General features: G+C 60.7%; 104 protein-coding genes and 1 riboswitch (1 of these 105 running past the window's edge). Of the genes, 62 read left to right on the forward strand and 42 right to left on the reverse strand.

Annotated features, from left to right (window positions below; all coding sequences use genetic code 11):
• Positions 1–20: 20 nt before the first annotated feature.
• Positions 21–695, reverse strand: a complete 675-nt coding sequence (locus NA8A_RS06555) for a GntR family transcriptional regulator (protein ID WP_009449865.1) — start codon at positions 693–695, stop codon at positions 21–23.
• A 229-nt stretch (positions 696–924) separates the two neighbouring features.
• Between NA8A_RS06555 and NA8A_RS06560 the strand changes: the two genes are divergently transcribed.
• The 9 genes from NA8A_RS06560 (at position 925) to NA8A_RS06600 (ending at position 10,527) form a co-directional block, all read left to right on the forward strand.
• Positions 925–1,704 (forward strand): class II aldolase/adducin family protein, encoded by a 780-nt coding sequence (locus NA8A_RS06560; RefSeq protein WP_009449866.1) that lies wholly within the window; start codon positions 925–927, stop codon positions 1,702–1,704.
• 80 nt (positions 1,705–1,784) lie between these two features.
• The gene (locus NA8A_RS06565) at positions 1,785–3,332 is read left to right on the forward strand and encodes an ABC transporter substrate-binding protein (protein WP_009449867.1); all 1,548 of its coding nucleotides are present in this window, start codon (positions 1,785–1,787) and stop codon (positions 3,330–3,332) included.
• A gap of 176 nt (positions 3,333–3,508) precedes the next feature.
• Positions 3,509–4,477, forward strand: a complete 969-nt coding sequence (locus NA8A_RS06570) for an ABC transporter permease (RefSeq protein WP_009449868.1) — start codon at positions 3,509–3,511, stop codon at positions 4,475–4,477.
• Positions 4,477–5,316 (forward strand): ABC transporter permease, encoded by an 840-nt coding sequence (locus tag NA8A_RS06575; protein WP_009449869.1) that lies wholly within the window; start codon positions 4,477–4,479, stop codon positions 5,314–5,316. The genes NA8A_RS06570 and NA8A_RS06575 overlap by 1 nt, the downstream gene beginning before the upstream one ends.
• Before the next feature lie 9 nt (positions 5,317–5,325).
• A complete protein-coding gene (locus tag NA8A_RS06580; RefSeq protein WP_009449870.1) occupies positions 5,326–6,960 on the forward strand; it encodes an ABC transporter ATP-binding protein in 1,635 nt (544 codons plus the stop codon).
• 84 nt (positions 6,961–7,044) lie between these two features.
• Positions 7,045–7,236 (forward strand): hypothetical protein, encoded by a 192-nt coding sequence (locus NA8A_RS06585; RefSeq protein ID WP_009449871.1) that lies wholly within the window; start codon positions 7,045–7,047, stop codon positions 7,234–7,236.
• Positions 7,218–8,519: an ArgE/DapE family deacylase gene (locus tag NA8A_RS06590; RefSeq protein WP_009449872.1), complete on the forward strand. Its 1,302-nt coding sequence runs from the start codon at positions 7,218–7,220 to the stop codon at positions 8,517–8,519. The genes NA8A_RS06585 and NA8A_RS06590 overlap by 19 nt, the downstream gene beginning before the upstream one ends.
• Positions 8,512–9,480 carry an NAD(P)-dependent oxidoreductase gene (locus NA8A_RS06595; protein ID WP_009449873.1) on the forward strand — a complete coding sequence of 323 codons (969 nt, stop codon included), beginning with the start codon at positions 8,512–8,514 and terminating at the stop codon, positions 9,478–9,480. Before NA8A_RS06590 ends, NA8A_RS06595 begins: the two co-directional genes overlap by 8 nt.
• 3 nt (positions 9,481–9,483) lie before the next feature.
• On the forward strand, positions 9,484–10,527 hold the full coding sequence (locus NA8A_RS06600) for a histone deacetylase family protein (protein ID WP_009449874.1): 1,044 nt from the start codon (positions 9,484–9,486) through the stop codon (positions 10,525–10,527).
• Positions 10,528–10,650: 123 nt separating this feature from the next.
• On the opposite strand, the gene NA8A_RS06605 is transcribed toward NA8A_RS06600, so the two are convergent.
• The 4 genes from NA8A_RS06605 to NA8A_RS06620 are packed head-to-tail and all read right to left on the reverse strand — an operon-like array spanning position 10,651 to position 13,302.
• Positions 10,651–11,289 (reverse strand): CDP-alcohol phosphatidyltransferase family protein, encoded by a 639-nt coding sequence (locus NA8A_RS06605; protein ID WP_009449875.1) that lies wholly within the window; start codon positions 11,287–11,289, stop codon positions 10,651–10,653.
• Complete coding sequence (locus tag NA8A_RS06610; RefSeq protein WP_009449876.1) at positions 11,286–11,672, reverse strand: hypothetical protein; 387 nt, start codon at positions 11,670–11,672, stop codon at positions 11,286–11,288. Before NA8A_RS06610 ends, NA8A_RS06605 begins: the two co-directional genes overlap by 4 nt.
• Complete coding sequence (locus NA8A_RS06615; RefSeq protein WP_009449877.1) at positions 11,669–12,619, reverse strand: phosphatidate cytidylyltransferase; 951 nt, start codon at positions 12,617–12,619, stop codon at positions 11,669–11,671. The genes NA8A_RS06610 and NA8A_RS06615 overlap by 4 nt, the downstream gene beginning before the upstream one ends.
• A complete protein-coding gene (locus tag NA8A_RS06620) occupies positions 12,616–13,302 on the reverse strand; it encodes a lysophospholipid acyltransferase family protein (protein ID WP_009449878.1) in 687 nt (228 codons plus the stop codon). The genes NA8A_RS06615 and NA8A_RS06620 overlap by 4 nt, the downstream gene beginning before the upstream one ends.
• A gap of 197 nt (positions 13,303–13,499) precedes the next feature.
• Here NA8A_RS06620 and ugpB point away from each other — a divergent pair, with 197 nt between their 5' ends.
• The 4 genes from ugpB to NA8A_RS06640 all read left to right on the forward strand — a co-directional run bounded on the left by ugpB (position 13,500) and on the right by NA8A_RS06640 (position 17,739).
• Positions 13,500–14,810: a sn-glycerol-3-phosphate ABC transporter substrate-binding protein UgpB gene (gene ugpB / locus NA8A_RS06625; protein WP_009449879.1), complete on the forward strand. Its 1,311-nt coding sequence runs from the start codon at positions 13,500–13,502 to the stop codon at positions 14,808–14,810.
• Positions 14,811–14,918: 108 nt separating this feature from the next.
• Positions 14,919–15,800: a sn-glycerol-3-phosphate ABC transporter permease UgpA gene (gene ugpA, locus NA8A_RS06630; protein ID WP_009449880.1), complete on the forward strand. Its 882-nt coding sequence runs from the start codon at positions 14,919–14,921 to the stop codon at positions 15,798–15,800.
• A gap of 9 nt (positions 15,801–15,809) precedes the next feature.
• Positions 15,810–16,646 carry a sn-glycerol-3-phosphate ABC transporter permease UgpE gene (gene ugpE, locus NA8A_RS06635; RefSeq protein ID WP_009449881.1) on the forward strand — a complete coding sequence of 279 codons (837 nt, stop codon included), beginning with the start codon at positions 15,810–15,812 and terminating at the stop codon, positions 16,644–16,646.
• A gap of 16 nt (positions 16,647–16,662) precedes the next feature.
• Positions 16,663–17,739, forward strand: coding sequence for a sn-glycerol-3-phosphate import ATP-binding protein UgpC (locus tag NA8A_RS06640; protein WP_009449882.1), 1,077 nt, complete (start codon positions 16,663–16,665; stop codon positions 17,737–17,739).
• Between the two features lie 71 nt (positions 17,740–17,810).
• On the opposite strand, the gene NA8A_RS06645 is transcribed toward NA8A_RS06640, so the two are convergent.
• Positions 17,811–19,799 carry a PhoX family protein gene (locus NA8A_RS06645; protein WP_040672057.1) on the reverse strand — a complete coding sequence of 663 codons (1,989 nt, stop codon included), beginning with the start codon at positions 19,797–19,799 and terminating at the stop codon, positions 17,811–17,813.
• Between the two features lie 354 nt (positions 19,800–20,153).
• Between NA8A_RS06645 and NA8A_RS06650 the strand changes: the two genes are divergently transcribed.
• A complete protein-coding gene (locus NA8A_RS06650) occupies positions 20,154–20,546 on the forward strand; it encodes a VOC family protein (protein WP_009449884.1) in 393 nt (130 codons plus the stop codon).
• Positions 20,547–20,766: 220 nt separating this feature from the next.
• The gene (locus tag NA8A_RS06655) at positions 20,767–21,624 is read left to right on the forward strand and encodes a GNAT family N-acetyltransferase (protein WP_009449885.1); all 858 of its coding nucleotides are present in this window, start codon (positions 20,767–20,769) and stop codon (positions 21,622–21,624) included.
• A gap of 63 nt (positions 21,625–21,687) precedes the next feature.
• On the opposite strand, the gene NA8A_RS24295 is transcribed toward NA8A_RS06655, so the two are convergent.
• Positions 21,688–27,411, reverse strand: a complete 5,724-nt coding sequence (locus NA8A_RS24295) for an autotransporter domain-containing protein (protein WP_009449886.1) — start codon at positions 27,409–27,411, stop codon at positions 21,688–21,690.
• A gap of 452 nt (positions 27,412–27,863) precedes the next feature.
• On the opposite strand from NA8A_RS24295, the gene NA8A_RS06665 reads away from it, so the two are divergent.
• The 3 genes from NA8A_RS06665 to NA8A_RS06675 are packed head-to-tail and all read left to right on the forward strand — an operon-like array spanning position 27,864 to position 30,518.
• Positions 27,864–28,685: an ABC transporter ATP-binding protein gene (locus tag NA8A_RS06665; RefSeq protein WP_009449887.1), complete on the forward strand. Its 822-nt coding sequence runs from the start codon at positions 27,864–27,866 to the stop codon at positions 28,683–28,685.
• Positions 28,682–29,452 (forward strand): ABC transporter permease, encoded by a 771-nt coding sequence (locus NA8A_RS06670; protein WP_009449888.1) that lies wholly within the window; start codon positions 28,682–28,684, stop codon positions 29,450–29,452. The genes NA8A_RS06665 and NA8A_RS06670 overlap by 4 nt, the downstream gene beginning before the upstream one ends.
• A gap of 43 nt (positions 29,453–29,495) precedes the next feature.
• Positions 29,496–30,518, forward strand: a complete 1,023-nt coding sequence (locus tag NA8A_RS06675) for an ABC transporter substrate-binding protein (protein ID WP_009449889.1) — start codon at positions 29,496–29,498, stop codon at positions 30,516–30,518.
• A 113-nt stretch (positions 30,519–30,631) separates the two neighbouring features.
• On the opposite strand, the gene NA8A_RS06680 is transcribed toward NA8A_RS06675, so the two are convergent.
• On the reverse strand, positions 30,632–31,282 hold the full coding sequence (locus NA8A_RS06680) for a GntR family transcriptional regulator (RefSeq protein WP_009449890.1): 651 nt from the start codon (positions 31,280–31,282) through the stop codon (positions 30,632–30,634).
• A gap of 123 nt (positions 31,283–31,405) precedes the next feature.
• Here NA8A_RS06680 and NA8A_RS06685 point away from each other — a divergent pair, with 123 nt between their 5' ends.
• The 12 genes from NA8A_RS06685 (at position 31,406) to NA8A_RS06740 (ending at position 44,481) form a co-directional block, all read left to right on the forward strand.
• Positions 31,406–32,578, forward strand: a complete 1,173-nt coding sequence (locus tag NA8A_RS06685) for a pyridoxal phosphate-dependent aminotransferase (RefSeq protein ID WP_040672005.1) — start codon at positions 31,406–31,408, stop codon at positions 32,576–32,578.
• Positions 32,579–32,684: 106 nt separating this feature from the next.
• Positions 32,685–32,810, forward strand: a riboswitch (TPP riboswitch).
• 162 nt (positions 32,811–32,972) lie between these two features.
• Complete coding sequence (gene thiC / locus NA8A_RS06690; protein ID WP_009449892.1) at positions 32,973–34,787, forward strand: phosphomethylpyrimidine synthase ThiC; 1,815 nt, start codon at positions 32,973–32,975, stop codon at positions 34,785–34,787.
• Between the two features lie 114 nt (positions 34,788–34,901).
• A complete protein-coding gene (gene thiO / locus NA8A_RS06695; RefSeq protein ID WP_009449893.1) occupies positions 34,902–35,861 on the forward strand; it encodes a glycine oxidase ThiO in 960 nt (319 codons plus the stop codon).
• A gap of 57 nt (positions 35,862–35,918) precedes the next feature.
• Entirely contained in the window at positions 35,919–36,116 is a 198-nt protein-coding gene (thiS, locus tag NA8A_RS06700) for a sulfur carrier protein ThiS (RefSeq protein ID WP_009449894.1), read from the forward strand.
• Positions 36,117–36,119: 3 nt separating this feature from the next.
• A complete protein-coding gene (locus NA8A_RS06705; RefSeq protein ID WP_009449895.1) occupies positions 36,120–36,893 on the forward strand; it encodes a thiazole synthase in 774 nt (257 codons plus the stop codon).
• Entirely contained in the window at positions 36,890–37,495 is a 606-nt protein-coding gene (locus tag NA8A_RS06710) for a thiamine phosphate synthase (RefSeq protein ID WP_009449896.1), read from the forward strand. The genes NA8A_RS06705 and NA8A_RS06710 overlap by 4 nt, the downstream gene beginning before the upstream one ends.
• Positions 37,486–38,235, forward strand: coding sequence for a hydroxymethylpyrimidine/phosphomethylpyrimidine kinase (locus NA8A_RS06715; protein ID WP_040672059.1), 750 nt, complete (start codon positions 37,486–37,488; stop codon positions 38,233–38,235). Before NA8A_RS06710 ends, NA8A_RS06715 begins: the two co-directional genes overlap by 10 nt.
• A gap of 105 nt (positions 38,236–38,340) precedes the next feature.
• Positions 38,341–38,745: a host attachment family protein gene (locus NA8A_RS06720; protein WP_009449898.1), complete on the forward strand. Its 405-nt coding sequence runs from the start codon at positions 38,341–38,343 to the stop codon at positions 38,743–38,745.
• Between the two features lie 298 nt (positions 38,746–39,043).
• Entirely contained in the window at positions 39,044–39,898 is an 855-nt protein-coding gene (gene purU / locus NA8A_RS06725) for a formyltetrahydrofolate deformylase (protein WP_009449899.1), read from the forward strand.
• Between the two features lie 181 nt (positions 39,899–40,079).
• Positions 40,080–40,283: a YgaP family membrane protein gene (locus tag NA8A_RS06730; protein ID WP_009449900.1), complete on the forward strand. Its 204-nt coding sequence runs from the start codon at positions 40,080–40,082 to the stop codon at positions 40,281–40,283.
• A 14-nt stretch (positions 40,284–40,297) separates the two neighbouring features.
• Positions 40,298–41,275, forward strand: coding sequence for an efflux RND transporter periplasmic adaptor subunit (locus NA8A_RS06735; protein ID WP_009449901.1), 978 nt, complete (start codon positions 40,298–40,300; stop codon positions 41,273–41,275).
• A complete protein-coding gene (locus tag NA8A_RS06740; RefSeq protein WP_009449902.1) occupies positions 41,272–44,481 on the forward strand; it encodes an efflux RND transporter permease subunit in 3,210 nt (1,069 codons plus the stop codon). The genes NA8A_RS06735 and NA8A_RS06740 overlap by 4 nt, the downstream gene beginning before the upstream one ends.
• 73 nt (positions 44,482–44,554) lie before the next feature.
• Here the strand turns inward: NA8A_RS06740 and NA8A_RS06745 are convergent, their stop codons facing one another.
• A complete protein-coding gene (locus NA8A_RS06745; protein WP_009449903.1) occupies positions 44,555–45,850 on the reverse strand; it encodes an NAD(P)/FAD-dependent oxidoreductase in 1,296 nt (431 codons plus the stop codon).
• Between the two features lie 190 nt (positions 45,851–46,040).
• On the opposite strand from NA8A_RS06745, the gene NA8A_RS06750 reads away from it, so the two are divergent.
• The gene (locus NA8A_RS06750) at positions 46,041–46,361 is read left to right on the forward strand and encodes an ArsR/SmtB family transcription factor (RefSeq protein ID WP_009449904.1); all 321 of its coding nucleotides are present in this window, start codon (positions 46,041–46,043) and stop codon (positions 46,359–46,361) included.
• 134 nt (positions 46,362–46,495) lie between these two features.
• Here the strand turns inward: NA8A_RS06750 and NA8A_RS06755 are convergent, their stop codons facing one another.
• Positions 46,496–47,338, reverse strand: coding sequence for a universal stress protein (locus NA8A_RS06755; RefSeq protein WP_009449905.1), 843 nt, complete (start codon positions 47,336–47,338; stop codon positions 46,496–46,498).
• A gap of 32 nt (positions 47,339–47,370) precedes the next feature.
• The gene (locus tag NA8A_RS06760) at positions 47,371–47,703 is read right to left on the reverse strand and encodes a c-type cytochrome (RefSeq protein ID WP_009449906.1); all 333 of its coding nucleotides are present in this window, start codon (positions 47,701–47,703) and stop codon (positions 47,371–47,373) included.
• A gap of 224 nt (positions 47,704–47,927) precedes the next feature.
• On the opposite strand from NA8A_RS06760, the gene NA8A_RS06765 reads away from it, so the two are divergent.
• Positions 47,928–48,317: a hypothetical protein gene (locus tag NA8A_RS06765; protein ID WP_009449907.1), complete on the forward strand. Its 390-nt coding sequence runs from the start codon at positions 47,928–47,930 to the stop codon at positions 48,315–48,317.
• A 117-nt stretch (positions 48,318–48,434) separates the two neighbouring features.
• Here NA8A_RS06765 and NA8A_RS06770 read toward each other — a convergent pair whose 3' ends face one another.
• The gene (locus NA8A_RS06770) at positions 48,435–49,367 is read right to left on the reverse strand and encodes a response regulator transcription factor (RefSeq protein ID WP_009449908.1); all 933 of its coding nucleotides are present in this window, start codon (positions 49,365–49,367) and stop codon (positions 48,435–48,437) included.
• Positions 49,360–52,731, reverse strand: a complete 3,372-nt coding sequence (locus NA8A_RS06775) for a hybrid sensor histidine kinase/response regulator (protein WP_009449909.1) — start codon at positions 52,729–52,731, stop codon at positions 49,360–49,362. Before NA8A_RS06775 ends, NA8A_RS06770 begins: the two co-directional genes overlap by 8 nt.
• Positions 52,732–53,006: 275 nt before the next feature.
• Here NA8A_RS06775 and urtA point away from each other — a divergent pair, with 275 nt between their 5' ends.
• The 15 genes from urtA to ureG all read left to right on the forward strand — a co-directional run bounded on the left by urtA (position 53,007) and on the right by ureG (position 65,835).
• Positions 53,007–54,302 carry an urea ABC transporter substrate-binding protein gene (gene urtA, locus NA8A_RS06780; RefSeq protein ID WP_009449910.1) on the forward strand — a complete coding sequence of 432 codons (1,296 nt, stop codon included), beginning with the start codon at positions 53,007–53,009 and terminating at the stop codon, positions 54,300–54,302.
• A gap of 110 nt (positions 54,303–54,412) precedes the next feature.
• Positions 54,413–56,032, forward strand: coding sequence for an urea ABC transporter permease subunit UrtB (gene urtB / locus NA8A_RS06785; RefSeq protein ID WP_009449911.1), 1,620 nt, complete (start codon positions 54,413–54,415; stop codon positions 56,030–56,032).
• Positions 56,029–57,195: an urea ABC transporter permease subunit UrtC gene (gene urtC, locus NA8A_RS06790; RefSeq protein WP_009449912.1), complete on the forward strand. Its 1,167-nt coding sequence runs from the start codon at positions 56,029–56,031 to the stop codon at positions 57,193–57,195. Before urtB ends, urtC begins: the two co-directional genes overlap by 4 nt.
• A 4-nt stretch (positions 57,196–57,199) precedes the next feature.
• Complete coding sequence (gene urtD / locus NA8A_RS06795; protein WP_009449913.1) at positions 57,200–57,946, forward strand: urea ABC transporter ATP-binding protein UrtD; 747 nt, start codon at positions 57,200–57,202, stop codon at positions 57,944–57,946.
• Positions 57,947–57,948: 2 nt separating this feature from the next.
• Complete coding sequence (gene urtE, locus NA8A_RS06800) at positions 57,949–58,653, forward strand: urea ABC transporter ATP-binding subunit UrtE (protein ID WP_009449914.1); 705 nt, start codon at positions 57,949–57,951, stop codon at positions 58,651–58,653.
• Between the two features lie 4 nt (positions 58,654–58,657).
• Positions 58,658–59,509, forward strand: coding sequence for an urease accessory protein UreD (locus NA8A_RS06805; protein WP_009449915.1), 852 nt, complete (start codon positions 58,658–58,660; stop codon positions 59,507–59,509).
• 15 nt (positions 59,510–59,524) lie between these two features.
• The gene (locus NA8A_RS06810) at positions 59,525–59,827 is read left to right on the forward strand and encodes an urease subunit gamma (RefSeq protein ID WP_009449916.1); all 303 of its coding nucleotides are present in this window, start codon (positions 59,525–59,527) and stop codon (positions 59,825–59,827) included.
• 77 nt (positions 59,828–59,904) lie between these two features.
• Entirely contained in the window at positions 59,905–60,486 is a 582-nt protein-coding gene (locus NA8A_RS06815) for a HupE/UreJ family protein (protein ID WP_009449917.1), read from the forward strand.
• 22 nt (positions 60,487–60,508) lie between these two features.
• Positions 60,509–60,814 (forward strand): urease subunit beta, encoded by a 306-nt coding sequence (locus NA8A_RS06820; protein WP_009449918.1) that lies wholly within the window; start codon positions 60,509–60,511, stop codon positions 60,812–60,814.
• The gene (ureC, locus tag NA8A_RS06825) at positions 60,814–62,523 is read left to right on the forward strand and encodes an urease subunit alpha (protein WP_009449919.1); all 1,710 of its coding nucleotides are present in this window, start codon (positions 60,814–60,816) and stop codon (positions 62,521–62,523) included. The genes NA8A_RS06820 and ureC overlap by 1 nt, the downstream gene beginning before the upstream one ends.
• A 54-nt stretch (positions 62,524–62,577) precedes the next feature.
• Positions 62,578–63,186: a LysE family translocator gene (locus NA8A_RS06830; protein WP_009449920.1), complete on the forward strand. Its 609-nt coding sequence runs from the start codon at positions 62,578–62,580 to the stop codon at positions 63,184–63,186.
• A 171-nt stretch (positions 63,187–63,357) separates the two neighbouring features.
• Complete coding sequence (locus NA8A_RS06835; protein ID WP_009449921.1) at positions 63,358–63,900, forward strand: peroxiredoxin; 543 nt, start codon at positions 63,358–63,360, stop codon at positions 63,898–63,900.
• 94 nt (positions 63,901–63,994) lie between these two features.
• Positions 63,995–64,519 carry an urease accessory protein UreE gene (locus NA8A_RS24620; protein ID WP_009449922.1) on the forward strand — a complete coding sequence of 175 codons (525 nt, stop codon included), beginning with the start codon at positions 63,995–63,997 and terminating at the stop codon, positions 64,517–64,519.
• Positions 64,419–65,174, forward strand: a complete 756-nt coding sequence (locus tag NA8A_RS06845; protein WP_240532751.1) for an urease accessory protein UreF — start codon at positions 64,419–64,421, stop codon at positions 65,172–65,174. The genes NA8A_RS24620 and NA8A_RS06845 overlap by 101 nt, the downstream gene beginning before the upstream one ends.
• A gap of 40 nt (positions 65,175–65,214) precedes the next feature.
• On the forward strand, positions 65,215–65,835 hold the full coding sequence (ureG, locus tag NA8A_RS06850; RefSeq protein ID WP_009449924.1) for an urease accessory protein UreG: 621 nt from the start codon (positions 65,215–65,217) through the stop codon (positions 65,833–65,835).
• Positions 65,836–65,962: 127 nt separating this feature from the next.
• Here the strand turns inward: ureG and iolB are convergent, their stop codons facing one another.
• From iolB to gndA, 11 genes are all read right to left on the reverse strand, one after another.
• Positions 65,963–66,784 (reverse strand): 5-deoxy-glucuronate isomerase, encoded by an 822-nt coding sequence (gene iolB / locus NA8A_RS06855; protein WP_009449925.1) that lies wholly within the window; start codon positions 66,782–66,784, stop codon positions 65,963–65,965.
• A 16-nt stretch (positions 66,785–66,800) separates the two neighbouring features.
• Positions 66,801–67,706, reverse strand: coding sequence for a myo-inosose-2 dehydratase (gene iolE, locus NA8A_RS06860; RefSeq protein ID WP_009449926.1), 906 nt, complete (start codon positions 67,704–67,706; stop codon positions 66,801–66,803).
• An 11-nt stretch (positions 67,707–67,717) separates the two neighbouring features.
• Positions 67,718–69,550 carry a 3D-(3,5/4)-trihydroxycyclohexane-1,2-dione acylhydrolase (decyclizing) gene (gene iolD, locus NA8A_RS06865; protein WP_009449927.1) on the reverse strand — a complete coding sequence of 611 codons (1,833 nt, stop codon included), beginning with the start codon at positions 69,548–69,550 and terminating at the stop codon, positions 67,718–67,720.
• Positions 69,547–71,496, reverse strand: a complete 1,950-nt coding sequence (locus NA8A_RS06870; RefSeq protein WP_009449928.1) for a bifunctional 5-dehydro-2-deoxygluconokinase/5-dehydro-2-deoxyphosphogluconate aldolase — start codon at positions 71,494–71,496, stop codon at positions 69,547–69,549. The genes iolD and NA8A_RS06870 overlap by 4 nt, the downstream gene beginning before the upstream one ends.
• Positions 71,497–71,501: 5 nt before the next feature.
• Positions 71,502–72,347 carry a MurR/RpiR family transcriptional regulator gene (locus NA8A_RS06875; RefSeq protein WP_009449929.1) on the reverse strand — a complete coding sequence of 282 codons (846 nt, stop codon included), beginning with the start codon at positions 72,345–72,347 and terminating at the stop codon, positions 71,502–71,504.
• Between the two features lie 32 nt (positions 72,348–72,379).
• Positions 72,380–73,369 (reverse strand): inositol 2-dehydrogenase, encoded by a 990-nt coding sequence (iolG, locus tag NA8A_RS06880; protein WP_009449930.1) that lies wholly within the window; start codon positions 73,367–73,369, stop codon positions 72,380–72,382.
• Between the two features lie 18 nt (positions 73,370–73,387).
• Entirely contained in the window at positions 73,388–74,167 is a 780-nt protein-coding gene (locus NA8A_RS06885) for an ATP-binding cassette domain-containing protein (protein WP_009449931.1), read from the reverse strand.
• A gap of 1 nt (position 74,168) precedes the next feature.
• Entirely contained in the window at positions 74,169–75,299 is a 1,131-nt protein-coding gene (locus tag NA8A_RS06890; protein WP_009449932.1) for an ABC transporter permease, read from the reverse strand.
• 143 nt (positions 75,300–75,442) lie between these two features.
• Complete coding sequence (locus NA8A_RS06895) at positions 75,443–76,384, reverse strand: sugar ABC transporter substrate-binding protein (RefSeq protein WP_009449933.1); 942 nt, start codon at positions 76,382–76,384, stop codon at positions 75,443–75,445.
• A 163-nt stretch (positions 76,385–76,547) separates the two neighbouring features.
• On the reverse strand, positions 76,548–77,687 hold the full coding sequence (locus NA8A_RS06900) for a Gfo/Idh/MocA family protein (protein ID WP_009449934.1): 1,140 nt from the start codon (positions 77,685–77,687) through the stop codon (positions 76,548–76,550).
• Between the two features lie 482 nt (positions 77,688–78,169).
• Positions 78,170–79,594 carry an NADP-dependent phosphogluconate dehydrogenase gene (gndA, locus tag NA8A_RS06905; protein ID WP_009449935.1) on the reverse strand — a complete coding sequence of 475 codons (1,425 nt, stop codon included), beginning with the start codon at positions 79,592–79,594 and terminating at the stop codon, positions 78,170–78,172.
• Between the two features lie 461 nt (positions 79,595–80,055).
• Here gndA and NA8A_RS06910 point away from each other — a divergent pair, with 461 nt between their 5' ends.
• Together NA8A_RS06910 and NA8A_RS06920 are read left to right on the forward strand one after the other, a co-directional pair.
• The gene (locus NA8A_RS06910) at positions 80,056–81,060 is read left to right on the forward strand and encodes a glycosyltransferase (RefSeq protein ID WP_040672013.1); all 1,005 of its coding nucleotides are present in this window, start codon (positions 80,056–80,058) and stop codon (positions 81,058–81,060) included.
• Positions 81,061–81,428: 368 nt separating this feature from the next.
• Complete coding sequence (locus tag NA8A_RS06920) at positions 81,429–82,946, forward strand: glycosyltransferase family protein (RefSeq protein ID WP_074896719.1); 1,518 nt, start codon at positions 81,429–81,431, stop codon at positions 82,944–82,946.
• 34 nt (positions 82,947–82,980) lie between these two features.
• Here the strand turns inward: NA8A_RS06920 and NA8A_RS06925 are convergent, their stop codons facing one another.
• Positions 82,981–83,751 carry a DeoR/GlpR family DNA-binding transcription regulator gene (locus NA8A_RS06925; RefSeq protein WP_009449939.1) on the reverse strand — a complete coding sequence of 257 codons (771 nt, stop codon included), beginning with the start codon at positions 83,749–83,751 and terminating at the stop codon, positions 82,981–82,983.
• Positions 83,752–83,780: 29 nt separating this feature from the next.
• Positions 83,781–84,614, reverse strand: a complete 834-nt coding sequence (locus NA8A_RS06930; protein WP_009449940.1) for an HAD-IIB family hydrolase — start codon at positions 84,612–84,614, stop codon at positions 83,781–83,783.
• A 192-nt stretch (positions 84,615–84,806) separates the two neighbouring features.
• On the opposite strand from NA8A_RS06930, the gene phnD reads away from it, so the two are divergent.
• The 4 genes from phnD (at position 84,807) to phnE (NA8A_RS06950) (ending at position 88,429) form a co-directional block, all read left to right on the forward strand.
• On the forward strand, positions 84,807–85,811 hold the full coding sequence (phnD, locus tag NA8A_RS06935; RefSeq protein ID WP_009449941.1) for a phosphate/phosphite/phosphonate ABC transporter substrate-binding protein: 1,005 nt from the start codon (positions 84,807–84,809) through the stop codon (positions 85,809–85,811).
• 208 nt (positions 85,812–86,019) lie between these two features.
• Positions 86,020–86,814 carry a phosphonate ABC transporter ATP-binding protein gene (gene phnC / locus NA8A_RS06940; protein WP_009449942.1) on the forward strand — a complete coding sequence of 265 codons (795 nt, stop codon included), beginning with the start codon at positions 86,020–86,022 and terminating at the stop codon, positions 86,812–86,814.
• Positions 86,811–87,632 (forward strand): phosphonate ABC transporter, permease protein PhnE, encoded by an 822-nt coding sequence (gene phnE, locus NA8A_RS06945; RefSeq protein ID WP_051017968.1) that lies wholly within the window; start codon positions 86,811–86,813, stop codon positions 87,630–87,632. Before phnC ends, phnE (NA8A_RS06945) begins: the two co-directional genes overlap by 4 nt.
• Positions 87,626–88,429 carry a phosphonate ABC transporter, permease protein PhnE gene (phnE, locus tag NA8A_RS06950; RefSeq protein WP_009449944.1) on the forward strand — a complete coding sequence of 268 codons (804 nt, stop codon included), beginning with the start codon at positions 87,626–87,628 and terminating at the stop codon, positions 88,427–88,429. Before phnE (NA8A_RS06945) ends, phnE (NA8A_RS06950) begins: the two co-directional genes overlap by 7 nt.
• Before the next feature lie 181 nt (positions 88,430–88,610).
• On the opposite strand, the gene NA8A_RS06955 is transcribed toward phnE (NA8A_RS06950), so the two are convergent.
• Positions 88,611–88,841, reverse strand: coding sequence for a hypothetical protein (locus NA8A_RS06955; RefSeq protein ID WP_177203392.1), 231 nt, complete (start codon positions 88,839–88,841; stop codon positions 88,611–88,613).
• A 500-nt stretch (positions 88,842–89,341) separates the two neighbouring features.
• Here NA8A_RS06955 and NA8A_RS06960 point away from each other — a divergent pair, with 500 nt between their 5' ends.
• The 7 genes from NA8A_RS06960 (at position 89,342) to NA8A_RS06990 (ending at position 98,550) form a co-directional block, all read left to right on the forward strand.
• Positions 89,342–91,021, forward strand: coding sequence for a Na/Pi cotransporter family protein (locus tag NA8A_RS06960; RefSeq protein WP_009449946.1), 1,680 nt, complete (start codon positions 89,342–89,344; stop codon positions 91,019–91,021).
• A 168-nt stretch (positions 91,022–91,189) separates the two neighbouring features.
• Entirely contained in the window at positions 91,190–94,090 is a 2,901-nt protein-coding gene (locus tag NA8A_RS06965; protein WP_143087998.1) for a dermonecrotic toxin domain-containing protein, read from the forward strand.
• A 159-nt stretch (positions 94,091–94,249) separates the two neighbouring features.
• Positions 94,250–95,029, forward strand: a complete 780-nt coding sequence (locus tag NA8A_RS06970) for an ABC transporter ATP-binding protein (protein WP_009449948.1) — start codon at positions 94,250–94,252, stop codon at positions 95,027–95,029.
• Complete coding sequence (locus NA8A_RS06975) at positions 95,026–95,778, forward strand: ABC transporter permease (RefSeq protein ID WP_009449949.1); 753 nt, start codon at positions 95,026–95,028, stop codon at positions 95,776–95,778. The genes NA8A_RS06970 and NA8A_RS06975 overlap by 4 nt, the downstream gene beginning before the upstream one ends.
• The gene (locus NA8A_RS06980; RefSeq protein ID WP_202802930.1) at positions 95,757–96,554 is read left to right on the forward strand and encodes a phosphorylase family protein; all 798 of its coding nucleotides are present in this window, start codon (positions 95,757–95,759) and stop codon (positions 96,552–96,554) included. Before NA8A_RS06975 ends, NA8A_RS06980 begins: the two co-directional genes overlap by 22 nt.
• A 42-nt stretch (positions 96,555–96,596) precedes the next feature.
• Positions 96,597–97,613: an ABC transporter substrate-binding protein gene (locus NA8A_RS06985; RefSeq protein WP_009449951.1), complete on the forward strand. Its 1,017-nt coding sequence runs from the start codon at positions 96,597–96,599 to the stop codon at positions 97,611–97,613.
• Between the two features lie 169 nt (positions 97,614–97,782).
• Entirely contained in the window at positions 97,783–98,550 is a 768-nt protein-coding gene (locus NA8A_RS06990; RefSeq protein WP_009449952.1) for an ABC transporter permease, read from the forward strand.
• Positions 98,551–98,562: 12 nt separating this feature from the next.
• On the opposite strand, the gene pyrF is transcribed toward NA8A_RS06990, so the two are convergent.
• The 8 genes from pyrF to NA8A_RS07030 form a co-directional block, all read right to left on the reverse strand.
• Positions 98,563–99,459: an orotidine-5'-phosphate decarboxylase gene (pyrF, locus tag NA8A_RS06995; protein ID WP_009449953.1), complete on the reverse strand. Its 897-nt coding sequence runs from the start codon at positions 99,457–99,459 to the stop codon at positions 98,563–98,565.
• Between the two features lie 56 nt (positions 99,460–99,515).
• Positions 99,516–99,842: a hypothetical protein gene (locus NA8A_RS07000; protein ID WP_143088000.1), complete on the reverse strand. Its 327-nt coding sequence runs from the start codon at positions 99,840–99,842 to the stop codon at positions 99,516–99,518.
• Between the two features lie 243 nt (positions 99,843–100,085).
• Positions 100,086–101,369, reverse strand: coding sequence for a Zn-dependent hydrolase (locus NA8A_RS07005; protein WP_009449957.1), 1,284 nt, complete (start codon positions 101,367–101,369; stop codon positions 100,086–100,088).
• A complete protein-coding gene (locus NA8A_RS07010) occupies positions 101,366–102,310 on the reverse strand; it encodes a dihydroorotate dehydrogenase (RefSeq protein ID WP_009449961.1) in 945 nt (314 codons plus the stop codon). Before NA8A_RS07010 ends, NA8A_RS07005 begins: the two co-directional genes overlap by 4 nt.
• The gene (locus NA8A_RS07015) at positions 102,304–103,152 is read right to left on the reverse strand and encodes a dihydroorotate dehydrogenase electron transfer subunit (protein WP_009756211.1); all 849 of its coding nucleotides are present in this window, start codon (positions 103,150–103,152) and stop codon (positions 102,304–102,306) included. Before NA8A_RS07015 ends, NA8A_RS07010 begins: the two co-directional genes overlap by 7 nt.
• Entirely contained in the window at positions 103,149–104,438 is a 1,290-nt protein-coding gene (locus NA8A_RS07020) for a TRAP transporter large permease (protein WP_009756212.1), read from the reverse strand. Before NA8A_RS07020 ends, NA8A_RS07015 begins: the two co-directional genes overlap by 4 nt.
• Before the next feature lie 2 nt (positions 104,439–104,440).
• Positions 104,441–104,938: a TRAP transporter small permease gene (locus tag NA8A_RS07025; protein ID WP_009756213.1), complete on the reverse strand. Its 498-nt coding sequence runs from the start codon at positions 104,936–104,938 to the stop codon at positions 104,441–104,443.
• Between the two features lie 202 nt (positions 104,939–105,140).
• Entirely contained in the window at positions 105,141–106,160 is a 1,020-nt protein-coding gene (locus tag NA8A_RS07030) for a TRAP transporter substrate-binding protein (protein WP_009756214.1), read from the reverse strand.
• Positions 106,161–106,371: 211 nt separating this feature from the next.
• Here NA8A_RS07030 and NA8A_RS07035 point away from each other — a divergent pair, with 211 nt between their 5' ends.
• Entirely contained in the window at positions 106,372–107,265 is an 894-nt protein-coding gene (locus NA8A_RS07035) for a helix-turn-helix domain-containing protein (RefSeq protein WP_009756215.1), read from the forward strand.
• A gap of 45 nt (positions 107,266–107,310) precedes the next feature.
• Here the strand turns inward: NA8A_RS07035 and NA8A_RS07040 are convergent, their stop codons facing one another.
• The 5 genes from NA8A_RS07040 to NA8A_RS07060 are packed head-to-tail and all read right to left on the reverse strand — an operon-like array spanning position 107,311 to position 113,000.
• Positions 107,311–108,063 (reverse strand): 5'/3'-nucleotidase SurE, encoded by a 753-nt coding sequence (locus tag NA8A_RS07040; protein WP_009756216.1) that lies wholly within the window; start codon positions 108,061–108,063, stop codon positions 107,311–107,313.
• Positions 108,038–109,228 carry an MBL fold metallo-hydrolase gene (locus tag NA8A_RS07045; protein ID WP_009756217.1) on the reverse strand — a complete coding sequence of 397 codons (1,191 nt, stop codon included), beginning with the start codon at positions 109,226–109,228 and terminating at the stop codon, positions 108,038–108,040. Before NA8A_RS07045 ends, NA8A_RS07040 begins: the two co-directional genes overlap by 26 nt.
• On the reverse strand, positions 109,228–110,307 hold the full coding sequence (locus NA8A_RS07050) for an ABC transporter ATP-binding protein (RefSeq protein ID WP_009756218.1): 1,080 nt from the start codon (positions 110,305–110,307) through the stop codon (positions 109,228–109,230). Before NA8A_RS07050 ends, NA8A_RS07045 begins: the two co-directional genes overlap by 1 nt.
• The gene (locus NA8A_RS07055) at positions 110,295–111,998 is read right to left on the reverse strand and encodes an ABC transporter permease (protein ID WP_009756219.1); all 1,704 of its coding nucleotides are present in this window, start codon (positions 111,996–111,998) and stop codon (positions 110,295–110,297) included. Before NA8A_RS07055 ends, NA8A_RS07050 begins: the two co-directional genes overlap by 13 nt.
• Positions 111,999–112,010: 12 nt before the next feature.
• A complete protein-coding gene (locus NA8A_RS07060) occupies positions 112,011–113,000 on the reverse strand; it encodes an ABC transporter substrate-binding protein (protein ID WP_009756220.1) in 990 nt (329 codons plus the stop codon).
• A 222-nt stretch (positions 113,001–113,222) separates the two neighbouring features.
• Between NA8A_RS07060 and NA8A_RS07065 the strand changes: the two genes are divergently transcribed.
• Entirely contained in the window at positions 113,223–114,236 is a 1,014-nt protein-coding gene (locus NA8A_RS07065; protein WP_009756221.1) for a sugar-binding transcriptional regulator, read from the forward strand.
• 170 nt (positions 114,237–114,406) lie between these two features.
• Here NA8A_RS07065 and NA8A_RS07070 read toward each other — a convergent pair whose 3' ends face one another.
• Positions 114,407–114,781: a hypothetical protein gene (locus NA8A_RS07070; RefSeq protein ID WP_009756222.1), complete on the reverse strand. Its 375-nt coding sequence runs from the start codon at positions 114,779–114,781 to the stop codon at positions 114,407–114,409.
• A 77-nt stretch (positions 114,782–114,858) separates the two neighbouring features.
• On the reverse strand, positions 114,859–115,343 hold the final stretch of the coding sequence (locus NA8A_RS07075; protein ID WP_009756223.1) for a PepSY-associated TM helix domain-containing protein. It continues 928 nt past the right edge of the window; only the last 485 of its 1,413 coding nucleotides appear in the window; the start codon falls outside the window, past its right edge; it ends in the stop codon at positions 114,859–114,861.

Consider the following 115,343-nt stretch of genomic DNA (forward strand, 5'->3'; position numbering starts at 1 on the left):
AGTTTGATTGGGTTTCGACCCTAGATAACGCCCCCTGTTTCCTCGAAAAGGGCCACAACGGCGTCGCGTGCAACGGCAATGTGATACCGCAAAGCCTCGCGCAACCGCTCGCCATCACGGTCTCGCAAGGCAGACATGATGGGTTCGTGGGTTTCGGCCATACGGTGCGGATCGTCGTACAGCTTGCCGATCAGGGTGATTCCCGCCCGCATTTCCATGGCAATCTCGTCATAGACGCGAATCAACCGCGCATTGCCGCTAGCCATGCAAAGCATGCGATGGAAGGCGAAATCCTCGAATATCTGGGCCTCGATGGAGTCAGCATCGGCCATGTCGTAAAGCCGGCGCATCTGCCTTTCGAGCAGTTCGATATCCTTGTCGGTCGCCCGCTCGACGGCAAGGCTGGCAGCGTGCAGCTCCAGTCCGATACGCAGTTCGTAGATGTCCCGAAGGTCGCTGGCTTCCAGTGTCCTGACGAAAAAACCCCTTCTGGGACTGAAGGTTACAAGACCCTGGCTTTCCAGAAGGCGGGCCGCCTCGCGCACCGGCGCACGGCTTGTTCCAAACTCTCGCGACAACTGCAATTCGGTCAACCGTTCACCGGGTTTCAAACGCCCCGCAACAATCGCCTCGGTGATCTGCCGAGCGATCTGCGTGACCAGATCGTTTGATGAAACTTCCGAGAAAACACTCACCGCAACAGCCCCTGAGAATCCGAGCTCCCTCTTGCTCCCTTGCCACAAACACGCAGCCTGCGCCATCGGGAGTATGACAGCCATAATGTCGATTGTCGACAATTGACACTTGGCCGTCGGTATGCTTGCCTGTGACAAAATTGCACGGCTCTGAGGGGAGCCGGCGAAGCGTCAACAAGCGGGCCGGGGGAGGGGCTTCTCCAGGCATCGCGCAAGCAGGAGGACCCCAATGAACGTCCAGTCTTCGCTGGCAACCAGCAGTGACGACAGCCAGCCGCGCGAGCGCGTCGAGCTCGCAGCCGCCTATCGGCTGATTGCCCACTACAATCTCGACGACAGCATCTTCACTCACATCTCGGCGCGTGCGCCGGAAGCAGAAGGCGAGCATGCCTTCCTGATCAATCCGTTCGGCCTGCGCTTTGACGAGGTGACGGCATCCAGCCTGGTCACCGTAGATATCAACGGCGACATTTTGCGCGACAACCACGGTGCAGGCATCAACAAGGCGGGTTTCACGATCCACAGCGCGGTGCATGCGGCCCGGCCGGATGTCCACTGCGTGCTTCACACCCACACTGTGGCCGGCGTCGCCATCTCTTCCATGGAAGAGGGCATTCTGCCTCTTAATCAGTGGTCGCTGCAGTTTCACAACCGCATCGCCTTCCACGACTATGAGGGCATCGCCCTTGACCTCGCAGAACGCGAGCGTCTCGTCGCCGATCTTGGCGAGCGCAATGTGATGGTGCTGCGCAATCATGGTCTTCTGACCTGCGGCCGCACGGTGGGCGAGGCTTTCGCGCTGATGTTCAACATGGAGCGCACCTGTCGCGCGCAGCTGGCGATCATGTCGTCAGGCGGTACGCCGCACAAGATCAGCACCGAACTCGCCGAGAAGACGGCCCGTCAATATGAGAGCTGGGATACGCATCACACCGGAAACAAGCCGGATCCTCAATGGGACGCCTTCCAGCGTCTTGCCATCAAGCACTATCCCGATCTCGTAACGTGAACGGAGATAGAGCAAAGCCAACGTCCTGCGGGTTCAAGGAGAACGGCCCGCGAGCATCAGCAAACAGGGGAACGAAAGCCATGCTGACAAGACTGACGACCTTAGCCGCGGCCCTTCTGGTTTCCACGGCCCTAAACGCCGAACCGGTAACCGGCGGGCGGGCCAATGTGGTGATCCAGCCGGAACCGCCGAGCCTGATGATGGGCCTGGTGCAGAACGGTCCGACCCAGATGGTGGCCGGCCAGATCTATGAAGGCCTGCTGCGTTACGATCAGAAGCTGCAGCCCATGCCGCAGCTTGCCAAGTCGTGGGACGTTTCCGAAGACGGCCTGACTTACACATTCCACCTGCATGACAATGTGAAGTGGCACGATGGCAAACCCTTCACCTCGGCCGACGTGGTTTTCTCCGCGGATGTCTTCCTGCGCGAAACCCATGCGCGCCTGCGCACCTCGCTCGAACATGTGGAATCCATCACCGCACCGGACGACACCACCGTCATCTTCAAACTGAAGGAGCCTTTCGGGCCTTTCCTCGGTATTTTCGAGGCCGGCACGATGCCGATGGTTCCGAAGCACATCTATGAAGGCACGGAATACAAGAGCAATCCGGCCAACAACACGCCCATTGGTACCGGGCCTTTCAAGTTCAAGGAATGGGTCAAGGGTTCCCACATTCTCCTGACCAAGAACGAGGACTATTACGAGGAAGGCAAGCCCTATCTCGACGAAATCTACTGGCACATCATTCCCGATGCCGCATCGCGCGCCGTGGCTTATGAGACCGGCGTCGTCGACATCCTGCCGGGCGGTTCCATCGAGAATTTCGACGTGCAACGCGTCTCGGAGATGGAAAACACCTGCATCACCGACAAGGGCTGGGAATATTTCGGCCCACTTTCCTGGATGTGGCTGAACAATCGCGAAGGTCCAACCGCCGACAAGCGTTTCCGCCAGGCTGTGATGTATGCGATGGACCGCAATTTCGCGCGGGATGCGCTGTGGAACGGTCTCGGCAAGGTGGCCAAGGGTCCCGTGTCCTCCTCGACCCGCTTCTTCTCCGATGAGGTGACGAATTACGACTACGATCCGGAGAAGGCAAAGGCACTTCTGGCCGAGATGGGCTACAAGGGCGAGACCGTGCGGCTTCTGCCCCTGCCTTACGGCGAAACCTGGCAGCGCTGGGCCGAGGCCGTGAAGCAGAACCTCGACGAAGTCGGCATCAATGTCGAACTGGTTTCCACCGATGTCGCGGGCTGGAACCAGAAACTCGCCGAGTGGGACTACGACATCGCCTTCACCTATCTTTACCAGTATGGCGATCCCGCGCTTGGCGTGGCCCGCACCTACCTCTCCACGAACATTGCCAAGGGTTCGCAGTGGAACAATGTGGAAGGCTACGACAACAAGGAAGTCGATGCCCTCTTCGACAAGGCTGCGGTCGCGGTGACAGCGGAAGAGCGGCAGAAGCTCTACACCGAAGTCCAGCAGAAGCTGGTGGATGACGTGCCGGTTGCCTGGCTCCTCGAACTTGGCTTCCCAACCATCTATCGCTGCAATGTGAAGGACCTCGTCACGACCGCCATCGGCGTGAATGACGGCTTCAAGAACGCCTATATCGAAAAGTGAGCCAACGGGCGTCCTCCACGGTCAGGCCGTGGAGGACGCCTTTCGATTCTTGCTCTCTCCACCGGCTGGAGGGAAAAGAGATAGACGTTACGGCCATCCTCCTTCTTTCCTCGCGGAAAGAGGGGCCCATCGGGGGATGGAGGCCGAACCAACCATGAGGTCAGAGCAGGGGCCCAATGCTACGCTTCATTCTCATGCGCCTGGGCAAGGCGGCGATCATCCTGATCGCGATCATGACGCTCAATTTCTTCCTGATTCACGCTGCTCCCGGCGATCCCGCAGCGGTGATGGCGGGGGAGGCAGGGGCTGCCGACGCCAAGTTCATCGCGCAGCTGCGCGAGCAATTCGGCCTCGACAAACCTCTTCTCGTCCAGCTCGGCATCTATCTGAAGGGCGTGCTGCAATTCGACCTGGGATTCTCCTATCGCCAGCAGATGCCGGTCTCCCAACTCATTCTGGACCGGCTGCCCGCCACGCTACTGCTTACGATGACGGCCTTCGTGATATCGCTTCTTCTGGGAACGATGGCGGGCGTCCTCGCCTCGGCGCGGGTCGGCAAGTGGTCGGACACGGCGATCTCCTCGCTGGCGCTCCTCTTCTACGCCACGCCCCTTTACTGGGCAGCGCTGATGGCGGTGCTCCTGTTCTCCGTCTATTTCAACTGGCTGCCCGGTTTCGGCTATGAGACGGTCGGCGCCAATTATACGGGGCTGGCGCGCGCGCTCGATATCGGACGCCACCTGATCCTTCCGGCAACGACGCTGGGGCTCTTCTTCATGGCGGTCTATATGCGCATGACGCGCGCCTCCATGCTGGAAGTCAGCCAGCTCGATTTCGTGAAGACGGCGCGTGCGAAGGGGCTGAAATCCTCCATCATTCAGCGCCGGCATATCTTCCGCAACGCCATGCTGCCTGTGGTCACGCTGGCCGGTTTGCAGGCAGGGCAGCTCGTCGGCGGCGCGGTGCTCACCGAGACGGTGTTCGCCTGGCCCGGCATCGGGCGCCTGATGTTCGAGGCGCTGGCTCAGCGGGACTACAATCTCTTGCTCGGCGTGTTCTTCGTCTCGGCGGCCATGGTGCTGCTCTTCAATCTCATCACCGACATTCTCTACCGATTTGTCGATCCCAGGATACGGGTGGCGTGATGGCTGACTTCTGGAAACGCTTCTCCCGCAATCGCGGCGCCGTCATCGGCATCATCATTCTTGCAATCGTCGTTCTCGTGGCGGTTCTGGCTCCCTTGCTCTTTCCGCAATCGCCCTGGCGTATGGTGCAGCGACCGTTCCTGCCGCCCCTCGCCATGGAGCAATACCCGCTCGGCACCGATGCACTCGGGCGCAATGTCATCTCAGGCCTTGCCTATGGCGCCCAGGTTTCGCTGCTCGTCGGCCTCGTTTCGACGGTCGCGGCCCTTCTCATCGGCATTCCCATCGGAGCGCTCGCCGGTTATTTCGGCGGCTGGGTGGACGATGCGCTGATGCGTTTCACCGAGTTCTTCCAGACCGTGCCCAGCTTCGCGCTCGCCATCGTTCTGGTGGCGATCTTCGAACCGTCCATCCAGTCGATCATCGCCGCCATCGCCATCGTGAGCTGGCCGCCGGTGGCCCGCCTGGTGCGCGGCGAGGTGATGTCGCTGCGCTCGCGCGAATATGTGGAGGCGGCGATCCTCTCAGGCCAGACCAACCTGACAATCATTCTGCGCCAGGTCCTGCCCAACACGCTGTCGCCGATCATCGTTCTGGCCTCCCTCATGGTGGCGACCGCCATCCTTCTGGAATCCTCGCTTTCCTTCCTCGGGCTCGGCGATCCCAACATGATGTCCTGGGGCTATATGATCGGCGCGGCCCGCACCGTGATCCGGCAGGCGTGGTGGCTGTCCTTCTTCCCCGGCGTCGCGATCCTCTTGACCGTTCTGGCGCTCAACCTGATCGGCGAAGGGCTGAACGATGCACTCAATCCGCGCCTTGCGCGCCGCGGCAAATAGGAGGGCGCCATGATGGATTCTGTGACGGAACCGGTTCTGCAAATCCGCGACCTGAAAATCGCCTTGCCGGAAGGTGCTGACCGCGACTTCGCCGTCGACGGCGTCAGCTACGATCTCAACGCAGGTGAAATCCTCTGTATCGTGGGGGAGAGCGGGTCGGGAAAATCCATGTCGGCCAACGCCACGATGGGGCTCCTGCCCGAGCTCGTGCGGCCGGTGGGCGGCGAGATCGTCTTCGAAGGCAAGGATGTCCTGAAGCTTTCCGACAGCGAGATGATCGATCTGCGCGGGCGCAAGATCGCGATGATCTTCCAGGAGCCCATGTCGGCTCTCAACCCGTTGATGCGGGTGGAGGACCAGATTGCCGAGGTCTTCGAGGCCCACAATCTGCTTACCCCGCGCGAGCGCAAGCGGCGCGCTGTCGAGCTTTTGACGGAGGTGGGTATTCCCGATCCATCGAAGGCGGCGCGGGCCTATCCCTTCCAGCTCTCGGGCGGTCAGCGCCAACGCGTCATGATCGCCATGGCGCTCGCGCTGGAGCCGAAAATCCTGATCGCCGACGAACCCACCACAGCGCTCGACGTGACGACGCAGGCACAGATCCTCGAACTCATCCGCAACCTGCAAGAAACGCACGGCATGGCGGTGATGTTCATCACCCATGATTTCGGCGTGGTGGCGGAGATCGCCGACCGGGTCGCGGTGATGCAATATGGCAAGATCGTCGAAAGCGGCACGGCCGACGAGGTGCTCGACAACCCACAGCATCCCTATACGCAGAAGCTCATCGCGGCGATCCCCAAGCTCGCCGCAGAGCCGAGCGAAGTGCCCGCCGACAAGGCGCCCATTCTCGAAGTGGAGGGGTTGAACAAGACCTATGTCACGGGCGGCGGGATGTTCTTTTCCAACGCCCGGGTGGTGCATGCGGTCAATGAGGTCAACCTGACGCTGCGCGAGGGCGAAACGCTGGGCATCGTGGGGGAAAGCGGTTCGGGCAAGTCTAGCGTCGGGCGCTGCCTGGTGCGGCTGATGGACCCCGATTCCGGTACGGTGAAACTCGCCGGGCAGGATATGGCGACCTTGACCGGCAGCGCGCTGCGCGAGGCGCGCAAATCGATCCAGATGATCTTCCAAGACCCCTATGCCTCGCTCAACCCGCGCAGCAAGGTCGGACAGATCATCGCCGAAGGCCCGATGGCGCACGGCGTGTCGAAGACGGAAGCCTATTCGCGCGCCGTGAAGCTTCTGGAACTGGTCGATCTCGATGCCCTTGCCATCGAGCGCTATCCGCACGAGTTTTCCGGTGGCCAGCGGCAACGCATCGGCATCGCGCGTGCTCTTGCGCTTGAGCCGCGCGTCATCATCGCAGACGAGGCTGTTTCGGCGCTCGACGTGTCGATCCAGGCGCAGGTTCTCGATCTTCTTGCCGATCTCAAGGAGCGGCTGAACCTGGCGCTTATCTTCATCACCCATGATCTTCGCGTCGCCGCGCAGATATGCGACCGCATTGCGGTCATGCAGAAAGGCAAGATCGTGGAGATGGGGCCGGCGCATGCGATCTTCGACAATCCGCAGAACGCCTATACCCGTACGCTGATCGAGGCCATTCCCGGCCGCGAGAAGGAGCTGGCTGCGGCCGGATGACCGATGAGCGCAGCGTTTCGTTCCGGCAATGCCGTGTGTGCCTTTTCCCGCGCCCTTCGACAAACTCGGGATGAGGGAAAAGGCATGGAGACGCCCGTCGTGGCGGCACCGATGGTTGAAAGCGCACCAGCAGCACCGGCTCTCATCCTGAACCCGTCGCCAGCCCTTATCCTGAGCTTGTCGAAGGACGAGGACGGGATGATGCGCGACGACGCCCGGAAATCCCTTCACCCCACCAGCCCGCAGGAACGACAGACGTGGACGAACAACTCATAGAGAAAATACTCGCCGCCGTCGAGGACGGTTTCGAAGAACAGATCGTCTTCACCGAAGACCTGATCCGCTTTCCTTCCCTGCGCGGCAAGGAAAAGCCTGCGCAGGAATTCGTGCACAAGGCGCTGGAACAGCGCGGCTATGCCGTGGAAACCTTCCACATCGATGAGGACAAGATCAAGGATCACCTCGGTTTCTCGCCGGTCGCGGTGGATTACTCCGATGCGGTCAACGTTATAGCCACCCATGAGCCACGAAAGGCAACCGGCCGTTCGCTGATTCTTAACGGCCATATGGACGTGGTGCCGGAGGGGCCGCACGACATGTGGGAGGTGTCGCCACCCTATGAACCCAGGCGTGTCGGCGACTGGCTTTATGGTCGCGGCGGCGGCGACATGAAGGCGGGCATCGCGGCCAATATCTTCGCGCTCGATGCTTTGCGCCGCATCGGCCTGCAACCGGCGGCAAGGGTGCATGTCCAAAGCGTGGTGGAAGAAGAGTGCACCGGCAATGGCGCGCTTGCCTGCCTCGTGGAGGGCTACACGGCGGATGCCGCTATCATTCCCGAACCTGAGGACGAAAAGCTGGTGCGCGCCAATTGCGGCGTCCTGTGGTTTGAGGTGACGGTCTCCGGCCATCCGGTCCATGTGCGCGAGGCCGGTACAGGCGCCAACGCCATCGAGGCGAGTTTCCGCGTCATCGAAAGCCTGAAGCGCATGACGGAGAACTGGAACGCCGAGAAGGCGAACTACCCCTATTTCGAGGACCTCGATCATCCGATCAACTTCAATGTCGGCAAGATCGAAGGCGGGGACTGGGCATCCAGCGTGCCGGCCTGGTGCAAGCTTTCCTGTCGCATAGCGATTTATCCCGGCGATGACCCGAAGGATCGGGCCGCACAGATCGAGGCGCATCTGGCGCGCGAGCTCGCGGACGATGCATTTCTCGGCAATCGCCTGCCGGAGATTATCTGGAACGGCTTCTTCGCGCGCGGCTATGTGCTTGAGGAGGGGAGCGATGCGGAAAAGGCGCTTGCCGAAGCCCACCGCAAGGCGACATCAAGCGAACTGGAAGCCTTCGTCACGCCCGGCTATCTCGATGCGCGCGTCTTCGTCATCTATGCAGGCATGCCCTGCCTGGTCTATGGCCCCATCACCGAGAACATCCACGGCTTCGATGAGCGCGTGAGCCTGTCCTCGCTCAAGCGGGTGACAGGCGCGATCGCGCTCTTCATCGCGCAATGGTGCGGTGTGGAGGCAATAGAGCCGGAGAACGCAGATGACTGAACAGGCGCGGATCGAGGGTGTCTATCTGAGCACCACGCTTGACCTCGAAAAGCTATTCTCGCCAGCTTTTTCCGCCCACGCGCAAACGATACGCCTGCGCCGGCCCGAGGAGATCGAGGATCCTTCCGCCATAAGCTTCGCGCTGTGCTGGAACCCGGCGCCGCAGGCCTTCGCGCCTTATCCCAATCTCAAGCTGGCAAGCTCCATCGCTGCCGGCGTCGACAGCATCATCAATTGCCCGAGCCTCCCACCGGAGGCCTATGTCACCCGCGTGCGCGATGAAAGCCAGGGCGATCTGATGGCAGGCTTTGCCGCATGGCACGTGATCTGGCATCACCGCAACATGCGGCACCACATCGTGCACGAGGCAAAACACGAATGGTCGCGCCAGTGGACCCGCGCCTTCCTGCCGCCTGGCCGCTGCACCGTGGGTGTTCTGGGATATGGCATCATGGGCCGGGCCATCGCCCGCGCCGTCACCGCAATGGGCTTTCCCGTGGTGGCGGCCGTGCGCAACGAGCCCGACACGCCACCACCGCCAGGCGTGCGTTTCGAAGCGGGCGAGGGCGCCATCGAACGCGTTGCCGCGGCAGCGCGCATTCTCATCAACGTGCTTCCGCTGACGCCCGCCACGCGCGGCATCCTCAACGCGGAGTTCTTTCAGAAGATGCCGCATGGGGCCTCGCTCATCCAGCTTGGCCGCGGCGAACACATGATCGAGGCAGATTTCGCAGCCGCCCTCGACAGCGGGCGGATCGCCAGCGCGTCTCTCGACGTGTTCGCGGTCGAGCCGCTCCCCCCCGAACATCCATTCTGGGCAGACGAACGCATCTTCATCACCCCCCATCAGGCGAGCGACAGCTCCAGCGAACTGATGGCGGAGCAGGTTATGCGCGCGGCCTCAGCCATTGCCGCCGGCAAGGCGCCCGAGACCGCCGTGGACAAGGCCAAAGGATATTGACGCATGAGCATCAAAGCGATTTTCGATGAACGCCAGCTTCTGCACGCCCCGGAACATTATTTCCGGCGCGGCGTGAACATCCCCCATCCAGAACAGGCAGAACGCGCGATCCTCATCCGCGACATGCTGGTGCGCAATGCCTTTCCGGTCGAAAAACCCCGCGATTTCGGCGATGCGCCGATCAAGGCCGTGCACGATCCCGATTATGTTGATTTCTGGAAGGACGCCTATGAGCGCTGGCAGAAGGAAGCGCCGGGCCAGGCAATGGTGCCCAATTGCCATCCCGGTCCGCGACGTGGGCGCCCATCCTCCACCATCTTCGGCCAGCTTGGCTGGTGGACGACCGACACGTCCTTTCCGATAACCGAGGGAACCTGGCAGGCGATCTACTGGTCGGCCCAGACCGCACTTGAAACCGCCGAGCGGGTGAAGGCCGGCAGCCGCATGGTCTATGGCTTGTGCCGGCCGCCCGGCCATCATGCCCTGTCCAATGCCTCGAACGGCTTCTGCGCCTTCAACAACGCCGCAATCGCCGCCCAGAGCCTGCGCGGGCGTTTCGGCAAGGTCGCCGTACTCGACATCGATACCCATACGGGCAACGGCACGCTCGATATCTTCTATGAGCGCAGCGACGTTTTCGTGTGCTCGCTGCATACCGACCCGGACCTCTATCCGACCTACTATCTCGGCTATCCCGACGAGCGCGGTGAAGGCGAGGGGGAAGGGGCGACCCTGAATCTGTGCCTGAAACCGGGTTCGGACACCGAGACGATCCTTGGCCGCTTCCAGGAGGGCCTTGCGGCGATCCGCGCGTTTGGCGCCGAGGCCATCGTGATATCGCTCGGGTTCGACATGGCTGCCGACGACCCCTTGTCGGAAGTGAAACTGACTGGCGACGGCTTTGCCGCCATGGCGCGCGGGATCGTGGGGCTGGGGCTGCCCACCGCGTTGATCCAGGAGGGCGGCTATCTCGGCCCTTCACTTGCCAACAATGCCGAAATCTTCCTCACAGCCTGCCGCGAAGCGCTGGCCAAGGAAGCTGCCTAGAGCGGTTCATCGTTTCATGGAAACCCTGAACCGCTCTATCTCGTTGTTTTTCCGCATTTATGTTGTTTTTCCGCATTTATGCAGAAGGTGATTCCACCTGACTGCAAAATGCTCTAAAGGGGTCTATCCCCGCAACCGCGCCACCAAGCGCCACGAGCGCCTGAGCGCGGTGACGGCCGCGCCGATGGCGATGACCCACAAGGCCGCCGTCAGCACTTCATTGTGGCCATTCCACAATCGCTCGAACAGGGTGAGGGCGGCGGCAATCGTGACCGCCGCCATGCGATGGGGCTTTGCCATGGGACCTGAAAAATCGGCGGGCTGACCGCAAGCCCGGCCAAGCTCGCGCACATAGGCCGTCAGAACGGCAAAACCCGCTGCGGCCCAGCCCAGCGCCGGCTCCACGACGCCATATCCCAGGCCGACGAGAATCAGCATATCGGCGACGCGGTCGGGAAATTCGTTCCAGAAGGCTCCATCGGGCTCCTTCTTGCCGGCTTCGATCGCGACCATGCCGTCGAAGAGGTTGCACAGGAGCCGCGCCTGCGTGCAAAGGCCCCCTGCAAGAAGGGCCGCGATCCGCCCGCCGCCTTCAGCACTCCCGGCAAGGAAGAAGGAAGCTCCGGCGAGTGCGGCGAACACCATGCTGAACATGGAAATCTGGTTCGGCGTGACGGATGTCTTCGCGATCCGCCGGGCAACTCCCTGTGCCCAGCCGGTATCCCGGCTGGCAAGCGGGCGGCGGTTTTCAGCGTCGCTCATGGGCGGGCTCTCCAAAGCGTGTAGGTGTAGATTGCGGCATAAGAGGTCGCAACCGTCAGCGGCACGACGATTGTGGCGAGTATCTCGGGCGTGCCGGCAAGCCGGTGGATCGTGGAAAGCAGGACGACCGACACGAGAAACGCAATTGCCGGCGGCAGGAACAGTCCCGCAAGGCCCGGAAGCCGCAGCGACAGCCATTCAAGCACGCGCTTCAGGAAAAGCGTGATGCATGCGGAAAGCAGCCCTTGCACCACCCCCGCCAGAAGCGGGCGAGGCATGGGGTGGCCGCGATTGGCGAAAAAGGCCCAGCCTCCCATGGCCAGAAATGCGACGCCCATGTGGACAGCGCTGCTGCGGGCAATCCGCGAGAAAGCGACGCTCATGTGAGCGACCACCAGTAGCGCACGAGATGAAAGAAGATCGGCGCGGAAAAGATGACCGAATCGAGCCGGTCGATGAAGCCGCCATGCCCCGCGATCAGATGCCCCCAGTCCTTCACGCCGCGGTCGCGCTTGATGGCCGACATGACGAGGCCGCCGAAGAACCCCATGAGCACGATCACAAAGGAAAGCGCACCTGCCTGCCAGGGCGTGAACGGCGTCATCCAGAACAGGCCGGCACCCACCAGCGTTGCGCTGAGCGCTCCACCGGCAAACCCCTCGACCGTCTTGGAAGGCGAAAGGCGCGGAGCGATCTTGGTGCGGCCGGCAAGCTTGCCCCAGACATATTGCAGGACGTCGCTCGACTGCACGACCACGACAAGAAAGGCGATGAGAAGCAGGTTGCGGCCCTCATAACCGGGAATCTGCAAGGTCAGCAGGGCCGGCACATGCGACACGCAGAACACGCAGATCATCAGCGCCCATTGCACCTCCGCGACCCGAACCAGAAAACGATCCGTATCGCCCCGCAGCGCGGCAACGATGGGCAGAAGCAGGAACGCATAGACCGGAATGAAGATCGAATAGAGCCCGTACCAGTCGATGAAGACCAGATAATATTGCAGCGGCAGAATGAGGAAAAAGCTCGCCGCCAGCGCCCAATGGTCGCCGCGGCGCGTGTCGGTGAGCGTCACGAATTCGCGCAGAGCCGCGAAGGAGGCGAAGCCGAACAACAGGATGATGCCTGTTCGACCGAAGAGAAGCGCGCCTCCCATGAAAATGATCATCACCCACCAGGCGTTGACCCGCGCATTGAGGTTTTCGATCACCGCATTGGAGCCGTCCGGCGAGTAACGCCGGGCCAAAAAATGACCGGCAAGCGAGGCGATCAGCAAGACGGCGGCCAGTCCGGCAAACAGTTTCAACAGGTCGGCATGCGGGGCCATCATGTGCGCTGTTCCTGGTTTTCAGCCCGGCTCTCCGCCAGGCTTTCAGCGTTGTCTTCTTCGTCATTCGACAGTGCACGCAAGGCCTGCTCGGCACGGGCGAGAAAATCCGTTTTTTCTTCGCCATCGCTCACATGCATCGGCGCACCGAAGGCAACCGTGCAGATAAGGGGGATCGGCACGAACTCGCCCTTGGGCATGACACGGTTCAGATTGTCGATCCAGACCGGAACAAGGTCGATTTCCGGTCGTGCTCGCGCCAGATGATAAATCCCGCTCTTGAAAGGAAGAAGCGGAGCATCGGTCTCATTGCGCGTGCCCTCAGGAAACACGATGAGCGAGGCGCCTCCATCCAGTGCCTCGACCATTTGGGCCACGGGATCGTCTTTGCGGCTGGCGCGGTCGCGGTCGATCAGCACGGCATTGAAGACGTCGCGGCCGATGAAACGGCGAAGCGGAGATTTCAGCCAGTAGTCGGCACCCGCAACAGGCCGCGTCTGGCGGCGCAAATTGGGCGGCAGCACGCTCCATAATAAAATGAAATCGCCATGGCTGACATGGTTCGCAAAATAGATTCGCTGGCGGGGCACGGGTTCCACACCGCGCCAGTCCGCGCGGACCGCAGTGATGAATCGCGCAAAAAGTGTAATCGCGGCAGCTGCAGCACGCGCTGGAAGTTCCATCATCGCTTGGTCACACAACTATAACTGTCATGCGACAAATCTATATTCCGAGCCTGCTTGTCAGGCCAAGCGCATATATAGAAACCCGCTCGGAAAAGGGTGGACAATATATTCCCTAGATGGTGTCATCCGCTCGTTACATTGCGTGACCAATAGAGATCGGTCTCAACCCGGCGACACGCTATTCAGGGAGAACGGCTATGTACTTTCGCGCACTGATTTCCGCAGCCACGGCGCTGACGGCAATGGTCGGCGCCGCACAGGCGCAGACGGAGATTCAATTCTGGCATGCCATGACCGGCAGGCTGGGTGAGCTGGTCGACAAGCAGATCAGCGATTTCAACGCCAGCCAGAGCGACTACACGGTCATCGGCAACTACAAAGGCAATTATTCCGAGGCCCTGAATGCAGGCATCGCTGCCTTCCGCGCCGGCGAGCAACCCCACATCCTCCAGGTCTTCGAAGTGGGCACCGCGACGATGATGGCCGCCAAGGGCGCCATCAAGCCGGTCTACGAAGTGATGGAAGAATCGAAGGAGCCCTTCGATCCCAGCGCCTATCTGGCGCCGGTGGCCGGTTACTACACCACGGCTGAAGGCCAGATGCTTTCGCTGCCCTACAATTCCTCGACGCCTGTTCTCTATATCAACAAGGATGCTCTGAAAGCAGCCGGCATTGATCCGGAAACCAAGCCGGCCACCTGGCCCGAGGTTGAGGAAATCCTCGTCAAGCTGAAGGAATCGGGCAATGCCTGCCCGCTCACGACCGCCTGGCAGTCGTGGATCCACCTGGAAAATCTCAGCGCCTATCACAACAAGCCGTTCGCCACGAAATCGAACGGCTTCGAAGGCATCGATACGGAACTCGTCTTCAACGGCGACCTGCAGGTCAAGCACATTTCCAAGCTTGCCGAATGGGTCAAGGACGGCCTGTTCAGCTATTCCGGTCGCCGCAACGAGGGCGGCGCGCGCTTCCGTTCGGGCGAATGCGCGATGTTCACCGAATCCTCCGCCGGCTATGCGGGCGTGAAGGCTGAAGCCCAGTTCGACTTCGCCGTCACCAACCTGCCTTACTGGCCGGACCAGGAAGACGCGCCGTTCAACACGATCATCGGCGGCGCTTCGCTGTGGGTGATGTCGGGCCATGATGCTCCCGAATATGCCGGTGTCGCCAAGTTCCTGACCTATCTCTCGAGCGCCGAGGTTCAGGCCCAGTGGCACCAGGACACGGGCTACCTGCCGATCACGCTGTCTGCCTACGATCTGACCAAACAGCAGGGCTTCTATGACAAGAACCCCGGCACGGACGTGGCCATCCTGCAGATGACCGGCAAGGCCCCCACGGCCAACTCGAAGGGTATCCGGCTCGGCAATTTCGACCAAATCCGCACTGTGATCGATGAGGAACTGGAAGCCGTCTGGCAGGGCCAGAAGGACGCCAAGACCGCGCTCGACGAAGCGGTATCGCGTGGCAACGATCTTCTGCGCCGTTTCGAACAGTCTGCCCGATAGATAGAACGCTGTGCATCCTTCCGGGTGCACAGTTCATCTGATTGCAAAATGCTCCAGTGAAAGAAGGAATGCGGCGGCCCGGCCGCCGCATTCCCTCCAGAGAACGCCATGGAAAAACGCGTAACCTTCGACAACCGGCTGCTGCCCTACCTGCTTCTGGCGCCTCAGCTGCTGGTAACGATCGTCTTCTTTTTCTGGCCGGCGGGGCAGGCACTCTACCAGTCGCTGCTCCTGCCCGACCCGTTCGGGCTCGGCGCGCGTTTCGTCTGGTTCTCCAATTTCGAATATCTGTTCAACGACCGCTATTATCTGCAGGCTTTCGTGACAACGGCGGTTTTCACCTTCTTCGTGACCCTGGTGTCGATGACGGTAGCGCTCTTCTTTGCCGTCCTGGCCGATCAGGTCATCAAGGGGGCGGGGGTCTACAAAACCTTGTTGATCTGGCCCTACGCAGTGGCTCCGGCCGTTGCGGGCGTGATGTGGCTCTTCATGTTCCAGCCTTCCATCGGCGTGCTCGCCTTCTACATGAAGGCGCTGGGGGTGAACTGGAACCCGGTTCTGGACAGCACGCAGGCGATGACGCTGGTGATCGCGGCGGCGGCCTGGAAGCAGATCAGCTACAATTTCCTGTTCTTTCTCGCCGGTCTTCAGGCGATCCCCAAAAGCCTGATCGAGGCAGCTGCCATCGACGGAGCAGGCCGCTGGCATCGTTTCCGCACCATCATCTTTCCGCTGCTTTCGCCCACCACCTTCTTCCTGCTGGTGGTGAACATCGTGTACGCCTTCTTCGAGACCTTCGGCGTCATTCACACAATGACCGCCGGCGGGCCCGGCCGCTCAACCACCATCCTCGTCTACAAGGTCTTCTCCGACGGTTTCGTGGGCCAGGACCTTGGTTCATCCGCCGCCCAGTCGGTCATTCTGATGGTCGTGGTCGGCCTTCTGACCATCATCCAGTTCCGCTTCATCGAGCGGCGTGTGCATTACTAGGAGCGGGCGATGGTCGAAAAACGCGGTTTCGGAACGATATTCATGCATGCCGTGCTGATCCTCGGCATCGCCATCGTCTGCTTTCCGATCTATCTCACCTTCGTCGGTTCGACGGTTACGCACTACGACATCGTCCGCGTGCCGATGCCGCTGGTGCCGGGTCCCCATTTCATCGAGAACTACACCAATGCACTGACCGCCGGCATCAACGTGCCGGTCGGGCGCATGCTCTTCAATTCGCTGGTGATGGCGGCCGGGATCGCCGTCGGCAAGATCGCGATTTCCATCCTGTCGGCCTATGCCATCGTCTATTTCCGCTTTCCCTTCCGCATGCTCGGCTTCTGGGCGATCTTCATGACGCTGATGCTTCCCGTGGAAGTGCGCATCGTGCCGACATACGAGGTCGCCGCCTCGCTTGGGCTCCTCAATTCCTATACCGGGCTTGTTCTGCCGCTCATCGCCTCGGCAACCGCTACGTTCCTGTTCCGACAGTTCTTCCTGACGGTGCCCGACGAACTGGTGGAGGCCGCGCGCGTGGATGGCGCGGGGCCTTTGCGCTTTTTCAAGGATATTCTCCTGCCTCTGTCGACGACCAACATCGCCGCGCTTTTCGTGATCCTCTTCATCTATGGCTGGAACCAGTTTCTCTGGCCGCTTCTCATCACGACCAAGCCGGAGATGAACACCATCGTCATGGGGCTGAAACAGATGATGCCCTCGGCCGATGACTACGGCAACTGGCCCGTGACCATGGCAACCGCGATCCTGGCCATTCTGCCGCCCGTCGCGGTGGTGGTGTTCATGCAGCGCCTGTTCGTCAAGGGTCTCGTTGAGACGGAAAAATAGAAGGACCGCAGCCGGCATGGCGACGATTTCCATCAAGAACATCACCAAATCCTACGGCAAGACCGAAGTCATCCACGGTGTGAGCCTCGATGTGGCCGATGGCGAATTCATTGTCATCGTTGGACCGTCGGGCTGCGGGAAATCCACATTGCTGCGCATGGTCGCAGGGCTGGAGCGCATAACCGGCGGCACCATCGAGATCGGGGGGCGGGTGGTCAACGATCTGGAGCCGCGCGAACGCGACATCGCCATGGTCTTCCAGAACTATGCGCTCTATCCGCATATGAGCGTGTTCGACAACATGGCCTACGGCCTGAAGATCGCCAACAAGTCGAAAGACGAGATTCGCGAGCGTGTCGGCAAGGCAGCCCGGATGCTGCAGCTCGAACCTTATCTCGAACGTAAGCCACGGGCACTTTCCGGTGGGCAGCGCCAGCGCGTGGCCATGGGCAGGGCACTTGTGCGCGATCCTGCCGTGTTTCTTTTCGATGAACCACTCTCCAACCTCGATGCCAAGTTGCGCGTGCAGATGCGGCTTGAAATCAAGGAAATGCAGCGCTCTGTGGAAACCACAGCGCTCTATGTCACCCATGACCAGGTGGAGGCCATGACGCTGGCTGACCGGCTGGTGGTGATGAATGGGGGCGTGGCCGAACAGATCGACACACCCATGGCCGTTTATGATCGGCCAGCCACCCGCTTTGTGGCGGGCTTCATAGGGTCGCCAGCAATGAACATCATGAAGGGAGCGGCTTCCGGCAGGGAATTCACGCTGGAGGGCGGGACGACACTGCCGCTCGGCGAAGCCGCCCTTTCAGGAGAAGGGCGGCCGGTTCTGTTCGGCGTCAGGCCCGAGCATCTCCGCCTCGTGCCGGATAGCGAGGCCTCAATCAGGCTCAAGGTGCGCGCCATCGAAACCCTCGGCGCGGACACGCTGGCGCACGGTCGGTTCGATGGTGCTGGCGCGGAAGGCGGCGAGTTCATCGCCCGCCTGCCCGGCAAGACGAAACTTGCCGAAGGCGATCTTCTTCCGCTTGCCATGGACCCCGGCAGCATCCATCTTTTCGACGCCGAGAGCGGCAAGCGCATCTGATCCCGTGTTCAGAACAATGGAAAGGGCGGCACAGCAGACTGTGCCGCCCTTCCTGTTTCGCGTGGGCGCGATCAGGCGATCTTGCCGCCACCCTTGCGGGTGATCGCGACGACCGCGGGACGCACCGGCATGTCGTCCCGGAAATCGGGCCAGCGGGTGGAGAGATCCTCGTAATAGGAGGGGCGGCCAAAGCCTTCCCAATCCTCGCCGCCATCGCCGGGATGCTGCACGGCGACGAAGAAGGTGGTCATGTCCGGCGAAGGGCAGGGGCCGCACATTTCAGCGCCCACCGGAACACGGTAGAAGAGCTTCGACGTGCCGCGCGCAGCACCCTCCGTGTCGACCGCCCAAAGACCGTCGGTGCGCCCCGTGTCAGAGGGGGAGTTGCCGTCGGTGGAAACCCAAAGGCGGCCATCGGCATCGACGGCGCAATTGTCCGGCATGCCGAACCAGCCATTGACGGAAGTCTCGGTGGAGAAGGTAGCGCCGACCTCGGCAACTGAGGGATCGCCGCATTTGAGCAGGATTTCCCACTTGCCCGCCTCTGCGGTGAAGTCACCGTCATTCTCGTGAATTTCCACGATATGACCGAAGGCATTGTCGACGCGCGGGTTTGCCGCGTTGGGTTCCTTGCGCTTCGTATTGTTGGTGAGCATCACATAGACGCGACCATTGGTTCCGTTCGGCTGGATGTCCTCCGGGCGATCCATCGGCGTGGCGCCGAGGAGGTCTGCCGCGCGACGGGTTTCGATCAGCACGTCGGCCTGGCCGGCAAAACCATTGTCGGTCGTGAGCGGCCCCTTACCATGCACAAGCGGGAGCCACTGCATGCTGCCGTCCTCATCGAACCGGGCGACGTAGAGCGTGCCTTCGTCGAGGAGATCCATATTGGCAGCGCGATCATCGGGGTTGTACTTACCCGCGGTCACGAACTTGTAGACATAGTCGAAGCGCTCGTCGTCACCGAGATAGAACACGACACGACCATCCGGCGCCACGATGCTCTCGGCGCCCTCATGCTTGAAACGACCAAGCGCGGTACGCTTCTTGGGCATCGCATTCGGGTCCATGACGTCGACCTCGACCACCCAGCCGAAGCGGTTCGGCTCGTTGGGCTCCTTGGCAAGGTCGAAACGGTCGTGGAAATCCGCCCAGTCATAGCTGCCGCCAGGAACGCCCATGCGTTTGTAATTGGCCGTTTCGGCATGTCCCTCGGGCAACGTGCCCTTGAAATAACCGTGGATGTTTTCCTCGGCCATGATGTAGGTGCCCCAGGGCGTGACACCGCCGGCGCAGTTGTTGACGGTGCCCAGCACCCTGGTGCCGGTGGCATCGGCGCCGGTCTTGAGGCGATCATGGCCGGCAGCCGGGCCGGAGAGCGTCATCTCCGTCTTGGACGTGATGCGGCGGTTGAGCCTGCCGTCGAGCACCGGCTGCCACTTGCCATCGACCTTGCGGATTTCAACGATCGTGCCGCCATGGGCTGCCATCTCGATGTTGACGCGGTCTTCCGTCGCGGGAGCGACCTCGACCTTGCCCTCCTTCACCGTGACGATGCCGGGGAACATCAAATGTTCGTTGGTATATTCATGGTTCACCACGAGCAGGCCGTGATCATCCGCCCCGTCGAGCGGAATGAAGCCGACGAAGTCATTATTGTAGCCGAACTGGCGCTGCTGGGCGGCTTCCGACTGTTTCAGCGGGTCGAATTCCGGCGCATCGGCAAAAAGCTTGTCGCCCCAGCGGAACAGCACGTCGGCATCATAGCCTTCGGCAACGTGATGGTCTGCATCGACACCTGCAGTCACCTCGGGGAAATCGAAGGCGGACTTGCCTTCGGAAGCGCGCGCCTCGTCGGCGGCCATCAGGGCCATGGGGCTGACCGTGGCAGTGATAGCCGCTGTCGCCATGGCACCGCGCAGGAAGCCGCGGCGCGAGAAACGGGCTGCGATGATCTCGCCCATGGTGCGGTTTTCGGTCGGGTTCGTGCCCGGTCCGTCGGCCTCTTCAAGGCGGGTGGTCCGGAAAATGCCGTTGCCGGCGGTGCTATCGTCGCTCATCTCGAAACCTGCGTGAACAAGGTTGTTGTTTGCGTGGGAGGTCTTGATCCACAAGGCGGAACGGATGGTCTTTAACGACGCCACATAACAAGCGGATGAAACGGGCAATGAAAAACGCATGGCAAAGCCATGCGTTAAGTTCCATAATTCATATTATGCAACTTTATGAGACCAAACCGTGCGCTCGACTTTGAAGTGCACCGACTCCCGGTTCGATCTGGAGAAACACAGCGGAATGCCTATCTGCGGTTTACTGACCGAAGCTCTGTCTCGTTGAACTCGGGGATTGAAAACCAAGGCTCGGCGTGTTGATGTTCCTGTTTTATTCTGTCGACAAGAAGGGAGACGCCCTGCATGTCTGTTATCAGCCATATCACGCTTGGCACAAACCATCCCGAACGCTCCGGTCGTTTCTATGATGAAGTTCTGGGTGTTTTAGGGTTTGAGCGCCTCCCCAAACCACCCGGAAAGCCGCCCGCTTATGAGAAAGGCGGAATGCCAACGATCTATCTTTACAGTCCAGAGGACGGTCGGCCTGCGACCTGGGGCAATGGAACACATATTGCGTTTATCGCGGAGTCGAGGGATGCGGTGCATCATTTTCACGATGCAGCGCTGCGGTTGGGAGGAACCTGCGAGGGTCCGCCAGGCACGCGCCCGCACTATGGAAAAAACTATTATGCGGCCTATGTTCGCGACCCAGATGGCAATAAGCTCCAAGCCGTTTGTTACAGTGCGGGTGACTAGCGCATTTTGCAGTCAGGTGGAATCACTTGACGTCTGTATAAATGCCTAAAAACAAGAAGATAGGGCGGGACAGCGTTTCTGCGAAACGATGAAGCACTCTAGGCCCGGAGCATATCGATCGACCTATGAGCAATTGGAAAGCCGAAAGTGCATCCGACCACCACTCTTACACAAGCTGTGACGGGAATTTGCCGGCAGATACAGAGACTTTGGGATTGCAATGAAAGGTCTTCGTTATCGATCCGACTATGCCCAGACGGATACAGGTTTTTCGGAACTGGGGCGGCTGATCAACGACACATTCGAGATCGATATCTCTCCCCTGAACCGGTTGGGACACGATCCATCCATCATTGCATTCGGATGGTGGCATGAGGAGCGTCTGGTCGCGAATGTCAGTCTGTATGAACGCCAGTTCTATCTGGATGGAAACCGTGTCTTTGCGTTTGGCGTGCAGTCGGTTGCAGTTCGACCCGATTGGCGTGGAAAGGGCCTGTTTCGCGATCTGATGCTGCGTGCGTTGCGCTATGCCGACACCCGCGCGGAGCTGGTGATCCTCGTCACCGGGACGCCTGAGCTTTATAAGCCTTTTGGATTCAGGCAGTTGCATGAGACGATCTTCAGCGCTGAACTGACATTGCAGAACTCCACCACCGAATATCGCGATTTGTCTCTGGATGCGGCCGAGGATGTCAGTTTGCTGCGCGATATCTTCTCACGCCGGGTCCCCACCTCCCTGCTTGCGGCAGCCTGCGATCATCCCTCATTGTTCTTTCTGAGAGCGGTGCTCACCCCCGATATCAGGCTCGTTTACCTTCCAGCTCTCGATGCCGTCGCGGCTCTTCGTACGACGCGGGAGGCCCTCGTTCTTATGGATGTGGTCGCAGCGAAAATTCCGACCCTCGAGGACATTCTGGCCAATATCGGCTTCGGGCGCGGCCGCGTGGACGTGCATTTCACGCCCGACCGGTTGGGCTGGAAGCCGCAGCGGCAGCATCGCGTCGACAATGGATACATGGTTCGCGGTGCTTTTGCGCCGGAAGGACAAGCCTTCATGCTGTCCGATATGCGCGTTTGAACGCTCTCCGCGCTGCAGAAGAAACAGGACGCGTGCAACCGCGCGTCCTGTTGCGGATCAGGGTCAGAATGTCTTGCCGACCTTCAGGCCGAATGCGTGGTCCTGATTGTCGTTTCCGAAAGCCGTACGGTAATCGAACCGCACTGTCCAATCCAGGTCAAGCTCTGCGTCGAGCGACACTCCAAGCGTTACGTAGTCACGCCTCGAAGCCTCGATATCGAGCCAGTAAGGCAGGTTGGCAAGGTTGATATAGCCCAGATTGATCCGGCTGGAGCCGGCGAAATCATGCGTGTACTCGATACGCGCGCCCGGCGTGAGCGTTCCCCAGCCAGTCTTGAAGGCATAGGCCGCCCGAAGGCCAATGACACCCGATACCGTGTCAATGTCCTGGTCTCCGTAGCGCAGACCGAAAGCACCTCCGCCGTCCTCTGTGAAGCCGTCGAGCCATGTGCGGGACAGTTCGACCCGGCCATAGGGCGAGACAAGCCATCTTTCCTTGCGGAATTCGTAAGCTGCACTCAACGATCCGAAGACCTGTTGTCCCGACCTACTGCCGGTGGCGAAATCGCCGGTGGCGGTGATATAGCGACGGCTGTCGAAATCGAGCCAGCTCGCACCGATGAGCCCATCGATGAAGAAATTATCAGCCGGCTTGTAGCTTCCGTAGAGCGCGGCGCTGTAGGCGCGCCCCGTATTTTCGGTTCCGTTTGCGCCGACTTCCGTGCGGTCGCGGCCGAACCCGACGCCGAACCCGCCGATGAATTTGTCAGAAAAGCGATAGTCGACGCCAGCGCTTACCCCGACGAGAGTGCTGTCGAGATCGATGCCGCCATTATCGCTCTCGCTGAAATCCACGAAGCCGCCTGTCCAGATGGCATAGCGTCCAAGGTTCATGCCCCCGCCATTGAACACACCCGATCCGCTGGCCTTGTCTGCGGCAAGTCCCGCGCCCCCTGCCCTGCCGGAAGACTGTGATGCATAGCCGAGAAGACCGGGCACATCGGCCCCGGCTTCGTTCAATGCGCGAACCGTGCGGTCGTTGCCGCTCCCCGCGCTTTCATTGTAGCCCAACCGCACATTCATGCTGTTTCTGCGGCGGTCGCCTTCATCGTGCAGCTGCTCCAGTCGCCCGTTGAAATTGCGTGTCTGCACCTGCGCGAAGCGCTTCGCCGTGTCGACCTGCGCCTTCAGCAATCCAATCACTTCGGCATCCTGCGAAGGGTCGGGGCGTGCAAGGACCGTAAAGGAGATCGTTCCGGGGGCTGAGGTTCCGTATGCGTTCGAGAGCGTGAACCGGACATCCGCGCCGCCCGAGAAGATCGGGCTGGAAGCAAAGACGAGCAGGAAACTCTGCCCGTTCTGTTCGATATGCGCGGAGCCGGCGCCACTGTCGGATATGTCGACAATCGCCGCGCCAGTAAATGGACCGCCCGTCGCACCTTCGGTGAGTTCGATCGATGACGTCTGGCCCGCATTGATTTCGATGGTGCGTGACAGGACGGTCGGGGCGGGCAATGCCCGGTTGACCGTTACCGTATAGGTCTGCGTCGTCGTACCGTCCTGCGCTGTGACGATAACGGGGATCGCCGTCGTTCCAACCGCGAGGGCGAGCGGCTGGCTGGCATTGCCGGACGCAACTGCCGTGCCGTCGACGGTAATCGTCGCATTGGCGTCATCGGCGATCGGGGTCAGGGTCAGGCTGGCAACGGAATTGGCAACAGCGACGGCATAGCCGAACGTGGCCCCATCGAACACAGGATCGAGGCTGCCGACGCTCGGCGCAAGGCCGGCCAGCGAAGCGTTGGTTGAGGCGGCGCGGGTGACGGTAACCGTGTAGGTCTGCACAGTCGTGCCGTCCTGCGCCGTCACGACGACAGGGATCGCCGTCGCCCCAACCGTGAGGGCGAGTGACTGGCTGGGGCTGCCCGAAGCAACCGCCGTGCCGTCGACGGTGATCGTGGCATTGGCGTCATCGGCGGTCGGGGTCAGGGTCAGGCTGGCAACGGAATTGGCAACAGCAACGGCATAGCCGAACGTGGCCCCATCGAACGCGGGATCGAGGGTGCCGATGCTCGGCGCAAGGCCGGCCAGCGAGGCGTTGGCGGATCCGCTGCGCACCCAGGGCGTTCCCGACGCATAAGCAGCAGCCATCGGATTGCCGGGCGTATCGGTGATCGACCCGTCCGCCAGAACATCGAGCCGCAACGAGCCGATCCCGGAAATACCGGTAACGCTGACCGTATATGTCACGTTGTCCGAGGTGGCGAGGCCGGAGATCGCGCCCATGGCGCTCCCCGTCGTCGTCAGGACGAAATCCGATGAATCGACACCAATCACCGGCTTCGAGAATGTCACCAGGAAATCGACCGCAATCGCATCCGAGTTCGGGCTGCCGCTGACTGCGCTGGAAGTCACCTTTGGCGCGACTGCGTCGACGAGAACACCGGTGGTGCTCCCAACGTTGTTGAGGGTCAGATCGGCAGGCGTGCTGAAGGCGTTTGCAATTGCGCCGCCGTTCAGACCAATGGCGCCTCCAACCTGGATGCCGTTCACGTCCAGATCGCCCGGATTGACGGCATACTGGAAGACAAGTGCATTCGATGCGCTGCCCGCCACATAGCTGGCATCAACCGTTGCGGCTCCGATCACCACAGGAACGCTTGGCGAGCCGCCCAACGTGTTGACCAGAACGGTTTCGTTGAAGTTGACAACGAAGGAAAGAACGTCCCCCGTGCGATAATACCCGTTGGCGGGAACGCTCACGGAACTGACCATCGGCGGAGTGCCGGCGCTTATCTGGAACGAATAGGCCTGGCTGCCGCCATATGGACCACTGCCAGCGCTGTTGTCAGTAGCGGTGACGGTGAAGTTGAATGTTCCGTTTACCGTCGGCGAGCCGGAGAGCACGCCAGAGCTGCTCAGACTCAGGCCCGAAGGCAGGCCACCGGCGGTAACGGAGTAGCTATAAGGCGCCGTGCCGCCGCTGGCGGTTATGGTCTGTGAGTAGGGGACACCCTGGCTGGCGGGTGGCAACGTGGCGGGACTCACGGTGATGACGGGCGCTGCAACGTTGAGCGTATAGGACCTGCTGCCGCTGTATGGCCCGGCTCCGCCACTGCCGTCCGTGGCGGTAATGGTGAAATTGAACGTTCCGCCCGCCGTAGGGGCGCCGGAAAGCATCCCCCCTGAGCTCAGGTTCATGCCTGAGGGCAAAGCGCCAGCCGTAACTGCAAAACTATGCGGTGCGGTTCCGCCGCTGGCGGTCACGGACTGGCTAAAGGGCGTGCCGACGGTTGCGGCAGGCAATGTGGCCGGACTGACTGTCACGGTGGGCGCAGCGACATCAATCGTGTAGGCCCTGCTTCCACTATATGGCCCGGTTCCTGCGCTGCTGTCGGTTGCGCTGATGGTGAAATTGAACGTGCCCTCATCCGTCGGCGTGCCGGAAAGCACGCCTGAGGAGGTCAAAGTCAGGCCCCCGGGCAAGGCGCCCACGGTGACGGCATAGGTGTATGGACCCGTTCCGCCGCTGGCGGTCAGGGTTTCACTGTAGGACGCCCCGACTGTTGTTGCGGGAAGGGTGGCAGGAGCCAGAGTGATCGTGGGTACGGGATCGTCGTTGACGATGGTGCCCAGTCCCTGGACATCGCCCGCGGTAGCGCCTGTCAGGTTGGTGATGTTGACGAAAAATGTCTCGGTGGTTTCGTGGGTCGTATCGCCGTAGACATCAACATAGAAGGGTTTGGAGACCTGCCCTGCCGGTATGCTGAAGCCCGTAGTGCTGGTTGCTTGGTAGTCCTCGCCTGCTGTTGCCGTGCCGTCGGCAGTGGCGATGTCGAACGTTACCCCGCCTGCACCGGCGGGACTGCTGAGGATTATCGTGAACGGTATCGCTAGAGTTCCCGTGTCACCCTCGGGAAAGGTGAGGCTGTTGATCCTCAGAGTAGGAAGCACGGGTGGATTGTAGGTGAAGCCACCCGTTTCCGTATCCGTGCCGCCGGCTGTCGTCACCGCCACATCCACCGCCCCGGCCGTGCCGGCCGGCGTCACTGCCGAAATAGTTGTGCTGCTGTTGACGGTGAAACTCGCAGCCGCCGTACCGCCAAAGGTCACGGCCGTTGCACCGGTGAAGTTCGTTCCGGTGATCGTCACCGACGTGCCGCCTGCCTCCGGACCATTGTTCGGCGAGATGGAAGTGATCGACGGGCCCGCAAGGTCGTCGTTGACGATGGTGCCCACGCCCTGGCCATCGCCCGTGATAGCGTTTGTCACGTTGGTGATGTTGACGAAAAACGTCTCATTGGGTTCGTTGGACGTATCGCCGTATACATCAACAGAGAAGACATAAGTGCTCTCCCCCGGCGCGATGGTGGCGCCCACCATGCTTTTCGCCTGATAGTCCTCGCCTGCTGTCGCGGTACCGTCGGCGGTTGCGATGTCGAACGTTACACCACCGGGTCCGGCAGGACTGCTGAGCGATATTGTGAACGGTATCGCTTGAGTTCCGGAGTCACCCTCGGGAATGGTGGCATTGTTGATCGTCAGAACCCCAAGGTCGTCGTTCAGGATCGTGCCTGTGGCAGAGGAAGGTGCACCGATGGTATAGCCTGAGCCGCTCTGTATGCTAACGACTACAGTCTCGTCCGCCTCCACGGAGAGATCGGCGGACGGGTTTATCACCACGATGCCGCTCGTCGAGCCGGACGGAATGGTCACGGTCAAGGTCGCACCGGTATAGTCGCTGGCATCCGCGCTGCCCGTGTAACCGAGATTGACGATCGTGGATGACGACAGGTTCTGGCTGCGCGTGACCGTGTAAACCAAATCGGCTACGCCGTCCTCACTCACCGAGGCCGGGCTGACGCTGATGGACACGGACGGTGCCGGTGCGACCGTCAGAGTGAAGCTCTCAAGCTCGAAATAGGCCCCCGGTCCGGTGCTGGAATCCGTGACCCGCAGCATCAGAGGGTAAGATCCGGGCGCGCTGGAGGTGGTGCCGCTGAGAAGGCCGCTGCTGGACAGGGATATCCCCGCCGGCAAAAGGCCGCTCTCCACGGCGAAGGTGCGCGGGCCGACGCCGCCGCTGGCGAAGATGGTCTGCGAGAACGATACGCCCTGAATGGCCGTCGCCGATGTCGGGGAAATGGAGAGCACCGGGTTCAGCACCGTGCTGGTATAGCCCTTGTCGACAAACTGCCCGATATTGTCGGTCGCCCTTACGGTAAAAGCGTAACCACCGCGCTGCGTTGGCGTTCCGCTCAGCAGTCCCCCGGAGGTTAGAGAGATTCCGAGAGGTAACGATCCCGACTGCAGGCTGTAGGTGTAAGGTGCCGTACCGCCACTTGCCGACAGCGCCTGGCTGAAGGCCGTTCCCGCGGTCATGGCCGGCAGCGTGCCCGGCGAGACCGTGATGGGCGAGGCCGGCGGATCGATGGTTATGTTGACCGTCACGACCCCGTTGTCGTTGTCTTCCAGAAAGAACTGGTCGCTCGTCGCCGAATCACCGCTGTGCGCATAGGTCACGAACTGCGTGCCGCCGCTGTTGGCGCCGATGGTCACCGTGCCGTGCTGGGCATCTGGCGGGATCGGCCCGCTCATGCCGCCATCAATCGGGCCGTCACATGCGCTGACATCGATGGCCACCGATCCGCCATTGGCGACAGTGGCGTTCAGGGTCGGACAGTAGGCTGACGGCGCGGCTGAAGCAGCAACCGGCAACCAAAGCAGCAAGGCTATCAGAGTCGTTGCGATCGACAGGCTTGTTCTGCCCGATAACGGTGCCCGCATCTCCACTCCCCCTCATCTTCCCCGTTCGCGTCAGACGGAGTCGTGGAGCCGCCTCCCCAAAGAGGTGTTACGATAAATCCCGCTTCATAAATTTTGCAAGCATTTCAGCCGGCAAATTTTAATGAATCATATTTTAGTACCAGAATTTTTAGCCGACATTACACCAATTGAACTAAGTTATAATGACTAGTTCAGAGGCGCCTCAAGCATTCCATCCAAGGTTTTCAGACGACAAATCGATGGGCAGGAGCGATATTCCCCAAAATCCCTGAGAAGCCGGCTTCGAGGCATTTCGGACCGCCACAACATTTGTCTGCGTCGGCATATAGGCGTTCGAGTGGGCAGGCGACGCACCTGGCGGTTTTTCAACGCTGCCTTGCAGGAATGCGGCTTTTTTCTCTTTTCTGAGACACGTCTATGTTGCAAGTTCAGAGACAAGGAGGAAATGCCTTATGCCCAACGAGAATTCGCATGCCGTGCGGTTGCACGGCGTGTCCATTGATTTTGCGCTTGCCAACGGAAAGCGCTTCGAAGCCGTAGCGCCTGTCGACCTTTCCGTCGGGGACCATGAATTCGTCGCCATCGTCGGCCCGACAGGCTGCGGGAAATCCACCCTGCTCAATGCGGCTGCCGGTCTTTTGAAGCCGGCGAGCGGCTCCGTCGAAATTTTCGGCGAGCGCCTTTCCGACATCAATCGCAAGGCGGGCTATCTTTTCCAGCAGGATGCCCTGATGCCCTGGAAAACGGTCAGCGACAATGTCGCCATCGGCCTTGAGATCGCAGGAACACCCACAAGGGTCGCACGCGAGAAAGCGCAAGAATGGCTGGTCCGGGTCGGTCTCGGCGCCTTCGGCGACCGCTTCCCGCAAATGCTCTCGGGCGGCCAGCGCAAGCGTGTCGGCCTGGCGCAGGTGCTGATCCGCGATCCCAAGATCCTCTTGATGGACGAACCTTTCGGCCCTCTCGACGCGCAGACCCGTCTGATCATGGGCGATCTGCTTCTGAAACTGTGGTCGGAAGACCGCAAGGCGGTGATGTTCGTCACGCACGATCTGGACGAGGCCATCGCACTCGCCGATCGAATCATCATCATGTCGGCGGGACCGCGCTCGCGCATCATCGGCGATTTCCCGGTCACGCTGGAGCGGCCGCGCGATGTGGGCGAAATCCGCCATGACCCGCGCTTCAATGCACTGCATCGCGAAATCTGGGACGCCCTGCGCGACCAGGTCATGGCCGCCTATCAGAACACAGCCGGAGCGCCCGCAGCATGAACCGCGGCTTATTGATTTCCCTTCAAATTCTCGTTGCCGTGGTCACGCTGGTGCTCTGGCATATCGCGTCCAGCACCACATTGTTCGGCGATCCCAAGACGATTTCCTTCTTCTTCGCCGACCCGATCAGTGTGATCAAGCGCATCTGGACCTGGTTCAGCAGCGGCACGATCTGGTATCATCTGGGCATCACGCTGACGGAAGCCGTACTTGCCTTCCTGATTGGCGCCATAGGCGGCGTCGTGTTCGGCTTCTGGTTCGCCCGCAAGCCGCTTCTGGCCGCCGTGTTCGACCCCTATGTGAAGGCCGCCAATGCCCTGCCCCGCGTGGTTCTTGCGCCGATCTTTGCCCTGTGGTTCGGCCTCGGCATCTGGTCGAAGGTGGCGCTCGGCGTCACGCTGGTGTTCTTCATCGTCTTTTTCAACGTCTATCAGGGCGTGAAGGAAGTGAGCCAGCCGGTGCTGAACAACGCGCGCATGCTTGGCATGAATGAGCGCCAGCTCCTGCGCCATATCTATCTGCCCTCCGCGCTCTCCTGGGTGTTCTCGAGCCTTCACACCTCGGTCGGGTTTGCAGTGGTGGGTGCTGTTGTCGGCGAATATCTGGGGTCGGCTGCCGGCCTCGGCTACCTGATCCATCAGGCGGAAGGCGTGTTCGACGTGGTCGGCGTTTTTGCCGGCATGTTCGTGCTCATGGCCTTCGTTCTGGTGGTCGACGGGCTTGTCAGCCTCGTCGAAAAACGTCTGCTCGCCTGGCGGGCATCATAAGCGAAAACAATTCCACAGGGACGGAAACGACAGGAGAAATGGAATGAAACGCAGAACGGTTCTTCTTGGCGGCGGCGCATTGACGCTCGGCGCACTCGCCAGCAGCCTGCCGGCGATCGCACAGGACGCGAAGCCTGAAAAAACGGATGTGACGCTCGGCGTCGGCGGCAAGCCCCTGCTCTATTACCTGCCGCTGACCATCGCGGAAAAGAAGGGCTTCTTCGAGGAGCAGGGCCTGAACGTCACGATCAACGATTTCGCCGGCGGCTCCAAATCGCTGCAGGCGCTGATCGGCGGTTCGGTGGACATGGTCACCGGTGCCTATGAACATACGATCCGCATGCAGCACAAGGGGCAGGACATTGTCGGCGTCTGCAATATGGGCCGCTTCCCCGGCATCGTGATCGGCGTGCGCAAGGACATTGCCGGCGAAGTGAAGTCGGTTGCCGACCTGAAGGGCCGCACGATGGGGGTCACCGCGCCGGGCTCCTCCACATCGCTGATGCTGCAATATGCGCTCCTGAAGAACGGCCTCGAGGCCACCGACGTCTCGCTTGTCGGCGTTGGCGGTGGTGCCGGCGCCGTGGCAGCGATCAAGCAGAAGCAGGTCGAGGGCCTGTCGCATCTCGATCCGGTGATCGCGCAGCTTCAATATGACGGCGACATCGAGGTTCTGCTCGACACCCGCACAGAAGCCGGCACCCGCGAGCTGTTCGGTGGACCGAACCCCGCTGCCACGCTCTACACGACCGCTGCCTTCACCAATGATAATCCGGTAACGACCCAGCGTCTCGTCAACGGCATGCTCGCAGCCCTGAAATGGTTGCAGACGGCATCCGCCGACGAGGTGGCGGATGCGGTTCCGGAAGAATATCTGCTCGGCAACCGCGACCTCTACAAGCAGGCCTTCGAGAATTCCAAGGAGATGTATTCGCCCGATGGCGTGGTCTCCAAGGAGGGCTACGATTCCATGATGGCGGTGCTGAAGACGCTCGATCCGGAGCTCGCCAATGCCGATGTGCCCTATGAGAAGACCTTCGACGCCCGCTTCGTGACGGCGGCTTAAAGCGTGTCGTACAGTCAGGTGGGACCACCTGACTGAGGCACGATTGCGAACCCGGAAGAGAGACAGGCCGTCCTCGGTTGGGACGGCCTGTCATCCATAAGTTTCCACCATTTTCAGAGACCGCGCATTTGCGCCGACAAAAGCCCGTGCAGGGCTTTGCCTGCGTCTTCTATGTGTTGCGCGAGCATGCCGCAGGCCTGCGCTTCATCGCGCCTGCGGCATGCTTCAAGCAAAGCCCTATGCTCATGATGGGATTGCGCGACATAATCGAGCTCGATGGCCGCAACGCGCAAATAGCGATCCGCAAGCTCGTTCAGTCCGGCGATGTGGGTGAGCAGGCGTGGCCGCCCGCACGGCTCGTAAAGAGCCATGTGGAATGCCTTGTTGAGCGCCCCGAAAGTGCGAATATCCCCCTCCTCCGCCTGCATCTGGATTTCGCTCGCGCGATCGAGCTGCCGATTTGTGAGTTCGGGAATGGCGAGCCGCAAAGCCAGAACTTCGGCAGCGCCCCGCATTTCGTAGATCTCCTGAAACTCCGCTGCATCGAGCGGTGCAACCGTCGCGCCGCGATTGGGCAGCATCTGCACCAGCCCCTCCGCTTCCAGAAAACGCAACGCATCGCGCACCGGCATGCGACTGGTGCCGTAGGTTTCGGCGATCTTCTCCTGGCGCAGCGCCGAACCAGCCGCGAGCGCGCCTGAGACGATCTCGCCGCGCAACCCCGCTGCAATGCGCTCAGCCTGTTCGCCCCGCTTTTCGCTCATTCACCGCATCCGCTGTTGTGGCCTGTCTTGCGGCCTCTGACCTTGTGTAATGCGCTGCCTGATTGACAGCAATCCAGATTTATGTATCCAATTTATATAAATGGATACAATAAGGATTTTGATATGACAGTGGAGCGCTTACGGCACATTCCCGGTATTGGCGTGGACAGGATGGGCGATGCAGCCGATGCAGCCGATGCAGCCAGCAGTAGGGAAATGCTGCGGCTGGAGAATCTGGACACCGACATTCCCCCGCCGCGCGAGGCGATCGAGGCCACGCAGGCAGCGATCACCCGTGATGACGCCAATTCCTATCTGCCTTTTCTCGGCATCGACGATCTGCGCAAGGCGGCAGCCGAAAGGCTGACGAAAACGACGGGCGTTTCCTATGACTGGAAGAGCCAGTGCGTCATCTCGGCGGGTGGGCTTTCGGGCATTCTCAACGCGCTTCTGGCCATGCTCGAACCCGGCGACGAGGTGGTGATCACCGACCCTGCCTATGCCGGGCTGATCAACCGCATCAGGCTGGTGGGTGGCATTCCAAGGCTGGTGCCGCTTGTCGAGATGGACGGCGGCTGGCGGCTCGACCTGGAAGCCCTCTCGCAGGCAGCAAGCGCGCGAACAAAAGCCATCCTCACGATGAGCCCGTCCATGCCATCGGGCATTGTGCACACGAAGGAGGAGTGGGAGGCCATTGCCGATCTGGTGCGCCGAACCGGGGCCTGGCTCCTGCATGACGCGGCCATGGAGCGGATTCTTTATATCGACGGGCCTGTCATACATCCCGCTGGCATCGATGGACTGGCCGAGCGCACCGTCAGTGTCGGCTCGGTTTCGAAGGAATACCGGATGATCGGCTGGCGAGTCGGCTGGATCACCGGTCCGCGCGCGATCATGGATGACATCGGCCTTGTGAGCCTCACCAATGTTGTCTGCCAGGTGGGCATCGGCATGCCCGGCGCAGCAGCAGCCATCACGGCGCCGGACGATGGCATTGCCGCCGCCACCGCCGAATGGAAGGCCCGGCGCGACGTGATCCTAGCCGAGCTTTCGGGTCTTCCGGTCATCCGTCCGGATGGCGGCTGGTCTCTTCTCATCGACACCCGCGCAATGGGCATGGAACCCGGTGAGGCTTCGAGGCTGCTGTTCGAGAAGGCCGCAATCGCCGCAACCCCCATGACCGGCTGGGGCAGCCCCGACCGGGCCGGGCGTTATCTGCGCTTCGTCTTTGCCAACGAGCCGGTGCATCGACTTGCCGGGATCGGTGACCGCGTGCGACGGGCCTGGAGCATCTAGGGATATCGCAAACGGTGCCGCAGCCCGCATCGCGCGGCCTCCTTCCCAATCAACAGGTGATGAGCTGACAGCCGGCTTGACAAACTCGCTGCCCTTCATCACCCTGAAGGCTCACCTGGGGGGTCCCGCCAAGGGGCTGAGATTCTGCTGGGCATGGTTATCCATGCAGCGCAGTGACCCGATGAACCTGATCCAGTTCATACTGGCGTAGGGATGGTGCAAGCTTCGCGGGCAAACGGCTCTCAGCAGCCGGAAACCATACGGGTCCAAATCCTCGAAGCCCTTCCTCCTCTCGGCAAGAACTGGGTCTCCATTGCGTTGAGAAGACGCATTTGTCTGCACCGGGCTTCACCGTCCGGCTGCAAAATGCAAATCGCAGAGGAGGCTCTGACCCATGGACGCTTTTGCCCCAACCGTGACCACCGGCCCATTGCCGGCATCACGCAAAGTCTACAAGACCGGTACCATCCACCCTGATATCCGCGTGCCCATGCGCGAGATCGCGGTGCATCCGAGCGCCGGCGAACCGCCGGTAACGGTGTATGATTCGTCCGGCCCCTACACCGACCCCGACGCGCTGATCCAGATCGACAACGGCCTGCCGCGCCTGCGCGAAGCCTGGATCAAGGCGCGCGGAGATGTTGAGGCCTATGACGGGCGCATCGTGAAGCCCGCCGACAACGGCTTCGTGTCCGGCGATCGGCTGACACCTGAATTTCCCGTGCGCCATCAGCCTTTCAAGGCCAGGGACGGCAAGGCAGTCACGCAGCTTGCCTATGCGCGCGCCGGCATTGTGACGCCGGAGATGGAATTCATCGCCATCCGTGAAAATCTCGGTCGCGCAGCCGCCAAGCAGGCGCTCGCCCGCGATGGCGAAAGCTTCGGTGCATCGGTTCCCGATTACGTGACGCCCGAATTCGTGCGTGACGAGGTGGCCCGCGGCCGCGCCATCATCCCCTCGAACATCAACCACCCCGAATGCGAACCGATGATCATCGGCCGCAATTTCCTCGTGAAGATCAACGCCAATATCGGCAACTCCGCCGTCACCTCCTCCATGGCCGAGGAAGTGGAAAAGATGGTGTGGGCGACGCGCTGGGGCGGCGACACGGTGATGGACCTGTCGACCGGTCGCAACATTCACAATATCCGCGAATGGATCATCCGCAATTCTCCGGTGCCGATCGGCACGGTGCCAATCTACCAGGCGCTGGAGAAGGTGAACGGTATCGCCGAGGACCTGAACTGGGAGGTCTTCCGCGACACGCTGATCGAACAGGCCGAACAGGGCGTCGACTACTTCACCATCCACGCCGGCGTGCGGCTGCATTACATCCCGCTGACCGTGGACCGCGTGACGGGCATTGTCTCGCGCGGCGGCTCGATCATGGCCAAATGGTGCCTGCATCACCACAAGGAGAGCTTCCTCTACGAGCATTTCGAGGAAATCTGCGACATCTGCCGCGCCTATGACGTCTCTTTCTCGCTTGGCGACGGCCTGCGCCCCGGCTCCATTGCCGACGCCAACGACGCCGCGCAGTTTGCCGAGCTGGAAACACTGGGCGAGCTCACACAGATTGCCTGGGCAAAGGACTGCCAGGTGATGATCGAAGGCCCCGGCCATGTGCCGATGCACAAGATCAAGGAGAACATGGACAAGCAGCTCGAAGTCTGCGGCGAGGCCCCGTTCTACACGCTCGGGCCACTCACCACCGACATCGCGCCGGGCTACGACCATATCACCTCCGGCATCGGGGCGGCCATGATCGGCTGGTTCGGAACGGCCATGCTCTGCTACGTCACACCGAAGGAGCATCTGGGCCTTCCCGACCGCGACGACGTGAAGACAGGTGTCATCACCTACAAGATCGCGGCGCATGCGGCCGATCTCGCCAAGGGACATCCGGCGGCCAAGGTGCGCGACGACGCCCTGTCGCGGGCGCGCTTCGAGTTCCGCTGGGAAGACCAGTTCAACCTCTCTCTCGACCCCGAGACGGCGCGCAGTTTCCACGACGAGACACTGCCCAAGGAAGCACACAAGGTGGCGCATTTCTGCTCCATGTGCGGGCCGAAATTCTGCTCCATGCGGATTTCCCACGATATCCGTGCCGAGGCGCAGAAGGAGGGCATGGCGAAGATGGCCGAGAAGTTCCGTGAAGGCGGCGACCTCTACATGCCACTCGACCAGGTACCCCCGGCCGGGGAGTAGGCTTGCCGTGAACGACGAGACTTTTGGTTTCTCGGCTTTTGAGAGGCGCGCGTCCGTCTTGTCCCACGACGCGCACTCCTCATCCTCCGGCAACGCGTTCGCGGGAGATCGATAATGCATGTTCTCGTTCGTGGGGCCGGCGTTGCCGGCCTCACCCTTGCGCATGAACTTTTGGAACAGGGCGCCAAGGTCACCGTATTCGACCTCCTGCCCGATTCTTCCGGCAGTGCTTCATGGCTTGCGGGCGGCATGCTTGCACCATGGTGCGAGCGCGAAAGCGCCGAAGAACCCGTTCTGACCCTCGGCCGACTTGCGGCTGACTGGTGGGAAAATGCACTCCCCGGCCATGTGGTCCGTAACGGAACGCTCGTCGTGGCCCCGCCGCGCGATGCCGGCGAGCTTGGCCGCTTTGCTGCCCGCACGAGCGGCTTCGAGGAAATTGCCGGTGAGCGGATCGCCGCGCTCGAACCCGACCTCGACGGGCGCTTCCGCCGCGGGCTGTTCTTCGCCGGCGAAGCGCATCTCGACCCTCGCCGCGCGCTTCTGGCGCTTCGGAAAAAGCTTGGGGCGCGGGGCGTCGCTTTTCTCTGTGGGGGCAAGGAGCCCGCAGGCGCTGACCGCATCGCCGATTGCACCGGCATTGCCTCCGCAGCGCCCGCGCTGCGCGGCGTGCGCGGCGAGATGCTGGTTCTGGAAACGCCGGATATAAGCCTGTCGCGCCCCGTGCGCCTGCTGCATCCGCGCATCCCGGTCTATATCGTGCCAAGAGACGGCAATCGTTTCATGGTTGGTGCGACGATGATCGAGAGCGAAGATGACGGCCCGGTCACGGCGCGCTCCATGATGGAGCTTCTGAACGCCGCCTATGGCCTGCATCCGGCCTTTGCCGAGGCAAAGATCGTGGAGACCGGGGTGGGCGTGCGCCCGGCCTATGCCGACAACCTGCCCCGCGTGACGCGCACGGCGGAAGGCGTCAGCGTGAACGGGCTCTACCGCCACGGCTTCCTGCTCTCGCCGGCAATGGCACAGGAGGCAGCGGCGATGATACTGCAGGAAAAGCGGCAATATGCCTGACGTCATGCACGATAATACCCACCTCTGGCCTGCCGCGCGGTACATGGAGATGATGCGATGAAACTGACGGTCAACGGCGAGGAACAGGCCGTTTCCGCTACGACTCTGGCTGCTCTGCTTGCGGAGCTCGATTACGAGCCCGATTTTCTGGCGACGGCGCTCAATGGCGAGTTGGTGCCGGCCATCGAGCGCGCGGAATGCGCGCTACACGACGGCGACCGGATCGAAATCCTCGCGCCGATGCAGGGGGGCTGAACCATGCTTTCCCTTTATGGTGAAGATATCGCCTCCCGGCTGCTTCTGGGCACGGCGCAATATCCCTCCCCGTCCATTCTGGCCGAGGCGGTGCGCGCATCAGGCGCAGGCATCGTTACCGTGTCGCTGCGCCGCGAGACGGCGGGTGGGCGCACAGGCGGACAGTTCTGGGAGCTGATCCGCGAGCTGGGCGTGCGCATCCTGCCAAACACGGCAGGTTGCCACTCGGTGAAGGAAGCCGTGACCACGGCAAGGATGGCGCGCGATCTTTTCGGCACCGACTGGATCAAGCTGGAGGTAATCGGCCATCACGACACGCTTCAGCCCGATGTGTTCGGGCTTGTCGAGGCCGCGCGCATTCTTATCGAAGAGGGCTTCAAGGTGTTTCCCTACACGACCGAAGACCTCGTCGTTGCCGGGCGCCTGCTCGAAGCGGGGTGCGAGGTCCTGATGCCCTGGTGCGCGCCCATTGGCTCTGCGCGCGGGCCCGTCAATCCCGATGCGCTGCGCTCCTTCCGCGCCGAATTCCCCGATATTCCGCTCATCGTCGATGCCGGTCTCGGGCGTCCTTCCCATGCGGCAAGCGTGATGGAACTGGGCTTCGACGCCGTGCTTCTCAACACGGCTGTAGCCAAGGCCGGGGACCCGGCGGCGATGGCCAGCGCCTTCGCACAAGCCGTGGAAGCCGGACGCCGTGCCTTCAAGGCAGGCCCGCTGGAACCCCGCGACATGGCCGTTCCCTCCACCCCTGTCATCGGCAAGGCAGTGTTCGAATGAAGCTCGACCCGTTTTATCTGATCGTCGACAGCGCCGCCTGGATCGAGCGGCTGGTGCCGCTCGGCGTCAGGCTCGTACAGCTGCGCATCAAGGAAATGGACGAGGCCGGCCTGCGCGCAGAAATTGCCGAGGCGAAACGGCTTTGTGCGGCGCATGGCTGCCAGCTCATCGTCAACGATCACTGGCAGCTTGCCATCGAGACGGGTTGCGACTTTGTGCATCTGGGGCAGGAGGATCTCGCCGAAGCCGACCTCGCCGTGATCCGCAGGGCGGGCCTGAAGCTTGGTGTCAGCACCCATGACGGCGCAGAATTGCAGACCGCGCTCGATGCAAATCCCGAGTATGTGGCGCTCGGCCCCGTCTACCCGACCATTCTGAAAAAGATGAAATGGCGCCCGCAGGGGCTCGACCGGCTGGCCGACTGGCGCCAGCGCGTGCCGGGCCTGCCGCTGGTTGCCATAGGCGGGCTCAACCCCGAACGGCTGCCCGGCGTCTTTGCGGCGGGTGCCGACAGTGCCGCCGTCGTGACCGACATCACGCTCAACCCCGACCCGGAGGCGCGCACGCGCGAATGGATCGCGGCGACCGCGCAATGGCGTTGAGCAAACCTCATGTGCTGATCGTTGCCGGCTCGGATTGTTCGGGCGGCGCGGGCATTGCCCGCGACATCGAAACACTGGCTGGCTTCGGTCTGCGGGCGGCACTGGCCGTCACCGCCGTCACCGTGCAGACGCATGACGCCGTGCGCGCGGTCGAGCTGTGCGAACCCGGCCTCGTGGAAGCGCAGATGCGAGCCGCGCTCGAAGCCAATCGCATCGCGGCCATCAAGATCGGCATGCTCGGCAGCCGCGCCATCGCCGAACGCGTTGCCGGGGTGCTTGCCGATCACGCGGGCATTCCCGTCGTGCTCGATCCCGTCATCGCCTCGTCCTCCGGGCGTCCGCTGATCGGCCCCGACGCACTGGACTGGTTGCGCGAAAATCTCATGCCGCTTTGCGCGCTGGTAACGCCGAACCTGCCCGAGCTTGCTCTTTTGAGCGGCAGCGCGCCTGCCCTGACGGAAGCCGAGATCGGCAGACAGGCAAAGCTCCTTCTGGCAGCAGGCACCCGCGCCATACTGGCCAAGGGCGGGCATGCGGAAGGGACCGAGGCCGCCGACCTTCTTTTCAGGCCTCTTGTCGAACCTCTTCGTTTTACGAGCGTGCGCCTTCAGGGCAGCCGGCGCGGTACGGGTTGCATGTTGGCAAGCGGTATCGCCGCCGGCCTTGCAACCGGAAAAGCGCTGGAAACGGCCATTGCTGCGGCAAAAAAGACTGTCTCTGCGCATTGGTGCCCAGCGTGAATTATTCACGCGTTTGACACCGATCAAGGAAGTTCCCGGCTGAACTGCGAATGTGCGCCCGCATCGTCCCGATGGACCATGCGGGCAGACCGAAGGAATTTTCTTATGATCCTACCCAACGACACGACCGTTCTGGTGGCCAATGGCGAGAAGCTGAAGCTCTACCGCAACAAGGGCACGGAGCCGCATATCAAGCTTGCCGAACTGCCCGAGCCGAAGCTCGACAGCCACAATAGCGGTACCGGCGTGCACCATCGCAGTTCCTCGGCCAATCCGGACGCCAAACGGCTTGAGGAAGACAATTTCGCGGCAGCCATTGCGGGTTATCTGAACGAGCAGGTGGTGGCGGGCCATTTTGCCTCGCTCTTCGTGATTGCCGACCCGCGCACGCTGGGCGAGCTGCGCCGTCACCTTCACGCCAACGTCAAGGCCGCTCTGGTTGGCGAGCTGGCAAAGGATCTCACCCACCATTCGCTTCAGGACCTCGAAGCAGCCCTGACCGGTCACTGAGAATTTTTCAGTGCAAGGTTAGAGGGGCACCTCACGGCAGCGCGGAGGAAACGCCTGAAAAGAACCCGATGCCAGTCGGGATTGCGAGACCGTGATGGTGACAGAACCGGCCCGGCGACACCGCCGGCCGGTTTTCATTTTGGCGCCGTCGGCCTGAAATCGCCCTGCTCCCGACTACCCGAAGGCGGGCTGCGACAGGAAGCCGGTTCCAATCCCTCACGATCGCGTATAGATCGATTTCCCGCAATGGCCGTTCCGCGCCCTTGCCATTCCAAAGACCAGAAGACCGGATCGCGCCATGACCGAGAAGACGTTCGACATCAATCTTTCCTGCGAGGACCGGCCCGGCATCGTGGCCGCCGTGACGACGGAACTCGCCGGGCTTGGCGCCAATATCGCCGAATCCAATCAGTTCTGGGATCGCCAGACGAACCGCTTCTTCATGCGCCTTTCCGTCACCGTCCCGGACGCGCTGGAACGCGATGGCATCATGCGCGCCCTAGAACCGGCAATTGCACGCTTTGACATGAAGACGGCGCTCGCCGACCGTTCCCGGCGTCCCAAGATCATCATCATGGTCTCGAAGTTCGACCATGCGCTGCTTCATCTCCTCTATCAGATCCGTGTCGGCTGGCTCGATGCGGAGGTGGCGGCAATCGTGTCTAACCACGAGGATTCCCGCCGCACGGCCGAGGCCGAAAACATCCCGTATCACTGCTGGAAAGTGACCCGCGAAAACAAGGCGGAACAGGAGGCGAAGCTCATCGCTCTCTTCAAGGAGACCAATGCCGATCTCGTGGTTCTCGCCCGCTACATGCAGGTGCTTTCGAACGAGTTGTCGAACCGCCTCTATGGCAAGGTCATCAACATCCACCACTCCTTCCTGCCGAGCTTCAAGGGTGCGAAGCCATACCATCAGGCCCATGAGCGCGGTGTGAAGCTGATCGGCGCGACAGCGCATTATGTAACGCCCGATCTCGACGAAGGCCCGATCATCGAGCAGGAAACCGAACGCGTGACCCATGCGCTGAGTCCGGAGGATTTTGTCGCCTCGGGTCGCGATATCGAGAGCCGGGTGCTTGCCCGTGCGGTGAAGCTGCATCTGGAAAACCGGGTCATGCTGAACGGCCACAAGACAATCGTCTTCGGCTGATCCGCGCACCCTCGCCTTCTAGTGTTTTTCCCGACGGCCCGTTGTTTCGCACGAAATGACGGGCCATTTTCATGACGCCGGCAAAACGCTGCCGAAATCCGTCTGACGTCCCCTGCTCTTCTCTTGCAAAATCCGCACAAGGAAATATATGAGAACATCATAATATATATGGAGACACCCCATGTCCCTCGATAAAGCCGTTCTCGCCTTTGCCGGCACCATGGTGCTGATTTCAGTGGCGCTCACATTCTGGGTCTCGCCGCTGTTTGTCTGGTTCACCGTGTTCATCGGCTTCAACATGATCCAGTCGGCCTTTACCGGCTTCTGTCCGGCAGCCATGATCTTCCGCAAGCTTGGCTTTAAGGCCGGCTGCGCCTTCAACTGAACGGGAGACAAGTCATGCGCGCGCTTCTTCCAGCCATCGGCCTTCTTGCTGCCAGTCTTCTTGCTGCCAATCCGGCATCGGCCGAGACCCTAACCCTTTCGCCGACGACCATTCCCGAATGGAAGCCGGTCTATGGTCGGGTGGAGACGCGTGACACCGTTCCAGCCCGTGCGCGCATCGGCGGCGTGGTGGTCGACCTTTCGGTCAGCGAAGGCGACGAAGTGAGTACGGGCCAGAAGATTGGCGAGGTCCGCGACGACAAGCTGGCTTTCCAGGTCGCTGCGCTCGATGCACAGCTGCGCGCGCTCCAGTCCCAGCTCCAGACCGCCGAAACGGAACTGGAGCGTGGCCAGACACTGGTACAGCGCGGCGTCATCACCACGCAGCGCCTCGACCAGCTGCGCACCGATGTCGATGTCGTTCGCAACCAGATTGCGGCAACAGAGGCCCAGCGTTCCGTGATCGAGCAACAGGCGGCCGAAGGGGCCGTCCTGGCGCCGGTCGGCGGGCGCGTCCTGACCGTACCGGTTACCCGCGGGGCCGTCATCATGGCCGGTGAAAGCGTGGCCACCATCGGCGGTGGCGGCTTCTTCCTGCGCCTTGCCATTCCCGAGCGCCACGCCCTCTCGCTGGAAGAAGGCGCCGATATCCGCATTACCGCCGCCGGCAAGGAGATGCCCGGCAGGCTTGCCAAGATCTATCCGCAGATCGAAAACGGCCGGGTCATTGCCGACGTGGAGGTCGACGGGCTCGACACCGCCTTCGTGGATGCGCGCGTTCTTGTGGAGGTTCCAGTCGGTGAGCGTCAGGCGCTTCTCGTACCTGCGGCAGCGGTGGCCACGCGTTCGGGCATCGATTTCGTCACCGTATCGAGCGCCGGCGACACTCTGGAACGCGCCGTGGTTTCGGGCGAGACGATCCACCGCGATGCGGGCGAATTTATTGAAATCCTGAGCGGCCTCGCCGCTGGAGACACGGTCATCGTGCCATGAACGAGACACAGCACAGACTGGGTATTGCGGGTGTGCTCACGCGCGCCTTCATCCATTCGCCCCTCACCCCCCTCTTCCTGATCGCCGCTTTCGCCTTCGGGCTGGTGGCGCTTGCCACCCTGCCGCGCGAGGAAGAGCCCCAGATTTCCGTTCCCATGGTGGATATCCATGTCACCGCCAACGGCTTGAAGGCCGAGGATGCGGTGAAGCTCATCACCGAGCCCCTGGAAACCATCGTCAAGGGAATTGACGGCGTCGAGCATGTCTACTCCCAGAGCGGCGACGACCACGTCATGGTCACTGCACGCTTCGTCGTCGGCACCTCGTCCGATGCGGCGGTGCTGCGCGTGCACGACAAGGTGCGCGCCAATATGGACCGTATCCCCGTCGGCATCCCCGAGCCGCTCATCGTCGGCCGCGGCATCGACGACGTGGCCATCGTCTCGCTCACCCTTTCACCAAGGCCCGAAGCCGCATCGGAGATGACGGCCAACGATCTGACGCGCATCGCGCGCGAACTGCGCACCGAGATTTCCAAGATCGAGAATGTGGGGCTCACCTATCTTGTCGGCGAAACGGGCGAGACGATCCGCATAGCCCCCGATCCCAGACGACTGGCCCTCAACGGCATCACGCTGCAACAGCTTTCAGCCAAGGTGAGCGGCGCCAACCGTGCATTTCCCGCCGGGCAGGTGCGCGACCAGGGCGAACAGATCATGGTCGTTGCCGGCGAGACGCTGCGCACGCCGGAGGAAATCGGCAACCTGCTTCTGACTGCCCGCGACGGCAGGCCGATCTATGTGCGTGACGTGGCCGATGTCGCATTCGCGACCGATACGAGCGAGGCGCGCGTATCGACCGTGACGCGCGCTGACGATGGCAGCTATCTGCGCGTGCCTTCCGTTACGCTGGCGATTGCAAAGCGTGCCGGCGCCAATGCGGTGACGGTGGCCGAGCAGGTGCTCGAACGCGTCGAACTGCTGGAAGGCACGCTCATCCCCGACAGCATGGAGGTTGCCGTCACGCGTGACTATGGCGAGACGGCAAACGAGAAGGCCAACGAACTGCTCTTCCATCTGGGGCTTGCGACCGTTTCGATCATCGCGCTGGTATGGCTCGCCATCGGCTGGCGCGAGGCCGTCGTGGTGGCAATCGTGATCCCGGTGACGATCCTGCTCACCCTCTTCGCCTCGCGGGTTATGGGCTACACGCTCAATCGTGTCTCGCTCTTCGCGCTCATCTTTTCCATCGGCATCCTGGTGGACGATGCCATCGTGGTGATCGAGAACATCGCCCGCCATTGGGGCATGAAGGATGGACGTGACCGCCAGCAGGCCGCCATCGAGGCTGTCGCGGAGGTCGGCAATCCGACAATCGTCGCCACGCTGACGGTGGTCGCGGCATTGCTGCCCATGCTCTTCGTGTCGGGCATGATGGGTCCCTATATGAGCCCCATTCCAGCCAATGCCTCGGCGGCGATGATTTTTTCCTTCTTCGTGGCCGTCATGGTCACCCCCTGGCTGATGATGAAGGCCGCCGGTCGCGCACCGCTGCATCATGGCGCGGACGGAGATCACGCGCAGGGTGGCCGGCTGGGCAAGGTCTATAGCGCCGTCGCGCGCCCGATCCTGAAAACCAAGAAGAGGAGCTGGGTGTTCCTGATCGGCGTCGGCATCCTGACCCTTGGCTCGCTCGCCCTGTTCTACACCAAGGACGTGACGGTGAAGCTGCTTCCCTTCGACAACAAGTCGGAACTGGCGGTGATGATCGACCTGCCGGAGGGCTCCTCCGTGGAGGCGACGGACGCCGTGGCGCAGATGGTCGCCCGCAACGTGCTGGAACTGCCGGAGGTACACTCCGTGCAGACCCATGCGGGCGCCGCAGCACCTTTCAATTTCAACGGCCTGGTGCGCCACTATTATCTGCGCGCCGAACCGCAGCTCGGTGAAGTAGCACTCAACCTGACGCCCAAGGGCAACCGCGACCGCTCGAGCCATGACATCGCACTCGACGTGCGTGAGCGGCTTGCCGCCCTGCCCTTGCCAGCCGGCACGAACATCAAGGTCGTCGAGCCGCCGCCGGGACCGCCGGTCATGGCAACGCTGCTGGCTGAAATTTACGGCCCCGACGCGCAAACGCGCCGTCAGGTGGCGGCCAAGGTCGAGGAAGCTTTCCGTTCCGTGCCCTTCGTGGTGGACGTGGACAATTCCTATGGCGATCCAGCCCGACGCCTGCGCGCCACCATCTCCACCGACGATGCCGAGTTCTTCGGGGTCCAGGAAAGCGACGTCTTCGACACGATCGCCATTCTCAATGGCGGCTCGACGGTCGGTTACTCGCATCGCGGCGGGGGCCGCCCGCCGATCCCGATCCGCGTCGAACGCCCCAAGGGCGAGAAGGTGCTGGACGAAGACTTCCTGACCACGCCGATCCCGGCCAATGTGCTGCCGGGCGCGCGCGGAGTGGTGGAACTGGGCGATGTCGTGCGCATTGCCGATGAGCGCGCCTCCTACCCGGTGTTCCGGCACAATGGACGCGCAGCGGAAATGGTGACCGCAGAGCTTGCCGGCGCCTTCGAGGCCCCACTCTATGGCATGCTTGCCGTGCAGGAGGCCATCGACGCGCAGGACTGGACCCGACTTCAAAAGCCGGTCATCAAGCTGCACGGGCAACCCGCCGATGAAAGCCAGCCCACACTTCTGTGGGACGGTGAGTGGGAAGTCACATGGGTCACGTTCCGCGACATGGGGGCTGCGTTCATGGTGGCGCTGCTTGGCATCTATATCCTGGTCGTCGCCCAGTTCGGCTCCTTCAAGGTGCCGCTCGTGATCCTCACGCCCATACCGCTGACCTTTATCGGCATTCTCGGCGGGCACTGGCTGTTCGGCGCGCCCTTCACGGCGACATCGATGATCGGCTTCATCGCGCTTGCCGGCATCATCGTGCGAAACTCGATCCTGCTGGTGGACTTCATCCGCCATTCAGGCTCGCCGGACAAGCCGCTGACGGACGTGCTGATCGAAGCCGGTGCAATCCGTTTCAAGCCGATCCTGCTCACGGCCTTTGCAGCAATGATCGGCGCGGCGGTGATCCTCGCCGATCCGATCTTCCAGGGACTGGCGATTTCGCTCTTGTTCGGCCTTGCATCATCGACCCTTTTGACAGTGCTCGTCATTCCGGCGATCTATCGGGTGCTGAGAACCTGAAGCCAGGCAAGAACAGAAAAAACCCATCGCCTTCATCAGGCGATGGGTTTTTAACCGACGGGACCCGTGAGGATCATTCAGCCGGGTGGTCGAATTTCACTTCCTTGAGCTTGTCGATGCCGAGCGCCTGCAAGGCCAGCTTCTCATAGAAGGGTTCGGAAACACCGCTGCGGATCTTGTGCAGGAAGTATTTCTCAAAACCCACCTTGGCCGCATGCACCCATTTGCCGGAGGAGGCCCAGTTCACATTGCGCGGGGGTATCTGCGGCTGGGCGACGAAGGCAACACCGGAATCGCCGAAATCGGCAAGGCATACGGCATTCCATGTCGCCTCGGCGTCTGGCTCCTTACCCTCGATCAGGCGAACGATGTTGTGCGCCGTAGCGGTGACCATGGATTCGATCATGAAGCCCGTCTTCGGCACACCCACCGGAACCGGTGTCTTGCCGACCGGTGGAATAGCGACGCAGACGCCGATGGCAAAAACCTCCGGGAAAGCCGGGTTGCGCTGATGCCTGTCGACCAGGACGAAACCACGTGGATTGACCAGCCCCTCGATGTCGCGCACGGCCTCCACGCCCCGAAAGGCCGGAAGCATCATGGAAAAGACCTGCGGAAGATCGTGGGTCTGGCGCACACTGCCGTCTTCGGCCATTTCGGAGACGAGCATCCGCTCCGCGTCGAGTTTGTCCACCTTGGCGTTGCATATCCACTTGATGTGATGAGCCCGCAGTTCGCTTTCCAGCAGGCCCTTCGTATCACCGACCCCGTCAAGGCCGAGATGGCCGATATAGGGCTCCGAGGTCACAAAGGTCATGGGCACGCGATCGCGCACCTTCGCATCGCGCAACGCCTTGTCGAGAATGAAGGCGAACTCATAGGCCGGCCCGAAGCAGGATGCGCCCTGCACCGCCCCGACGATGACAGGCCCCGGCTTGCGGACCAGCGCGTCGACAGCTTCCTTCGCCTTCAAGGCATGATCGATATGGCAGACGGATTGGCTGTGCGCCTGCGGCCCCAACCCTTCGATCTCGTCGAAGGCAAGCTCGGGCCCCGTGGCGATGACGAGATAATCGTAATCGAGGGAAGCGCCATCATTGAGTTCGATGCGCTTTTCCTGTGGCTGCACCTTGCGCGCACCCTGCGGATAAAGCTTCAGGCCGCGCTTGCGGCAAACTTCTTCCAGATCGACCTCGATGGATTCGCGACTGCGCCAGCCCACCGCCACCCAAGGGTTGGACGGCACGAAGGAATACTGCCTGCCGAGCCCGATCATCGAGATTTCATGTCCCTTGCCCAGAGCCTCGCGCAGCTCATAGGCCATGATGGTGCCGCCAAGTCCGGCGCCCAGAATTGCAATTCTTGCCATTTCCAGTCCTCCTCATTGCCAAGCTGGTCCGGAAAGGCAGGTCGGTGTATGACCCGCATTCCGAACAGATCATGCGGCCCCGCCCCGGAACGGGCATTGACTCCGATCAACCCGCTGCCCACGTTTGAAGGCTTGACAGAACGGCGGCAGAGCACAACATACTTATCTGCTAATATATTCATATAGGCAAATGAAACGCAAAGAAATCGCTGAATTCGAGGCAAAGGCCAAAGACGCCTCGGAGCTGTTAACAGCCATGGCCAACCAGAACCGTCTCCTGATCCTGTGTCATCTGCTGCAGGGTGAGACGAGCGTGAACGCGCTTGCCGAGGCGATAGGCATGAGCCAGTCTGCGCTCTCGCAGCAGCTCGCCAAGCTGCGCGCGCTGAAGATCGTGGAAACGCGACGCGACGGCCAGCTGATCCATTATCGCCTGTCCGCCCCTGAAGTGGAAAAGGTGCTGGAGACGCTCTACGGCATCTATTGTGCGCCGAAGAACGCGGTCGCCTGAGGCTTCTTGCCCACGTGGGTTCGAATGGCCTTAAAGCGTGTCGTGATCTTTCAGATTCGCTCCCTACGCTTTAAGTTCTCGATCTTACGCATGTCTTTATCCCGGAACCGGTTCCCACTTCGGGGAGACATGCGTTAATGGGCGAGAAGCAGGGGCACCGGCACCGTTTCCAGCATCGAACGCGTCACCCCTCCGAGGATCGCCTCGCGGAAACGCGAATGGGCAAAGGCGCCCATCACCAGAAGCTCGATCCCCTCCGCATCGGCGAATGCCTTCAGGCGCGCGGTCACGTCGCCATCGGGTGCGGCCAATGTTTCAAGCATCGGGTCGCGCACGCCGTGCCGTGCGAGATAAGCGGCGAGATCGGCCCCCGGCGCCATGCGCGACAGATCCTTCTCGCCCGTCACCGAAACGATGAAGACGCTCTCTGCCCCTTTGAAAAACGACAGGGCGTTGTTTACCGCGCGGGCTGCCCGCGCACTTCCATCCCAGGCAATGGCGACGCGCCTGGGCGCAGCGTGGCCGCCTGCCGGCGGCACCAGAAGCACCGCACGGCCGCTATCGAAAATCACTTCCTCCACCGCCTCGCCCTGTGCGTCCTCGCTCGCTTGCGGCGCATCCATAACGCACAGATCGTTGACGCGCGCGAGACGGGCAAGATATGCCGCCCGGCGTTCCAGCCGCGACAACGATTGCTCGATGAGACAATCGACGCCGGCCGCCGAGGCAAGCTTGCCGGCGGCACGCGCGCTCGTGATCGTCATCTTCTCCATCGTTTCGAGCTCGCTCTTGAAAAGCGCGGCAGCGGTGGCACCCGTGCGCGAGATCGGCAGAAACACCGAAGGCGGAAGGGCGCAAACGGTCAGACAGGAATCGTGCAGGCCGGCAAGCTCCAGAGCATATGCCAAGGCCGGCGTGATCTTGAATGGATCCTGCGCCTCGAAGCCGACGAGAATGCATTTCGGCTCATCGGCCATGGCACGGTCCTTTCCGTCGATTTTTCCCAAGCCTATTTCTGGAGCGTTTCGATATAGGCGATGATCGCGTCGATCTGATCCGGCTCGGCGATGAATTCCGGCATGTCCGGATGTCCCACGACGATGCCCTCGGCAAAGGCCTCTTCCAGCGCATCGATGGGATAGCGCTCGGAGAGCGTGCGGAAGGCGGGCGCCTCCGGATGAGTGCTTTCGTCCTTGAGACCGACCGCATGGCAGCGTGCGCAATTGGCTTCCACCAGTTGCCGGCCGAAGGTCACAAGGTCCTCCGGCTGCGCTGCAACGGGTGCACACGACAGAAAACCGGCAACGGCGATCGCGCCGGTCAGACTCAGCAAATTCCGCATTTTTATCCCAATCGTCCCGATGGCGCGAAGCACGCCACTTTCAATGTTAACCGTGCCACCGCAATCGCGACTTGATCCGGATCAAGAATAGGCCGAACCTTCATCCACGCCCCTTGATCTTCGTCAAGGCGACCGCGGCATGCAAAAGGTTACGGCTAGCCCGGCATTCTTTGTGCACTTGCAGGAATGTGTGGCGCTGTAGCACGCAATCGAAAGGATCGACCATGACCACAGCTTCGGACCTCTCTCCCAAGTTCCGCCACGTGCGGCTGACGCTCGCCCGCGAGAAGGGCCACCCGCTCGGTGACCAGGAAGAAGGTTACGATCTGCTCGTGCCGCTCAACGAGGAGGGTCATCTCGACGCCGAAGAGTGGAAGAAGCACCAGATGCAGTGTCGGGTGCGCCAGTTCGCCCCTGATGCGCAAGATCGTATCGGCCGCCTGCGCCGCAAGCCCGGCGGGCAATGGTATTTCGACTATGAGGAAGGTGAACGCGACGACGAGATCGGCTTCCGCCTGGGTGAGGAACGGTTTGTGCAGGGCGAATATGTCTCCGTGGCCCGCGAAGGCACGATGCACACTTACCAGATCAAGCTGGTCGAGAGGATTCGCTAAAGCGTTTCATCGTTTGATTGAAATTCAGAGCCGCACTATCTCATTGTTTGTCGGCATTAATGCGGGCGTCAGATGCTCCGGCCTGACTGCAAAATGCTCTGAAGCGGTAGCCGGGCCTCAGCCTTCCATCTGAAGCACATGGGTTGCCTTGATGGCTGCCGAGGCTCGGTTTTCGACTCCGAGCTTGGCGTAGACCTGCTCCAGATGCTTGTTCACGGTGCGCGGGCTCAACCCCAATATCTCGGCGATGTCGCGATTGGATTTCCCGCGCGCGATCCATAAGAGAACCTCGCTCTCGCGGTTGGTCAGGCCAAAATTCTGGCGCAGCACTGCATCCTGATCGCCGCTGCCGCCCGCCACAAGCCGGAACAGATGCTCGTCGGGTGCGATGGTGCCGAGGCATACGAGCTGCAAGCCCGCCGGGCGCTCGGGATCGAGCAACAATGTCTCGCCGGCGAGCGCCGCCGTTCCCCGCTCTGCAATCCATGCGCCCGCCCTCTGCGACAGACGCGCCTCGGCATCCGGTCCCAGCTCCGGCGCGCGCAGGAGCCTTGTGGCCTGCGGCGTCACCCACTGGATGCCCCCGGCCGAAGACAGTGCCAGAAGATGCCGCCCCGCCGCATCCAGCGCCAGGCGCGCGCTCTGGGCGCGGCGGGCATTGGCCAGATGCACTCTTATGCGCGCGTTCAATTCATCAAGGTTGATGGGCTTGGTGAGATAATCGACCCCGCCTGATTCCAGCGCATGAACCACATGCTCCGTCTCCGTGAGACCGGTCATGAAGATGACCGGCACATGTGCGACACCCGCCATGGATTTCAGCTTCCGGCAGGTCTCGAACCCATCGAGGCCCGGCATCACCGCGTCCATGAGAATGATGTCCGGGGCAAGCCGCTCTGCGATGGCCAAGGCCGCCTCGCCGCTGCGCGCCACCAGAACCGTGACGCCCGCCGCTTCCATGGCGCCCGTCAGGAAACCGAGCGCCTCGGGGGAATCATCGACCACCAGCACGATGTCGCCCGCTGGCCGGGCCGTTGCCACTTCAATCATCGCCGCTCACGCTTTCCAGGAAACGCGTGTAACCAGCAAAGTCGTAACTTCGCATATGCGATCTCAATACCTCCACGAACTGGGTGTTGTCCGGCGAGCGCGCAAGCTCCTCCAGCTTGGTTTCGATGCCGCGCACGTGGCCGATCTGGCCAAGGCCGATCAACTCGCGCACATGGGCCGCACCGGGCGATCTGAGAACAGTGCGGGCAGTGCGCTCTGCCGTATCCCGGTCTTCGCCTTCATAGACCCATTCAAGCCGCAAATGCCCTTCCAGCTTTTCGAGAAGCTGGCGCAGGGCGAATGGCTTGGCAAGTGCATCGCTATGGCCTGCGTCGCGCGTGCTGCGGTTGGTGCCGTCGCCGATATTCGCCGACAGCATAACGAGCGGCACGCCAACGCCGCGCGCGCGCAGGCGCTTGACCAGATCCCAGCCGCTCATGCCTGGCATCAGGATGTCGATGAAGAAGAGGTCGGGCTGGATGGCTTCCGTCAATGTCATGCAATCGGGACCGTCCACGGCGGTCAGCACGGTGAAGTCGAGCGGTTGAAGCATGTGCCGCATCATCTCGCGGTGCTCGGCATTGTCGTCGACCACGACAATTGTGCGGCGCGGCCCACGATAGGCGACGATGCGGCGCTCCGAGGGCGCGCTGACGACGGGTCGGTCCACACGCGCAAGCATCAGCCGCACCTGGAATGTGGAGCCGGAGCCCGGTTCGCTTTCCACCGCAATGTCGCCGCCCAGCGTCTCCACCAGCAACTTGGTGATGGTAAGGCCTAGCCCCAGCCCCGGCGACAGGCGGTTGCGCTCGGCACTGCCCCGCGCGAAGGGTTCGAAAATGCGCCCCCGATCCTCCTCGCCAATACCCGGTCCGCTGTCGCCAACGCGGAAATGGGCCACCTCCGAGCGATAGACGACCGCGAATTCCACATGACCCCGATCTGTGAACTTGATGGCATTGGAAAGCAGGTTGACGAGAATCTGCCGCAGGCGTTTTTCATCGGCCCGCACATGGCGCGGCAGCGCCTTGTCACGGCTGTGACGAAACTCCAGCCCCTTGGCCTCCGCCTGAAGCCGGAACATGTCGACGATCTGGTCGAGAAAATCGGCGAGATTGATCTCGGCCATGTGCACCTGCAGCCGCCCGGCCTCGATCTTGGAAATGTCGAGCAGGCCATCGATGAGGCCGGACAGATGCTCGGCGCTGCGGCGGATGACCTTGATGGACGATTTGCGCGGTGCAGGAATATCGTCCTCGCGCTCGAGGATCTGCGCGTAGCCCATCACGGCATTGAGCGGTGTGCGCAGCTCGTGGCTCAGCCCCACCACATAGCGGCTCTTGGCCTGGTTGGCCGCCTCCGCCGCTTCCTTGGCGCGCTGGAGTGCGGCGTCGGTCTTACCATGGGCTGCGATCTCCCGGAGCAGCGCCGTGTTCTGGCGCGAGCTTTCTTCCTCCGCCACGCGGCGGCTGTCTTCGGCCAGCACCAGATACCAGGTAACGATGCCCGCCACGACGGAGAAGACAAAGAAGACCACGAGGATCGTTCCGCCCACGACATCGGCTGTCTGGGGGGCCGCCTTGACGGCGAATGTGTAGATCATAGCCAGCATGACGCCGATCAGCGCAACAGCGAAACCCATCGCCATGCCGTAGCGGCCAAGCCGCGTCTGCAGGGTTTCAATGACGACGGAAGGCAGGATATGCCGGGCGACAGTGGCAGCCTGGGCTCGGAAATGAGCCTTGGGCTTGCACAGGTCGTGGCAGCGCGCGTCGAGCGAACAGCATAACGAACAGATCGGGGCGGCATAGGCCGGGCACCAGGCCATATCCTCCGGCTCGAAGGGATGCTCGCAAATGGAACAGGCGATGCTGCCTTCCCCCTGCCATCCCCGCCGCGCCTTGCGCGCAAGATAATAACGCCCGCCCGTGGCCCAGGCGATTGCGGGTGCCGCGATGAAGGCAATGGCGAGCGCGATATAGGGGGCGAGCGCCGCCGCGAACGGGCCGAACAGGCCGAAATGCGCTGCAAGCGCGATGGTCGCCGACAGCGTCATGGACCCCATGCCGACCGGGTTGATGTCGTAGAGATGGGCCCGCTTGAACTCGATGCCGGGCGGCGCCAGTCCGAGCGGCTTGTTGATGAAGAGATCGGCGGAGATGGTGCAGAGCCAGGCCATCGCAACGATGGAAAAGACAGCAAGCGTCGCTTCCAGAAGCCGGTAGATGCCAAGCTCCATCAAGAGCAGTGCAATGGCCACGTTGAAGAGAAGCCAGACCACCCGGCCGGGATGGCTGTGGGTAAGGCGGGAAAAGAAGTTCGACCACGCAAGCGAGCCGGCATAGGCATTCATCACGTTGATCTTGAGCTGCGAGACCACAACGAACACGGCCATCAGGATCATCGCCGCCGTTTCGTTGGGGATCATGTAGCCGAAGGCCACGGCGTACATCTGCGCCGGTTCCGAGGCATGTTCGGCCGGCACGCCCGTCGACAGGACGAGCACAGCGAGAAAGGAACCGGCGAGAAGCTTCGGCGCACCGAGCACCACCCAGCCCGGCCCCGCCAGGAACACCGCCAGACGGTGGCGCTTGCGCGATTGCTCCTGCGGCGGCAGGAAGCGCAGGAAATCCACCTGCTCGCCGATCTGCGTCAAAAGCGCGAGGATGACGGCGGAGGCCGCGCCGAACTGCAACAGGTCGAAAGACGCGACCCCACTGGCAGCCGGCGGCGCATGGGCGCCGGCAAAGGCGCGCCATAGATCGAATTTCTCCCAGTCTAGAAAGGCGATGAAGAAGAACGGAAGAATGTTGAGGACGATCCAGACGGGCTGGGTCAGAAGCTGGAAGCGGCTGATGAGACGAACGCCGTGGGTGACGAGCGGAATGACGGCGACCGCGCTGACGATATAGCCGATCCATAATGGCAGGCCGAAGGCAAGCTCCAGCGCGCTCGACATGATCGAGGCCTCGATGGCGAAGAGAATGAAGGTGAAGCTGGCATAGACCAGCGAGGTGATGGTGGAGCCGATATATCCAAAGCCCGCGCCGCGCGTGAGAAGGTCGATATCGAGCCCGTGCCGTGTGGCATAACGTGAGATCGGCACGCCGATCACGAGGATCACCGCACTTGCCACGAGGATCGCGACGAAGGCGTTGGTTGTGCCGTAGGAGAGCGTAATCGCACCGCCGATCGCCTCCAGAGCCAGAAAGGAAATAGCGCCGATAGCGGTTTGCGATATGCGTTGGCTCGAGAACCGCCGCGCGCTCTTCGCCGTAAAGCGCAGCGCGTAATCCTCCAGCGTCTGGTTGGCCACCCAGCGATTATACTCGCGCCTGATGGGAAGAATTCGCTGTCGCGCCATGAATTTGCGGGCTGCCCCTCGCCTCTTGTGTTGCCTCGGCACACAGATGACTACTTTTTGATCATTTCCGCAATATGCTGAAAATTTAGGCTGGTCGCAGAAGCCGACTAATCCATTGCGAATCCTTGCCTTTTCCTCTCTGGAGCAACTTCAGGAAAAAGGACCTACGTCATTCAACGTATATGAGCCCCCTCTGCTGCATCGCACAATCGGCTTCGAGGTCGGGAACAGGGCATGCCCGACCCACTCGAAAAATCAGCCAGGGGAACAATCAGATGACTCTCAATCTTACACGCCGCGCGACACTCGCCGCAGCGCTGACCGGCGCAATGGCCCTGTCGCTCGGCCTGGTGCGCGCTGCTGACGACACGATCAAGGTCGGCATCCTGCATTCGCTATCCGGCACCATGGCCATTTCGGAAACGACTCTAAAGGACACGATGCTGTTCCTGATCGACGAGCAGAACAAGAAGGGCGGCCTGCTCGGCAAGAAACTGGAAGCCGTCGTGGTCGATCCGGCCTCAGACTGGCCTCTGTTTGCGGAAAAGGCGCGTGAGCTGATCTCCGTGAACAAGGTGGCTGCCGTGTTCGGTTGCTGGACCTCGGTCAGCCGCAAGTCGGTTCTGCCGGTGTTCGAGGAACTGAACTCGATCCTGTTCTATCCCGTTCAGTATGAGGGCGAGGAAAGCCAGCGCAACGTGTTCTACACGGGTGCGGCCCCCAACCAGCAGGCCATTCCCGCCGTCGATTATCTGATGAATGAGGAGGGCGTGGAACGCTGGGTTCTGGCCGGCACCGACTATGTCTATCCACGTACGACCAACAAGATCCTGGAGCAATATCTCAAGGATAAGGGCGTTGCCGCCGAAGACATCATGATCAACTACACGCCTTTCGGTCATTCCGACTGGCAGACGATCGTTTCCGACATCAAGGCGTTCGGCTCGGCCGGCAAGAAAACGGCCGTGGTCTCCACCATCAACGGCGACGCCAACGTGCCCTTCTACAAGGAACTCGGCAACCAGGGCATCTCGGCCACCGACATTCCCGTCGTGGCCTTCTCCGTCGGCGAGGAGGAACTGGCAGGTATCGACACGGGGCCACTCGTCGGCCATCTCGCCGCGTGGAACTATTTCGAATCCGTCGACACGCCCGAAAACAAGGAATTCATCGACAAGTGGCACGCCTATATCGGCAACGACAAGCGCGTGACCAACGATCCGATGGAAGCCCACGTGATCGGCTTCAACCTGTGGGTCAAGGCCGTGGAGAAGGCCGGCACCACCGACACCGACGCCGTGCTCGATGCGATTATCGGCCTTGAGACGCCGAACCTTACGGGCGGCATCGCCAAGATGCTTCCCAACCACCACATCACCAAGCCAGTGCTGATCGGCGAGATTCAGGACAACGGCCAGTTCGACGTGGTGTGGGAAACGGAAGGCACGGTGCCCGGCGACGCCTGGTCGGACTTCCTGCCCGAATCCAAGATGATCGAGGCCGATTGGACCGCACCGATCAATTGCGGGAACTACAACACCGAAACGAAGGCCTGCGGCGGAGCAAGCTGAGCTCGCCCCGACACCGCTCCTCACCCTTCCCTTCTCCCCGCACGCGGGGAGAAGCCGGCCTGAAGGCCGGATGAGGGGCTGGCGCCAACTCGATCAAGAACAGGCCCCTCATGTCAGTCATCCGCCTCGTCATAAGCATGATTGCCACGCTTCTTCTGCTGGCGGCAACAGCGCCGTCCATGGCACAGACGGACCCGCTTCAGACACTGGTCCAGGCCCTGCCCAAGGGCGGCTACGCGGAGCGGGAAAAAGTTATCCTCGACCTGGCCGGAACCGGCGATCCTCGCGTGGCGGATGTGCTTGGGGCACTCGGCAAGGGCGATCTCTACACGCTCAAGGACAGCGGGACCGTCATTGTCGCGACCGGACGCGGAAACAGCCTGGAAACCGCCGACCCTCTGACGGGTAAAGCGCTTGGCGCCGTGGACAAGAGCGGCCTCGACAAGATTCGCGTCAACAATCGCCTGCGCCGCGCCATCGACAGCGCCGTCGGTCAGCTCACCCTGATGGGCAAGGACCCCGCCACCCGCCTTGCGGCGGCACAAAGCATGCTGAAGACCACCGATCCGGCGGCAATCGGGATGCTCGACACGGCAATCGCCCAGGAAGACGACGCACGCGTCAAAACCGCGATGGAACAGGCACGTGCCGCGGCTCTGCTCAAATCCGATGCAGCGCTTGAAAACAAGATCGCCGCAATCGACACGCTGATCGCGAAGGGCGACCGTGAGGCACTGGCCTTTCTCACGGGCGCCCGCAGCGGCGCTTCCGCAGACCTCCTGCCCGCCATCGAGAGCGGCATCAAATCCATCGAAGACAAGCTCGCCTTCTGGTCGGCGTTGCAGAATGTCTGGTACGGGCTTTCGCTTGGTTCCGTTCTTCTTCTTGCGGCCATCGGCCTTGCCATCACCTTCGGCGTGATGGGCGTCATCAACATGGCCCATGGCGAGATCGTTATGCTCGGCGCCTACACAACCTTTGTCGTGCAGGAGGTGATCCGCAATAATTTCCCGGGCCTGTTCGACTATTCGCTGGCCATCGCACTGCCGCTGGCCTTTCTGGTGACGGGGGCCGTGGGCGTGGCCATAGAGCGCGGCATCATCCGCTGGCTCTACGGCCGCCCGCTCGAAACACTGCTTGCGACGTGGGGCCTGAGCCTCATCCTCCAGCAGACGGTGCGCACCATCTTCGGCCCCAACAACCGCGAGGTGGGCAATCCTTCCTGGATGTCCGGCGCCTTCGACCTGTGGGGCCTGTCCATCACCTGGAACCGGTTGTGGATCGTCATCTTCGCCATGATCGTCTTCGCGGTGCTGCTTGCCGTGCTCAACCGCACGCCGCTCGGCCTGCAGATGCGCGCCGTCACGCAGAACCGGCGCATGGCTTCATCCATGGGTATCCGCACCCCCTGGGTCGACGCGCTGACCTTCGGTCTTGGCTCGGGCATCGCCGGCATTGCCGGTGTCGCGCTCTCGCAGATCGACAATGTCTCGCCCAATCTCGGTCAGAGCTACATCATCGACAGTTTCATGGTCGTCGTCTTCGGGGGTGTCGGCAATCTGTGGGGAACGCTGGTCGGCGCGCTGACACTCGGCATCGCCAACAAATTCCTCGAACCCTATGCGGGCGCGGTGCTGGGCAAGATCCTCATCCTCGTCTTCATCATTCTTTTCATCCAGAGACGGCCGCGCGGGCTATTCGCCCTCAAGGGCCGGGCGGTGGACGCATGATCACGCAAACTCTCATCCGCGCACTGGACCGCAAGGCACTCTTCGTCGTCGCCCTGCTTCTCTTCATCGCGGTGGCGGTGCCGGTCTCCAATCTCTACCTGCCGGAGGGGCACCCGCTGCGTGTGCCCGACCATTTCGTCCCGCTGTTCGGCAAATACCTGACCTATGCCATGCTGGCGCTGGCGCTCGATCTGGTGTGGGGCTATTGCGGCATTCTCTCGCTTGGCCATGGCGCGTTCTTCGCCCTCGGCGGCTATGCGATGGGCATGTACCTGATGCGTCAGATCGGTGATCGCGGCGTCTATGCGAACCCGGTCCTGCCCGACTTCATGGTATTCCTGAACTGGAAGGAACTGCCCTGGTTCTGGCACGGCTTCGACATGTTCTGGTTCGCGGCGCTCATGGTGGTTGCGGTGCCGGGCCTGCTTGCCTTCGTCTTCGGCTGGCTCGCTTTCCGAAGCAGGGTCACTGGCGTCTATCTCTCCATCATCAGCCAGGCCATGACCTATGCGCTGCTGCTTGCCTTCTTCCGCAACGACATGGGCTTCGGCGGCAATAACGGCCTGACCGACTTCAAGGATATTCTCGGCACGCCGATCCAGTCCGGCACGACACGCGCCGTTCTTTTCGCCGCCTCCGCCATAGCGCTGGCGCTCGCCTTCCTGGTCTGTTCGGCCATCGTGCGCTCCAAGCTCGGCAAGGTGCTGGTCGCGGTGCGCGACGCAGAAAGCAGGACGCGCTTCCTCGGTTACCGGGTGGACAATTACAAGCTGTTCGCCTTCACCGCCTCGGCCATCATCGCCGGCATTGCCGGCGCGCTCTACGTGCCGCAGGTGGGCATCATCAATCCGGGCGAATTCGCCCCGGCCAATTCTATCGAGATCGTCATCTGGACCGCCGTCGGGGGACGCGGCACGCTGATCGGCCCGATTATCGGCGCCGTGCTCGTCAACGCCGGAAAATCCTGGTTCACCGGCGTCCTTCCCGAATTCTGGCTGTTTGCGTTGGGCGGTCTTTTCGTGGCGGTCACCATCTTGCTGCCGAAGGGCATCGTCGGTGCCTTTACCGGCGGCTGGTCGGCGCTGAAGGCAAGGCGCGCTTCAGCACGCGCCGAGGAAGGAACGAACCTTTCCGGCGACCTCAAGACCTCGCCGGCGGAGTGACATTATGGGCAGACAGGAAACCCTCCTCTATCTCGACGGCGTCTCCGTTTCCTTCGACGGGTTCAAGGCGATCAACAACCTTTCCTTGATCGTCGGGCACAACGAGCTGCAGGCCATCATCGGTCCGAACGGCGCCGGCAAGACGACGATGATGGACATCATCACCGGCAAGACGCGGCCCGACGAGGGCGACGTCTATTTCTCCGGCACGGTCGACCTAACGAAGCTCGACGAGGCGGCGATCGCCGAACTCGGCATTGGCCGGAAATTCCAGAAGCCGACCGTCTTCGAGAGTCATACCATACGGGACAATCTGGAACTCGCATTGAAGAAGCCCCGCGATGTCTTCTCGGCCTGGTTCTACCAGCCGGACGACAAGGACACCGCCCGCATCGACGAAATCCTCGACATGGTGCGGCTGACGGCGCGCGCGCAGGAGCTTGCCGCCAATCTAAGCCATGGGCAGAAGCAATGGCTGGAAATCGGCATGCTGCTTGCGCAGGACCCCCAACTCCTGCTGGTCGATGAACCTGTTGCCGGCATGACCGACGCGGAGACTGTGGAAACGGCAAAGCTTCTGAAGGATATCGCCACGACACGCTCCGTCGTCGTCGTTGAGCACGACATGAGTTTTATCCGCGATCTCGCCGCCCGCGTGACGGTGCTCGCGGAGGGCTCCGTTCTGGCGCAGGGCAGCCTCGACCATGTGAGCGCGGATCCGCGCGTCATCGAAAGCTATCTGGGGAGGTGAGGATGGGAACCGGTCTGAGCATTGACGGTATCGACCTCTACTACGGCGCCGCACAGGCGCTGCGCGGCGTCAGCGTCGAGGCAGAGCCGGCAAAGATCACCGCCGTTCTTGGGCGCAACGGTGTCGGCAAGTCCTCCCTGCTCAGGGCAATCGCCGGCATTCAGCCGGTGGCGCGCGGCGAGATCGCCATAGGTGGAGAAAACATGCGCCGGACACCGCCCTATGCCCGGGCGCGGCTTGGGCTCGGCTATGTGCCGCAGGGACGGGAAATCTTCCCGCTCCTGACGGTGAGGGAGAACCTGCAGACGGGCTTTGCCCCGCTGAAGCCCGCTGAACGCAACATTCCCGACACGGTGTTCACCCTGTTTCCGGTACTGAAGAACATGCTGTCGCGGCGCGGCGGCGATCTGTCCGGCGGCCAGCAGCAGCAACTTGCCATCGGACGGGCTCTGGTCACGCGGCCCAGAGTGCTGATACTCGACGAGCCGACGGAAGGCATTCAACCCTCGATTATCAAGGATATCGGTCGCGCATTGCAGTTTTTGCGTGATGAATTGGGTATGACTATTCTTCTTGTTGAACAATATCTCGACTTCTGCCGCGACCTGGCCGACAGTATCTACATCATGGATCGAGGCGAGATCCTGCATACCGGGCCCGCTTCCGATCTCGACAAACCCGAGATCAAGCGTCATCTCACGGTATGAGCCAGTGATCGTGCAGTCAGCGGCAAGCCCGTCCAAGGAGCCTCCCTTATCCCCTGCCCGTCTTCAGCGGGCGCAGGGAACAGGGTGCATTGGCGTTGCCCATAGCGAAGGCCGAACCCGGCTCAAGACGTTTTTCCAGGAAGGCTGCGCCAAGATTCGCCTGCCCCGCGCGCATCGCGGCGCGCTCGAGGCCGTCATCATCAACACCTCGGGCGGCCTGACCGGCGGCGACAGGCTCGACTGGCACGCGGAAGCAGGCGCAGACGCGCGACTTTCCCTCACCACGCAGGCCTGCGAGCGCATCTACCGCTCAGCCGGGGGTGACGCCGATGTCTCGACCCGGCTCGTCATCGGCGAAAACGCGCATATCGACTGGCTGCCGCAGGAAACCATTCTGTTCGAACGCAGCCGGCTCAAACGGAGCCTGACCGTCGAGCTTGCAGCAGGCGCGACCTTCACCGGCGTCGAAGCCGTGCTCCTCGGGCGCGAGGCGATGGGGGAAAAAGCCCGCACCGCCCGGCTTCGCGACAACTGGCGCATCTTCCGGGAAGGGCGCCTCATCCATGCGGAAGCGACACGCCTGACCGGAGCCGACCATGAGCGCGACGGGCTGTCGCTTCTCGCCGGCAACAATGCCTTTGCCACGCTGCTTGCCATCGCTCCGAACGCCGACGCCCGGCTTGAACCGCTGCGCCGCCTTTTACCCGCCGGCGCACAGGCTGACGCGAGCGCCATCGGCGAAAGGCTGGTGCTGCGCCTTGCCGCTCCCTCGGGACTTGCCCTGCGGCGCGTACTGGCTCCCGCGATTGTCTATCTCTCGGGCGCGGGCGCCTTGCCCCGCCTGTGGACCATCTGAACCAGGAAACCCCGCATGAACCTGACACCGCGCGAAAAAGACAAGCTCCTCATCGCCATGGCGGCCATGGTCGCCCGAAGGCGGCTGGAGCGCGGCGTGAAGCTCAACCATCCGGAAGCGGTGGCTCTCATCACCGACTTCGTGGTGGAGGGCGCACGCGACGGGCGCAGCGTCGCCGATCTGATGGAAGCGGGCGCGCATGTCGTCACCCGCGCGCAGGTGATGGAGGGCGTGCCCGAGATGATCCACGACATTCAGGTGGAGGCCACCTTCCCGGACGGAACCAAGCTCGTCACCGTCCACGAACCCATTCGCTGAAACATTTCCTGAAGAAGCAGGCTCGCTTCGCCAGGATAAACCGCAAAAACAAGACTCCAGAACCACGGGGAACCAGAATGTTACGACGCCTCTCGCTTGCCGCCTTCCTTGCCCTTTCCGCTACGGCGCCTGCCTTCGCGCATCTCAATCCGGCCGAGCACGGTTCCCTCGCCGCCGGTTTTTCGCACCCTCTCTTCGGTCTTGACCATATTCTGGTGATGGTGGCGGTGGGCCTGTGGGCCGCCAACCTCGGAGGACGGGCCCTGTATCTGGTTCCCGCCGCCTTCGTCGGCACGATGATCGCAGGTTTTGGCGCAGCCATTCTCGGCGCGCCGCTGCCCTTCGTGGAACCGGTCATCCTCGCTTCGATCGTGTTCCTGGGGCTGATGGTGACCCTTGCTCTACCCCTCCCCCTGGGCGGCGTGATGGGCGCCGTGGCCTTCTTCGCCTTCTTTCACGGCCACGCCCATGGTGGTGAACTGGGGGCGGCGGGCGCATTGCTCTTCGCAGCCGGCTTCGCAATCGCGACGGCCATGCTCCACGCGGCCGGCATAGGGGCGGGCATCGCGCTCGGACGTGTGCAGCGGGCAGGGCTCTTCACCCGCATTGCCGGTGCAGCCACGGCGCTTGCCGGTCTCTGGCTCGCCTTCGCCGGCTGAGCAACAGGCAGGGAGAAGAGCCATGATACCCGGCGAAATCATCACCGCTACCGGCGAGATCGAACTCAACGCGGGGGCCGAGCGTGTGACGCTCGAAGTCGCCAACAGCGGCGACCGGCCCGTGCAGGTCGGCTCGCATTATCATTTCTACGAAACCAATCCGGCGCTGAAGTTCGACCGCGACAAGGCGCGGGGCTTTCGGCTCGACATCGCCGCCGGCACCGCCGTGCGCTTCGAGCCGGGGCAGACGCGCGAGGTGACGCTGGTGCCGATCTCAGGTGCGCGGCGGATCTACGGGTTCCGCCAGGAAATCATGGGAGCGCTGTAATGCCGACGACAATCTCGCGGGCCGCCTATGCCGACATGTACGGCCCGACCACAGGCGACAAGGTGCGCCTTGCCGATACGGAACTCTTCATCGAGGTCGAGCGCGACCTCACCATTTATGGCGAGGAGGTGAAATTCGGCGGCGGCAAGGTGATCCGCGACGGCATGGGCCAGAGCCAGGCAACCCGCGCGGAAGGCGCGGTCGACACCGTCATCACCAACGCGCTGATCGTCGACCACACCGGCATCTACAAGGCCGATGTGGGTCTTAAGGACGGGATCATCGCGGCCATCGGCAAGGCGGGCAATCCCGATACGCAGCCCGGTGTCACCATCATCGTGGGACCGTCCACGGAGGCCATCGCCGGCGAGGGCAGGATCCTCACCGCTGGCGGCTTCGATGCGCACATCCACTTCATCTGCCCGCAGCAGATCGAGGAAGCGCTGATGAGCGGCATTACCACCATGCTCGGCGGCGGCTCGGGCCCGGCGCACGGCACGCTCGCCACCACCTGCACAGGCGCGTGGCATGTGGGGCGCATGATCCAGTCCTTCGACGCCTTCCCCATGAATATCGGCCTTGCCGGCAAGGGCAATGCATCCGTGCCAGCGCCGCTTGAGGAAATGGTGCTGGCCGGAGCCTGTGCGCTGAAGCTGCACGAGGACTGGGGCACGACACCGGCGGCTATCGACAATTGCCTGAGCGTTGCAGACGCGCTCGACGTACAGGTGATGATCCACACCGACACGCTGAACGAGAGCGGCTTCGTGGAGGATACGGTGGCGGCGTTCAAGGGCCGCACGATCCACGCCTTCCACACCGAGGGCGCGGGCGGGGGCCATGCACCAGACATCATCAAGGTGGCCGGGCTCTCGAATGTCATCCCCTCTTCCACCAATCCCACGAGACCCTATACGCGCAACACCATCGCCGAGCATCTCGACATGCTGATGGTCTGCCATCACCTTTCGCCGTCCATTCCCGAGGATGTCGCCTTCGCCGAAAGCCGCATCCGCAAGGAGACCATCGCCGCGGAGGACATCCTGCATGACATGGGGGCCTTCTCCATCATCTCCTCGGACAGCCAGGCCATGGGGCGCGTCGGCGAGGTGCTGATCCGTACCTGGCAGACCGCCGACAAGATGAAGCGGCAGCGCGGCAGTCTGCCGGAAGAAACCGGCGCCAACGATAATTTCCGGGTCCGCCGCTACATCGCCAAATACACCATCAACCCGGCCATCGCGCATGGCATATCCCGCCATATCGGCTCCATAGAAGTTGGCAAACGCGCGGACCTCGTTCTCTGGAACCCGGCCTTCTTCGGCGTGAAGCCTGAGATGGTGCTTCTTGGCGGCACCATCGCTGCTGCTCCCATGGGCGATCCGAACGCCTCGATCCCCACGCCTCAGCCCATGCATTACCGGCCAATGTTCGGCGCCTATGGCAAGGCGGTGACGGCAAGCTCCGTCACCTTCACGTCAGCGGCAGCGCTTGCGGGAGGCGTGCAGCAGAAGCTCGGTGTCGACAAGGCGCTCGTCGCGGTGGAAAACACGCGCGGCGCAATCGGCAAGCGGGCGATGATCCTCAACGACGCGACGCCCTATATCGAAGTCGATCCGGAAACCTATGAGGTGCGGGCCAATGGAGAGCTTCTGACCTGCGAACCGGCAGACGTGCTCCCCATGGCGCAGCGCTATTTTTTGTTCTAGCTTCGCCGGTGCCGAAAATGCCAGCCCATGGCAACCTCAAGGAGTCCATTTGCGATGATTGCCTGGACGTTGTTCATCCCGGCCTGTTTCGCGCTCAATTGCGCGCCGGGCCCGAACAACATGCTTGCCTTCGCCAACGGCGCACGTCTGGGGCTGGTGCCGGCCTTCCTCGGCGGAATGGGGCGCATTCCCGCCTTCTCGCTGATGATCCTCATCACCGTGATCGGCCTCGGCACGATCCTTGCCGCCTCGGCGATGGCCTTCACCGCGATCAAGATCGCCGGCGCTGTCTATCTCGTCTATGTGGGCATCCAGTTCTGGCGCAAGGCGCGCGCCATGGCCGCTGCCCGCTCGCTCGATTCCGCCCTGTGGTCGCTGATGCGCCGCGATTTCATGATGGCGATCAGCAATCCAAAGGCAATCGCGATCTTCACGGCATTCTTTCCACAGTTCATCACGGCGGCCGAACCCGCCTGGCGACAACTCGCGGCGATGGGCGGCGTGTTCCTTTTGCTCGAGGTCGGCGCAGTCGCGCTTTATGCCGTAGCCGGCGTGGCGTTCGGCAAAGTATTGAAATCCGAGCGTGTCTTCGTCTACCTCAACCGCTTCGTGGGCGCAGTGCTCATCATTTCGGGCGGCAGCATGGCCCTCTCCCGATCCTGAGGATGCAGCGGAATGACGCGCTGCAGGGTCTTTCCTTCGCAAGTGCAACATGCTCTATTCCCGATGCCGTTTCCGAAGCCCTCCTCCCGGCTTCCGGAATTCACCACCAAAAGCGCGATGACGCCCCGAATTCTCGTGGGCGCCGCCTGATATTTGCCCAAGGAGTCTTCAATGACCGTGAGAAAAGTTCCCGATGTGACGTTCCGCACCCGCGTGCGCGACGAAGCCATCGAAGGACCGAACCCTTTCCGCTGGGAAGACAAGACGACCGCCGACTATTTCGCTGGCAAGCGCGTGGTGCTCTTCTCGCTGCCGGGCGCCTTCACCCCGACCTGCTCGACCTTCCAGCTTCCCGACTTCGAGAAGCTCTATGGCGAATTCCAGGCACAGGGCATCGACGAAATCTACTGCATCTCCGTCAACGACGCCTTCGTCATGAATGCCTGGGGCAAGTCCCAGGGCCTGAAGAATGTGAAGCTCATCCCGGATGGTTCGGGCGAGTTCACCCGCAAGATGGGCATGCTGGTCGCCAAGGACAATCTCGGTTTCGGCATGCGCTCCTGGCGCTATGCCGCCGTGGTCAACAACGGTTTGATCGAGAAGTGGTTCGAGGAAGAAGGTTTCTCCGACAACTGCGATACGGACCCCTATGGCGTTTCCTCACCGCAGAACATTCTCGAGGCATTGAAGGCCGGCGAAGCCGTCGCAGCCTGACCCTCCTCACACATTCCTGCAAAGCCCCGGGCAAGGTCTCCTTGCCCGGGGCTTTTTGTTTGAGTCATGATCGAGCAATGAAAGGCCGCACCCCATGATCCGTGCAACCGCGCATGCCCATGCCGACGCCCTGCCCGGCGCGCCCTATGCGAGCGTCACGCTTGCCCATGACGAACGCCATCTGCGTCGCAAGCTGCTGACGATTTCGACGGGAGACGAGGTTCTGGTCGACTTCCCGTCCGCCGTCGCGCTTGCCGATGGCGACGCCCTGGTTCTGGACGACGGGCGGCTGGTGGCAATCCGCGCGGCGGAAGAAACGCTTTATGCCGTGACCGCACGAGACCAGCTGCATCTTGCGAAGCTTTGCTGGCATCTGGGGAACCGCCATCTGCCGGCCGAGATACGCGAAGACCGCATCCTGATTGGCCGTGACCACGTGATCCGCGACATGCTCCTGGGGCTTGGCGCGGCGATAGAAGAAATCGTCGCCCCCTTTTCCCCGGAGCGCGGCGCCTATCATGGCCACGCGCACCATCATCACGAACATGGGCACCACGAACATGGGCACCACGAACACGGGCATCACGAGCAGGGGCACCACCGCCACCACCATGACTGATGCACACGCATTACAGAGACTTCTGACCTGGGCATCGCCGGCTTTTCCGGTCGGTGGCTTCGCCTATTCGGCGGGGCTCGAGACAGCTATCGCCGATGGTCGGGTAAAGGATCGCGCCACGACCCGGGAATGGATCGACGGTGCATTGCGCGCCGGGGCTGCCCGCAACGACGCAATTCTGCTGTCCCAGGCCCATCGTGACTTCACCTCGCCAGAGAAATTGCAGGGACTTGCCGATCTCTGCCTTGCCCTGACGCCGGCTCGTGAGCGCTATCGCGAAACGCTTGCCATGGGGGAAGCCTTCGTCACGGCGGCACGGGCCTGGCCATCGGGCGTGACCGGCTCACTGCCCTCGCCCTGCCCTTATCCCATTGCGTTCGGGGCGCTGGCAGCCGCCCATGGCATAGCGCTTCTCGATGCGCTGCTTGCCTTTCTCACCGCGTATATGCAGGCACAAGTCTCGGTGGCTGTGCGCCTTGTTCCCATCGGCCAGAGCGATGGGCTCGCGGTCATCGCCGCACTCGAGCCGCTCGTCGCAGAAGAGGCCCGGAACGCGCAACACGCCACGCTGGAGGATATCGGCGGCATCGCCTATGGCGCCGATATCGCGCAGATGCGCCATGAGACACTGACGACACGGGTGTTCAAATCGTGACGTCACGCCGCCTACAGGACATTGAACCGAGGACAGACAGATGAAATCTTCAAACGGCCCTCTGCGCATCGGCATTGGCGGGCCAGTCGGCTCCGGCAAGACCACCCTTTGCGAGATGCTCCTGAAATCAATGCGCGACCGCTATTCCATGGCCGTGGTCACGAACGATATCTACACCAAGGAGGATGCGCTTATTCTTGCGCGCCTGCAGGCGATTTCCGAGGATCGCATCGTCGGCGTGGAAACGGGTGGTTGTCCGCACACCGCGATCCGCGAGGATGCCTCGCTGAACCTTGCGGCCATTGCCGACCTCAACCGCCGCTTTCCCGATCTGGATGTGGTGCTGGTCGAAAGCGGCGGCGACAATCTCGCGGCGACTTTCTCGCCCGATCTCGCCGACCTCACCCTCTATGTCATCTCGGTGGCGCAGGGGGAGAAGATTCCGCGCAAGGGCGGGCCCGCCATTACCCGCTCGGATCTTCTCATCATCAACAAGACCGATCTCGCCCCCCATGTGGGAGCGGATCTCGATGTGATGAGAAGCGATACGGAGAAGGTCCGCGAGGGGCGGCCCTATGTGATGAGTGACCTGTTGCGGCGCAACGGGCTCGACGAGATCGTGGCGTTCATCGAGAAGGCGGGAGGGCTCGGCATCGGCTGAAGCGCTCACCATTTTATTTTGCAGCTTTTGCAAGAAGGCCAAGCGTCTCGCTTCTGTCGCAAGCCACGTATCGAAGATGTTCAGCTCATAATGTCATTTTCCATGACAGAATTAGGCAATCTCCAAATCACGAAGCATCTCGCTGCGCGATCCAATCATGGTCGGGGTGGTTCCTGAAACGCCATTTGCGCAATGGCCCCGCCATTACGTTGAGATAATACATTTCATAGCCGTAAGGTGCGCCGCATGGGTGATGCCCCTTGGGCACCAACACGACATCATGGTTGGAAACGCTCATTGTTTCATCAAGCGTTCCATCTTCAGTGAAGACGCGTTGGTGACCATAGCCCTGCTGTGGGTTGAGGCGGTGGTAATAGGTTTCCTCCAGATAGGTCATCGCGGGGAAATTGTTCTCATCGTGCCGGTGCGGAGGATATGAAGACCAATTACCCGCAGGCGTGAAGACCTCGGTTACGAGAAGCGAATCGGCCACATCGCTTTCTTCCATCGCGATGGGGTAGATATAGCGCGTATTGGCTCCCTTCCCGCGTGTCACGAGATCGGGAACATCCAGCACCCGCGCCTGATAGTTACCTTTCCCCGGCGCAGTACAAATTGCCAGCGTGCAGTCTGTGACAGCCGTTGCAGACCATTCGCTGGCATTTGGAACATAGACGCAGGCCGGCTTTTTTCGCTCGAAGACATTCAAGCGTTCACCGAGCGCGCCAAAATCCTTCGACCCTGCCGACAACTTCGCCTTGCCCTCGACCAACACCAGAATGACCTCGCGGTCCAGCGTGGCTTCGCCTACGCTTTCGCCTGCCTTCAGCCGATAAAGCCCGAACCCCACAAAGGACCAGTCGGCAGACTTCGCCGTGCGAGCGTTCTCCACGGTGATATCATGAACCTTGCCGCTCGTGCCGTTGGGTTTGACGAGAAGTTCGGACATTCGGTCCTCCTTGCTTTCAATCTTTGTCGAGACCTGCCTCAACGGCATAGGCCTTGAGGGCTTTCAGCCCCATGGATTGGTATTCAAAGGGATTGCGTGTGTCAGGGTCCTGCTCGGCCTCGATGACCAGCCATCCTCTATACCCCACCTCTGCAGCGACCTTGAGAATGGGCGGGAAATCGATCATTCCTTCGGGATCCCCCGGAACGGTGAAGACGCCCCGGCGCACTCCTTCGAGGAAAGACAGCCCGTTGTCGCGGACGTCCTTCATGATTTCGGGCCGGATGTTCTTCGCATGCAAATGCCGTACGCGGCTCATATGCTTTTCGGCCAGGCGCTCAGGATCACCGCCGCCAAAGGTCGCGTGCCCCGTGTCGAGCAATAGCCAGGTGTTTGGACCGGTCGCCGCCATCAACCGGTCGATCTCTTCTTCCGTCTCGATAACCGTCCCCATATGATGATGATAGACGAGCGAGATGCCCTGTTCCGCACAATAGGTGGCAATCTCCTCCAGTTGAGCAGGAAACCATGTCCACTGATGGTTGCTCAGATGCGGCCTGTCGTTGACGGAAACCTCGTCATTGCCGTGAATGGCATTTGCGGTTTCGCAAACGATGCAGACAGTGCAGCCATTGGCCTTGAGCATGTCGAGATGCGGCTGGATAGCGGCCTTTTCCTTCTCGACCGACCAACCGGGCGCAAGAAGATTGAGTGAATGCCAACCGGATACGAAGAGAAGGTCATATTCGGCGAGAACGGCTTTCAATTCCGCGCCGTCGCTCGGCATCTTGTGCCCCTTTTCGATTCCGTCGAAACCGATTGCGGCCGCCTCGCTCAAGCACCGCTCCAAGGTGATGTGCGCGCCAAGCGATTGGTCGTCATCGTTGGACCAAGCAATAGGATTGGTTCCGTAAAGGATCATGTCTGAGGCTTTCAATTGGCCCGTTGGGCCTTGAGGTTCCGGATATAGTTTTCACGCGCCTTGCGAACATTGTCGCGCGTCGAGACTTCCGGAACGGCGACATCCCACCATGTGCCGCCCGCTTCCGTGGAAGGGTAGGGGTCGGTGTCGATAACGACGACGAACGGTCCAGGCGCAGCGCGGGCCTCGAAAAGGGCCGCCTCCAGTTCCGCAATGGTGGCGACCTTGCGGGTCATTGCTCCCATCGACCCGGCATGCGCGGCAAAATCGATGTGAGAGCGATTGACGTGATGGGCGTGGTCCAGAAGATTGTTGAACTCCGCCCCGCCTGTGCCGATCTGCAAACGGTTGATGCAACCGAAGCCACGGTTGTCAGTGATGACCAGTGTGATTTTGATCCCCATCATGACGGCGGTCGCAAGCTCCGAATTCGCCATCATATAGGAACCGTCCCCGATCATGCAGACAACGTCGCGCTCAGGTTGCGCCATCTTGATACCAAGCGCGCCAGCGATCTCATAACCCATACAGGAATAGCCATATTCCATGTGATAGGACATTGGTTTTCCCGCCTTCCAGAGCTTGTGCAATTCGCCAGGCATCGTGCCCGCCGCGCACATCACGACCGTATCGGGTCCAGCCGAGCGCTGTACCGCGCCGATCACCTGCATATCGGTCGGAAGCGCGTTTTCGTCTGCTCCAGGTGCCGCCGTAACCTGGTCGGCAGCCATGAACCAGTCGGCCTTCAAGGCAGCATCCGGGGCGTCAAAACGCTTACCGGCCATCGCGCGGCCAAGTGCGGCAAGGCCGGCGGCAGCATCGGCGCAAAGCGGTTCGGCACCGTGCTTGGCGGCGTCATAGGCCTGAACGTTGAGACTGACGAGTTTTCGCGCCGGCGTCTGAAAGAGTGTCCATGACCCGGTCGTGAAATCCTGAAAACGCGTGCCGACGCCGATCACCACATCGGCGGCGGCACAAACCGCGTTGGCACTCGACGCGCCCGTGACACCGACCGGTCCGAAATTCAGCGGATGATCCCAAGGCAGCGAGGACTTTCCGGCCTGACTTTCAACGACGGGAATATTGAAGGTTTCAGCGAACTCCTTGAGTGCCGCATGGGCGCCGGAGTAATGCACGCCACCGCCGGCGATGATCACGGGGCTTGTCGCTTCCTTCAGGAGCGCGGCAATCATGGTCAGTTCGACCGGGTCGGGCTGGACACGGCGAACGCGCCAGGTCCTTGGGGCAAAGAAATCCTCAGGCCAGTCATGGGCCTCAGCCTGCACATCCTGGCAGAAAGCGAGCGTCACCGGACCGCAATCGGCAGGATCCGTCATAGTACGGAAGGCACGTGGAAGGGCAGTCAGCAATTGTTCGGGCCGGGTAATGCGGTCAAAATAGCGGCTGACCGGACGGAAGCAGTCATTGGCCGAAATCGTGCCGTCGCCAAAGTCCTCGACCTGCTGCAGCACCGGGTCCGGCCCTCGACCGGCAAAGACATCGCCTGGCATGAACAGCACTGGGATGCGGTTGACATGCGCAAGCGCGGCCGCCGTCACCATATTGGTGGCACCAGGCCCGATGGAAGAGGTGACCATCATGGCTCGACGCCGCCCCAGCTGTTTCGAATAGGCAATGGCGGAATGAGCCATAGTCTGTTCATTGTGGCCGCGCCAGGTATTGAAGTTTTCCCGTTCCGCATGCAGAGCCTCGCCAAGGCCGGCTACATTGCCATGGCCAAAAATGGCCCAGCAACCGGCGATGAACGGCACGCCATCCTCATTGAACTGATTGGCGATATAGCGGATAGCGGCCTGCGCCGCGGTCAGACGTATCGTGTTCATGTCGCCACCCCGGCTTGTTGCTCACTGGACGCATCCGCCCTCGCCTCATCCCAGATGGCGCATAGCCTCGCGTAACGCGCCGTCATCATGGCGATTGCTGCCTCGTCGTCGATTTCGCCTTGCAGCCATGCCCGGGCGGCTTCGCCGAATATCGTGCGCCCCACGGCGAACCCCTTGACCAGCCCGAACCGCGCCGCTGCGCGGAAACTTTCGGCCAATTCCTTCTCCGGCGCGTCTAGCCCCAGGATAACGATGCCGCGCACATACGGATCGCTTTCGTTGATCGCATCGCAGGCCGCCCGCCATGCGTTTTCGGAGCGCAATGGCTCGAGCTTCCACCAATCGGGATAGATACCAATCTCATAGAAGCGCCGGATCAGCCTTGCCGTCGTACCGTCATCGACCGGTCCTACCCGGGAAGCGACGATCTCCAACAGGAATTCGAGATCGTTACGGCGTGCGCTGGCATAAAGCCTGAGAAGCGTTTCTTCCTGCGCCGCGCGCATATCGTCGCTGTCTTCAGGGTGGCAGGAACACAGTACCTTGACCACATGCTCCTTTGGCCAACTGTCGAGACCGCCGTAGTCGAGGCCCAATTCGGGTTCCAGCATCAACGGTCGAGAGCCCGGCCATTCGACCGGCCGAGCAATCCAGAGGCCGCTCGCTCCCGCTGCATGCAGCGCCTTGCGCCCCAACCGGTCGTCGCAAAGAATACCGTATCCAGACCGGTCGTCGGCAACTTCCTGCGCGGCCTTCAGGCAAAGCATCTTGAATGTGCCGATCCTTTCCTTGGCAACTCCCGCATCCACCGCCATCGCCTCCAGTTGCATGCGATGGTCGAATGCAAAGACACGCACTTGCGGCCAGTCGCCCTTGCGGTTCGTCGACCAGTGCACCCGTTCGAGCTCGGCATCGTTGCGCAAGTCAGGCCGGGTGACGCCTCGCTTCAGGAAGAACTGCAATTCCGCCCAGGACGGATAGGCGGGCGTGCAACCGTGACGAGACACAGCAAACGCACCGCAGGCATTGGCATAGGTCAGCGCCGTATTCAGGTCTTCGCCCCTTAGCCAGCCACGCAGCAAGCCCGACATGAAGCCGTCGCCCGCACCGAGCACGTTGAAAACCTCGACGGGAAAGCCGGGGCCGGAGCGCCCCTCTTCCAAGGAGGCAGGTATGGCTCCTTCGAACGCCACAGCGCCCATTGGCCCACGTTTGCAAACCAGTGTTGCCGCCGAGACCCTGCGCACATTGCGCAGCGCCTCGAGTGTATCGGTGGAACCGCCGGCGATATGGAACTCCTCCTCCGTTCCGACGATCAGGTCGAACAGACCGAGGGTCGACTGCAACTTAGCCGTGACCGCGCCGGATTCGATAAAACGACTTTCACCGTCATTGTGCCCCGCAAGGCCCCAGAGATTGGGCCGGTAATCGATATCGAGCGCCGTCCGTGCTCCCTGCTTGCGCGCGAGGCGAAGTGCCTTCAACACCGCTGCTTCGGTACGCGGATGCGACAGATGCGTGCCCGTGGCGCAGACACACGCCGCCGAGGCAATGAAATCCTCATCGATATCGTCTTCGCAAAGCGCCATGTCGGCGCAGTTTTCACGGTAGAAGATCAGCGGAAAGCGCTTCTCGTCGCGGATGCCCAGGAGGACGAGCGCGGTCAGACGTTCAGGATCGGTTCTGACACCCGTGACATCAACTCCTTCCGCGGCGAGCTGCTTGCGAATGAAGCGGCCCATATGCTCGTCGCCAACCCGGGTTATCAACGCGCTCTTCAGGCCGAGCCGCGCCGTTCCAGCGGCGATATTGGTGGGGCTGCCGCCGAGATATTTGGAAAAGGAGCGCATATCTTCCAGCGGGCCGCCCACCTGGTCGCCGTAGAGATCGACGGAGGAGCGGCCGATGGTGATAAGGTCCAGCTTCGTCTTACGTTCGCTCGCCATGGTTCCTACAATCCGGTCGATTTTTTCTGCGTGTGCCGCCGTCTTTCGGCAATTGCCACGGGCAGTGCCGCAACGATGGCCATGGACGCGGAGATCGAGCGAAAGCCGGAATAATCGTTCTCGGCGATCTCCAGCCGCACCTGCGAGATGGGTGCAAGCGGTGAAAGCGGTGAATCCGTAATGGCCACAATCGGCACCTTGCGCCGGTGGATGCGGTTGGCCAGTGCAACCGTGTCCGACGCGTAAGGCGCGAAGGAACAGATGAAGGCGGCATCATCCGGCTCCGCAAGAGCAACGATTTCCTCATCGAGTCCATTCGTCGAGCTGACCATCACGGTCTTGATGCCAAGCTTGCCGAAGCCGTAAGAAAGATGCGCTGTCAGCGGATAGGAGCGCCGCCTTGCGATCAGGTAGATGGTCCTGGCGCGAGCAAGCACGGTAACTGCCCGGGCAAAATCGGCATCTGAGACCTGGGCCGCAAGCCGGTCAACGGATTCACGCGCGGCATTGATGAAGCCGTGCATGACCGTGCCGTCAAAAGTGTCGGCAGTGGTCCCGCTCTCCAACCTTGCGAGCCGTTCCTCGTAGGTCGATGCGCGCGCCATGAGCCGCTCGCGGAACACCGACTGCAAATCGGAGAAACCGTCATAGCCGAGGTGATGGGCAAGCCGGACCAGCGTCGAGGGTTGAACATTGGCTGCCTTGGCGATGGAAGCCGTGGTGCCCAGCGCGATCTCGTCGGCATTGGCAAGCACATAGCTGGCCGCCTCCGCCAGACGTTTGGGCAAAGTGCTTTGCGCACTGATAATCCGAGCGCTCAGAATCTCGTAACTGGTTGCCTTCTTGTCCATCAACCCATGGCCTTTCGATTACATATGCCGCCTCAGACCGCCACCGGTGCGCCTGTTTGAGCAGAGCGTAGCGCCGCTTCCGCAAGTTCAAGCGCCCTGAGCCCGTCCGCTCCGTCAGGGGAGGCAACCGCATCAGCACGCACGACCTCGACAAATGCTGCGATCTCCGCGGCGTAAGCGGCGATGTAGCGCGTCATGAAAAAGTCGTGAAGCGGCGGGCGGGTATAGCCGTTGCCATTGGCCACCTCGATACGCAGAAGATGCTCGTTTTGCGCCGAGACGGAGCCCTTCGACCCATGCACCTCAATGCGCTGATCGTAGCCATAGGTCGCCCGACGGGAGTTGGAAATCGACGCATGCCTGCCGGTCGCCGTCATCAGGATGATCGAGGCGCTATCGTAATCGCCGAGCCGGCCGATTTCGGGGTCGACCAGAACAGAGCCGGTGGCGAATACGGAAACCGGCTCCTCACCGAGAAGGAACCGCGCCATATCGAAATCGTGGATTGTCATGTCGCGGAAGATACCGCCGGAAACCCGAATATAGGCCGGAGATGGCGCGCCGGGATCGCGCGAGACGATCTGCACCATTTCCACATCGCCAATGCCGCCATCATCGATGACTTTCTTCACCCCTAGAAAATGCGGATCGAAACGGCGGTTGAAGCCGATCATCAGCTTCGCACCGGTCTGCTTCACCGTTTCAAGGCAGGTTTTCACCCGTTCGACGGAAAGATCGATCGGCTTTTCGCAAAAGATCGCCTTGCCCGCGTGGGCGAATTTCTCGATCAGGTCGGCGTGCGTATTGGTCGGCGTGCAAATGACCACCGCATCGATCAGGGGATCGGCGGCAATGGCGTCGATTTCGGAGACCGCGCAGCCATACTCGGCGGCAATCGCCCTGGCAGCCTCCGGAAAGGCATCGGCGACGACGGCAAGTTCAGCGTCAGGATTGGAAAAAATGGCGCGGGCGTGAACCTTACCGATACGGCCGACGCCGAGAAGAGCGAACTTAAGCGTCATGGGATTTCATGTCCTGTTTCAAACCGTTCCGCCGAGCGAACCTTCGAGTTCCGCCAGTTCCTGTCCGCCTGCCATCATGTCCTGAAGCTCTTCCGCGCTGATCTCGCCACGAACCGCCGTTCCAAGCGTTTTGCCACGATTCAGTACAGTGAAGCGGTCGCCCACCGCCAGCGCATGACGGACATTGTGGCTGATGAAGATAACCCCGACCCCCTGCTTGCGCACCTTGTCGATTGTTGCCAGAACATTCGAAGTCTGACGCACGCCGAGCGCCGAAGTCGGCTCATCGAGGATGAGTACCCTTGCGCCGAAATAGACGGCGCGTGCAATGGCAACGGTCTGCCGCTCGCCGCCCGAGAGCGTGCCGACCGCCTGGTCTGGCGCCCGCAGGTTGATACCCATTTTGCGCATTTCTTCCATGGTGACGGCATTGGCCTTGGGGAAGTCGAGGAAACGCAGCGGGCCGAACTTGCGGACCGGTTCCCGGCCCATCCAGAAGTTGCGTGTGATGCTCATCAGCGGGATCATGGCAAGGTCCTGGTAGACCGTGGCGATACCTGCATCCATGGCATCCCGCGGGCTCTGAAAGTTGGTTTCCTTTCCACAGACGCGGATCTTGCCGGCCGTCGGCTTGTGAACACCCGCCATGGTTTTGATGAAGGTGGATTTGCCAGCACCGTTATCGCCGAGGAGGCAATGGCATTCGCCCGGTCGGATCGAGAAGGAAACGCCGGCAAGGGCGATCACATGACCGAAATGCTTTTCGATATCGATGAGTTCCAGAAGCGGTTCAGTCATCTTAGCGCTCCCCTGTGATCATGCGACGGATATAGGTATTCAAAATTACAGCAAGCAGCAGGATCACACCGAGGAAAACACGGAAGAGCGAGCTTTCAACACCCGCGAAAAACAGCCCTTGCTGGACAACGCCGAAGATCAGCGCACCGAGTGCGGCACCAATGACCGAACCATAGCCGCCGGTCAAAAGCGCGCCGCCAATTACCACGGAGATGATCGCCTCGAATTCCTTGAGCAAGCCTCTGTCAGCCGCCGCCGAACCGAATTCGATGACTTGGCAGGTGGCAAACACCGTCGCGCAGAAGGCGGACAGCATAAACATCAGCACCTTCACCCGCTTGACCGGAACGCCGGAATTCGAAGCTGCGACATTGTCGCCGCCCGCAGCGAAGATCCAGTTTCCAAACCGGGTGCGGGTCAAGAGGATGTGACCCAACACGACAAGCACGAGCGCCCAGACGATGATCATCGGTATCCCATCAATCACCGGTTGACCGGCCTTCGGCCCCGCAACGAACTTATCAATAAGGCCTTGGTCGGCAAGCCAGGAGAACAGGCCGCGGAAAATCTTGCCCCCGAAAAGCGCTGCGATCGGATCGCCTTGAGCAGCCTCGCGCACACCACCGATGATGGTCTGTTGCGTGGTGCTGATGGCAACGAAGATCGTCAGCCCTCGCAGGATGTAGAGAAAGGCAAGCGTGACGATGAAGGATGGCAGGCCTGTCTTGATGACCAGATAGCCGTTCAACGCGCCGATACCGATGGCGACGACAAAAGCAACAAGAATGGCAAACCAGACGGGATAACCCCATGTCACCGAAACAAGGGCGATCACGATGCCCGAAAACCCGATCATCGAGCCGACCGACAGATCGAACTCGCCTGCGATCATCAAAAGACATGCGCCGACGGCGATGATGGCGAACTGCGCCGAAACAACGCCCCAGTTGAGGACCCCCTCCGGCGCGAACATCCCGCTATCGCCTGCCACCAGCAGGAAAAACAGAAAAACGACAATCGTACCCGCGGAGGCACCCAATTCCGGACGAATAAGGGCTTTCTTGAGCGGCGAAATCTCGCGTAGCCGCTCGTCCTTTTGCGTTTGTGGCAGCTGGTTGCCCGCTTCGTTCATGGCGAATTCTCCCATACGTCCGCTGAAAAGCGACCGTTGCTCATGCCAGTAGGTTCAGATTTGGCCAGCAAATTCCGCTACAGCCGGCAAGCTCGGTTTTGGCAAGGCCGGCGCATCCAGCGATGCGCCAGCCCAGGGCGTGATCAGCGATACTCGCCGGCGTATTGTTCAACCTTCGCAATGTTGGCCTTGGTGACGAAGCCCGGGCCAGAATTGATGGAGTTGCCAGGAACAACGCCATAGCGTGCCAGGTTGGTGAGAATGACGACCGGCAGGTACCCCTGAAGGAAGGGCTGCTGGTCAATGGCGAAGGAAATCACATCGCTCTTGATGGCTGTTGCGATTTCAGGCGACAGGTCGAAGGTGCCGAAATAGATCGTGCCGGACTTGCCCATTTCGTCCAGCGCGGCAAGCGTCGGATGAGCTGAGGTCGGGCCAAGCGTCAGGATGCCGTTGGTATCGGGATTGGCCTGAAGATAGGCCATGATCTTCGACTTGATCTCGGCCGGATCCTGCCCCGAATCCACCATCTGCGACCCGAGTTCCACACCAAGACCTGCGGCAAAACCCTGGCAACGCTCCACGGATGCGGGGTTGGTAATATAATGGTTGACGCAGACGAACTTGGTCACGCCCGCGGCCTTGGCTTTTTCGCCTGCACCCTTGCCCGCGTCAAACTCGGGCTGGCCGACATGCATCAGAGCGCCGATTTCCTTCGACTGCTCCTCGGTTCCGGAATTGATGGTAATGACCGGAATACCCTTGCCAACGGCGTTCTCCAGCGGGCCCTTGAGCACGTTGAAATCGGCGATCGTCGAGATAATGCCATCTGGATTGGAAGCCGATGCCTGTTCGATGATGCGCGCCATGTCGGCAAGATCGCCGGTCGGCGGGTTGCGGTATTCGACCGTCACTCCCATCTGGTCGCCGGCAAGCTTAATGGCGTTCTTGATCGTGTTCCACCAACTGTCGCTGTCGGGTGCATGGCTGACCAGAACGAAACGTTCATTCTCAGCAAAAGCCGGAGCCGAAACAACGCCAAGCGATATCAGCCCCGCGACAAGGGTCGTCATAATCTTTTTCATGAATGCTCCTCCAATTTGGGAGTCCGGACGCCCCCCTTGATAACCCGGAAAATGCACCAACCTCCCAGCAGGCGCAGCATGCGGATTTGGAACAAACCGTTCCAACAAGACAAAAAATAAAATATTCATTCTATTTTTTGCGTCAAGGGGAATCTTCGAATCATCAGCTTTCCGGCAAGGCAGGCTTGAGAAACACCGACTTTCCGGTTTCGGCGGAACGGGCGATCGCGTGGACCACACGCTCGAATTCCAGCGCGTGATCGAAATCGGGAAACGCGCGACCGCCTTCAGCGATTGCCTTCAGGAAGCCGTGCACCTCGATTGTCTTGAGCTCGTTGAAGCCGAGTTGATGTCCTTGCGCCGGGCAAAGCGCGCCATAAGGCTCATGCGCCGGCCCCGTCAAAACAGTGGTGAAGCCATCCCGCGCGCTGTCGCCGGTATTGACAAAAATCTGCAATTCGTTGAGCCGCTCCTGATCGAAACGGATCATGCCGTGCGTGGCATGCACTTCGAAAGCCAGATAATTTTTCCGTCCCCAAGCCGAGCGCGACGACGAGATCACACCGCTGATGCCACTTTCAAACCGCACCAGCGCAGAGGCGACATCCTCGTTTTCCACGGGCTTATGGCCGGAACCGTCGACCAGAGGGCGGGTCTTGTGGATTATGTCGATGTCGCCGGTAATTCTTGCGACCGGCCCCATAAGGCCAGTCATCATGCTCACGAGATGGCACCCTATATCACCCAGCGCCCCCAAACCCGCATCGCCCTTTGTCGCCCGCCAGTTCCAAGGAGTTTCGGGATCGGCCTGATAGTCTTCGTCAACAAACCCTCGAAAGTGAACCGGCCGCCCAATAACTCCATCGGCGATCAGTTTACGCGCATGCTGAAAGGCCGGATTGGCGATGTAATTGTAGCCGACAATCGTCTTGCCGCCGAATGTGCGCGCAGCTTCCGCCATAGTGGTGGCATCCTCAAGCGTCAGCGCCATCGGTTTTTCGCAATGGACATGTTTGCCGGCGGCAAGCGCCGCAAGCGCTATTTCGCTATGGAGCTTGTTCGGGGTCGTAATACAGACGATGTCGACAGCCGGGTCATCAATGAGGGCGCGCCAATCATCGGTCGCTTTTGAAAATCCGAATTGATCGGCCATGAGCCGAGCCTTGTCGAGAGGCTGATCACATAAGACAGCTAGCCGCGACGCCGGCACATCCCCGAAAAATGTCTTAACCGTCCGATAGGCAAATGCATGCGCCTTGCCCATTAAACCGGTACCGATCAGACCGATTCCAATCGCCTCCATGACGTCCTCCCAGATCGCCCAAACCCTCAGGCGGCTATTCGAATTGGATTAAATCATCCATTTCGTGAAATCGATAGAACAAGTATTCCATTTCTGCAATCCGGTTTTGAGGCAGCAATCTCTTTCAAAGCGCTGGGAGCAGAACCGACCTCAATGCGGATTGCATCCCGTCAATGCCGACAGGTGATGCTACCCGTCGGTAGCAGCCGATGAACGATCAGGTACGATGGGAGGCACACAGACACCATGTGAGCTTCCACGACATGCGCACACCGAGAACCTCTGCGACCGCCCAAGTCATTTCGGCGCTGTGAACCCGCTTGGGAGAGGTAGGACGAGGGCGCGCGCGGGCCATGGCGACGCGCTCGGCCAATTTTCAGATTTCCTGAAATTACCCAGGCATAAAGCTGAAGCCACGACTTAACAGGCCGGCTTGGCTTCCTGCCCGGGCATTGCCACCAGATGCTTAAGCTTCAAACATCCTATTCTGCTGCTTCGGCGATGGTCGCCGGCCAATCGCCATGGAGGTCGGCACCGCGGCCTTCGATCTCGAAGCCGTGCGAACCGAAAAAATCGCGTTGGCCCTGGATCAGATTGGCCGTGCCCCGGCCCTGCCGGTAGCTGTCGAAATAGGAAAGGGCCGAAGACAGGCAGACCAGCGGCAACTCGCCAAGCGCGCCCGCAGCCACGACCCGGCGCAAGGCGGGATGGCAGTCCTTCATCAGCGTGACGAAATCCGGCACCATCAGGAGATTGGTGGAAGCGTCGCCGGCGAATGCGCCTGCCATCTGATCGAGAAAGCGCGAGCGGATGATGCAGCCGGCACGCCAGATCTTCGCAATGGTAGCGAGTTCAAGTCCCCAGCCCTTTTCTTCCGACTTGCGGGCGATCACCGAAAAGCCCTGCGTGTAGGAAACGATCTTCCCTGCCAGCAGCGCCTTCTCAAGATCGTCGAGCGAGATATCGACCGCGCCTTCACGCTTTCCGTAGGCGCCCTCGGCCGCGATGCGCTCGTTCTTGCGGGAAGAGATGGAGCGCGCCGCGACTGCGCCCTCGATGGCCGTCGCCGGAACGCCAAGCTCCTGTGCGGCGATGGCCGACCAGACACCCGTCCCCTTCTGGCCCGCCTTGTCTAGAATGAGATCGACCAGCGGCTTCCCGCTCTCACTATCGACCGCTTCAAGCACATGTCCTGTAATCTCGATCAGATAGGAATTGAGCGGTCCTTCGTTCCAGCGCTTGAAGACATCGGCGCAGGCACTCGCATCCATGCCCAACCCGTCGCGCATCACGCCGTAGACCTCGGCGATCATCTGCATGTCGCCATACTCGATACCGTTGTGGATCGTCTTGACGAAATGGCCGGCTCCGCCTTCGCCGAGCCAGGCGCAACAGCTCTCGCCCTTGAACTTCGCGGCGATCGCCTTGAGCACGGGAGCAGCATTCTCCCATTGTTCCCGCGAACCGCCCACCATGATGGACGGCCCATGCCGAGCGCCTTCCGCGCCGCCGGAAACACCGACGCCAAGATAGCCGATGCCCTTCGGCGTCAGATACTCAAAGCGCTGTTCCGTATCACTGAACAACGAGTTGCCGCACTCGATGATCGCATCGCCCTTGTCGAGCAATGGCAGGAGCAACTCGATCATGTCGTCGACAGGCCTGCCCGCCTTGACCATGATGATGATGGAACGCGGCCTCTTCACCGATCGGACGAAAGCGGCAAGATCGAGTTCCGGCATCACTTTGCCATCCAGTCCCTCGAGCTTCGCGGCGATCATGAAGTCATCGATCTTCTGCGCAGAGCGATTGTTGACGGCAACGGTGTAGCCATTTTCCGCGATATTGAGGGCAAGGTTTGCTCCCATCACCCCAAGACCGACAAGGCCGATATCCGCTTTCGTCATGGCACAATGCTCCAAATTTTCCTGATTGCGATGCGGACTATGCAACAGCCCGCGCCTGGATGCACGCTTGTAGATCGGGAAAGTCGGGAAGCTGTAAGAACAGGGTATTACACTGCCAACAAACCAGCACCCACTGGCATGGCTTTGTCAGCAGAGATCACCCAACAAAATGTTGCCAGCCAGGGTAGAGGAGACTACAAGACTCCGTAAGGTTGTGTTTTTTTTGTATATACACCTTACTTATGAGATGTCATCAATACACGCTGATGAAATCGTTCAATCCCCATCCCAGCTCCGTATGAACCGAACCGGCAGCACGCATTGCGCGCTAAAAAAAATAAATTGCCTCCAATGGTTGCGTCGGTTAATAAAAGCTCGGGTTTGGGGAGGCATCATCATTATTGATGCAGCGCACGCTTGGCCTTCCATTATTCACGGCAAGGGACACGCGTTAAATCACCATGCAAGGTCATAATTCTCTTAAAATCGCAGTAGTAATTCCATGCTACCGCGTAGGCGATTTAGTACTGGATGTAATTAATCGCATCGACGATGATGTTCATCGCATTTTTGTCGTTGATGATGCATGCCCAATTCATACGGGAAACATCGTTGAATCTCGATGCAAAGATAATCGAGTCTCCGTTGTTTATTGTAAAAATAATCTTGGTGTCGGCGGAGCCACGATGATGGGTATAAATTCCGCAATAGAGGATGGCGCTGACGTAATCATCAAGCTAGATGGAGACAATCAGATGGATCCGTCTCACATTCCTGTTTTTGTCAGCCTAATCCAGTCGGGGGAAGCTGACTTTGCTAAGGGCAATCGCTTTTTTGAGCCGGAAGGTGTAGCGGATATGCCGCTATTGCGGTTGATAGGAAATGCTGCCCTATCTTTCTTTTCCAAATTATCTACTGGGTATTGGTCAATATTTGATCCAACCAACGGATATTTTGCTGTACACGCAGAAGTTATAGGACTTCTTCCCCTTGAAAAGATATCCAAGAGATATTTTTTTGAGTCAGATTTATTATTTCGTCTTGGGACTATCAGAGCAAGAGTTATCGACGTTCCAATGCACTCGATATACGCGGGTGAAGTCAGCTCCTTAAATCCGCTTTCTGAAATTCCGCGCTTTGCGGCATCTCATCTTAAAAATACAATCAAGCGGCTATTTTATATGTACTTTATTCGTGATTTTTCGGTTGCCTCTCTCGAGCTCGTTCTTGGCATCACACTTATTGTTTTTGGGACACTCTTCGGCCTAATGTCGTGGGGAGTTAGCACACCCGCCACACCAGGTACGGTCATGCTCGCTGCACTTCCTATATTCACAGGAATTCAACTGCTCCTCTCCTTTATCAATTACGATATAGCAGCCGTCCCCAAAGTTGCACTCCACAGGTTGCTGACCACACAGCGCGCTCCATCCAGAATCCTCAAAAGCGAGGAGAAAAATCGTTGAACTATCTAGCAATCATGCTCGCAGTTTGCGTCATCGCAGCCGGGCAAATCATATTCAAGCATGCAGCGAGAACACTCGTTGGACTATCCGGCGACACATTCAGCATTATTGAGCTCATACGACTGAACTTGGCGCCTCTTAGCTGGATTGCTTTAGCACTATCAGCTTATGGTCTATCGACAATAGCCTGGATATACGCATTAAGGCATACACCCTTATCAGTCGCCTATATGTTCAATGCCCTGGCATTTATAATCATACCAATTGCCAGTTCAGCAATATTCGATGAATCCCTCTCTCGTAGTTTTTTCCTCGGAGCATCTCTTATCGCCGCCGGGATCGTCATAACAACTATATAGAGAAATCACTTGAAAAATCGTCTCGTAAACTTCCAATACGCAATAATATTCATATTTTCAATTTTTTTATATTCAATATTTTTTGTCGGCTTCTACGGAAGCGACGATTTACAGTACGCAAGCGGAATCCGTTTTTTTGCTGGATTGAACGGAGGGGAGATCACCAATATTGGCTCTCTGCGCTTCCCCCTCGTACTTCCAGGCGCTGTCTTTGCAAAACTCGGCGGAGCCGTTCAATGGGCTTTCGTCTCCCAATTATTATACTTCCTAATTCTGTCCTTCATAATTTACTTTATAATTAAAAAAAATACAAATGTAAATATATCTACCGCAGGAGCCATGTCTTGCATAAGCATTCCAGCGGTGTCTATATTTTCACCATCTCTACTTCCAGATTCTATAATATCTATATTTATATTAATTCACGCATTGACATTCGAAAAGTCTATTAATAATAAATTTCATATATTTCTTTCTGGGATAGTTCTAGGTTTTATTTATTCCTCCAAAGAAGCATCTATGCTCTATATCATTCCTTGGTGGATTTATTTTTTAATTTACTTTTCAAGAAATGGCTGGGTGGAGTTCTTCTTAAAAGGTTCCCTATACGCCTCCGGGTTTACGCTCATTTTTTTAACCGATGCCCTTATTCAGTTCTACGCAACCGGCGCCGTCCTGCCGCGCCTATACGGCGGCTTGGATGCTGCGCAGAATGCGCGCGCCTTCATGGAGCGCCAAGGTTACTTGCCAATCGACCGCCTTCGATTTGCATTAAGCCAACTCAACAAAGGATACTCATTTATTTTTCTGATGATAATCCCGCCAATTCTGGCTGCATCAACCCTAAGAAAAAGACCCGTTAATTTTCAGGATATTCGATTTGAAATTATCTTATATTCTGCTGGAATTTGGATTTTTTTATATAATACATTTGGTACAATCTCTTTTTCTGAATATATAGGAGTTCCTATTCAGACAAGGTATTATATACCATCATATATATTTCTATTAATTTCCACAATTATTTTATTATCAAAAACATTTACAGGATCAATAGCAAATACATCAATATCGATTTCCCTAATATGCTTAACATCTATGCATTTATTTTCCGCTATACCAGTCGCCGGTCAGATCTACGGCGCCTCAAATTATCGCCTGACTGCTGCAGCCGTAGAGAAAGCGAAGGGTATCGATATGAGTCCCATATTCTTCAGTAAGGATATTTTTGCCAGAACAAGATACGGCACAATGGAAGCTGTGAAACAGTGGCCCGGTAACGAGCACTTCCCATCCGATTGCCGCTACTGGCTTCTAAGCAGTGACGCGAATGAGATTTCGAGGATAAAGGGAGACCAACCAGATGCTGAAATTGCCGTCTATCCTGTAACTTCACCTCGCTCGCGTGTGGCGTTCATAACTCAAATGTATGGACTGGGGCCTATCTTCCCCGAGAAGGTCTCCAATCTCCAGCTGATGCATGTCAACAAATGCAAAGAGACGAACTCCGATCAAGAGCGTCTCTAAAGCCCGCTCCCGAAGGCAGGCAGTTCTTTTCGCATCAACGCGCGATGTGGATTTCCACTGTTCCCACAGCAAGCGCCTCGGCTAGCGGGCCAGGTGGTGGTGCGTCGGTGATGACCCCTGTCAGCGCCGTGAGAGGCTCGACCGTTGCGACCAGATCCAGATCGAACTTGGTATGATCGGCAAGAAGATAGGTCTCCCGCGACTGGCGGATCATTGCGCGCTTGACGCCAACAGCCAGACGGTTCGCCTCGGTGATGCCCTTGGTCGTCAGGCCGCTCGCTCCGATGAAAGCCCGGTTCGCATTGTAGCGGCCAATGAAGTCGATGGTCTCCGCCCCGTAGATGCCGACCTCGCGTGCCATGAAATCACCGGGGCAGATGACCACCTGAATGGTTTCGTTCTGGGCGAGCGCCGAAGCCACCGCGACGCTGTTTGTAAGCACTGTCAGATCGTTTGCCGTGGCCGCCAGGCAGAGTGCAAACTGATGGGTCGTCGACCCCGCGTCAATCATCAGGACCTCGCCCGGCCGCACCAGCTCCGCGGCACGGCGGGCGATGCGCGCACGCTCCTCGATGCGCGCCTGATCGCGCTCGCCGAAAGGCGGTTGCGCGCCCATGGGTGCGACCGATGCGCCGCCATAGGCGCGTGTAATCAAGCCCTCACGGCTCAGCGCCTCGACATCGCGCCTGACAGTTTCGGTGGAAACACCGAAACGAGCCGCCAGCTCCGATGTGCGCACATGCGGATGGTGCTGCAGTTCCAGAAGAATCTGGTCGCGGCGGTCATTCTTGCGCAGGCGCGCCATCAGCCCTCCCGGCCTTTAACGTTCAGTCTTCAAACCCTGGCTCTCAAAACAGCGTCGGCCACTTCGGCGAAGCCCGCGCCTCCGGCCTCATGGGTAATCCATTTCGGCGGAGTGGCCACCATATCGCAGAATTCGGCGAAGTTCGCCACGCCCACACTGTTGTCGAAAAAGCCGAACATGGGCGCATCATTCGGTGAATCGCCCACGAAAATCACCCTGTGCTTCTCCTCATCGAGGTCGAGGCCATAGCGCTCCGCGAAGAGCCGGCGCGTCATTTCCAGCTTGTCGTAGCGACCGAACCATCCATTGACATGGATGGACGACACTTTTGCGACCGCACCTGCGTCCTCGAAACAGGTCACGATGCGGTCGATCTCGGAATCGGCAAGCCGTGGGACATCCTCGGCAAAATCAATCGCAAGATCCGCCTCGCGAAACTGCTGATCGGCGGAAATGCGCGCACCCGGAACCCCGGCAAGAATGGCAGCGGCTAGATCGTCCAGCTTCCGGCGGTCCTCACGTCGTTTTTCGTCGCTCTGCGAAAAAACGCGCGCCATACCCCCACCCCTCTCCAGAGCGAAATAGAAGGCGCCGTTTTCACCCACCACCGCATCCACCGGCCACAGACGGGCAATCAGATCGCACCAGCCGGCAGGACGGCCCGTCACCGGCACGACACGGACCCCCGCTTCCTGCAGATGCTCAAGCGCGCCATAGGCGATGCTCGGCAAACGGCCATCCGTGGTGAGCGTGTCATCAATATCGGTGAGGACAAAATCGATCCCACGCAGCACCTCCGGCGGGAATGTCCCGAACGGACGCATCGTCGCCGCTTCTGCCCGTCTCGCCGTTTTTGCAACCATGAAACACCCTCTCCAAGATGAGCGATATGCCACGCTTGTAATTGCATTTTTCGTCATTTTCGAGGGTATTCCAAAAAAATTTGTGCAATGTGTTGCAAAGTACCACAAAATGCCGATACGTTTTCGGACAACCGAGCCTGGGAGAGGCTCCGGGGTTTCACAGGTGCGCTGCGCCTGCACTGGAGGAGAGACATGACTTTGATGACCTGCAACGACCGCTTGGCCGGCGGTGCCGCGGCAGCCCTGTTCGGCCTGTCCGCCCTTTTTCTCAGTACGTCGGCCGGAGCACAGGAATGCGCAGAGCGCGGCCAGCTCGACACCATGTATTGCGATGCGAATGGCGACCTTGTGGCTGACGCGCCAAGCGATGCATCGAAGCTCCAGAATCCTGGTACGCTGGTGTTCGCTTACACACCGGTCGAAGATCCGGCGATCTATGAAGACATCTGGGAGCCCTTCATCGAACACCTGAAAAAGGTGACCGGAAAGGACGTGCAATTCTTCGCCGTTCAATCGAACTCGGCTGAAGTGGAAGCCATGCGCAGCGGCCGTCTGCACATTGCCGGCTTTTCCACCGGCCCGACCCCATTTGCAGTGAACCTGGCTGGCGCCGTCCCCTTTGCGATCATGGGGTCCGAGGACGGCCGCTTCGGCTACAAGCTGCAGGTCTACACACGCAAGGATTCGGGCATCAACGAGATGGCCGACCTCAAGGGCAAGCGCGTTGCGCATACCTCGCCCACGTCGAATTCGGGCAACCTCGCACCACGGGCGCTGTTCCCCAATCTGGGCGTGGTGCCGGAGCAGGATTACGAGGTCGTCTATTCGGGCTCACACGACCAGTCGATGCTCGGCGTCGTTGCCGGCGACTATGATGCGGCTCCGGTTGCTTCCGAGGTCGTAGAGCGGATGGCAGAGCGCGATCTTTACGACCCGGAGGAGGTGAAGATCGTCTGGGAATCCGATCCCTTCCCCACGACCTCCTACAATTATGCTCATGATCTCGATCCCGCGCTGGTGGAAAAGATCAAGGAAGCCTTCTTCACGTTCGACTTCAAGGGAACCGCGCTTGGCGAAGAGTTCTCCGGCGTCAGCAAGTTCGTCCCCGTGACGTACCAGAAGGACTGGGCAGTCATCCGGGAAATCCAGAAGGCGAATGGCGTGAAGTACACGCCACAGGATCTCGCCAAGGAATAATACCTCCACGTCCGGGCGCACGCAGCAAGCAGACCTCGCATGCGCCCGGACCTTTCGGCCCGGCTCTTCCGGGCCGCTTTTTTCCGCCTATTGCGCATCTAGCAAAGGGGCGGGATCGCCTGATATCCGCAGGAATGCGGGAAACAAGGAGATGCGGCGGAACAGCGTTTTTTGAAACGCGAGCCGTCCCGGTGTTCGGAGTGAACCCATGTTGAAGATTTCGCAGCTCGTGAAGCGCTACGGCAACGGTGCACCTGTGCTGAAGGGGCTGGACCTCGAGGTTCCCGGAGACAGCGTGGTTTCCATCATCGGGGCTTCGGGAGCCGGCAAGAGCACGCTCTTGCGCTGCATCAACCGGCTTGTGGAACCCAGCTCCGGCACGATCGAGCTGAACGGCCTGAAGCTCACCGACCTGAAGGGCTCGGAACTGCGCGCGGCGCGACGGCGCATCGGCATGATCTTCCAGGGGTTCAATCTCGTCGACCGTCTGACCGTGATGGAAAATGTGCAATCGGGCCGGCTGGGCTACCTGCCCACCTGGCGCGCCGTCTTTCGCCGCTATCCGAAGGAAGACATCCGCAGGGCTTATGAATTGATGGAACGGGTGGGCATCGCTCACTACGCAAACAAGCGGGCAGACGAGCTTTCCGGCGGTGAACGCCAGCGCGTCGGTGTGGTGCGTGCGCTGATGCAGGAACCGGAAATTCTTCTCGCCGACGAACCCACCGCATCTCTCGACCCCAAGACCTCGGAGCAGATCATGGAACTTCTGCGCGCTCTGTCGCGCGAGTTTTCGCTGCCCGTTCTCATCAATATCCACAATGTCGCCGAGGCCAAGCAATACACGGATCGCATCGTCGGCATGCGCTATGGCCGCATCATCTTCGACGCGGAACCCGCCGCCCTCGACAAGACGGCGATGGACGAGATTTATGCCGGTGTGCCTGCCGAAGAGCGCGGCGAGATGGACAATGTCACACCGCTGAGGGCGCAGAACGCATGAGCACCCAGTCAGCTCCCCTGCCAGACACCCCGCTACCAGACACCTGGCGCCGGCCACCGTTGATCAAGAACCCGGTGCTGCGCTACGCGCTGCTTATCGCGGTCGCGGCCTATTTCGCCTGGGCAATACTGGCTCTCCCCATCGACTGGGCCCGCATCTCGCAGGGCTTCACCCGCGCCGCGCGTATTTTCAGCGGCGCCTTTCCGCCGAGCTTCGAGCGAAGTGGTCTTCTGATCGACGGTTTTCTCGAAAGCCTGAAGATCGCGATCCTTGCGACAGTCGGCGGCGTGCTTCTGTCCATCCCCATCGCCTTCATGGCTGCCAAGAATCTGGCGCCGCGCCCCATCTATCTGATTGGCCGTGCGCTGATCATCATCGCCCGCAGCTTCCATCCCGTGATCGTCGCCATTGTCTTTGTGAAGGCGGTCGGGTTCGGACCCTTTGCGGGTGTTCTCACGCTCATCGTCTATTCGGTCGGCTTTGTTGCCAAGATGCTTGCGGAGCGGATCGAAGAGATCGACTGGGGCCAGGTGGAAGCGATGCGCTCCGTCGGTGCGGGCTACCTGCCAACCATGTTCTATGCGGTCTTCCCACAGATCATGCCGCGCCAGATCGGCCTCAGCATCTACCAGCTCGACAGCAATCTGCGCGCCTCGGCCGTGGTCGGCATCGTCGGCGCAGGCGGGATCGGCTCGACGCTCGCCAATGCCTTCGGCCGCTACGACTACGATTTCGCGCTGGCCATCACCATCGTCATCGTCGCCGCCATTCTCGTCAGCGAGGCGATCAGCGGACAGATCAGGAAGCGGATATGGTAAGCTTGGATTCCACGCCCGAGGAATGGGCCCGCTACACACCGCGCGAACGCATGCAGCGCTACGCGATCTTCCTCGTCATCATCGCCGCGATCGTGTGGGCGCTCGGCAGCATCGACGTGATCTGGCCCTGGGTGCTGGATGCTCCGCAGCAGATGGGCGATCTGTTCGGCCGCATGGTGCCACCCGACATCACCAATCTGTCGAGCATTTTGTGGGTGCTTCTGGAAACCGTGAACATTGCCACCATTGCGACCGCAATCGGCGTGTTCGTGTCGCTGCCCGTCGCTTATATCGCAGCACAGAACACGACACCCAATGCCGCCACTCTTTGGCTCGGGCGCTTCATTCTGGTTGCAAGCCGTTCGGTCAACACCATTATCTGGGCACTACTTTTCGTGGCGATTTTCGGCCCGGGGATCGTGGCCGGGATCGTGGCCATCATGTTCCGCTCCATCGGCTTCATCGGCAAGCTCCTGGGCGAAGCCATCGAGGAAATCGACCGCCGCCCCGTGGAAGCGCTGGAAGCCACCGGCGCCTCTCGCTTCAAGGTCATCGTCTATGCCATCGTGCCTCAGGTGATGCCGACCTTCTGGGCGGTCGCCATCCTGCGCTGGGACATCAACCTGCGCGAATCCACCGTGCTCGGCCTGGTGGGGGCCGGCGGCATCGGCATCATCCTGCAAAGCGCCATCGACACGTTCAACTGGCAGGAGGCCGCAACGGTTCTTCTCGCAATCCTCACGCTTGTCGTCATCGGCGAGGTCGTTTCGGCATGGCTGCGCAAGAGGATCATTTAATGGAATTTGCCATGCAATCGGCAGTCGGCTGTCCATTGCTAGGCGAAACGGAGCGGTGAATAGAGTTCTCTACAGTGAAGCCCGACCAACGTTTCCAGGGCACGTCCAAGCAACACAGACGTGATGCGCCTCCTGCTTCAAGAGGCACATCCGCAGTCAGCAGTTCATGCGAGAGAAAAGCCTACCCCATATTGGCGATAACACCGCCCGCCACGCCGCCGGTGATCGCACCGAGCGCCGCACCACCGGCCGTTCCGACAGCAGCACCGATAGTCGCGCCCAAACCGGCACCGCCAATGGCGCCAGTGAAGGTACCCACAACGGGAAACGCCGAACCGACGATCCCACCCGCGACACCCCCGATCAGTGCGCCAGCAGCAACGCCCACCGCGGCGCCTACAGGGCTACCCACCGCCAAACCGAATCCTCCGCCAGTGACAACTCCACCACCAATGGCGCTGGGGCTACGACCGCCGCCGCCAAAGCTAAGACGGTCAGACAGTGCGATAGAGAAATAAATACAATTCATCATAAAATAATCCCAATAAAAATAAAACAACAAGAAAAGTAAGAAATCGTAATTTACATATTATCTCCAAATTTAATAGAAGCAATTGATTTTTAAATCTCCATATTTTAATATGCAAGTCGAAAATACACAAAATATATACATAAGACCTACGAAAGCTGTCCAGAACATTGGAATTTTTGCCTCCGATCAAGAGGCTCGGTGAGCATGGCGCCAAGTCTGCACATTTGTCATTTCTGAATAACTAATGTAACATATTCGATTGGGAGCACCCCACGAACTTCCGCACCGATTGTGTTTCATTCGATGCCAGCCTGTTGAGGGACAGGGGAGAGAAGCGACGCGGCCAGGTTCCACCAGGTTGAGGAGAAACACGAGACGAAATGAGCGGTTCAGTTTTCTTTCTGCATATGGCAGGCGCGGTAGCGCTGCTTCTATGGGCCACCCGCATGGTGCGTACAGGCGTCGAGCGCGCCTATGGCAACGTATTGCGCCAGCGATTGCGCCGTACACTCGGCAATCCGGTGCTTGCCGCGCTGACAGGCCTTGCGCTTTCAATTGCCCTTCAAAGTTCGACGGCGGTTACGCTGTTGGTCGGCTCCTTTGCCGGGCTCGGCATCGTCACCGGGCTTTCGGGGATTCTCGCCGTTCGCGGCGCCGAAGTCGGCTCGGCCCTCGTGGTCAAGATTCTCACCTTCGATCTCACGCTTCTCGTGCCGCTTTGCCTGCTGGCCGGCACCTTCATCTTCATGGCGACGGAACGGCGCCAATGGCGTCAATTCGGCCGCATTCTCGTCGGCGTCGGCCTGCTTATCCTTTCGCTTGAGATGATGGGCGAGGCATCGGAGCCACTGCGTCAAAGCACCATTGTCCCGCTGATCGTGGGCTATCTGTCCAGCGACCCGATCACGGCGTTCCTGCTCGCCGCAGTGGTGACTTATCTTTTCCACTCAAGCATCGCGGCCGTTCTTCTTTTGACGACCTTTGCTGCGCGCGGCATCGTTTCGCCCGAGCTCGGCATCATCATGGTTCTCGGCGTCAATCTCGGCAGTTCCTTCATCGCACCGATGCTCACCCGCAGTTCGCCGCCCGCCTACCGCGTGGTGCCGCTCGGCAATCTTCTGATGCGCGGTCTGGGTTCGGTCGTGCTGCTCATAGCCTTCGTGATCTTCGATCCGACGCTCGAGCGCTTGGGCAGCGATCCCGCCGACCGCATTATCAATGCGCATATCGCCTTCAACGTCATTATCCTGATTGCGGGTATCCCGCTCTCCCGTCTCGTCCTGAAGGTCACGGAAGCGATCGTCGCTCTTCAGTCAGGCGGCTCGAAGGAAGAGGAAGAAGAGGAAACCGCTCTTCTTCCACACGAGGCAAGCGCACTGAACGACAACGCGCTCGATCACCCGCAACAGGCGCTGGCCAATGTGACCCGTGAAGCCGTGCGCATGTGTGAAACGATCGAATACATGCTGTGCCGCATTCTCGAACTTTATGAGAAGGCCGACCGCAAATCGATCCAGGAGTTGGCCGCGCTCGATGACACGGTTGACCGCCGGCATGCCGCCATAAAGCTCTATCTCGCGCGCATCACCATGCACGAGATGACTGACGAGGAAGCCCGGCGCTGCCAGGAACTTCTCGGCTTTTGCGTCAAGCTGGAGCAGGTGGGCGACATCATCGTGCGCAACATGCTGGCGCATGTGGAAAAGAAAATGGAACGGGGCGTCGAGTTCACCGACGAAGGATGGCGCGAACTTTCCAATTTCCACGCCTCCGTGCTCGCCAATGCCCGTCTCGCATTCAATCTGCTCGTCACCCAGGACGCCCAGACCGCGCGCGAACTGGTGATGGAGAAGGATCGCCTACGCGATGTAGAGAAGGAAACGAGCCGCAGGCATTTCGAGCGCCTGCGTCAGGGAACCGAACAGAGCGTGGAAACAAGCTCGCTCCACCTCGACACGATCCGCGATCTCAAGCAGATCAATTCCCTGCTTGCAGCTCTCGCTTATCCGGTTCTGGAGGAGCGCGGCCTCCTTAGCGGTTCCCGCCTCAAGGCGGTCTAAAATATCAGTGGTATTCCACCCATGAAAACGCCTCCGGAAACGGGGGCGTTTTCGTTTGCGCTCTTATCTAAATATGTATTAAGTAAAATTCTGCGAATTTCGGAGAGACTAATGAAATTATTATAATAATTCACAAATTTATATTTGTTATTTTTGAGGATTATTATTTTGAATATTTATTCAGGAATACATTCCCGCTCCCCGTCAGAGCCCAGCATCAACAAACCGTCCACCGCGCTTCAAACAGGCCCAATATCCGGCGGCGATACTCTACGAGAAACCTCTCTTTCATCCGCCGAGGACACCACTCGCTCGCCAGCACCGAGACCGGTCACAATCTTCAAGCCGGAAGCGGCAAGAAAGATCGGAGAGATCTCATCGCGGGTGCACCAGAGTTTTCCCGATCTCCAAAAGACGGCCCGAGAAACGGCCAGCGAGATCGTTCTGGAATTGACCGGCAAGCACGCCGACCCGGACAAGCTCTATCTTCATGGCTTCTCAAGCGCCAGCACGTCGCACACAAGCTTCACGGGGTGGGAGCATCATGATGCCCCGACATTTTCCGCAACCCTGACCGAGATGGTGCTGCGGAATTTCGATTCCCGCAAACAGGAACTGCAGTCCATCGATTTCAACGTCAACATGGGCGTCTACACAGACGGGCGTGATGGGGATTTTTACGGGGCAGGAAACGATTTTCCCCTTCCGGTTTCTGCGTTCAGAGACGCTGTATGGGCAAAAGACATACAGACGGTTTTCTCCAGAAAGCTCGAGCAATTCTGGTCCTCCCATGAGGACGATGTCCGCCTTCTCTCCAAGGCGCAGTTCCTGATCGAAATCGATGCGGCGAAAAATGCGGGTCGGATCTCGGACGGTGCCTATCGTGCAATTCTTTCTTCAACAGCACCGGAAGTGCTTGATGGAGAAGAACTCAACTCTGCCGAGCTGGCAGCTACGCATAAGCCGAGCCCAGAAGCGCCCGCACTGCGCTTCGATGTCAATGGATATACATCGAGTGACATGGTTCGCTTCAAGACACCGGAAGGTGGCATCGTCCTCTATAGTCCGGGCGAGCACCCCTCTCTCCAGCAGTTCGAAACCGAAGCCAAGGAACGCGACTGGGTTCTCGCACAAGCACGCAGCGAAAGCGGGCTACCGGTTCTAGAAAGGCATTTCTCACTCTATAACAGGCAGGACGGCATAACCTATACGGGCGCCGACAACGGGCTGAAGAAGCTTGCGGCCGGAACTTGGACAAGCGGAATCAACGTCAAGAACGAGCGCATTCAGCAGGATATCTTCACTGACATGGTGCAGCAGATGCGGGACCGCAGCCTGAGCGATGCCGATACACTCATCAAGTCGGACAGCGAGGTCACCCGCGATATGTGGCTCGACGACGTTAAGGCCTTCAACAGCGTGTTCTGGCCGATCCTGATAATCGTTCCTGGTAGTCCCGCCACACTCACCACAAGCATGGTCGGGGAGCTCGGCCTTGAATCGGACAAGGCCATCGATGGCGACACCTACGATGAACGTAGCGCGGGCGCGAAGCAGGCCATTTCCACCGCGGGCACAATGCTTCTGGGCGCTGCCCTTGGAAAGCTCCAAAGGAGCCTGGCTATCGACGAGGCCGGTTTTTCCGCACGGCCCTCCGAACCGACATCCGACACCCCCGGCATCGCAAAGGCCACATCCTCCCCACCCATCGCGGATATGGCCGCTTACGCCGTGCCGGATGCCACGGTCGCCAACGGCAAGATGAGCGCTGCGGGCATCTACCAGGTCGGGGACCGTTTCTTTATCCGGGCCTCAGATTCTGGCAGCACCCCGCAAACCTATGAGGTGCGAAGCGATTTCAGGTTCCGGGACCATTATGTCAACGTCATCGACCCACAATCGCGAAGGGCGGTGGCAATCATGCACAGTGATGGCAAGGGCGGCTGGCTCAGGGTGCCGGGAGACGGCGGAGGCGTCGACCGCCCGCCGTATCGGGCAGTGAACGCGGAAGACATAAAACTGGCACTGAACGCCCAAGGCTATCTCGTCGAAACTGAATCCAGCTGGCGCAAGGCGAGTTTCAATACGATCGAACAGATGAAGGAGCGGGTCGATCGGGTACGGCTCAAATTCGAGGATCTGGGCAGGGAGGCGGAACAGGGAGGCAGAGTCGGCGACTATCATCTTGTCTACAGGGTCGACAACGTGTCCCCCGAACGGATTCTCGCCGATGGATATTTTCGCCCTTCAAGACGTTTTTTCGCCCAACCAAACATGCTCCGCGCGCCAGCCACCATCGGAAGCGCATCGCTTAATGGGAATAACAATGTCTTGAGGTGGTGGTCGGCCGGCGACTGGTATGAAGGCGCGAGTTATCAGTATGCCATCGTTACCGAAGGCGAGCGCGTCGCTTCAGTGCTGGATGGCGGCGAAAGCGAAGAGGACGATTTCGACGAAGTGCATTTTCCACCACCCCGCGCCCAAAACGTCTATCTATTGGATTCTTCCGATGAGGAAATCCGCCGCATCATCTCGACACTGGCAGCCTCCAAGAGCGTCAACACCAGCTATGGCGTGCCATTGCAGACTTATGTGGACTACAAAGCGGGGACATTGGAGCTTGATGACGTTGTAGCTTCTCCCCCGTCCACCACTCTCAGCGGAACAGTTCCAACCGAACATGCATCAGTAACGGTTGGCTCTCTTTCAATATCGCGCCCACGAGTACAAAATTGGGTGGACTCCAGCCCCTTCGAGAAAGCGCCCGACGATCCAGACCTTGTTCCGCCCGAGCACGACGCCCCCTCCCCGGACTCTGCCTCAAGCCACCCGCATATAGCGGAAATTGAGCAAGCCGTGCCCGCTTGGGAGTACTTCAATCCCCCCGAGAAGAAAAACGGGGTGATAATGTTCAACCTGGCCCGTCTCAGAGATGATCACACCCGATGGCCCCAGACAAAGGTAAGCGGCAGTTCTACCCCATATGATCGCGCCGGCCTCGACAAGCAGTCGGTACGGTATCACAGGGCTACATATTTCGGGCAGGCCGCACCACCAAATGACTTGTGACATCAGCCCCCTTTGCGGGAGGTTCCATTCACATCTTGTCATATCTGGGGATTTTGCCGGCTTTAGACATTTATGACGCTGGGAATCCGTTTGACTCGTTGGGCCAGACCTGCGAGCCTTAATCCCAATAATGAGACAAATGGGGCATCTGTCGAAAAATTGGAACGGACGCATGAGCGACAGGCGAATGGCGAGCTGGTGCGCGCCGTTGGCCTTACCAAACTTTACAAAACCCGCAATGGCGATACGGTCGAGGCGCTTTCGCCGACCTCAATCGAGATTCGCGACGGTGAATTTCTGAGCCTGATCGGCCCTTCCGGCTGCGGCAAATCCACCTTTCTGAAGATATTAGCAGGTCTTGAACAGCCGAGCGGCGGCAGTCTGGAATGGCGCGACGGTCCGCCCTCCACTGGTGCCGATGTGGGCTATGTATTTCAGGAACCCGTCCTGTTGCCCTGGCTTTCGATCCTCGACAATGTGCGCTTCCCGCTGGATGTGTTCGGCGTTTCCAAGGCCGAAGGCAACGAGCGCGCGGCCGCCATGCTGGCGCTGGTCGGTCTCGGCGATTTCGGCAAGGCCCTGCCCAAGGAGCTCTCCGGCGGCATGCGCCAGCGCGCGGCAATCGCCCGCGCCCTCGTCTATCGCCCGCGCATCGTTCTGATGGACGAGCCGTTCGGTGCGCTCGATCTTCTCACCCGAGACCGGATGAATGACGAACTCTTGCGCATCCGTGCCGAAACCGGTTCGACCATTGTCTTTGTAACCCATTCCATCGAGGAAGCGGCTTATCTGTCCGACCGCGTTGCGGTCATGTCACCGCGGCCAGGCCGCATCAGCGCGCTGCATGAACTCGATCTCGGACCGGAACGCTCCGAGGCACTGAAGGACGATCCGCGCTTCCATGGCTGGCTCTCGACGCTGCGCAAGGAGCTGAAATGACCGGCCGCGTCACACGCCTCGTCTTCAACGTGGTGACGCCGCTTCTCCTGGTTGCGGTGTGGTGGGCCTATGTGAAGATATTCAACGTGCCGCGCTTCGTGCTGCCGGCGCCGGACGCCGTGTTTCGCGAACTCGTATCGCTGTTTGCGAAAGGCACCATCTGGCCGCATCTGGGGCACACGGTGGGTGTCATCCTTGCCGGCTTTGCCATAGGCGCCGCCGCCGGACTGGCGCTCGGCTTCATCCTGGGCAAGTGGCAGCGCGTGGAGCGCATCGTCGGCCCCTATCTCTTCTTCTTCCAGACCGCCCCGAAGATCGCGCTCGCGCCCCTCTTCATCCTGTGGTTCGGCCTCGGCCTGACCTCGAAGATCGTGCTAACCGTGTCGCTCGTCTTCTTCCCGGTCATGGTGGGCACCATGCTCGGTCTGCGCTCGGTGCCGGCCAATCTTCATTCGCTCTGCGCGATCCTGAAGCTCAGCCGCCGCGACAAGCTGTTGCGCGTCGAGCTCCCCTCCGCCGTTCCCGAGATATTCGCGGGCCTGAAGGTGGCCGCGGTCCAGGCGACCATCGGCGCGATCCTCGCCGAGTGGCTTTCGGGCGGCAAGGGGCTCGGTTACCTGATGGTCTTTGCCGGCACGACCTACAAGACCCCGCTGCTTTTTGCCATGGTGCTCATCACCTCGCTGCTCGGCATCATCGTCTACCAGTCGCTTGCAGCAACCGAGAAATGGCTCCTGTCATGGCGCTGAAGGAACGCTCCGCAATCTGGCCCTGGCGCGATGGCGTTCCGCCGCATCTGCCACGTCCCCGGACAATGCCGCGCGCCTTTCTCCTGCCCGGCGACCCCGCCCGCGTGGACCGGGCTGCCGAAGTCCTCGATGATTTCCGCATCGTCGGCCAGAACCGCGAATACCGCATGGGCTGCGGTAACTGGCAAGGGACCCTGATCGGTGTCTGCTCCACCGGCATAGGCGGCGCATCCACAGAGATCGCCATGGTGGAACTCGCAGCCATGGGCGTGGACGTGACGATCCGTACCGGTGGCATGGGCGCGCTTGCCGCCGATCTCTCCCTCGGCGATTTTCTGATCGCCGATGAAGCGGTGCGCAACAGCGGTGTTGCAAGCTTTTATGCGGGTCCGGGTGAAAGAGTGCGGGCTGCCAGCAGTGTCGTCGATGCGCTCGAAGAAGCACGCAAGGCACTCGGCCTCCCAGGCCGCACCGGAAAACCCGCAACCGCCGATGGCTATTACCGCGCGCAGGGCCGCCCCGACCGGCCGGACGGGGCCGGCAATCCTTCTCTTCTCGACGCGCTCGCAGCGAAAGGTGCTGACGGGGTCGAGATGGAGGCCGAGGTGGTGCTTGCAGCAGGCGCAGCCCTCGGCCTGAAGGCCGGCGCCGTGCTTGCCGTCCATGCCCACCGGCGCAGCGATGGCTGGCTTGAAGATTACGAGAAGACGCAGCGCGATCTGTTGTTCATTGGCGCCCGTGCCGCGGCGACGGTTCTCGCGACTGGTCCGGTTTAACAACAACAAACGTCAAACAGCATCCCCAAGAGGAGAACGACGATGAGATTCCTATCAGCATTCGGCAAGGCGGCGCAGGCCGCCCTCATTGCCGCGGCAACCGTCTTCGGCATCCAGGCCGCATCGACCCCCGCGACGGCTCAGGAAAAGGTGACCATCCAGATCGACGGCGCCGCGGTGCCCTACTATCTGCCCATGTATGTCGCCGACCACTACGGCTACTTCAAGGAAGAAGGGCTGGAGGTCGAATTCCTTTACGCCAACGCCGCCGATATCCTGAACAACATCGCCGCCGGCAATGTGCAGTTCGGCTTCCCGAACGGCGATGCGGTGATTTCCGCGCGTGCCAACGGCCTGCCGGTGAAGGTGGTGCACTCCACCTATCAGCGCGGCATCGGCGCCGTGCTCTTCAAGCAGGCGAGCGGCATCAAGACCCCCGCCGATCTTGCAGGCAAGAAGGTGGCTGTAACCAGCTATGGAAGCCCCAACTATATCCAGCTTCAGGTCATGATGAGCCAGGCCGGCAAATCCGTCGACGACGCCAATGTCGAGATCGTCGGCACCGGGGCTATCCTTGACGCGCTGAAGTCCGATCAGGTCGATGCCATCGTCTTCTCCATGTTGCGCTATTACGCGCTCAAGGCGGAAGGCGTGGATGTCGGCATGATCCCGTCCGATGATTACCTGCCGAGCCATGGCAATGTGCTCGTGACCTCGGAAGACTATCTGGCTGCGAACCCCAAGGTCGTGAAAGGCTTCATCGCTGCGCTCGACAAGGCGCTAAAGCACATCGTCGACGGCGACGTGGCAAAGGAAGTCTCCATGGTGATCGACACCTACACGCCTACCTTCGCACCGCAGAAGGACATCGTGACCGAGATCATCAACGAGGTCTTCGTCAAGACGCTCTGGCAGAGCGATGACACAAAAGCGAACGGCTTCGGCTATGGCAATATTGCCTCCTGGCAGAAGACAATCGACGTCGCCAAGGAATATGAAGCCATTCCGGACAGCTTCGACGCTGCCGACCTGGTCGTCGAAAAGCCCTCCGATTTCTAGACGCATTTGCGGCCGGGTGAAATCACCTGACGGGCGCATAAATGCCGGAAACAAGAAGATGGAGCGGAGCAGCGTTTCCGCGAAGCGATGAACCGCTCCAACAACCATCGGGCCGGGGCACGGATTGTTGCCCCGGACCGCCTCTGAAAATGCAAACCCGGACCGAACCATGAAACGCGCGATCATTTCCCTGGCCGTCTTCATCCTCCTGTGGTGGGGGCTCGTGCGCGTGTTCGAGGTTCCGGCCTATCTCGTGCCCTCGCCTGCCGACCTTGGCGCGAAGGCATGGTTCCTGACCACCCAGGCCGGCCTTTTCAGCCATGTGCCGGTAACGGTTTTCGAAATCCTGGCGGGCTTCGTGATCGGGACGGTGGTGGGCGTTCTGACGGCGGTGCTCTTCGCGCGGGCCCCCCTGGTGGAGCTGGTGCTCAACCCGCTCATCATCTTCGTGCAGACCGCGCCCAAGATCGCCATTGCGCCGCTGCTGCTCCTGTGGCTCGGTCTCGGCGCGACTCCGAAGATCGTTCTGGTGGCAATCGTCACCTTCTTCCCCGTCCTCTCCAACATGCTGAGCGCACTGCGCTCCATAGACCCGAACCTTCTGTCGCTCGCCCGCATCCTGCGCATGAACCCGCTGCAGCGCCTGTGGCGCATCGAGCTGCCGCAGTCCGTGCCACTACTTTTTGCCGGCATGAAGGTGGGCGTGACGCTTGCCGTCACAGCGGCCGTGATCGGCGAACTGATGGGTGCGCGCGCCGGCCTCGGCTATCTCCTGAGCCTCGGACAGGAAACGGCCGACGTCGGGCTCGTCCTCGTCGCCGTCATTCTGCTCTCGTTGGTGGGATATGTGCTCTATCTGCTTCTGGGCATTGCCGAACGACGCATGCTCAGCTGGCATGAGAGCCGCGAAGCGCTCGACAACCTCGCCGTCGAATAATGGCGGAGCTTTTCAGCCGGCTTTGGCTGTATCGTCCTTGCCCGCCGCCAGCGGGTGGAAATGGGCAATCCTGTCGAGGAGAAGCTGCCCGTAGTCATCGCGCGACATCGCCCGGTCGCTGACCCGCAGCAGGCCCCGCGACACCGGCACCAGAAGATCGCCGTCGTGATCGCCTCGAAGCGCCCTCACGGTTGCGACATCACCACCCTGCGCCCCCATGCCGGGTGCAAGGATGATCGCGTTCGGCAGAAGCTCCCGCAACCGCCGCGCCTCGCTCGCAGCAGTAGCGCCGATCACCGCGCCAATGGGGCTCAGGCCCTGCGCATCGACCGTTGTTTCGGCAATGGAGCGAATGAGATCGGCCACCCGGTCGGAGATCGCGCGGTTACCCGAAATGCGATCCTGCAGCCATGCAGCCCCCGGATTGGAGGTGCGGCACAGGATCAGAATGCCCTTGCCATGTTGCCGTGCGGCGTCCACGAAAGGTTCCAGCGTGTCCGGTCCCATAAGCGGGTTGACGGTTATACAATCGGCCTCAAAATCACCACTGCCGCCGGCCGATTTCGGCACGAGATAGGCCCGCGCATATGCAGCAGACGTGGCGTCGATATCGCCGCGCTTGGCGTCGAGCACCACACCGATGCCAGCACCGCGGGCGCGCTTCATGCCGCGCGAGAGCGCCTCCATTCCAGCCAGGCCGCAGGCCTCGAAATAGGCCGCCTGAAACTTCATGAAGCCGACGGAACCGATGATCGTCGACAGGACGAAATCGGTGTACCGGAGAATCCAGTCTGGCCCATCATCGAAGACCGCAGGCAGATCCGGCAGATGCGGATCGATGCCGGCGGTCAGCGGCCCGAATTGCGCGTCATTGGCCCTGACGCGCTCCGTCCAGGAAAGATGTTCCATGCCGTCGTCCTCCGTCTGGCCGGCAGCACCCTGCCGCCGGCGTGGCGAGGACCGTGTCAGCTCTTGGCGAACTGGGCTGCCAGCTTGGCTGCAACGACATTGAGAGCGTCGAGCTTTTCCTGCGGCGAGCCGCCCTTATGGGCACGGTCCAGCGTATTCACCATGTCACTGAAGACTTCCAGCTCTTCACCCGCCGCCTTGAGGGACAGGGGCTGGTCGTCATAGGCCTCGACGAAGCGCTGCGCTGCATAGGCGATCAGCAAAAGCGCCGCAGCGTTTTGCGGCTCGCTGGCAATGCGCGCACGGGCAGCGCGGGCACAGCCGTCATAGGCGCGCACGCTTCCACCCTGTTCGTTGAGATCCTTCAGAAAAGTATCAAACATGTTCATGTCCTTTGGTACTTGCTGCGGCAGCCCGGATGCATCGCCATGCGCCCGATGACCGGCCCTGACGGGAAGCCTCCATCCCCCGCACCGTGCCCCTTAAGGCCCGGCCCGGTAAAGCTTGCCGGTTTGTTCCGTATAGTCGATTTTGCCTCGTCTGTGTGACGATGAATGCAGCCGACCCTTCGGAAAAAGACGGGAAGCTTATTTGCAGGCATTTCGCAAGGCCTGAATGTCGCGCGCTCATGGCCTCTCAGCCAGAAATGCGAAAAGAATGTCCACGCCGGCCAGAAAATCGTCGATTTCCATCGCCTCCTGCGGGTTGTGCGAGCCATTGCGGTTGCGCACGAAGACCATGGCCGAAGGCACTCCGGCCCCGGCGAAGACCGCCGCGTCGTGCCCGCCGCCGCTCGGCATGATGAATGGCTCCAGGCCGGTGCGCACCATCGCCTTCTCCAGCCCGGAAACCAGGTCCCTGTCGCACAGCGCGGGCTCCACCCGCAGTTCTTCGCCCGTCTCGAAGCGCACCTTGCGGTCGCGCTCGATCTCGCGCATCTCGCTTTCCAGAAGCTCGCGCATGTCGTCCAGCGTGGAAGCCTTCTGGCTGCGGATATCGAGACTGAAGGAGACGCTGTCGGGAATGCGCGACATGGCATGCTTTTCAGGGTCGGTCGCCACGACACCACTGGTCAGAACCAGATCGTCGCCCTTGTTCAAAATGGTGGTCCAGCTTTCGTCGAGCCGCACCAGGAGGTCCGCCATGGCCAGCACAGGATCGCGGCGGTAGGCCTTGGGCACCGCCCCCGAATGGCCGGCTTCTCCAAAGCAGGTGATCGAGCGGTAGCGGATATTGCCGCGAATGCCCGAAACCACCGCCGCCGGAATATCCTTGCCGACCAGAAGCGGTCCCTGCTCGATATGCAATTCGAGATAGGCTTCGATACGGTCGAGGTCGATCAGGGGTTTGCCGGCACGAATGTCGTCAACCGGCAAGCCGATCTGTTCCATATGTGCTTCGAGCGTGCGCCCGTCGCCCTTGTGCCGGGCATCCATCTCGCGCCCTGCGAGCGTGCCTGTCAGCGCCTTGGAGCCGATATAACACGGACCGAACCAGGCGCTTTCCTCCCCGCGCATCGCAAGCACATGGACGGGCCGCGCAAAACGCTGCCCCATGCGATGAGCCCGCACGAGGCAGACGAGCCCCGCCACGACGCCTGCAAGACCGTCGTAATTTCCGCCGAAGGGAACGCTGTCGACATGCGAGCCTATGACGGCGAAACGCTCGGCCTCGCGGTCACCCGGCAATGAGAAATTGGCATTGCAGCCCGCATCGTACCAGACTTCGAGCCCTTCGGAGCGGGCGAAGTCCTCCAGATATTTCAGGGTGCGGGTTTCGATGTCGGAAAATGCCGGACGGCTGACGCCCTCGGTATCGGGCGTCATCGCGGCGATTTCGGCGAACAGGCGCTCGGCCAGCGCGTGGTCGGCCGCGTGCATGTCGCCCACCGGCTCCGGCCGCGCATTCATGGAGCGGCCTCCATGAAGACCACGGCCTCGTTCTGCTCCCCATCGATCACAGTGCCGATCAGGTCGCGCACGGAAGACAGTCCTTCTGCCGCAAGCCAGGATTCCAGCCCCTCGATGATCGAGACCATCGCCGTCGGATGAATGAAGGTTGCCGTTCCCACCTGAACGGCGGAAGCGCCCGCAATCAGGAATTCGATCACATCCTCGACGGTGGAAATGCCGCCGCAGCCGATCACGGGAATCCTCGTCGCCCGCGCGCATTGATAGGCCATGCGCAGTGCGATCGGCTTGATGCTGGGGCCGGAAAGTCCACCCATCAGATTGCCGAGCTTGGGCCGGCGCGAATGGATGTCGATGGCCATGGACAGGATGGTGTTGGCCACGACCAGTGCGTCGGCACCGCCCTCTTCGGCAGCCCGCGCCACCTCCGGTGTCTCGCCCGTATTGGGGGTAAGCTTGGCCCACAGTGGCAGCTTTGTCGCAGCCCTCAGCTTGCACATCACATCATAGGTGGAGGACGGACGAATGGCGAAGGCCTTGCCGTCCTCCTCGATGTTCGGGCAGGAGATGTTCACCTCGATGGCCGCGACGCCGTCGACGCTCACTTCCGAGCAGAGAGTGGCAAATTCATCCGCCGTGTTGCCGGAGATCGAGACCACCAGCGGCGTTTCGTAGTGCCGGTAAAAGGGCACGACCTTTTCCAGGAACGCACCGACGCCCTTGCTCGGGATGCCGATGGAATTCAGCATCGAACCGTTGACCTCGCAAACGCGCGGCGTGGGATTGCCGTCGCGCCAGCCGCGCGTGATCGTCTTCGTCACATGCGCGCCCAGACGATCGAGGTCGAACACCTCGGCCAGCTCCTCCGAAAAGGTACCGGAGGCCGGCATGATCGGGTTCTTGAGCTTCAGGCCCGCAATATCGACGGACAGGTCTACCATGCTATCGCCTCCATCATGTCGAAGACGGGACCCTCGCGGCAGACGCGCAGATGCACCTGCTTGTCGCCTCGGTTGAATGGGCGCACGCAGCAATGGCACATGCCAATGCCGCAGGCCATCTGCTGTTCCAACGCGATCTGACCGGGGATGCCATGCCGCGCGCCGATCTCCTGAAGAAGGCGCAGCATGCGGTTGGAACCGCAGGTGTAGAATGCATGGGCCTTGCCCGCCGCCACCAGCTCCTCGATCACACGCTCAAGGTTTTGCGGCTCGGAGGTGCCTTCCGCGTCGGTGAGGGTGATCACGTCCGCGCCGAGATCGGCGAAATAATCCGTCGACATCAGATAGTCGGGATGGCGCGCGCTGCAGATCGCCGTCAGATGGCGACCAAGGCGATTGGCTTCGAGCGCCAGCGGAGCGAGTGTCGCAAGACCGACACCGCGCGCCACCAGAACAAGGTTCTGCCAGTCATCCGCGATGGTGAAGGGCTCGCCAAGCGGCCCCAGAACATTGAGCAGGTCACCGGTACCAAGCGTAGCGAGCGCACGCGTTCCCGCCCCTGTGACCTTGTACAGGAAATGCAGTTCGCCCGTTTCCGGATAGAAGCCATAAATGCTCATGGGCCGGCGCAGGTAAGGCGTTTCCCCCCCTGCCTGCGGACACAGGAGGTGAAAGAACTGGCCGGCGCGGCAGCGCGCCAGAAGATCGGCGGGAGCATCGAGCACCAGCTTGCGATACTCGCCATTGACCGGCAGGTTCTCCTTCACCGCAAGCGGCATCTCGAATGCCTTCACGGACACCGCATCGTTCGCCGGAACGAGTTTCTTGTGAACGCCCATCATCCGAAAACGAGCCTCGGCAGGAAGGTGGAAATGCCCGGCAGATAAGTAATGATGCCGAGAACGATGAGATTGGCGACGATGAACGGCCAGACACCGGAAACGATGGTCATCACTGGCTTCGACAGCGTCGAGGACGCTACGAAGATATCCAGCCCGAAGGGCGGCGTGATCATGCCGATCGAGATGTTCAGCGTGACGATCATGCCGAAATGGACCGGGTCGATGCCCAGCGCCAGCGCGACCGGATAGAGCGGCGGCACCAGGATCAGAAGAGCCGAGTTCGGGTCGATGAACATGCCCGCGATCAGGAAGCTGACATTGACGATCAGCAGGAACATGATGGGTCCCGCATGGATCGCCTCAAGGAAGCCGGTGATCGCGGCCGGGACCTGCGCCAGCGTGATGAAATAGGAAAGCAGGCCGCCGAGCGCCAGAAGGATGAAGATGATTGCCGTCGAGATGGCCGCGCGTTCGGTCAGTTCGAACAGCTTGCGGATGGTGAGCTCGCGGAAGATCACCCCTTCAACGAAGATCGCATAGACCACGCTGACCGCTGCTGCCTCCGTTGGTGTGAAGAAGCCGCTATAGATGCCACCGAGAATGATGACCGGCATGCCAAGCGCCCAGCCCGCATCGCGGATGGCAAGGGCGCGGTCGCGCCAGCTCGTGCGTTCGCCACGCTCAACGCCGCTGCGGCGCGCCTCGATGGCGGTCATCACCGCAAAGGCAAGGCCAAGCACGAGACCGACAGCAAGGCCGCCCACGAAAAGCTTCGCAACGGATGTGCCCGTCATCCAGCCATAGATGATGAAAGTGATCGAAGGCGGAATAAGCAGCGCTGTCTCCGCGCTCGAAACGATCAGGCCGAGCGTATATTTCTCGCTGAAGCCGGCCGCGCGCATCTCTGGATAGACCATCCGGGCCATGGCCGCGACCGTGGCGGGCGCCGAACCCGAAACCGAACCGAAGGCCATCGAACCGCCGATGGTCGTATAGCCCATGCCGCCGCGCGTATGCCCGACCAGCACCTTGACGAGACCCGTCAGGCGGCGCGCGATCTGCCCCTCGCCCATCAGTTCGGCGGCGAGGATGAAAAAGGGAATGGCCAGAAGCGTCGTGTGATTGATGCCGCCAAGGATTTTCTGCGCGATAACCGGGTCAGGAAGCGTTCCATAGAAGAACTGCTTGATCATCAGCGCCGGCACGCCCAGCACGAGAAACATCTCGAAACCGAGGACGAGCAGGGCGACCGCGACGATGACGACGAGCGCGAGAAGGAAAATCATCGCTACTCCTCCGTAGCCTGACCGGCAAAGCGGTCGATGAGGCCGAAGAAGCTGAGCGCATAGCGCAGCGCCATCAGCGCGAAGCCGATTGTCGGCGCGAGATAGATCCAGAAGACAGGAACGTTGAGCGTCGGGCTTTTCTGGCCCATGCCATAGACGAAAGCCGTTATCTGGTAACCGAGCCACATCAGATAGATGCAGAACACGAAACCGACGGCGTCGATGATGCGCCGCAGAGGCAGGCCAGTGGCGCTGGCGATGCGCTCGCGCCAGGTGTGGACACCCGCATGCCGTCCCCGCTCAAGCGCCAGCCCGACCGTCAGAAATACGAGAAACAGGCTCATGAGGCGCACCGCCTCCTCCACCCAGGCGAATTCGGAAGCGAAGGTGCCGCCCACCTGCCGGGCAAGGACGTTGACGCAGTAAAGCCCGACCATCAGGAGAAAGATGGTCACAGCGGCAAAGCGCTCGGCGGTTCTGATGAAATCCAGTGCTTTCAAGAATCCAATCCCCGGATGGCCGGCGCGCTGGCCGGAGCTTCATTGCCGGTAACCGCAGCATCTTTTCCGGCGATGCTCCACTCCCAAAAGCGGAAAATGCATCGCCAACGCTCCCGCAAGCCCTCTCGCCAGAGAGGTTGAAAGACAGCGCCGGCTGCGGAACAGAGATGCGCCGGCAAGCCGGCGCATCCGAAACGACGGGTTACTTCGCCGCGTCGTATTCCTTTTCGTAGATCGAGATCAGCTTTTCGCCCTCGTCGCCAGCACGCTCCACATAGGCGGCGCGGGCAGCGGGATACATCTTTTCGCGGAACTCGGTCTTTTCGTCCGCGCTCATCTCGCGAATATCGATGCCGGAAGCCTTGATTTCCTCAAGAGCGGCAGCCACGGCAGCGGCCTTGTGCGCGATCAGGTCCGGAATGACCTCGTTGAAGGTATCCGCGATCGTCTTCTGATACTCGGCAGGCAGGCTCGACCACCAGGCCGGGTTGAAGAGGATCACGTCCTCCATCGCGCCATGGTCGGACAGGAGCAGGTGCTTCTGCACTTCGTAGAACTTCATACGCTGAATGGTGTCGAGCGGGTTTTCCTCGCCATCGACCACACCGGTCTGCAACGCAGTGTAGAGCTCGCCAAAGGGCAGCGCGATGGCCGAAGCACCAAGCGCATTGAACTGCTCGATCAGGATGTTGGAATCCATCACCCGGAACTTCTGGCCGGCGAAATCGCCAAGCGAGGCGATCGGCTTGGAAGAGGTGAAGTTCTTCTTGCCGTTCGGCCACAGGCCGACGCACTTCACACCGCGCGTTTCGAAGGAGGCACAAAGCGCTTCACCGAAAGCGCCGCTACGGATCTTCTGAGCCGTCGCATCATCTTCGGGAAGCAGGAAGGGAATGTCGAGGATCGACACTGCCGGATTGAAACCGCCCAGGAACGCGGCCGGCGCGACGGTGGCTTCCAGCGTGCCGAGCTGCACGCCTTCCGTCATCTCGCGCTGCTGGCCAAGCTGGCCCTGGGGGAAAAGCTGAAATTCGACGGCGCCATTGGTGCGCTCGGAAACCAGCTTGGCGACCTTCTCCAGGAAGACGTGGCGCGACTGCTGGGCCGATTCCAGATGGCCGATCTTGGCGACGAAATCCGCCGCGAATGCGCTGCCCGCGAACATCGCGCCGGCGACGGCTGCGACAGCCGATGCGGCCAGGTTACGAATGAGATGATGCATTGGTTCCGCCTCTTCTGGGGTTTTTAAAGAAACACCGTACGTAGCCAGGAAACACCTGTCAACGGAAATCTCAAAAATGAGACGATTGGCTATTTTGTCCAATTAATGAGTAAATCCGCCTTATTTGAGCAGCTGCGTTGACAAGCCCGTACCATGGACCCGATAACGGAACGCGGGAACGGTTGCGAGAAAAAACTTGCCGCAGGGTGACTTGATCAGATTCAGCGATATCGGCGCGCGATTGCGGGCTTATCGCCTTGGGAAAGGCCTGACGCCGGATGCGTTGGCCGAGAAGCTCGGTATTTCCCGCGCGGCTCTCTACCGGGCCGAAAAGGGCGAAATCCGCAAGATAGAGATGCTGACCAGCATCGCCGATGAGCTGGGCGTCTCGCTGCCGAGCCTGATGGGCGTCGGCGTCGAGTATGTGAGCAATGCCATCGCCTTCTTCGAGCGTATGCGCCAGCTTGAGGAAGGGTGTCAGCAGATCATCGGCCTGTTCAGCCCGGTTTCCTATCTGCTCACCTCCGACATGTATGACGAGGTGTTGCGGGAAGTGCTCGCAGAATCCATTCCCGATGGCATGGATCCGGACGGCAAATCGGCCGAGGCGGCGCTTGCGCTGATCGATATTCTGCGCGCGCGCAAGGAAGCCTTCCGGCTGCGCCGGCCGCTGATCGTCAGCTTGATCGCTTCCGCCGATCTGGAACGCTTCCTGCTGCACGGGCTGATCGGCAGCCATGATCTTCCGCCTGAGGTGGTCATGGAACGCCGGCTGCAGGCGCGGCGCGAGGCCGAATACATTCTGGAGATGCTGCGGGAACAGCCCATCGGAATACAGATCGGCATCGTGCGCGAACCCGTGCCGGCAACCAGCTTCCAGATTTTCCGGCAGGCGGACCGCTCGGTCCTGGCGATCAGCCCCTTCCGGCTGGGCGAACAGCCCAATATCCGCGTCGGTGTGGCGCTCATCACCTCGGCGCCCGAGGCGATGAGCCTGCATGAGGATATCGCAGCGCGCCTATGGTCGGAATCGCTCAAGGGCGATGAGGCTGCAAGCTATCTCGAATCCATGATCGAGAAATACGCGATTGCCCCCAACGCCTGAGGGCCGGGGGGCGATTGCCCCGGCCTCAACATGCTCGCCAGCGCCCTATTTGGCAGCCGCGCGCAGACCTTCCATGAAACCGCCACCGAGCGGCGTCTCGCCGAACCAGTTGAGGCGGTTCATGGTGACGAATCCTTCGTCGATCAGGCTGTTTTCATCTCCTGTGGTCGTGGCGTGCTCGCGCCCGCGCGGCACCACCAGCTCGATCACATCGCCTTCTTCCTTCACCACATCCGCCTTGCGGGCGATCTTGTCGCGCCCGATCTTCGGCTGCGCGATCGGTGCGGGAAGGTCTGAAGGAAGATTGACGCTCAGCCAATGGCCTTCGAGCGCCCAATCGTTTCGGGTCTGCCACAAGCGCCCGATGAAACGGGAAAGCCATTCCGCATCGCCAGACCGGACATTCGCCTTCTTCACCCGTGAGAAGCCGATGGCAGGGATACCCCAGAAGGTCGCTTCACGGGCGATCCCCAGCGTGCCGGAATAGGCGAGATCCTCACCCACATTGCGCCCGTCATTGATACCTGCAACGACGAGGTCGGGCTTTTTGCCGTCACGGAAGAGCCAGGCCATGGAGGTCACCACGCAATCGCCCGGCGTGCCGGAACAGGAGAAGCGGCGCTCGCCCAGCCGGCGCATCGTCAGCGGACGTGCGATGGTCAACGAGGGACCGGCCGCCGTGCGCTTCGCATCGGGGGCAACCACCCAGACATCGTCACTGAGCTTGGCGGCAGCCTCGGCTGCGAGCGCAATGCCCGGAGCCTCGATCCCGTCATCGTTGGATATCAGAATGCGCATGCACGGCCTCTTTTCCGATCAGATAGGTCTGGCCCGTTCGAAAACCGGTTTCGAGGGCCGGGATATGTTCATGAAGTTCGCCCAGAACGGCAGCGTCGCAGGAATGGCCGAGCGTGGCGGGGCGGCCGAGTTCTTCCCACAAGGCGACATTCTCGGGCAGGGTCGGGTGGGTCGGCATGCGAATCCAGTCCGCCCGCCCCGCTTCCGCCAGAAGCGCGCCGGGCGAGCCCTTCGGCAAATGCCCGGACAGCAGGATCGGGTAGCCCGCAGCATCGGCTGCCGCGATGGCAGGGCGCGCGGGACCCGCCACACCCATGCCGTCATGCACGAGGAGCGGGCAATCCGGCAGGGGTTCGCCCTCGCTCCATTCGCGAGCCGCAGCGAGTTTCTCCGCGAGCTTTCCGGCAAGGCCCGCGCGCAACGCATCACCCGCGCCAATCTGTGCGGCAAGGGGTTCGCGCATGCCCGCGGCAATGGCAAAGGGCGTATCGATCGCCGCCATGAGCTCGAGCGAGCGGCCCGAAAGGGGCGTGGGCAAAAGGCAGCCGCCGGAATGCCGCGCAACCCACGCAGCTATGCCCCGCGCCCGCTCAGCGCCCGGCACGGGATCGCCGCCATAGGAAGCGTCGAGGATGAGCAGGTCGCAAGCCGGCAGGGGCTCCATGCGGAAGACCGTGCTCCGGGGCACCATGTCCGCAGCGTAGACGACACAATGCCCGCCGGTGCGCACAGCAAACCAGACGCCTCCGACCACATGGCCCGAAGCTCCGGTCTCGACCGAAAGCGCGCCGACCTGCAACGTATCGCCTGGACGGAAGAGGCGGATTTGTTCATCCTTCGGCGGATACCGCCGCAACTCTTCAGGATCGGCGTATTGCGCGAGCGTCGCGGGCATCTCCGCCCGCGTTTCCTCCGTCATGTAGATAGGGCCTGCATAGCCCATCCTTGCGAGGCGACAGAGCGCGCCGATGTGATCTTCATGCGCATGAGAGATGAAGAGTGCGTCGATCTCCCCGGTCGGCCGCGAAAGCTGCGGGTAGTATTCATCGCCCGTTGCGCCGACCTTGATCCCCGCATCGAGCATGATGCGGGTTTCTCCGTCGCAGACAGCAACGCTCGTGCGGCCTTTCTCGCCAAACCCGCCCTGGAGATCGACTTGCAGCATCAGGCGCCCTCACCTGCAGGAATGAGCCAGCCCGAGGTGATCCGCAGTCGCGTGCGCTGGCCCGCCTCGAAGCTGACCGGGTCCGGCTGGTCGAAATGCAGGCCCAGATTGGGTGCTGCTTCCGGTTCGAACTCCACTCGCGCGGAACCGCCGCGATAGACCGCCCGCGTGATCGTGCCGTCGAAGCCCGCACCCTTGCCCTTGACGGCCTCGATCTGCGAAGCCCGACAGCAGATGCGCGCATTCTTGCGGGGCTTCTCGCCCTTGCGGCAGCGCACGACCAGTTCCTGGCCGAGCACTGTCACCTTGCATTCGCCGCCCTTCTCCGCCGTCTCCACATCAGCCGGCAACACCATGCCCTGGGAGATGAAGGAGGCGACCATTTCATTGGCCGGCTCATGATAAAGCTCGCGCGGAGTGGCAAGCTGCATGAGCCGGCCATGGTCCATGACCGCAATGCGGTCGGCCAGTGCCATGGCTTCCGCCTGGTCATGGGTGATGTAGAGGATCGTCGTTCCCGTGCGTTTGTGGAAATCGGCGAACTCGTCCTCCATCGAGGCACGCAGATGCACATCGAGATTGGCGAGCGGTTCGTCGAAAAGCACCAGGCGCGGTTCGGCGACGAGACAACGGGCAAGCGCAACGCGCTGGCGCTGACCGCCCGAAAGGTTGGCCGGGCGACGGTCGCCATATTGCTGCATGTTGACGAGTTCGAGAGCGGCCGTCACGCGCGCCTCCCGTTCGGCCTTCGAAACGCCGGCAACCTTCAGCGAGTAGCCGATATTCTCTTCCACGGACATATGCGGCCACAGCGCATAGTTCTGGAACACGATGCCCACCCGACGCTTTTCCGGCGAGATGTTCATCTGCGGCGTGGAAACCTCGCGGCCACCGATGTCTATCTTGCCACCCGAGACGGTTTCGAAGCCGGCGATCATGCGCAGCAGCGTGGTCTTGCCACAGCCCGAGGGGCCAAGCACGGCAAGGAACTCGCCATCAGCAACCTCAATGGATACGTCGTCTAGCGCCTTGGCTGTTCCGAATGTCTTGGTGACGTTCTGGATGCTCAGTCCCGCCATGGAAGAACTCCGTCTGGTAGTTTGTTTGCAAAGAGGCTGGCGAGCAGCATCAGGAGGAAGGTGGTGGCGACCATGATGGCGGAAACCGCCGCCGCATATTTGGAATCGCCACCCTGTTCGAACGAGAAGATGACAACGCCAATCGTCTCCGATCCGGACGACCACAGAAGCGCCGACACCGTCAGCTCGCAAAGTGCGGTCATGAAGATCAGCAGGCCGCCGGCCATCGCCGCGGGGGCGATCAGCGGGAAGATGATGGTGCGAAGCCGCGTGAAAAGACCCGCACCCGCCACTTGCGCGGCTTCCTCCAACGCCCGGTCGAGCTGGAAATAACCCGTGACCGTGGGCCGCACGGCGAGCACGAGGAAGCGCGCGAGATAGGCGTAGAGAATGATCCAGACCGTATTGTAAATCTGGATGCCTGTAATGGGCATGGGCTTCAGGAACAGAAGCAGCGAGGCAATCGCCAGCACCACGCCGGGAAGCGCATAGGGCAGTTCCACAGCAAGATTGAGCATCTTGATCCAGCGGTTCTTGCCCCAGGCGATCACATAGCCGAGCGGAATAGCGACGAACACGGCGAAGACAGCTGCCGCAGCCGACAGATACATGCTGTTCAGGAATGCACGCCGCGCCGCCACATGCTCGAAGATCACGAAGCGATAGTTTTCCAGCGTTGCCGTATCGGCAGACAGCGTCACGCCATAACCGCGCACCAGGGAAGTGAGCACGAGACCGACCAGAGGCAGGACGAGGATGATCGCGATCAGAACCCACATGCCGATCTCCATCGGCACCCGCCACCGGCCAAGCTCATAGGGCGTGACGGAAAGCGAGGTGGAGGTGATGCGGAAATCGCGGCGGCTGGAAAGACGATCCTGCAATACGATGCCGATCATGGCGATGATGCCGATCAGGACCGAAAGGAACGCGACCTCGGAAAGGACGGCGGGACCGCCTCCGGCAAGGCGCTGATAGATAAGGGTCGGCAGGACGAGATAATTTGCCGGGATACCCAGGAAAGCCGGGATGCCGAAATTGCCGACGCAGGACACGAAGGTCAGTGCCGCAGCGCCGACGATGGACGGCGTCATGAGCGGCAGGATGATGGTGAAGAGAACCCGCGCCCATCCGGCGCCGCTCGACTGCGCGGCTTCAACCAGCTCGCGCGGCAGTTTGCGCATGCCGGCGCGCACGATCAGGAAAACCAGCGGCGCGTACTGAATGCCCAGCAGAAAGACGATGCCCTCGGGCGAATAGAGCGGATTGCGTGTACCGAGCGGCGGCGCCATGCCCAGCATGTTCAAAAGCGGGCTTGAAGGCCCGAAAAGCTGTAGCCAGGCCAGAGCCGTCACCTGCGGCGCGATCATCAGCGGCGTGACGAAGCACAGAACGAAAGCCTGTCGCTGACGCACATCCGTGATCGAGACGAGGATGGCCACGGCGACGCCCAGGACGAGCGCGAACAGCGTGCCGCCCAAGCCCACGGCAATGGTGTTCCAGGTGGCGACCCATGTCGTGTTGCTGACAAGCCCCTTGTAGATCACGTCGACGGAAAGGCTTCCACCAGGCAGGATGACTTCCTGAAGAAGCCGCGCCATCGGCAGGAGCGAGAAGATGACGATGAGCGCGACGATCATCGTTGTCAGGGCCAGCTCCTGGCCCTGACGTTCCTTGCGAGTTGCGGACATTTATGGGTGACCTCAGCCGCCGAACATGGAGGAGAATTTCTCCTTGTTGGCACCAATCTCCTCGACCACCTTCTTGACGTCGACGGACATGACTTTCACTTCCGTGCCTTCCGGCAGCCAGTCGGGACGGCCGACGGACGGCTTTGCCGGCAGGTAACCCTGCTTCAGCGCAAGCTTCTGGCCGTCATCGGAAAGAATGAAGTCGACGAACTTCTTCGCAACATCGGCGTTCTTTGCGGTCGACATGATGGCCACCGGCTCGGTGACCGCCGTCACACCTTCCTCGGGGAAAACGAACTCGATCGGGGAGCCGTTCTTCTTGGCATTCATGGCCATGAAGTCGACGAGAATGCCGTAGGCCTTTTCACCGCTGGCGACCGACTTCAGCACAGCGCCATTGCCGCGCACGCTGACCAGGCCGTTTTCCTTCAGCTTCTCGAAATAATCCCAGCCGAGATCGTCGCGGTTGACGAAGGCAGAAAGGAGATACGCGGCCGCACCCGAATAGAGCGGGCTCGGCATGATGGTGAGATCCTTGTAGGCCTCGCCAGCGAGGTCGGACCAATGCTCCGGCTTCTCGGCAGCGCGGGTGTTGTAGGCAATGCCGGTGGTGATCAGCTTGGAGCCGAAATAGGTCTTGTCAGCGTCATAAGCCGAGGTCTCGAAACCTTCCACATTGGCTTCGGGATAGGCCATGAGCCGGCCATCCTTCTTCAACGATTCCATGCTGACGGCGTCTGCGATCAGCAACACGTCCGGCTGCGGGCTGCCGGCGGCGAATTCGGCGGCGAGCTTCGTCAAAAGGTCGCTCGTGCCCGAGCGGAAGATCTGCACCTCGACGCCCGGATTGGCCGCCTTGAACGCGTCCACCGTGGCCGCGGCATCGGCATCCGGCTGCGACGTGTAGAGGACCAGGTCCTCGGCAAAGGCCGGCGCGAAAGCGACGGATGTGAAAAGAGCGGCCGCAAGCGCGACCGTGCGGGTGCGTGTTTTGTTAGCCATCGAAATGGACTCCTCTGTTTGCATCTTCCGACGCGATGCGTGTCGGAACTCCTCCCGTGCATGCGCAGTATGACAGGCACGTAACAAATGCGCCCGATTATTGAATATGAACATATGTATTTCGTCAATAACAAAAGAACGCAATAAAATTTCGTCGTTTTCCGCTTAAAGTTCACAGCTGAACAGCCCGGCGATGCATCGTCGGAGCCCGGTCCACAGGCGATGAAAGAGGGAATCAGCGCCGTGCCCAACAAGGCGAAGAAGAAAAAGAAGGCGAGCGAACCCGCGCTCTCTTCTGCAGATATCAATGTGAAGATGGCCTGGCTCTACTATGTTGAGGGCCTCACGCAGGAGCGCATCGCGAGCCTGCTCAATGTAAGTCGCATGAAGGTGATGCGTGCGCTGGCCGCAAGCGCGGAAGACCATATCGTCGTCACCACGATCAATGCCGACACGGTCGAACAGGTGGCGCTTGAGCGGCAGCTTGAGGAACGCTGGAACCTGCAAAGCGCAATCGTCGTACCGGAACCCGACGAGAGCAAGAACCTGGAACGCGCCATCGGCCATGCGGTCGCGCGCTACCTCGAGGAACAGCTCAAGGACGGAATGACGCTCGCGATCGGCGGCGGAGCGACCCTGCATTCAAGCCTTGCCTTCATGGCGCGGCGGGACCTGAAGGAGACGACGGTCATCGGCCTGGTGGGTGCCCTGCCCCATTCGCAGTGGATCAACCCGTCCATTGTCGCAACCAAGGTGGCCGAGCGTTTCAAGGTCGACAGTTTTCAGATCACCGCGCCTGTCGTGGTGGACGATCCGGAACTGCGCGACCGGTTATGGGAGCAACCGTCGCTGCGCGACGTGCGCGAGCGCGCGGCACAGGCAGACATGGCGCTCCTCACCGTTGGCGAGGTCGCGCCGAGCGCGACCATTTTCCGCTATGGCATCGTTCCCCCCGCCCTCATCGAACCGCTGCGCGAGAAGGGCGCTGTCGCCAATATTCTGTGCTTCTTCGTTGACAGCGCCGGTCGCCTTGTCGATCACGAAGTCAACCAGCGCATCATGGCCATCGACCTCGACACGGTGGCAAGGATTCCGCATGTCATCCTGGCTGCCGGCGGAGGGGCGAAGGTCGATGCCATACTGGCGGCGCTGCGCACCGTTTCCGCACAGGCCCTCATCACCGATGCGGCAACCGCCCGCATGCTTCTGGAAAAAGCCGGGAACGAAGACTTCTGAAGCATACAAAATGAAACTGGCGCCGGATGCATCCGACGCCAGATAAAATCATCGCCTTGCGAAATGGCTAGAGCGCCGTGCGTCCTCTTGGACGCACAAAGGACGCTCAATCTTCTTGTTTTTCCGCATTTATGCGGACGTCAGGTGATTCCACCTGACTGCAAAATGCTCTAGATAAACCCGCGCTCGCGCATGAAATCGTCGAGCCCCACATGCGTCATGGCCTCGAATTCACGAATGGCTTCGCGCATCGCCCGGCGTTGCTCTGCGATCAAAAGGATGACCTGGCGCATCTCGCCTGAAATGCCAAAACGCTCCCACCGGTCCGCCAGATGGGCGGGCAGACCCGCCGCGGCGCAGAACGCATCAATGCTCTGATAACCGAGATCGGAAACGAGAGCGCGTGTTTCCTCAGGCGTGGAACGTGGCTCCAGCGCGTGATCGTGAAGCCGCTGGGCCAATAAGCGGATATCGGCCGGATGCGGTGCATTTTCCAGAACCTTGCTGAGCAAGGATGGAACTCGGGCAGGCTTTTCGCTTTGCATGGCAATCTCCAATCGCCCCGATCATAAGCCGGGAAAGGGCAGCGCTCAACGATAAAGCACTGCCCTCATTGCAAAGGTCAGGCCAGCGCGCGTGACAGCACCGCGACGCGGCGCACGATCACCAGATCAAGTAGCATCACACACAAGAGCGTGATGCCCACCAGCGGAAAGAGCAATGCCACAAGAAGCATGACGGTTACCGCCCCTTTCCACAGCGGAAGATCGGCAGGCATGGGCGGTGCCGCAAGGCGCATCACCTTCGACGGCCTTCTGATCCACCACATGGCCGCACCGCTGATCGCAAGAAAGATGACTGACAGGCAGAACAAGGTGTTGAGCGCAATGTTCCAGAACCCGAGATCACCCTCGTGAAATGCGATGCCGACGGCCATGGCCTTGGCCGGCAGCGAATAGTCGGCAAAGCCAACCTCCGCGAGGACATTGCCCGTATACTGGTCCACATGCACCGTGCGGTCGGATGCCGGATCGGTGGAATCGTTGCTCATGGAATCCTGTGTCAGCGTCCAGACGCCCGTTTGTCCAACCGGCGTCGCCACGCGAA

This window comes from Nitratireductor indicus C115 (genome assembly GCF_000300515.1).
GTDB classification, from domain to species: Bacteria; Pseudomonadota; Alphaproteobacteria; order Rhizobiales; family Rhizobiaceae; genus Nitratireductor; species Nitratireductor indicus.

Coding starts and splice junctions, on each gene's coding strand:
- NA8A_RS06560 (WP_009449866.1), top strand. CDS start 925: ATGAACGTCCAGTCTTCGCTGGCAACCAGCAGTGACGACAGCCAGCCG.
- NA8A_RS06565 (WP_009449867.1), top strand. CDS start 1,785: ATGCTGACAAGACTGACGACCTTAGCCGCGGCCCTTCTGGTTTCCACG.
- NA8A_RS06570 (WP_009449868.1), top strand. CDS start 3,509: ATGCTACGCTTCATTCTCATGCGCCTGGGCAAGGCGGCGATCATCCTG.
- NA8A_RS06575 (WP_009449869.1), top strand. CDS start 4,477: ATGGCTGACTTCTGGAAACGCTTCTCCCGCAATCGCGGCGCCGTCATC.
- NA8A_RS06580 (WP_009449870.1), top strand. CDS start 5,326: ATGATGGATTCTGTGACGGAACCGGTTCTGCAAATCCGCGACCTGAAA.
- NA8A_RS06585 (WP_009449871.1), top strand. CDS start 7,045: ATGGAGACGCCCGTCGTGGCGGCACCGATGGTTGAAAGCGCACCAGCA.
- NA8A_RS06595 (WP_009449873.1), top strand. CDS start 8,512: ATGACTGAACAGGCGCGGATCGAGGGTGTCTATCTGAGCACCACGCTT.
- NA8A_RS06600 (WP_009449874.1), top strand. CDS start 9,484: ATGAGCATCAAAGCGATTTTCGATGAACGCCAGCTTCTGCACGCCCCG.
- NA8A_RS06605 (WP_009449875.1), bottom strand. CDS start 11,289: ATGAGCGACGCTGAAAACCGCCGCCCGCTTGCCAGCCGGGATACCGGC.
- NA8A_RS06610 (WP_009449876.1), bottom strand. CDS start 11,672: ATGAGCGTCGCTTTCTCGCGGATTGCCCGCAGCAGCGCTGTCCACATG.
- NA8A_RS06615 (WP_009449877.1), bottom strand. CDS start 12,619: ATGATGGCCCCGCATGCCGACCTGTTGAAACTGTTTGCCGGACTGGCC.
- NA8A_RS06620 (WP_009449878.1), bottom strand. CDS start 13,302: ATGATGGAACTTCCAGCGCGTGCTGCAGCTGCCGCGATTACACTTTTT.
- ugpB (WP_009449879.1), top strand. CDS start 13,500: ATGTACTTTCGCGCACTGATTTCCGCAGCCACGGCGCTGACGGCAATG.
- ugpA (WP_009449880.1), top strand. CDS start 14,919: ATGGAAAAACGCGTAACCTTCGACAACCGGCTGCTGCCCTACCTGCTT.
- ugpE (WP_009449881.1), top strand. CDS start 15,810: ATGGTCGAAAAACGCGGTTTCGGAACGATATTCATGCATGCCGTGCTG.
- NA8A_RS06640 (WP_009449882.1), top strand. CDS start 16,663: ATGGCGACGATTTCCATCAAGAACATCACCAAATCCTACGGCAAGACC.
- NA8A_RS06645 (WP_040672057.1), bottom strand. CDS start 19,799: ATGAGCGACGATAGCACCGCCGGCAACGGCATTTTCCGGACCACCCGC.
- NA8A_RS06650 (WP_009449884.1), top strand. CDS start 20,154: ATGTCTGTTATCAGCCATATCACGCTTGGCACAAACCATCCCGAACGC.
- NA8A_RS06655 (WP_009449885.1), top strand. CDS start 20,767: ATGAAAGGTCTTCGTTATCGATCCGACTATGCCCAGACGGATACAGGT.
- NA8A_RS24295 (WP_009449886.1), bottom strand. CDS start 27,411: ATGCGGGCACCGTTATCGGGCAGAACAAGCCTGTCGATCGCAACGACT.
- NA8A_RS06665 (WP_009449887.1), top strand. CDS start 27,864: ATGCCCAACGAGAATTCGCATGCCGTGCGGTTGCACGGCGTGTCCATT.
- NA8A_RS06670 (WP_009449888.1), top strand. CDS start 28,682: ATGAACCGCGGCTTATTGATTTCCCTTCAAATTCTCGTTGCCGTGGTC.
- NA8A_RS06675 (WP_009449889.1), top strand. CDS start 29,496: ATGAAACGCAGAACGGTTCTTCTTGGCGGCGGCGCATTGACGCTCGGC.
- NA8A_RS06680 (WP_009449890.1), bottom strand. CDS start 31,282: ATGAGCGAAAAGCGGGGCGAACAGGCTGAGCGCATTGCAGCGGGGTTG.
- NA8A_RS06685 (WP_040672005.1), top strand. CDS start 31,406: ATGACAGTGGAGCGCTTACGGCACATTCCCGGTATTGGCGTGGACAGG.
- thiC (WP_009449892.1), top strand. CDS start 32,973: ATGGACGCTTTTGCCCCAACCGTGACCACCGGCCCATTGCCGGCATCA.
- thiO (WP_009449893.1), top strand. CDS start 34,902: ATGCATGTTCTCGTTCGTGGGGCCGGCGTTGCCGGCCTCACCCTTGCG.
- thiS (WP_009449894.1), top strand. CDS start 35,919: ATGAAACTGACGGTCAACGGCGAGGAACAGGCCGTTTCCGCTACGACT.
- NA8A_RS06705 (WP_009449895.1), top strand. CDS start 36,120: ATGCTTTCCCTTTATGGTGAAGATATCGCCTCCCGGCTGCTTCTGGGC.
- NA8A_RS06710 (WP_009449896.1), top strand. CDS start 36,890: ATGAAGCTCGACCCGTTTTATCTGATCGTCGACAGCGCCGCCTGGATC.
- NA8A_RS06715 (WP_040672059.1), top strand. CDS start 37,486: ATGGCGTTGAGCAAACCTCATGTGCTGATCGTTGCCGGCTCGGATTGT.
- NA8A_RS06720 (WP_009449898.1), top strand. CDS start 38,341: ATGATCCTACCCAACGACACGACCGTTCTGGTGGCCAATGGCGAGAAG.
- purU (WP_009449899.1), top strand. CDS start 39,044: ATGACCGAGAAGACGTTCGACATCAATCTTTCCTGCGAGGACCGGCCC.
- NA8A_RS06730 (WP_009449900.1), top strand. CDS start 40,080: ATGTCCCTCGATAAAGCCGTTCTCGCCTTTGCCGGCACCATGGTGCTG.
- NA8A_RS06735 (WP_009449901.1), top strand. CDS start 40,298: ATGCGCGCGCTTCTTCCAGCCATCGGCCTTCTTGCTGCCAGTCTTCTT.
- NA8A_RS06740 (WP_009449902.1), top strand. CDS start 41,272: ATGAACGAGACACAGCACAGACTGGGTATTGCGGGTGTGCTCACGCGC.
- NA8A_RS06745 (WP_009449903.1), bottom strand. CDS start 45,850: ATGGCAAGAATTGCAATTCTGGGCGCCGGACTTGGCGGCACCATCATG.
- NA8A_RS06750 (WP_009449904.1), top strand. CDS start 46,041: ATGAAACGCAAAGAAATCGCTGAATTCGAGGCAAAGGCCAAAGACGCC.
- NA8A_RS06755 (WP_009449905.1), bottom strand. CDS start 47,338: ATGGCCGATGAGCCGAAATGCATTCTCGTCGGCTTCGAGGCGCAGGAT.
- NA8A_RS06760 (WP_009449906.1), bottom strand. CDS start 47,703: ATGCGGAATTTGCTGAGTCTGACCGGCGCGATCGCCGTTGCCGGTTTT.
- NA8A_RS06765 (WP_009449907.1), top strand. CDS start 47,928: ATGACCACAGCTTCGGACCTCTCTCCCAAGTTCCGCCACGTGCGGCTG.
- NA8A_RS06770 (WP_009449908.1), bottom strand. CDS start 49,367: ATGATTGAAGTGGCAACGGCCCGGCCAGCGGGCGACATCGTGCTGGTG.
- NA8A_RS06775 (WP_009449909.1), bottom strand. CDS start 52,731: ATGGCGCGACAGCGAATTCTTCCCATCAGGCGCGAGTATAATCGCTGG.
- urtA (WP_009449910.1), top strand. CDS start 53,007: ATGACTCTCAATCTTACACGCCGCGCGACACTCGCCGCAGCGCTGACC.
- urtB (WP_009449911.1), top strand. CDS start 54,413: ATGTCAGTCATCCGCCTCGTCATAAGCATGATTGCCACGCTTCTTCTG.
- urtC (WP_009449912.1), top strand. CDS start 56,029: ATGATCACGCAAACTCTCATCCGCGCACTGGACCGCAAGGCACTCTTC.
- urtD (WP_009449913.1), top strand. CDS start 57,200: ATGGGCAGACAGGAAACCCTCCTCTATCTCGACGGCGTCTCCGTTTCC.
- urtE (WP_009449914.1), top strand. CDS start 57,949: ATGGGAACCGGTCTGAGCATTGACGGTATCGACCTCTACTACGGCGCC.
- NA8A_RS06810 (WP_009449916.1), top strand. CDS start 59,525: ATGAACCTGACACCGCGCGAAAAAGACAAGCTCCTCATCGCCATGGCG.
- NA8A_RS06815 (WP_009449917.1), top strand. CDS start 59,905: ATGTTACGACGCCTCTCGCTTGCCGCCTTCCTTGCCCTTTCCGCTACG.
- NA8A_RS06820 (WP_009449918.1), top strand. CDS start 60,509: ATGATACCCGGCGAAATCATCACCGCTACCGGCGAGATCGAACTCAAC.
- ureC (WP_009449919.1), top strand. CDS start 60,814: ATGCCGACGACAATCTCGCGGGCCGCCTATGCCGACATGTACGGCCCG.
- NA8A_RS06830 (WP_009449920.1), top strand. CDS start 62,578: ATGATTGCCTGGACGTTGTTCATCCCGGCCTGTTTCGCGCTCAATTGC.
- NA8A_RS06835 (WP_009449921.1), top strand. CDS start 63,358: ATGACCGTGAGAAAAGTTCCCGATGTGACGTTCCGCACCCGCGTGCGC.
- NA8A_RS24620 (WP_009449922.1), top strand. CDS start 63,995: ATGATCCGTGCAACCGCGCATGCCCATGCCGACGCCCTGCCCGGCGCG.
- NA8A_RS06845 (WP_240532751.1), top strand. CDS start 64,419: ATGGCCACGCGCACCATCATCACGAACATGGGCACCACGAACATGGGC.
- ureG (WP_009449924.1), top strand. CDS start 65,215: ATGAAATCTTCAAACGGCCCTCTGCGCATCGGCATTGGCGGGCCAGTC.
- iolB (WP_009449925.1), bottom strand. CDS start 66,784: ATGTCCGAACTTCTCGTCAAACCCAACGGCACGAGCGGCAAGGTTCAT.
- iolE (WP_009449926.1), bottom strand. CDS start 67,706: ATGATCCTTTACGGAACCAATCCTATTGCTTGGTCCAACGATGACGAC.
- iolD (WP_009449927.1), bottom strand. CDS start 69,550: ATGAACACGATACGTCTGACCGCGGCGCAGGCCGCTATCCGCTATATC.
- NA8A_RS06870 (WP_009449928.1), bottom strand. CDS start 71,496: ATGGCGAGCGAACGTAAGACGAAGCTGGACCTTATCACCATCGGCCGC.
- NA8A_RS06875 (WP_009449929.1), bottom strand. CDS start 72,347: ATGGACAAGAAGGCAACCAGTTACGAGATTCTGAGCGCTCGGATTATC.
- iolG (WP_009449930.1), bottom strand. CDS start 73,369: ATGACGCTTAAGTTCGCTCTTCTCGGCGTCGGCCGTATCGGTAAGGTT.
- NA8A_RS06885 (WP_009449931.1), bottom strand. CDS start 74,167: ATGACTGAACCGCTTCTGGAACTCATCGATATCGAAAAGCATTTCGGT.
- NA8A_RS06890 (WP_009449932.1), bottom strand. CDS start 75,299: ATGAACGAAGCGGGCAACCAGCTGCCACAAACGCAAAAGGACGAGCGG.
- NA8A_RS06895 (WP_009449933.1), bottom strand. CDS start 76,384: ATGAAAAAGATTATGACGACCCTTGTCGCGGGGCTGATATCGCTTGGC.
- NA8A_RS06900 (WP_009449934.1), bottom strand. CDS start 77,687: ATGGAGGCGATTGGAATCGGTCTGATCGGTACCGGTTTAATGGGCAAG.
- gndA (WP_009449935.1), bottom strand. CDS start 79,594: ATGACGAAAGCGGATATCGGCCTTGTCGGTCTTGGGGTGATGGGAGCA.
- NA8A_RS06910 (WP_040672013.1), top strand. CDS start 80,056: ATGCAAGGTCATAATTCTCTTAAAATCGCAGTAGTAATTCCATGCTAC.
- NA8A_RS06925 (WP_009449939.1), bottom strand. CDS start 83,751: ATGGCGCGCCTGCGCAAGAATGACCGCCGCGACCAGATTCTTCTGGAA.
- NA8A_RS06930 (WP_009449940.1), bottom strand. CDS start 84,614: ATGGTTGCAAAAACGGCGAGACGGGCAGAAGCGGCGACGATGCGTCCG.
- phnD (WP_009449941.1), top strand. CDS start 84,807: ATGACTTTGATGACCTGCAACGACCGCTTGGCCGGCGGTGCCGCGGCA.
- phnC (WP_009449942.1), top strand. CDS start 86,020: ATGTTGAAGATTTCGCAGCTCGTGAAGCGCTACGGCAACGGTGCACCT.
- phnE (WP_051017968.1), top strand. CDS start 86,811: ATGAGCACCCAGTCAGCTCCCCTGCCAGACACCCCGCTACCAGACACC.
- phnE (WP_009449944.1), top strand. CDS start 87,626: ATGGTAAGCTTGGATTCCACGCCCGAGGAATGGGCCCGCTACACACCG.
- NA8A_RS06960 (WP_009449946.1), top strand. CDS start 89,342: ATGAGCGGTTCAGTTTTCTTTCTGCATATGGCAGGCGCGGTAGCGCTG.
- NA8A_RS06975 (WP_009449949.1), top strand. CDS start 95,026: ATGACCGGCCGCGTCACACGCCTCGTCTTCAACGTGGTGACGCCGCTT.
- NA8A_RS06980 (WP_202802930.1), top strand. CDS start 95,757: ATGGCTCCTGTCATGGCGCTGAAGGAACGCTCCGCAATCTGGCCCTGG.
- NA8A_RS06985 (WP_009449951.1), top strand. CDS start 96,597: ATGAGATTCCTATCAGCATTCGGCAAGGCGGCGCAGGCCGCCCTCATT.
- NA8A_RS06990 (WP_009449952.1), top strand. CDS start 97,783: ATGAAACGCGCGATCATTTCCCTGGCCGTCTTCATCCTCCTGTGGTGG.
- pyrF (WP_009449953.1), bottom strand. CDS start 99,459: ATGGAACATCTTTCCTGGACGGAGCGCGTCAGGGCCAATGACGCGCAA.
- NA8A_RS07000 (WP_143088000.1), bottom strand. CDS start 99,842: ATGTTTGATACTTTTCTGAAGGATCTCAACGAACAGGGTGGAAGCGTG.
- NA8A_RS07005 (WP_009449957.1), bottom strand. CDS start 101,369: ATGAATGCGCGGCCGGAGCCGGTGGGCGACATGCACGCGGCCGACCAC.
- NA8A_RS07010 (WP_009449961.1), bottom strand. CDS start 102,310: ATGGTAGACCTGTCCGTCGATATTGCGGGCCTGAAGCTCAAGAACCCG.
- NA8A_RS07015 (WP_009756211.1), bottom strand. CDS start 103,152: ATGATGGGCGTTCACAAGAAACTCGTTCCGGCGAACGATGCGGTGTCC.
- NA8A_RS07020 (WP_009756212.1), bottom strand. CDS start 104,438: ATGATTTTCCTTCTCGCGCTCGTCGTCATCGTCGCGGTCGCCCTGCTC.
- NA8A_RS07030 (WP_009756214.1), bottom strand. CDS start 106,160: ATGCATCATCTCATTCGTAACCTGGCCGCATCGGCTGTCGCAGCCGTC.
- NA8A_RS07040 (WP_009756216.1), bottom strand. CDS start 108,063: ATGCGCATTCTGATATCCAACGATGACGGGATCGAGGCTCCGGGCATT.
- NA8A_RS07045 (WP_009756217.1), bottom strand. CDS start 109,228: ATGCTGCAAGTCGATCTCCAGGGCGGGTTTGGCGAGAAAGGCCGCACG.
- NA8A_RS07050 (WP_009756218.1), bottom strand. CDS start 110,307: ATGGCGGGACTGAGCATCCAGAACGTCACCAAGACATTCGGAACAGCC.
- NA8A_RS07055 (WP_009756219.1), bottom strand. CDS start 111,998: ATGTCCGCAACTCGCAAGGAACGTCAGGGCCAGGAGCTGGCCCTGACA.
- NA8A_RS07060 (WP_009756220.1), bottom strand. CDS start 113,000: ATGGCTAACAAAACACGCACCCGCACGGTCGCGCTTGCGGCCGCTCTT.
- NA8A_RS07065 (WP_009756221.1), top strand. CDS start 113,223: ATGAAAGAGGGAATCAGCGCCGTGCCCAACAAGGCGAAGAAGAAAAAG.
- NA8A_RS07070 (WP_009756222.1), bottom strand. CDS start 114,781: ATGCAAAGCGAAAAGCCTGCCCGAGTTCCATCCTTGCTCAGCAAGGTT.